The sequence below is a fragment of the Vibrio albus genome (genome assembly GCF_003144035.1).
GTDB lineage: Bacteria > Pseudomonadota > Gammaproteobacteria > Enterobacterales > Vibrionaceae > Vibrio > Vibrio albus.
Genome location: NZ_QFWT01000012.1, coordinates 1 through 104,948, shown reverse-complemented (window position 1 = coordinate 104,948; position 104,948 = coordinate 1). Strand labels below are relative to the sequence as shown.

Below are 104,948 nucleotides of genomic sequence, written 5' to 3'. Positions count from 1 at the left end.
TCAACAAAGTGGGAAACGGCAAGTAGTCTTGTTCGCATTCTTGCATCTGATGTGGCGCGAATTAGTTTAGGGAAATCAGGTGTCATATAAGCTCCTTTCGAAGCTTACATTAGATCATAAAATTAGTGCGATTGGTATTATGGTCTATATCTGGTCGGGTGGGTAGGGCGAAACCGACTGGGAGTACTATCTATCGCTTGGTTGGAAACACGATCACATTGTCCGGAATAGACTCTGGTTGGTTCTGTAGATCCCACTCTTCGTGATCTGTACTCATCTTTATGGGCATGGGAGCACCAGACATTGCTCGCTTAAGTTCTCGTATACGTTCTGAGATCTCCTCAATCTGCTGTTCATCGTAATCACAGTAGTTTCTAAGCCAATGGAACAACATCTGGTTCGCCGGATAGATCATGTCCTTAAGCCCTTTGTATTGCTTTGGCATACTGTTCATATCCGCATCAAAGCACATCACTTGCTCGGTATCAGGCAAGCAACCAGAATTCTCAGCTGTGTCCTTAAAGAACCAAGCAATCTCATTGATATGAGATTGCATACTCCTGTCCGAACGACTAAAAAATCGGAACTCACTATTTACATCAAGAAAATTATTCAACATAGACTGAAAGTTATCATTATTCATGATCATCAAGTCTTCGCCGAAGTAGCGCACCATCTTTGCTGCACGAGCTATGAAGTCAGTGACAAATCGTCGGTACTCACCTTTTTTCAGATCAACAAAGGTCATCACATAGCGGGTGTCCTTCTCAATAGCGAAAATGATAGGTTTGCGCTTAACTCTGACCACATGCACTAACCACTCGCTGAGCTCTTGCGGTGTATTTCCATCGCTGTCTTTGATGTAATCAACATCATCTGACATTAACTTGCATGGTATTGGTTCTATGGGTGATATTTTTTCTCCCTTACGGGTTACGGTGAAAAAGTCACTAGCGGCTTTAGTACAGTTGAAGATCAGCATGATTTATTGGTCTGGTTGCTTAGGTGATAGCAGCTTAAGGCTTTCAGTCGCATATGCCAACAGTCGATAATTGCTTTGATGACTATAAGGGCATGGCTTACGTAAATGGGAAGTATTGCGAAAATCTGATGAGGAAGTTATATTCGAAGTTTACCCTGATTCAGTTAGATCCTGCTTGGATAGACAGCATACCCGATGAAGTTCGCAACTCTCGAAAGGAAGTCTCGAATGGAGATAACCCACTATACGATTTAGATTTCATCACTCTAAATGATGTTCTGTTTAAGGAAACTCCATTGGAGGATGTGACACCCGATGTCCTTAAAAGCATCAAATCTGGTGATATCGATAAGGAAGATCTGGGGAAATACATCCCGGAATCAAATTGGGAAAGGTACTTTTCTGAGTTGGTTGAGTGTGAATCGAAGTATTTACAAACAAGATGGGACAAGCTTTATAAACTGAGAAATAAAATTGCTCACAACAAGTTGTTCACGAAGAGTGACTTAGAGAATGTGAAGAAGATAACAGAGGAAGTAAAAGAGAAGGTGGACTCAGCACTGGACAACATATCTACTCTAGATGTCGAATCGCTACCGGTGCCGCCAGCGCTTCCTGAAGACAAGCTTGCGATCGAAGGTGAATTGGTTAGTGAGGATAAGCTACCAGTTAAGACTGAAAATACTGAAGAGGGCAGCTTAGGTGCTCTTGCAACGGTTGCTTTAATTGTTGGATTCTTAGCTGCGGTTTCTAAGGCTAAATAGGCAGAGAGTTCTGGTGGCTGACTCCCTGACCGAACCTTGTTGTGTAACTACCATACTCATCCCGCCAATGTCATTATTTGGTGATAGGAGCAACTCTAAGCCAAGGCGTTTGGGAAGGGTAAAATCTCTGGGTTATACAACATACTCTCATAGTGAATACCGTTGGAACTCGGGTGCTCTGCTAGGAACTGGATGTCCTGAGGTGGTAAAGCGAGGCTAATTCCACTAGTGCTTCCCGTCGCGAAGTAATGCCATTGAATTTACCAGCTTGACAGGTTTCAGTTCAGGTTCGATGTCGCCCGGTTGGTCGATGTATTAAAGTCATAGCGGGTGACTCTATGAAGTAATTCTGGCCAGAGATTTATGGTCGCTGAATAAGTCCCATTAACCACCACCAATACTGGTAACTGTATGATTTTTTATTGAAATTAATGCAGCGAAAGCACTCATTCCAAATCCGCGTGTTGGGAGTTCGAATCTCTCCACCCCTGCCATCTTCAAGGCCTCAGTCGAAAGACTGAGGCTTTTTTCATATTCATCTCCCGATAAATCTCAAGCTTTCCATACGACACTTCGTCCTTCTCCAATCCAATGATCTTTTTATGCTTTCCAAATCTGTTTTCCGGTGCATATCCTGTCGAATGGATCGCTGTGCCTCCGTGGACTATAGAGCAATGTATTCTGGTCGCGGTGTACTTCGTTGAATATCGCCAACAAATACCAATACATAGGCTCTGAGGAGCTTTATGGTCTATATCCGGTCGGGTGAAAGGGTTTACCATAGAAAGTACGTATTTATATCAAAAGGAACTCGCCCGACTGGGTGGGTGTCTTTTTATCGTTTGAGATTAAAGTATTAATTTCAAAGTTATTTCCTATATCGACGATTTTAGATATTCATCACTCCAATTATATTGAACGGCGTTCTGTGTCTTAGTAGTATTGAGCATATGCTCTATGTTGTATGAGTCGTAAACGTTATTATTTATGGGATGGTGTTTAAATGAGGAAAATTATAACTTTTTTGTTGGTTGTCTTTAGCTGTAATGCCTTAGCGTTAGGTGGGTATGAATCTTTGTCTGATACTCAGAAAAAGGTTATAGGAAAGGTTACCGATCAGCTTGGTATCAAGGATACGGATAATGCTGTAAAAAAGAAAATATTTGACAGTATAGAATTTGCATTTAATTCCGACTGGAATTCATATTGGCTTGGGCTCAATGAACTTAGCGCCTCAAAATATAAAGATGAGCAAGAAAAAGGCTTTGTTGAGTTGTCATTTAGTACTTCTAAAGAGGGAACTTTATTTTTTACCTTTATTTATAAGCCTGAAGTGAATCAGATTATTCTTTCGAAAAAACAGGTTCGTTACAGTTCAAAAAGCGTTGTTCTAGGTACGTTCGAAGAAAGAAAAGCAGATAAAGAGCACTACAAAATTATTTATGAGAAGGATAATTATGCATTGCTACAGACGAAAGGGAAAGTAGACTACGAGTACTATCATGTAGGGACTGATGCTGGTTTGGTCGTCTATGAAATGCAATCGACGATTGACTTGTAAACAGAGACTGTCCTGAATTCCGTGCATTTGTGCAATCTGTTACCAATAATAGATTGCATAAATGTGTATCACTAAAAAATTTATCCCTAGCCTGAAGAGTCGGCTATCTTGCATCCAGAACATCCTTATCATGTAACTAACCCCCTTGTTGTATTCTTCGCTCGATCAAAAAGTGGCTTCTAGGAGGTGAGTATTGCTCTTCCTCTAGTGTGTTTATTTTATTATTAATTGTAACCATTTGTTTTGCTTGTAAAAGCATTAGGTGATTCACCCTGTTGTCGATAGTTTTCGGTACTCAGAAAGGTGAAATCCGTCGATAAGTTTATCCAAAGTGTGATGTTTGTAACCTTTAACTTAAAAAAATAAAACGTAGTTTTGAAGTGAGTCGGCAAAATCAAAAAGCTGTTTTAAAAAATCATGTATTTCTTATTTAATTAACGCCAGCAGAGGGTTTTCTTTGCTGTTAGTGCTGGTCTATCAGGGCTGATAGCGGGAATGCCGTAAGAGCGAACTAATCAAGCCCTTGGTTTTGATTAGATTTGGTATTAGCAACACTATGTTAGAGAGTGATTAATGCGAGATAAGAACATACTACCTACACTTGGGAAAGCCGCAGTAGCGGTTGCCGCTGCAGTTTCTTTTTCTACATGGGCAACGGATTATCATGAAGCCCCTCAGCTTGCTAAGCTGGTTAAGGCTGGTGAGTTGCCGACGGTAGAAGAGCGTCTTCCTGAAGAGCCATTAGTTGTAACTCCGATTGAATCGATTGGTCAGTACGGCGGTCAATTACGTCTGGTTGGTCTGAAGACCGATGCAGGTCATCGTATGCGTATGCTGAAATACGACAACCTGTTCAATTTTAACCGTCACTATACTGGTATTGAGCCAAACCTTGCGACAGATTACGCCGTAAACGACGACCTGACAGAATACACCATCAGTCTGCGTAAGGGTGTTAAGTGGTCAGATGGTCATCCTTTCACTGCTGAAGATATTAAATTCTATATCGATCTTGTGGGGCGTCCGGACTGGACGGGGAACCGGCCTATGTATGCCAGGGCTCCGGGTGATGCTACTGCCACTGTTGTGGATGAGCATACCGTGAAAATTACGCTGGCTAAGCCAGATGGCATGTTTATCCGCAAGCTGGCTAATACCGATGGTTCCAATATTGTTCAGTTCCCTAAGCATTACTGTGAACAGTTCCTGCCTGAAGTAAACAAGAATGCGGGTGAACAGGCAAAAGAAGCCGGTTTTGATAGCTGGCTGCAGTTCTTCCAGACCAAGTGTCGTTCTATCTACTTCCAGGAGAGTTACCAGAATCCTGATCGTCCAAGCGTGAATGCCTGGAAGGTTAAAGTGACTCCGGGGCCTGCGACTCAATATGCGGTATGGGAACGTAACCCTTACTACTGGCAGGTAGACACAGAAGGTAATCAGCTGCCTTATCTGGATGAAGTGTATTTCGCATACTCAGAAAACAAAGAAGAAATGGTGCTACGTGCTGCGGCTGGTGAGACAGATTTCCAGACCCGTCATATTGGTAAAGCGCAGTATCGCCCAATGTTGTTCCAAAATGCAGAAAAAGGCGGTTACGAGTATCAGACTCGTCCTAGTACCCGCATGAATGCCACTATTCTTGGCCTGAACCAGACCAGTAAAGATCCGGTTAAGCGTGAGTTGTTTGCGAATAAAGATTTCCGTATTGCGCTGTCTTATGCCATTGACCGCGAAGGGATTAGCGAAACGATCTATTCAGGGGTAACAGACCCTTATCAGGCTGCGCCATCGCCGGGTAGCGCATTCTATGATGAAAAGTTTGCTACTCAGTACACCGCATACAATCCGGAAAAAGCCAATCAGATGCTGGATGCTATTGGTCTGAATAAACGTGATGATGAAGGATACCGACTGGACAAAACTGGTCAGCGTCTGCGTATTCAGGCTTTGTTTGATCAGCGTAAAGTTGGCGAACCAACCGATATTCTGGAACTGGTGAAAAATGACTGGAAGAAAGTGGGTATTTTCCTGGATATCCGCATCGTAGAAGGGTCATACCTGCAGACTCAGCGTCTGGCGAATGATTATGACCTGATTCCTGCTCTTGGTGACGGTGGTATCGGTGTGCTGGATGCGTTCCGCAGCTATGCACCGCAGAACCCGGAATCAACCTGGGGTCTGGGCTATTACTACTGGATGAGTGATAAAAACCATGCGGATGCGGTTGAGCCGCCAGCTCACGTTAAGAAGCAAATCGAACTGTACCGCAAGATGGGTAACACGGCCTCAACAGAAGAGCAAACTAAGTTGATGAGCGAAATCGTTAAGATTGCAAAAGAGAACTTCTATGTAATTGGTACGGTTTCTTCTCTGGATGAAGGGGTTGTGATCAAACATGGTGTACATAATGCTGATACGGAAGTTCCTTCCTCGTACGGCATTGCTTCACCAGGTCCGATGCGGACTTCTCAACTGTGGAAAGAAGCGAAGTAATTTTTTCCACCCGGGCGGGGCAGGCTGTTGGCCTGCTCTGTCAAACCCAATAGAAATATTTATATAACTATAGGAATAATGATGAGTAGTTTTTTCCTGTACATTGGTCGTCGACTGGCTGCGGTTTTTACCACCCTGTTGGTTGTATCAGCGTTAGTTTTTGTCGTTATAGATTTGCCTCCGGGTGATTTTGCTTCTGCCAGAATCGCTGAAATGGCGGCGATGGGGCAGGATGTCGACCCGGAGCAAATTTTAGTTTTGCGTGAAATGTTCGGCCTGGATAAGCCTTTGTATGAGCGTTATCTGAGCTGGATGGGGGGACTTCTGACCGGAGATCTTGGCCTGTCACTAGTGAATAACAAACCGGTTTGGGACAATATCGCACCATCGATGTTGCCGACTATATTGCTGGCTTCAGCCGTACTTCTGTTTAAATTCCTTATTGCGGTACCTATCGGTGTTTACTCGGCTCTTCGCCAGTACTCTTTTGGTGATTATGTCGCCACTATCTTTGGTTTTATCGGCATGGCTACGCCAAACTTTGTCATCGCGATTGTGGCATTGCTGATCGGCTACCATAGCTTTGATGTGATGCTGTCTGGCCTGTATTCGGCGGAATATATCAGTCAGCCGATGTCATTTGATAAGTTTATGAACGGTGTCAGTCGCAGCTGGTTGTATATTCTGGTTGCCGGTACCGCTGGTATGGCCGGGATCATCCGGATTATGCGGGCTAACCTGCTGGATGAGCTGACCAAACCTTATGTAAAAACGGCTCGTGCGAAAGGGCAAAAAGAATCCACTCTTTTACTTAAATACCCTATTCGTGTTGCTTTTCTTCCTCTTGCCGCTGTTATCGGCTGGCAGCTACCACTGTTGATCAGTGCTGACGTTATTGTCAGTCAGGTACTGAATATTCCGACCATGGGCCCGACAATGCTGAATGCCCTGCGTAATCAGGATATGTATTTGGCAGGGGATATCCTTCTATTTATGTCGATGCTGACCATCATTGGTACCATCATTTCAGATTTGATCATGTATTGGGTAGATCCACGCGTACGCGCTGGACTGTAAGGAGCAAGAGTTATGAGTAGTAATGTTACCGCAGCTTCAGACAGCGGGATTTTTGGTAAGTTGTTTAAACGAAAAAAGAAAGAGATTAACCTAGCAGAAGCCACTGCATGGCAGCTAATCGGTATTAAGCTGCGCCGGCATAAGCTGGCATGGTATAGCATCTGGTTCCTGGCAGTGCTCTATTTTGTGGCGATTTTTGCGGAATTCTTCGCGCCATTTGATCCGAGTGATACCTGGCGTCGTTATACCTACGCACCACCGCAGGAAGTGAATCTGTTTGAGCAGACGGACGATGGCTGGCAATGGGCTCCGCATATGGTGGGATATGATGTAAAAACCAATATCATGACCCTGAAGCGGGACTATACGCCAGATGAAGAAAAGAAAGTGTATTTCGAATTCTTCGGTAAAACGGAACCGTACACACTGGCTGGATTTATCCCGATGCAGTACAAGTTGTTGGTGCCGGAAAACAGCAAGCAGCCATTCTTTATGCTGGGCTCTGACCGTATGGGGCGCGATATGCTGTCGCGTATTATTCATGGTGCCCGTATTTCTCTGTCGGTAGGTCTGATAGGGGTCTTCTGTACCTTCTTTATCGGTATTCTGGTCGGCGGTATCTCAGGTTATTTCGGTGGTAAAGTGGATAACGTTATTCAACGTCTGATGGAGATCATCAAATCCATACCAACCTTGCCTCTTTGGATGGCATTGGGGGCTTCTCTGCCTAATGACTGGAGCTCGCTGCAGCGCTATTTTCTGATCACTATTATCCTCGGACTGGTCGCATGGCCGGACATGGCACGTGTGGTCCGCAGCCGTTTTATGTCACTGAGAAACGAAGAATATGTGGCTGCAGCCTGGCTGGATGGTAACACGCCGTTTGAAATTATCCGCCGTTATATGGTGCCTAACTTCCTGAGCCACATTATTGCCGTGGTGACACTGGCGATACCGGCCATGATTCTGGGTGAAACCTCTCTGAGCTTCCTTGGATTAGGCTTGCAGCCACCGATGGTGAGCTGGGGCGTTCTGCTTCAGGAAGCGCAGAATATCCGTGCTTTGGCAGAAGCCGTCTGGCTGCTTATTCCGGCGGCATGTGTGGTGATTGCTATTCTGGCGATGAACTTTGTTGGCGACGGTTTACGTGACGCCTGTGACCCATACCACGATCAAGGTGCGAAATAAGGTATTAACAATGGCTGAGAATTCTATTGAAATGAAAAAAGTGCTTGAAGTTAAAGGGCTTAACGTCAGCTTCCCGACAACCATGGAAACGTTCCATGCGGTAAAAAACGTCAGTTTTGAGCTTTATCGTGGTGAAACCCTGTCCGTGATTGGTGAATCAGGATCCGGTAAGTCAGTGACTTCCAGTGCGATCCTGCAGTTGCTGGACAAGCCGGGTCGGATTGATTCTGGTGAAATCATGCTGCATCAGGATGGTTCAAAAGTGGATATCACTACTCTGGATCCGCGCAGCGAAGAAATGCGCAATCTGCGCCGTTTTAGTTTTTCTCTGGTATCTCAGGAGCCGATGGCGGCGCTGAGCCCTGTGCATACCGTGGGTGATCAGATCAAGGAAGTGTTGGTTCTGGTTGAGCCGGGTATTAGTAAAGAAGCGGCTCATCAGCGAGCACTGGAACTGCTGCATCAGGTGCAGATGCCTGAACCGGAAAGTCTGATCAACAAGTATTCGTTCCAGTTATCGGGAGGTCAGCGTCAGCGGGTGGTGATAGCGATGGCGATCGCCAGTCGCCCGGATGTGTTGATCGCCGATGAGCCAACCACGGCTCTGGATGTGACCACTCAGGCCGAGATCCTGGATCTGTTTTCCAAGCTGCAGAAAGAGATCGGCATGGCGATTTTGTTTATCACCCATGACCTTGGTGTGGTGGCGCAGATCTCAGACCGCGTTGTGGTGATGGAGAAAGGAGTATTGGTTGAGCAGGGCGATGTCCGGCAGATCTTCGAGGCACCGGAACATCCATATACCATTAAACTGATGAATGCGACCCGTGCTCTTGAGAGTCCGTCACAGTTTAAGCGTGCATTTAATGCCGAAGAGTATGGTAACCGGAAACCTCTGCTGGATGTGTGTAACGTCACTAAAGTGTTTGAGAAGCCGACTAAGTTACTGCAGAAAGCGGAATACATGACGGCTGTCGATGATGCGAGTCTGGTACTGCATGCTGGTGAATCTCTCGGGATTGTTGGTGAATCAGGTTCCGGTAAAAGTACATTAGGCCGGGCGATTTTAGGTATGTCACCGGCCACCTCTGGCAGTATTCGTTATGTTGATGAAGCTAACCAGATTGATATGGAGTTGTCGGATTACAAACGAGGTAAACGGGATCCTCTGTTTGCGGATCTGCGCCTGATTTTTCAGGATCCGTGGTCATCGCTGAACCCGCGTATGACCGTCTCCGATATTATCGAAGAGCCACTTAAGCTGTTGCGTACGGAACTGTCAGGAGAAGAGCGTAAGAAACGTGTTCGCGATATGATGAGCCGGGTAGGGCTGCCTGCTGAATTTGCCAGCCGCTACCCGCATGCCTTCTCTGGTGGTCAGCGCCAGCGTATCGTTATCGCCCGGGCTCTGGTGACCATTCCAAAACTGATCATTGCCGATGAAGCGACAGCCGCTCTGGATGTATCTTTGCGCTCGCAGGTGCTGGATTTGCTGATTGAGTTCCAGAATGAGTTTGGTACGGCGTTTGTGTTGATCACGCATGATATTGCGACGGTAAAGTATTTCTGTGACCGGGTGATCGTGTTGCAACATGGCAAAATTATGGAACAGGGCAGTGTTGAACAGGTGATTCATAATCCTCAGGAAGCGTATACCCAGCGTCTGATCGCTGCGGTACCAGTGGCAGAATTACCACCGGAGATAAACGCAGCATAGCGTATTTTTCGGAGATATCCCTTCTAAGTTCAAAGGCCCGGTTTCGGGCCTTTTTTATTATGGGTATCACTCTGCTGGGTATCTAGGGTATCGATTTAGTTATCAAACAGATGGTAAGGCAGCAGATTAGCCAGAATACCTTTTTCGGCCCATGGATCCTGAACCCGAACCAGTTCTTTCGCCATTTCGCGTAGCAGGTGGCGGACGTAAGGTGCATCCGGTTCGAAAGGCAGGTTGTTGAACTGATAGGGGTCGCTCTGATTGTCAAACAGCAGGGTGGATGTTATTTGGTGAGAAGTATTGATATCGATCGCTAACGTGTAATGCTCAGTTTTGATACCGCGTGACTGAGGGAAGTAATCGACGACTTCACCCTGAGAGTTTCGTTCACCATCCAGATTTCTCAGGTACAGAGCGGACTGAAACTCTGGTTGCGGCTGATTCACTATCTGAGAGAGGTCCCGGCCATGAATCGGAGCTGGAGTGTATTCACGTAGCGACAGCAACCCGAGCGTGGTGGGCATAATATCGGCGCTGTTGACGAAAGCCGGGGAATGAAAATGTACTTTCTGGCCAGGTCGTTTGATGAGGAAGGGGACAGAGAACGCCTCGTTGTAAATGCAGTTTTTGGCATCACTGATCGCGTGACTGCATAGCGTTTCTCCGTGATCACTGGTAAAGACGACCAGCGTATTCTCCCACTCGCCCATTGTTTTAAGAGTGTCGATGATCCGGCCTATTTCTTTGTCCACTCCCGACACGTTGGCAAAGTAATAAGCGGCCGCATCCGATTTATCCATATCATGGCTGGCATTGTCTCTTACCAGCAGTTCTGCATGGGTTTTATCCTTATACAACTGCCAGTCAGACTCCCGGCAGTCTTCTAAGCCTGAATAGGGACTATGAGGTGGGTTCATGGAGAGAAACAGAGCGAATGGCTTGTCCTGATCCCGTTCCCCATTCTGGTTGGTCAGATATTCAATGGCTTTGTCTGCCTCATGCTCGGCAGACCAGGTTTTCGGGTCGTGGCGTTTGCCGTGGGTATCGTAGTAGTGCGGATTATTATGTTCGTCAAAGGTGCCGTAGCCATACCAGTAGTGAATACCATGACGGCGCTGTGGCTCGGTATACGAGTCCCAGGCAGGGGTTCTGGAATCGACAAACTCTCCCGGATTTTCCGGATCATTCGGTGTCGGAACATCCAAATGCCATTTACCAATATAGCCCACATGATAGCCAGCCTGAGCTAAGGCATCCGTAAAGCAGGGGGCATCGTCGGGCAGTTCGGATGTCATTCGCTGTGAATGACAGTTAAGGGGAACACCACTCCGGGAAGGAAAATTGCCGGTCATCAGACTGCCACGGTGCGGGCTGCAGACCGGGCAGTTGCTGACGGCATTGGTCAGAATGGTTGATTGGTTTGCCAGTTGATCAAGGTTTGGGGTGAATACAGGATCGCCTCGACCAGGAATCAGGGTGGCAAATTCCGGGTTCTGCCATAACCCAAGGGACATCAGACGAAATTGATCAGGGAAAATATACAGTAGGTTGTGTTTTTTCATAATGAATATATTGATTAATTATCCGTATTGCGTTCTTTAAATAATAAGTTTTGTGCGCTTTATATTACGCTGTTCTGTATTTTAAAGTTGTAATTATATTCTTGTGTTTATATTTTTTAATTTCAGTAAAACTTTGTTTCCTTTCGATCTGTCTCATGAAAACAAAATAATAAAACAGTTTTTTATTTAATTTTATATATTTTTATTTAATAGTTAGTTCCACTGATTTTTGCTGAGCGGATGATTTTCTTAGCTTAAATTAAGTTAAAACAATGGGTTACATAAATATTGTAATCAATAGTAAAATATTGGAGTTAATTATGAACATCAAACCATTAGCAGCAGCGGTATCCCTACTTGTTGCGGCAGGCACTGTTTCTGCTGGCGAAATTTATGCGTCAGATGATAATAAAGTAGAGATTAAAGGCTGGGCAGAATCCACAGCACTGTCTGTGAAGTCTGATAAGGTAAATAAAAACCTGCATGTATATACTGATGCACAGCTGAAAGTAATTGGTACTCACACTCTGGATGAAAAATCTAAAGTTGTAGGTTCATATGCAATTAACGCTGGTGACAGTACAGCTAAAGAAGCAAAATTTGCTGATATTAAAGTAGAGTACGATCACGCTGATCTGGGTAACTTTTCTGTCGGTGACACCGGCAACTCATTTGGCGTGGTAAATAAAGCCAAAGCGGGTAAGGGTAAAAACCTGTATATGGTAGATCAGGGTGGTGTTGACGGCCAGGGGCTTCGTTATAAGAAGACCATTAACGATCTTGAATTTTCCGCTAACTACGAAACAGATAGTGGTGTGGTTGAAGACGGTAAAGACAAACACGAAAGCAACTACGCAGCTTCTCTGAACTATAAAACTGACGATTTTTCTGCTGCAGTAGCTTACGGTTCTGATGGCGGCAGCGCGCGTTCAATCGGTTTGGGTGGTGACTACACTGTAAACGAGCTTACGTTGGGTGCGGCTTTTATTCGCTTTGAAGATGCGACTAAACTGAAAGTGAGCGATAGCGTAGAGCTTGATTTGCAAAAGGCTGGCCTGCTTCCTAACGAAGGTAACACTTATTCTGTTATGGCTAAATACAAGCTGGATGATGTAGAGCTGTATGGTTCAGTTCAGTTCGTTGATGGTGAAGTTGACGGAAAAGATGTTGAAGCCAAAACTGCTTATGTAGGTGCAACCTATGAAGTGACTTCTTCACTGAAAACTGACCTGGTATTCCAGACGGGTTCTTTTGAAACTGAAGCAGATAAAGAAGACGGCAACTTTGTGAAATTTGTTGCCAAGTACTCATTCTAATCGACTGAGCAATCCACTGTCTTATTATTTTTTTGCACTGTTTTTTGCACCAGCCACATCAGTTTGATGTGGCTTTTTTCGTTTGCTTTCTTATGGCTCTACACTTCGTATAAGCAAAAGTATCATAGACTTATTTTTTCTTATTAGAGCTGATGATAATTGATTGCAGAAGGCTTTCGTTTTCAGTGGTGATTTCTGCTCGACATCACAAATTTCTTCGGTTAATCTGGCTGTATAGACGTCTAGATAGCTTATGGAGAAAGCCGTGCCAATTAAGATTCCCGATCAACTGCCTGCTTCTGATGTATTACGCCAGGAAAACATTTTTGTGATGTCAGAATCACGGGCCTCCACTCAGGAGATCCGTCCGCTAAAGGTACTGATTCTGAACTTGATGCCGAAAAAAATTGAGACGGAAACTCAGTTTCTGCGTCTGCTATCGAACAGCCCATTGCAGGTGGATGTTGAGCTGCTGCGTATCGACAACCGCCCGAGTAAGAATACCCCGACCGAGCACCTGGATACCTTTTATCGTCAGTTTGAAATGGTGAAAGACCGCAATTTTGACGGCCTTATCATTACCGGTGCACCTCTGGGGCTGGTGCAGTTTGAAGATGTGCTGTACTGGGATCACCTACAGGTGATTATGAACTGGGCAAAAGACCATGTGACCTCGACCATGTTCGTGTGCTGGGCTGCGCAGGCGGGTCTGAAACTCTTATATAACCTGCCGAAAAGAACCCGAAAAGAAAAGCTATCTGGCGTGTACGTGCACAGCATTCATGAGCAATACAACGCTCTGCTGCGTGGTTTTGATGATACATTCCTGGCTCCGCATTCCCGTTATGCGGATTTTTCTCCTGAGTATTTGTCTGAGCATACGGATCTGGATATCCTGGCGACTTCTGATGTGGCCGGTGTTTATCTGGCGGCGACAAAGGATAAGCGTAATGTGTTTGTGACCGGTCATCCTGAGTACGATTCACACACTCTGCACAATGAGTATGTTCGTGATTTAGGAGAAGGCATGGACCCGGCTATTCCGGTAAACTATTATCCGAATGATAATCCCGATAATGCGCCAACCGCGAGCTGGCGTAGTCATGGTCATCTGTTGTTCGCTAACTGGCTTAACTATTGCGTTTACCAGCGTACACCGTATGATCTGGAACACTTCTCGGAAGAAAACTTTACGAAAGATGACTAGTCTGTACATGGACAAGGATTGAGGCAGTACTGTGGGCATAAGCAATACAAGACAACTGATTGAACAACAACTGAAACAGCGTATTCTGATTCTGGATGGTGGTATGGGTACCATGATCCAGGGTTATAAGCTGGAAGAAGACGATTATCGCGGTGAACGCTTTGCCGACTGGCATTGCGACCTGAAAGGTAACAATGACCTGCTGGTGCTGACTCAGCCTGAGATTATTAAAAATATCCACTCAGCTTACCTGGAAGCCGGTGCCGATATTCTGGAAACCAACACCTTTAATGCGACGACCATCGCGATGGCTGACTATGATATGGAAAGCCTGAGCGACGAGATCAACTACGAAGCTGCCCGGTTAGCTCGTCAGGCTGCTGATGAGTGGACAGCGAAAACGCCTGAAAAACCGCGTTTTGTTGCGGGTGTGTTGGGCCCGACCAACCGGACTTGTTCTATTTCACCTGATGTGAATGATCCGGGTTTCCGAAATGTCACGTTTGATGGGCTGGTGGAAGCTTACTCTGAGTCGACCCGTGCGCTGATTAAGGGCGGTGTGGATCTTATCCTTATCGAAACCATCTTCGATACGCTGAATGCCAAGGCGTGTGCATTTGCGGTGGATTCTGTATTTGAAGAGCAGGGTATTAAGCTGCCGGTGATGATCTCCGGTACCATTACGGATGCCTCTGGCCGGACGCTTTCCGGTCAGACAACCGAAGCCTTCTATAACGCACTGCGCCATGTGGAGCCTATTTCGTTTGGTCTGAACTGTGCGTTGGGCCCGGACGAGCTGCGTCAGTATGTGGAAGAGTTGTCGCGTATCTCTGAATGCTATGTTTCCGCGCACCCGAATGCCGGTCTGCCGAATGCTTTTGGTGAGTACGACCTGTCAGACGCTGATATGGCGGTACATATTAAAGAGTGGGCAGAAAGCGGCTTCCTGAATATCGTTGGCGGCTGTTGTGGTACCACTCCGGAGCATATCCGTGCCATGGCGGAAGCGGTGGACAATGTGGCTCCGCGTAAGCTGCCAGAGCTTTCGGTGGCGTGTCGTCTGTCTGGTCTGGAACCGCTGACGATTGAAAAAGAGAGTTTGTTTATCAACGTGGGTGAGCGAACCAACGTGACCGGTTCTGCCCGCTTTAAACGTCTGATTAAAGAAGAAGCCTATGACGAAGCGCTGGAAGTGGCTCGTCAGCAGGTGGAGAACGGCGCGCAGATCATCGATATCAATATGGATGAAGGCATGCTGGATGCGGAAGCCTGCATGGTGCGTTTCCTGAACCTGTGTGCGTCCGAGCCTGAGATCTCTAAAGTGCCGATTATGGTCGACTCTTCCAAATGGGAAGTGATCGAGGCCGGCCTGAAATGCATTCAGGGCAAGGGGATCGTAAACTCCATTTCCATGAAAGAAGGGAAAGAGAAGTTTATTCAGCAGGCAAAACTGATTCGTCGCTATGGCGCTGCTGTGATCGTGATGGCCTTTGATGAAGTCGGTCAGGCGGATACCCGCGAGCGTAAGCTGGAAATCTGTACCAATGCTTATCGCGTTCTGGTGGATGAAGTGGGCTTCCCGGCGGAAGATATTATCTTTGACCCGAACATCTTTGCTGTAGCGACCGGTATTGATGAACACAACAATTACGCTGTGGACTTTATCGAAGCGGTCGCGGATATCAAGCGTGATTTGCCGCATGCGATGATTTCTGGTGGGGTGTCGAACGTTTCCTTCTCCTTCCGTGGTAATAACTACGTGCGTGAAGCGATTCATGCCGTCTTCCTGTATCACTGCTTTAAGAATGGTATGGATATGGGGATCGTGAATGCCGGTCAGCTGGAAATTTACGATAACGTACCGGAAAAACTGCGTAACGCGGTCGAAGATGTGATTCTGAACCGCCATGCTGATGCAACAGAAAATCTGCTGGAAATTGCGGATGAGTACCGTGAGAACGCTGTCGGCAAGCAAGAAGATGCGTCGGCTCTGGAGTGGCGCACCTGGTCGGTAACCAAGCGACTTGAACATGCGCTGGTGAAAGGCATCACTGAATTTATTGTTGAAGATACTGAAGAAGCTAGAGCCAATGCCAGTAAACCACTGGAGGTTATCGAAGGACCGCTGATGGATGGTATGAACGTGGTCGGTGACCTGTTCGGCGAAGGTAAAATGTTCCTGCCTCAGGTGGTGAAATCTGCCCGGGTGATGAAGCAGGCCGTGGCCTATCTGGAACCGTATATTAATGCGGAAAAGCAGGCGGGAACGTCGAACGGTAAGATCCTGCTGGCAACCGTAAAAGGGGATGTGCACGATATCGGTAAGAATATCGTCGGCGTGGTGCTGCAGTGTAATAACTATGAGATCATCGACCTTGGCGTGATGGTGCCGTGTGAGAAAATCCTGAAAGTGGCCAAAGAAGAGAATGTGGATCTGATTGGTCTTTCCGGTCTGATCACACCGTCTCTGGATGAAATGGTACACGTTGCCAAGGAAATGGAACGGAATGGTTTTGATACTCCGTTAATGATCGGTGGTGCCACCACGTCTAAAGCTCATACGGCGGTGAAAATCGAGCAGAACTACAGCCACCCTGTTGTGTATGTCAGCAATGCATCACGTGCTGTTGGGGTGTGTTCTTCACTGATCTCTGATGAGCTGCGTCCGGCCTTTGTTGAAAAACTGGAAGCAGAATACGAACTGGTGCGTGAGCAGCATAGCCGCAAAACACCACGTACCAAGCCGGTTACTCTGGAACAGGCAAGAGCCAACCAGCTGGCAACGGACTGGGAGAGCTATACGCCACCGGCACCAGCAAAACCGGGCGTGCATGTATTTGAAGATATGGATGTGAGTACCCTGCGCGAGTATATCGACTGGACACCGTTCTTTATGACCTGGTCTCTGTCGGGTAAATATCCGAAAATCCTTGATCACGAAGAAGTGGGCGAAGAAGCAAGAAAGCTGTTTAAAGATGCTAATGACTGGCTGGATCGTATCGAAGCGGAAGGGCTGCTGAAAACGGCCGGTATTTGTGGTCTGTTCCCGGCAGCAAGTACTGGTGATGACATTGAGGTGTATGCCGATAACTCACGTAATGAAGTGACTAAAGTACTGCATCATCTGCGTCAGCAAACTCAGAAACCTCGAGGTGCGAACTACTGTCTGTCGGACTTTATTGCACCGAAAGAGAGCGGTAAGCAGGACTGGATTGGTATGTTTGCGGTGACCGGCGGTATTGGTGAGCGCGAACTGGCAGATGACTTTAAAGCCAAGGGTGATGACTACAACGCCATTATGATTCAGGCTGTGGCTGACCGTCTGGCAGAAGCTTTTGCGGAATATCTGCATCAGAAGGTTCGTACTGAAATCTGGGGCTATGCACCGGATGAGAACCTGAGCAATGATGATCTGATCCGTGAGAAATATCAGGGTATTCGTCCTGCACCGGGTTACGCTGCCTGTCCTGAACACTCAGAGAAAGGGCCTATCTGGGATCTGCTGGGTGTGGAAGAGCAGATCGGTATGCAACTGACCAGCAGCTATGCCATGATGCCGGGTGCTTCGGTATCGGGCTGGTACTTCTCTCATCCTGACTCCCGTTACTTTGCGGTAGCGAAGATTCAGGAAGATCAGCTGGATGATTATGCGCAGCGTAAAGGCTGGGATCGCGTGGAAGCTGAACGCTGGTTAGGGCCTAACCTGTCGTAGAGACTAGGTCGCTTCGCTGCTAGAAACTAGAGACTATAAAACAAAGCCCGCTAGCTTATTGAAGCCGCGGGCTTTATTATTTTCTTCTAGTCTCTAGTCTCTAGTCTCTAGTCTCTAGTCTCTAGTCTTAACCTTCAAACAGCTCTGCATGCAGTTTCTGCACGGCTTCTGCAGCAACAGATTCGTGCAGCAGGAAGCACAGGTTGTGCTGGCTGGCACCGTAGCAGATCATGCGCAGGTTGAAATCTTCCAGCGTGCTGAATACTTTCTTTGCGTAGCCTTTGCTGCCGCTCATTTTGTTACCAACCAAGGCGATAACACTTTGGTTATATTCAACATCTACCTTACATAGCTCTTCCAGTTCGGCTCTTGCTTCTGCCGGTAGCTCAGGTGCACCGCCTGCGGTGTTGGTTTTGTCCAGTGTCAGGGCAACACTGACTTCCGAGGTGGTGATCAGATCCACGGAAATCTGGTATTTAGCCAGGATCTGGAAAACCTCAGCCAGGAAGCCGTAGGCGTGGAACATGTTCGGGCTGTGCAGTGTCACCATGGTCTGGTTTCTGCGCAGGGCAATCGCGCGGAACAGAGGCTGACTTTCTACCTGCTGACGAATCCAGGTGCCGCCTTTTTCCGGCTCTTTCGATGAGCCGACAAACACCGGGATCTGATGGCGTAGCGCCGGTACCAGCGTTGATGGGTGCAGGATTTTGGCACCAAAGTTTGCCATTTCCGAAGCTTCGCTAAAGCTGATTTCAGGAATAGGGGAGGCTTTAGACGCGATACGCGGGTCGGTCGTATAAATACCAGGAACATCAGTCCAGATCTCCAGGCCAGCCGCTTTGACAGCTTCGGCAATCAATGCTGCACTGTAGTCACTTCCGCCCCGGCCAAATGTGGTTGTGTTACCTTCTGCATCTGCACCGATAAAGCCCTGAGTGACCACGACATGGTCTTTACATAGCGGAATCAGCTTTTCGTCAGCTAATGCAGAAATCTCTTCCAGTTGCGCTTCGGCTTTACCATAAGAGCTGTCAGTGCGCATAATGTCACGGATATTAAAACGGACCGCATTCATGCCGCGATCTTGCATAACCTGAGTTAACAGGTGGGTAGACATGCGCTCACCATAGGCCACGATATGGTCGGTCAGCTTGTCACTGCTCTGGAAAGAAGCGGCTTCTGCTGCTGAGGTAACACTTTTCAGCAGGGACTCTACAGCCGATTTGGCAGGTTCTGGCTGTTTCAGCTGCCCGATAACGGAGAAGTGAATCTCTTTTAGTTGCTCGACCAGCGCAATACGACGCGCTTCTTCTTGCACGCCATTCGCCAGTTCAACCAGGATATTGGTGACTCCGGAACAGGCACTGCTGACAACCAGTTTGGTATTCGGATTATTATCAATAACGGCAGCACAACGGCTCATGGCTTCGAAATCGGCGACGCTGGTACCACCAAATTTTGCTACATTGAATGCGCTCACGGCATTTCTCCCAAAAGTTTCTAAATGAGTAAGTGTAGTAGAAACTGATACCAGTTCTAGTCATTAGATAATGATTGGAATTGGTATTACATGTTTCGTTTGGAAGAGATATTTCTCAGAGCAGAGGAGATGCATATAGACAGGATGCGTACCTCAGAAGCTCTTCACCAAACCTGTTGTTGGTGACAGTCGCCAGGATTCAGCCTGTACGACCGATACATATTCACCGTCACTGAATATGTATCTCGGCATTGCTCCCCCTGAGTATTTTGTATTGGAGTTGAGGCTCCACAAAACACCTGCCTGGGCAATGCTCCTCTTCTGCTAAAAAGCCCGTATATTGAACGGATTTAGGGCATAAAAGTCAACCGGGAATTTAGGGTTTTTGGGGATTTTATGCAATGAGCCTGAATATACTTCTAGAGACTAGAGACTAGAGACTAGAGACTAGAGACTAGAGACTAGAGACTAGAGACTATAAGAGAATACAGAGCGCTTCGCTTTGAGACTACAGAAAAGCCTCTTATTTTTTATACACTCATTTAAGAAAGGTGTTGGGGTTAAGCAAGACTGGTGGGGTAAAAAATGGTTATGGCGCATAGGTGAACGTTAACTCTGTTTTTATAGTCTCTGGCAGCGCAGCGATCTAGTTTCTCGCATTAAAAAGCCCGTTAACGTACTGACGCTAACGGGCTCTTCCATTAAGACCTATGTATTAAGCCATAAATGCCGGGATTTTCGCTTCGTATTCAGCGATTTTATCGGCGTGCTGCAGGGTCAGACCGATATTGTCCAGACCATTCAGCAGACAGTGACGGCGGAACTCATCAATTTCAAATGAGTATTCTTTACCATTCGCAGTTACTCTCATTGCTTCCAGATCTACAGTGACTTCCGCACCTTCGTTGGCTTCCACAAACTGGAAGATCTCATCCACTTCCGCTTCCGTCAGACGTACCGGCACCATCTGGTTGTTGATGGAGTTGCCGTAGAAGATGTCGGCGAAGCTTGGTGCAATCATCACTTTGATGCCGTAGTCCGCTAGTGCCCAAGGGGCGTGCTCACGGGAAGAGCCACAGCCGAAGTTCTCGCGCGCCACCAGAATGCTTGCGCCCTGATAGCGAGGTGCATTCATTACGAAATCCGGATTTGGCTGTTCACCGGCATCATCAAGAAAACGCCAGTCATGGAACAGGTGCTTACCAAAACCGGTACGGGTGACTTTCTGCAGAAACTGCTTCGGGATGATGGCATCTGTATCGACGTTCGCGGCATCCAGAGGAACGACCAGACCTGTATGTTGTTTAAAACCTGACATGCTACGCTCCTTATACGTCTTGTGTTTCAACAGTTCGGATATCAACAAAGTGACCAGCCACTGCCGCTGCGGCAGCCATTGCCGGGCTTACCAGATGCGTACGACCATCGCGGCCCTGACGGCCTTCGAAGTTACGGTTACTGGTTGAAGCACAACGCTCGTGAGGTCCCAGACGGTCATTGTTCATTGCCAGACACATAGAGCAGCCAGGCAGACGCCATTCAAAACCGGCTTCGATAAAGATCTTATCCAGACCTTCCGCTTCCGCCTGCGCTTTTACCTGCTCAGAACCCGGAACCACCAGTGCCTGAACGTTAGCGGCAACTTGCTTGCCTTTCGCTACAGCGGCGGCTGCGCGCATATCTTCGATACGGGAGTTCGTACAAGAACCGATAAACACTTTATCTACGTTGTAGTCAGCCAGAGCTTTACCCGCTTCCAGTCCCATGTAAGCCAGCGCTTTTTCTGCAGAGGCTTTTTCTACCGGATCAGAGAAGTCATCAGGGCCCGGGATTGGTTCATCAACCGCGATTACCTGACCAGGGTTGGTACCCCAGGTGACCTGTGGTTTGATATCTTCGGCTTCCAGAGTCACTACAGCATCAAATTCAGCATCATCATCGGTTTTCAGCGTTGACCAGTATGCAACCGCTGCATCCCAGTCAGCACCTTTTGGAGCGTATTCGCGTTCATTGATGTAATCGAACGTAGTCTGATCCGGAGCGATAAGTCCCGCTTTCGCACCCATTTCAATCGCCATATTACAAACGGTCATACGGCCTTCCATCGTCAGGTCTGTGATTGCTTCACCACAGAACTCAACGACGTAGCCTGTACCGCCGGCAGCGGTAGTTTTACCGATGATCGCCAGCACGATATCTTTGGCGGTAATGCCTTCTGCTACCTTGCCTTTCACTTCGATTTTCATGGTTTTGGCGCGAGCTTGTTTCAGAGTCTGAGTCGCCAGAACGTGCTCAACTTCAGAGGTACCGATACCGAAGGCCAGAGAACCGAATGCACCGTGGGTTGCCGTATGGGAGTCACCACATACGATGGTCATGCCCGGAAGAGTGATACCCAGTTCAGGGCCCATCACGTGCACGATACCCTGATACTTGTGGTTGATATCAAACAGTGTGACACCGAACTCTTCACAGTTCTTCGACAGGGTTTCCATCTGGATGCGTGCCATCTCACCGGAAGCGTTGATATCTTTGGTGGTTGTGGACACATTGTGATCCATGGTAGCAAAGGTTTTACCCAGTTGACGTACCTTACGGCCTTTTTCACGCAGGCCGTCAAAGGCCTGCGGAGAAGTCACTTCGTGTACCAGGTGACGGTCGATGTACAGGATCGGGTTTTCGCCTTCCGCTGCTACGGCAACGTGGGCGTCATAGACTTTTTCGTATAATGTTTTAGACATTGCTTATTGCTTCCTTTCTTGTCTCTTATCCCAGAATGTATTCAGCGATCTTATCACCCATTTCTGAGGTCGAAAGGGCTGGTTTATCGCCGGAAAGATCCGCAGTCAGCTCACCAGCAGACAGAGCTTTGCTTACGGCTGCTTCGATGTCCTGAGCGGCTTCTTCTTCACCCAGGCTGTAACGCAGCATCAGTGCAGCAGACAGGATCTGAGCAACCGGGTTAGCGATGTTTTTGCCTGCGATATCCGGAGCAGAGCCGCCAGCTGGCTCATACAGGCCAAACTTACTTTCGTTCAGGCTGGCAGAAGGCAGCATGCCCATAGAACCGGTGATCATGGCACATTCGTCAGAGATAATGTCGCCGAAAATATTAGAGCACAGCATGATATCAAATTGTGCCGGATCTTTAACCAATTGCATGGTTGCGTTGTCGATATACATATGTGACAGCTCAACATCCGGGTAATCTTTAGCCACTTCTTCCACCACTTCACGCCACAGGATAGAGCTTTGCAGCACGTTGGCTTTGTCGATGGAGCACACTTTTTTGCCACGAAGACGAGCGGACTCAAAGGCGATCTTAGCGATACGTTCAACTTCGTAACGGTGATAAACCTCGGTGTCGAACGCTTTCTCATTCGCGCCTTCACCTTCACGGCCTTTTGGCTGACCGAAGTAGATACCGCCAGTCAGTTCACGAACCACAACGATATCGAACCCTTTGCCGGAAATATCAGCACGCAGTGGAGAGAAGGCTTCAAGACCTTTGTGAATTTGGCCCGGACGCAGGTTACAGAATAGCTGGAAGTGTTTACGCAGAGGCAGCAGTGCGCCACGTTCAGGCTGCTCATCGGGTGGCAGGTTTTCCCACTTAGGTCCGCCAACAGAACCAAACAGTACGGCATCAGCATCATCACACGCTTTTACGGTACTTTCCGGTAGCGGGCAGCCGTGGTTATCAATCGCAATACCGCCAACATCGTGCTCTTCGCGGGAGAAAGTGATGGAGTGTTTCTTTTCGATAGCATCCAGCACTTTATTTGCCTGCTGCATTACTTCTGGGCCAATACCATCACCCGGTAAAACGGCGATTTTATATGTCTTGCCTGCCATTGGTTTTATTCCTTAAAACATGTTGTGTTTGATGTTGTAAATTTTTTAAGAATCTAGAAACGAGATCGCTTCGCTGCCAGAGACTATAAAAGCAGAGTCACGACTATTTTTTCTGTACTCTTAAGCGCAGCGCTCTGTATTCTTCTCTAGTCTCTAGTCTCTAGTCTCTAGTCTCTAGTCTCTAGTCTCTAGTCTCTAGTCTCTATACGGTTTCGAATTTCTTCTGTTTGATCTCTTCAATCTGATCCGCGCGGTGGATACTGTTGATTACGTGCAGCAGCGCTTCACCGGACGCTTCGATGATATCGGTCGAGACACCGGTACCATGGTACTTACGGCCTTTATAGTTAGCGATGATATCAGCCTGACCCAGACCGTCTTCACCTTCACCTTTTGCAGTCAGGTCGAATTTATCCAGCACAATATCGTAACCGGTTAAGCGATAAATACATTGATATAACGCGTCTACCGGACCATTACCGACAGCTGCTTCGCATTTTTCTTCTTCACCACACTGCAGTTTAATGCTGGTGGTCGACATCACGCTTCCAGACTGAGAGCTCATGTAGGTCAGTTTGTAGAAGTCGTCTTCGTCACGCAGGTTAGCGAAATACATCAGAGATTCTAGATCGTAATCGAATACCTGTCCCTTGCGATCCGCCAGTTTCAGGAAGTCAGCATACAGGGTATCCAGATCATAATCACTGTCGTTATAGCCCATTCGGTCCATATGACTCTTCACGGCTGCGCGGCCACTGCGGCTGGTCAGGTTCAAAGCCTGATTCTGCAGACCGATCGATTCCGGCGTCATGATCTCATAAGTATTTTTGTTTTTCAGCATGCCGTCCTGATGAATGCCTGAAGAGTGGCTGAAGGCATTGGCACCCACAATCGCCTTGTTGCTCTGGATTGGCATGTTACACAACTGGCTGACCATCTTACTGGTGCGGCTGATTTCATCGTGTTTCAGTCCGGTACGAACACCCATGTAGTCTTCACGGGTTTTGATGATCATCGCCACTTCTTCCAGCGCACAGTTACCGGCACGTTCACCGATACCATTAATAGTGCCTTCTACCTGGCGGGCACCAGCCTGAACGGCAGCAATAGAGTTGGCAACAGACAGCCCCAGATCATCATGACAGTGTACGGAAATGATCGCCTTGTCGATGTTCGGAACGCGGTTAAACAGTTGCTCAATGATACCACCGAATTCACTTGGGATGGTGTAGCCTACAGTATCCGGGATGTTAACCGTTGTGGCACCGGCATCAATCGCCGCTTCGACCATACGGCACAGGTTGTCGATTGGCGTACGGCCGGCGTCTTCACAGGAAAACTCAACATCATCAGTGTAATTACGCGCACGTTTCACGGCCTGAACACCCATTTCAACCACATCATTGTAGTCGCGACGTAATTTATCCTGTACGTGAATGGTTGAGGTTGAGATAAAGGTGTGGATACGGAAAGCTTCGGCAACCTTCAGTGACTCAGCCGCAACATCAATATCTTTGGCAACCGCGCGGGAAAGGGCACATACCCGGCTGTTTTTGATGTTCTTCGCAATAGTCTGCACGGATTCAAAATCACCCGGAGAGGAAACCGGGAAGCCAGCTTCGATAACATCCACGCCCAGACGTTCGAGAGCATAAGCGATCTGCAATTTTTCTTTTACTGTCAGGCTTGCTGATAGCGCCTGTTCGCCGTCCCGCAAGGTAGTATCAAATATTATCACCTGATCGTTCATGTCTGCTTCCTTTTCCTGTCTGTCAGTATTATGTCTGTCGTTTGCTGTTTTTTCGGCTATAAAAAAACCCGCATTTGAATGCGGGTTTGTGTAAATTCTTTGTGGTGTTTTTCGTCCACAACCTACCCGCGCGAATGGTTCACGATAAGGAGGAGGTTAAGGAGAGCTGAAAAACGTAATGTCATTTTATTCATCCACAATTTGATTACACAAATTAGTACCGCACTCACCGTTAAGCGTCAAGTATTATGTTGCGTTTTTATGCATTTTCTTTGTGATGTTAAGCTCCTACATCAGACAGCTATTGAACTCAGACGCGCATAGACCCATTCATGGGGCTTTAATTAATCAAATGATTAAATTGTGTTGAATTTAATCAGTATAATTTACCGCCGTTCTGACCCTATAATTAATCATCCGATTAATTGTGTGTATATAGTATGTCTGACAATCATAAATATGATGAATCCCGACGGGCTGGTCGTCCCTCTGAAAAGCTGGCTGCCAGAGACAACCTGATTTCTGCTGCAAGAACTATGTTTACAGTGCATTCCTACGAAAAGGTGTCTACCCGCATGTTAGCGGAAAAAGCCGGGGTTAACGTAGCGATGATCCGCTATTACTTCGGCAATAAAGCCGGGTTATTTGAGGCGATGGTGAGAGAAACCATAGAGCCGATTAAAAAACAGGTGAACCAGTTTGTTGCGGCATCTAATCAGAAAGAGCTGAAAGACATCATGCGGGCCTATTATGCCAATATGTCGGCCGCGCCAATGTTTCCCCGGCTGATTTTCCAGACCATGCATATGGAACCGTCCGCACCCCAGCGGCAGCTACTGGAAAAAGTGCTGTTTGATATACTTCGTCCAGTACAGGATGCCCTGTTTGATTCTGGTTTATGGGAGCCGGTGATCCGTCCGGATATGGACCCGAAACTGTGTAAAGTCAGCTTTCTCAGTCTGATGATATTTCCTTTTATTGCTCCGCAGAGCATGTGTGATCTTCATGGCATTGAGCGTAATAACGAGTTCCTTGACGCCTTGCTGGAACATAACCTGAAAGTATTAACTCACGGCTTTATACGGCCGGAACTGTCTGATGGAGAAGACCATGACTCTGAATCGTAAATTCTTTTTCTTTCCGGCACTGGCCGTAGGCATTGTGGTGCTGATACTGGCCGTGAAGATGCGGCCTGACCTTCCTCTCAAGCCGGCAGAAAACCGGGCTAGGCTGGTTGAAACCATGCCCCTTGAGCTGAAAGCAATAGCTCCTGAAGTAACAGGCTTCGGTAAGGTAGAACCAAAAGTTGAGTGGAAAGCCATAGCGGAAGTCTCGGGCAAGCTGGTGTTCCGCCACCCTGATTTGGAAAAGGGTAAGGTATTGTCTGAAGGGACCGAAATTCTGCGTATTGATCCTCTGGACTATGAGCTGAAACTGGCACAGGCTGAGGCCCAGCTGAGTTCTAACCGAACTCAACTGGCGAAGCTGAATCAGGAAGAAAAAAATCTGCAGGCGAGTTTAAAGATAGAGGAGCACCGTCTGGCGATCAGTAAGAAAGAGCTGGAGCGTAAACAAAATCTGAAAAAAAGAGGGCTGACCTCCCAGTCTGATCTCGATCAGCAGAATCAGAGCTATCTTTCCCAGCAAAAAGTGGTGCTGGAACTGAATAATCAGCTGTCGCTTTATCCTGATGAGAGAGAAGTTCTTCTGGCACAACTGCATGTCAGCGAAGCTCAGGTGGCAGAAGCCAAACGTTCTCTGGAAAAAACGCTGATCCGGCTGCCCCGGAGTATGCGTATTGCTGAAGTCGACATCGAAGATAATCAGGTTGTGAACCTGCAACAGACCATGGTGGTGGCTCATGGTATTGAGACGATGGAGGTGGAAGCGCAGTTTTCCATTCATGATATGCAGACCATCGCTGCCAGTTTAGCTCAGATACCGCGGAATGCTGCCGGAATACCGCAGCCGGACATGGCAGAACTTAAAGCGAATATTGAGTTAAAAAGTGGCAATCTGACCGCGCGCTGGCCGGCCAGAATCTCTCGCCTGAGTGAGACGGTCGATCCGAATCAGGCTACGGTCGGAGTGATACTGGAAGTGGATCAGGATTATGCCCATTTTTCTCCCGGTGATACGCCTTTATTGGTCAATGGTATGTTTGTGGAAGCTCAGGTTGAAGGGCAGGCCAACCCAAGTTGGGTGATCCCTGAGCGGGCGCTGCATGGCGATAAAGTCTACATCAAAGGTGTGGATGGTCGTCTGCAGATAAGAACGGTACAGGTCATTTACCGTCGGGATAATCAGGTCGTCATTGATGGTGAGTTTGAGCAGGGCGAGCTGCTGATACTGAATGATTTACTGCCGGCACTGGATGGTATGGCTCTGAAAACAAAGGGTATATCACCGAACACTGACGTTATGGAGACAGAGGAAAAAGGAGACCACGAATGATCCATTTTTTCTCCCGTCATCCAACGGCAGCGAATCTGTTGATGCTGACGCTGCTGCTGGTTGGATTGACTGCTTTGCCTACCATTAAGCGGGAAACGTTTCCCGAGTTTGACCCGCCGTATGTGATGGCAAGTGTCGCCTACCCCGGCGCTTCTCCTCAGGAGGTGGAAGAAAGTATCTGTGTCCGCATGGAAGACGCGGTAGACGGTCTTTCTAATATTGAAGAACTGCGTTGTCAGGCTCTGGAAGGGGCTGCCAGCCTGACCGTTAAACTGACGGATAAAGCTGACGTCGGTCGCATGCTGGTGGATATCCAGACTCAGATTGATTCGATAAACGATTTTCCCGAGGAGATTGAATCTCCGGTTGTTAAAGAGCTGGACTGGAGTGAGCCGGTCGTGGATGTAGCGATCACGGCGGAAACGAGCTGGCCGGAACTGAAGGCCTATGCGGAGCAACTGAAACGGATCCTGAAGCTGGATTACGATGTGTCTCTGGTGGATGTAAGTGGTTTTTCCGATCACCAGTACCGGATAGAGCTGAATACCCATGCCATTCGCCAGTTGGGGCTGAGTGTCGGGGATATAGCGACCCAGATAGGCAATCAGAATATCAAACTGCCCAGTGGCAGCATTGAAACACCGGAGAAGAACTTTCTGATCCGTTTTGATGAAAGGCGGGTAACACCGGAAGAGCTGGAATCTATTGTCGTAGGCGCGGCTTCCAATGGCTCACTGATCCGCTTGCGGGACATCGCGACTATTACGGATCGTTTCGAGCTGGATGAACAGAAAATACTGTTTGATGGTAAGCCTTCAGCGTTACTGAAAGTCAGCAAGAACAAAGAAGATGATGCTCTGCGGATCAAAGCGCAGGTGCAGAAATTTGTTGATGATCAACGTCTGGTTGCCCCTGATGGCGTGACTCTGGCGCTGACCAATGACCTTTCTTCTGTGTTATGGGATCGTCTGACCATGATGCTGCGTAACGGCTGGCAGGGGATGGTTCTGGTGTTTGCCACCATGTGGCTGTTCTTTAGTCTGCGCTATTCATTTTGGGTGGCTGCAGGCTTGCCGGTGGCTTTTCTTGGTGGTCTGTTTTTGATGGCGAATGTCGGCCTCTCGATCAACATTATGACTCTGGTCGCCCTGCTGATGGCCATTGGTATTATGATGGATGATGCCATTGTGATTGCTGAATCCATTGGTTCGCATATCGACCGGGGGTTCAAGGTTGATGAAGCCGTGATGAAGGGCGTGCACAAAGTGCTGCCGGGGGTGATCTCTTCCTTCCTGACTACGGTGTGTATCTTCGGCAGTCTGATGTTCTTGTCCGGGCAGATGGGGGCGGTACTGAAAGTCATCCCTCAGGTGTTGATTCTGGTGCTGTTACTGAGTCTGGTCGAGGCGTTTCTGATCCTGCCAAATCACCTGTCACATTCGCTGCATAAGAGAACCGGAGAGAAGCCACCACTTCGGTTTAAGCGGTTGGTGCTGACCAAGTTTGAGCATTTTCGCAATACCACACTAGTGAATGCCGTGGAGAAAGTGGTGCAGTACCGCTACGCCTTTTTAGGCTCGGTGTTGTCGCTGTTGCTGATCTCTGTCTCGCTGATTGCCGGTGGGTTGGTGAAGTTTGTGCCTTTTCCTGAACTGGATGGAGACCTTGCGGTCGCCAGAATTATTCTTCCACCGGGATCGTCGCTCAGTCAGACGGAAAAGGTGGTTGAGAAAGTGGTCGCTTCCGCGGAACGCCTGAATAAGCAATGGACAGAAGAATTTGAAGGCGGTGTGCTTCTGGTGGAGCATATCACCAGTCAGTTTAATACCAACCGGGATGCGAGTGAGTCCGGGCCACACTTAGCGACCGTTCGTCTTGATTTGCTGGGGGCAGAAGAACGGAATACGGTCATTGATGATTTTATTGATGCCTGGCGGGAAGATGTTGGCGAACTGGCTGAGCCTGTTTCACTGGTCTATAAACAGCCAACGATGGGGCCGGGGGGCAGGGACATTGAGATACGGGTGCAGCATGATGATTTGGAAGCGCTCAAGGCTGCCTCGGTGGATATTCAGCAATATCTGAATACTCTGGATGGCGTATCCGGTGTGCTGGATGATATGCGGATGGGAAAGGAAGAAGTGCTGGTTAAGTTGCTGCCGGGAGCCGAAACGTTTGGTGTGAACGGACAGATGGTCGCCAGTCAGTTACGTGCCGCTTTCTTTGGTCGAACCGCCGACCAAATCCAGCTGGGCGTGGAAAATATTGATATCGAGGTGAGGCTGGATAAAGCTCAGGCGGGCGATCTGCAGGAACTGGCAAACTTTCCGGTTATGCTACCAGACGGCAGCCAGATACCACTGGAGACAATTGCATCACTAAGTTTTCAGCGCAATTATGTCCGCATTCAGAGAGTAGACGGGGTACGTACCCTGAGCATTTATGCGGATGTAAATAATCGCAAAGCCAGCTCATCTGAGATCATCAGTAATTTCAGAACGGAGATGGTTCCAGAGCTCAAACGTAAGTATCCCGGTTTGAGGTTTGATTTTGAAGGTCAGACTAAGGATACCGCTGATACCGGGTCATCAATGATGACGGGCTTCGCTCTGGGGCTGTTCGGGGTGTTTGTTATCCTGAGCTTTCAGTTCCGAAGTTATCTTGAGCCATTTGTTGTCATGCTGGCGATCCCGCTGGCGTTTATCGGGGTCGTCTGGGGGCACTTTATTCTGGGGCATTCTCTCTGTATGCCGAGTATCATGGGCTTTGTGTCACTGGCCGGGGTGGTGGTAAATGACTCCATTCTGTTGGTGCAGTATATCCGTCACCATGTCGATGAAGGTGATACTGTTCATGACTCCGTGGTGAAAGCCAGTCGTGAGCGTTTCCGGGCGGTGTTCCTGACTTCCATGACCACAGCTGCAGGTCTCCTTCCTCTGTTGGCGGAAACCAGTCTGCAGGCTCAGGTTATTCAGCCGCTGGTTATCTCTATTGTGTTCGGTATTTTTGCTTCTACGCTACTGGTACTGTTTATGGTGCCGTCAGCTTACGCGATTCTCGCTGACTGGGGCATGATTCATAAGCATGAGGAGTTATAACGTTATTCGCTGAGTCTAAGATAGGTGATACGCTGCAGGCGGATATTGAACGCAGACACGCATAAATCCATCCATGGAGCTCCGCCGCGTCATCCCTGACGCGGAGGGTCTGCTTATCAATATCCGCCTACTGCTTTACTACCAACAGTACGGAACAATTCTCCTTCAGCTGTCATCAATAATCCAAATAAGCGTCACCTCGTTGTCATTTGCACCGGCTAACTTGTAAACAGTTATTCTGAAAAGTTTAGCCATGGAGATGGCAACAAGGAGCTGATGATGCGTATTGAGCCTATTGCACGAATTGATCTCGCATTCTCTCTGTTCTGCCTGCAGCATAAATTTAATGCTCAGGTAGCGAGTATTGCTAAAGCGGTATCCCATACCGGTGATGGTCACTTATATATCGTGATCGGTCTGATTGCGTGGTGGATGGATGAGATGGTTGGCGGACTGTTCTTGTCAGTTGGTCTGGTTGCCTTTGCCATTGAGCTGCCAGTTTACTGGGTGGCAAAAAACAGTTTCCGTCGCCGTCGCCCGGAAGAATTTTCCAGTCAGCTGATCTCCTTCATTACTCCTTCTGACCGGTATAGTTTGCCATCGGGCCATACCGCCGCTGCGTTTATTATGGCGACGCTGATTGGTCATTTTTATCCGGATGCCTATACCGGCTCTCTTCTCTGGGCTAGCTGTATTGGTGCTGCCCGCATCCTGCTGGGGGTGCATTTTCTGACGGACGTGGTGATCGGAGCCCTATTGGGCACCGGAACTGCAACGGCTGCAATTTCTCTTCTGGGAGCGTAACATTTGAAAATACTGTATGGAGTTCAGGGAACGGGAAATGGTCACACTGCCCGCGCCCGTGCAATGGCTTTAGCTCTGAAAGAACGTAATGCGGATGTCGATTTCCTTTTTTCCGGACGGGAAAAATCAAAGTTTTTCTCCATGGAAGCGTTCGGTGATTTTGATGTCCGCCGTGGGCTGACGATTGTCTCCGAGCAGGGGAAGGTGAATTACCTGAAAACAGTGACGGACAACAGCATCATCAGTCTGTATAAAGAGATCAGTCAGCTTGATCTGTCAGCCTATGACTTGGTCATCAATGACTTTGAACCCGTATCTGCGTGGGCGGCGAAACGGCAGAAAGTCCCCTGTATAGGTATCAGTCATCAAAATGCATTCCGTTACGAAGTGCCTAAAAAAGGGGATGGCTGGATTGATAACCGGTTAATTCACCATTTTGCCCCCGCTGATGTGCATCTGGGGCTGCACTGGTATCACTTTAATCAGCCGATACTGCCGCCTATTGTTCATACCCGAAGGGCGGATGGGGTTTCAGAGCATCAGCCCTTCAGCCTGGTGTATCTGCCGTTTGAGAGTATTGAAGATATTATGGATCTGTTGCTGCGCTTTACCCGGCATCAGTTTGTCTGTTATCACCCAGAGGTTATAGAGTCTGACGTGGTTGAGAATATCCGCTTAGAGCCATTATCTCATGTTCAATTTCAGCAGGATCTCAGTGCCTGTCAGGGGGTGATTGCGAATGGTGGGTTTGAACTGCCTTCAGAGGCTTTGTCTCTGGGTAAAAAGCTGCTTCTGAAACCGCTGTCCGGACAGTTTGAGCAGGAAAGTAACGTGGCAACACTGGAACACCTGGGGCTGGCCCAGTCGATGGAGCATCTTGATCCGTCAGCGGTCAGATCCTGGCTGGATGAAAGTGCGGCTGAAAGTGTGAATTATCCGGACGTTGCCAGTCACCTTTCTGACTGGATATTACAAGGCAAATGGAACAACAATAGCGCATCGTTGTGGGAGTCATTATGGGAAAAGGTGGACTTTCCCAGTTACGCGTCTATTCACGATTAATGGTGATGCCTTACCTGAAGCCGCCCTCTGTTTGAGGGCTGTTTTTTCAGTGTGATGAACTGATCATTTACTGACTGGAATTGGTATAACCGATAAAGCTTATCAATATATTGATGAAAAATCGGGTGCCACAGCCTTGTATTCATAACCCTCGTCAATTTATCTTTTTTTAGGTTTTTTTATTATTTATTGAAAAATAACCATTTTTTTCAGATTAATGTAAAATTAGCTAATTATTTATCAAACTTATTGGTGGTGGCTGAGTTATTGGTGAATAGTAGGTTTTCTATTACGAACGTTTTCTGATGAGACAGAAAACGGATGATAAACGAGGACCTCTATGCTGGATAAACCTTCTGTGTTGAGTCACAACAAAACGAGTCAGCCCAATCAGCCTGGTACAGAATCGACGCTTCGGGGCGTTGATTTAAACCTTCTGACCGTATTTGATGCGGTGATGCAGGAACAAAATATCACCCGGGCTGCTCAACATCTGAATATGTCACAGCCCGCGGTCAGTAATGCGGTTTCACGCCTGAAAACCATGTTTAATGATGAGCTGTTTATGCGACAGGGGCGCGGTATTCAGCCCACGTTAAGAGCTCGTCAGTTATACGCTCCGGTCCATCAGGCGTTGCAGTTGATCCGGAACGAGTTGCCGGGAACGGCTTTTACTCCAGAGTTCTCTGACCGTCAGTTTACCATCGCTATCTGTAATCCGTGTGATGCCCGTTTTGCTCCGGATATCCTTAAAGTCATGGCAGAAAAAGCCCCTAATGTATTGATCACCATGGATGCCGAGTCCTCTACCGGGGTGGAAGACAAGCTGCATTATCGGGAGCTGGATTTTTCTATCAACTATACCTGTCTGACCGATTCCGGGTTTGCCAGTGAAGAGCTGTTTGAAGACGAAATCGTCGTGATTGCATCTCGCTCACACTCTCGTATTGATGGCTCGATTACGGTGGAGGAGCTGGAAGAAGAACGTCATGCGACTTTGTCTGAGCAGAAAGGAGATCACAGCTTTGTTGATCAGGCATACCGGAATATTAACTGCAACATTGCTTATAAAGGGAGCAGCCTGGGCAATATATTGTACGTAGTTGAACAGTCAGACCTGATCACTCTGGCCCCCCGTTCACTGATAGATAGCTGGTATAACCGGGATCAGTTACAGGTTCTGGATTTCCCGTTGTCAGATAATTCGATCAAGGCATACCTTAGCTGGCATGAGTCCAGTGAAAGAGATAAAGGTCACACCTGGATGCGTCAGCGGCTGACGGAGATCTGTCGGAAAAGTCTCGTTTGAGTGAATAGCTTGGTTAGCCAGATCAGTTTATATCTCCATGATCTGAACATCACCCGTTAGAAAAATTTGTTAACAAGCATCGGTCAGAAGCCCTGAACGGTGCTTGTTTTGTTTCTGAGATAATGGAACCGTTAAGTGATCCGATAGCTATTTTTAGAATAATTACTTTAACTGCACACAATCTGTATTGCCTTTTCTAAAACCACCAGTACACTTGCACGCCCCATCAGCTTACAGGTGTAAGCCAAAGGTTAAAAGAATGGCTAATTTAGATTTTCACTTTGTTAAAAAAATTAGTGAACGAGTTGCAAATAGCGGTGAACGTGTTGCGTTACGTTATAAATCAGCGGATAAATGGAAAGATATAAGCTGGAAGCAATTTGGTCAGCAATTGGATAGTTTATCCTTAGCCCTGTTAGCTCATGGACTGGAAGTACAGGACAAAATCGGCATTTACTCAGCCAACATGCCGCGCTGGAGTGTCGCAGATATTGCCGCTTTGCAAATTCGGTGCATAACGGTACCCATTTACGCGACGAATACCGCTGAACAGTCGGCGTACATCATTCAGGATGCGGATATTCGGATTCTGTTTGTCGGGGAGCAATCTCAGTACGATGCCGCTCTGTCTATCTTTGATTTGTGCCCGCAACTGGAGAAGGTTGTTGCCCTGTCTGATGCTATCGACCTACAACAACATCCAGCAGGAATCTATTGGGGTGCTTTTATTGCTCAGGGGAATAGTGCGTTTCAGCCTGAGCTGGATACCCGACTGCAGCAGATGAGCACCGATGATCTGTTTACGCTGATTTATACCTCCGGTACCACTGGTCAGCCAAAGGGGGTGATGCTGGATTACACCAACCTTGGCGCACAGCTGCAGGGGCACGATACCCGCCTGACATTGACAGAGCAGGATGTCTCACTCTGTTTTCTGCCGCTGTCTCATGTGTATGAACGTGCGTGGAGTTTTTATGTGCTCTACAAAGGCGCAGTCAACTGCTATTTACAGGACACGATACAGGTCAGAGATGCGCTGAGTGAAGTGCGGCCGACCGTTATGTGCGCCGTACCGCGCTTTTATGAAAAAATCTTCTCGGCTATCCATGAACGGGTAGCTAAAGCCCCGCTGCACCGCAAACTGATTTTTACCTGGGCGGTCAATATGGGAGCCCGAATCTCAGCCTGTAAACAGGAAAGACGGGAACCATCATTGTTGCTGAAAAAAAGTTACCAACTGGCTGATAAAATCGTTCTGGCAAAGCTCAGAGATTTGCTTGGCGGACGTATTAAGATGATGCCGTGTGGCGGAGCAAAGCTGGACCCGACGATAGGTCGTTTTTTCCATGCTATCGGTGTAAATGTCAAACTGGGGTATGGCATGACTGAAACCACGGCAACCGTATCCTGCTGGGATGATACGGGTTTTGATCCTGACTCCATAGGCAGTACGATGCCTGGCGCTGAAGTCAAAATTGGTCCTGATCATGAAATTCTTGTGCGTGGCCCCATGGTCATGAAGGGGTATTACAACATGCCGGAAGAGACCGAGAAGGCTTTTGATGATGAAGGTTTTCTTAAAACGGGAGACGCCGGTAAGTTTGATCAGCAGGGGAACCTGTATATCACGGACAGAATCAAAGAGCTGATGAAAACCTCCGGAGGCAAATATATAGCCCCTCAGGTGGTCGAAGGCGCTATCGGTAAGGATCACTTTATCGAACAAATCGCGGTGATCGCGGATACGCGTAAATTTGTTTCAGCACTGATTGTTCCCAGTTTTGAGGCTCTGGAAGAATACGCGAAAGAGCTGAATATCAAATATCATGATCGCATTGAGCTGATTAAGCATAGTCAGGTCGTGGAGATGTTTGAGAAGAGAGTGGCAGAGCTGCAGCATGAGCTGGCTAAATTCGAACAGGTAAAGAAATTCACGTTGTTGCCTAACGCGTTTTCGATGGATCAGGGAGAACTGACCCCGACTCTGAAACTGCGCCGGAAGGTCATCCATGAGCGTTATCAGGCAGAGATAGAACGCATGTACGCCGAACCGCATTGAGATACCCATCATATTATTCAATAACAAGGGAAAAGTGACTGGCTTTTCCCTTGTTCTTATCAGGCTTGAATTATTCTGCAAATAGATTATTTTCTGGTTTGAATTGCTGGTCGTTAATTGTACGCCAGCATATGCTACGCTTTTGTTTTTTCCTCTTGATTTTAATCCTGATCCAGTTAACTCTATTTTCCTGACGTACAGGTACGCTGTACGTCCCTCATGGCTTGCTTTTGCTGTTTTCTGTTCATGCTTTTGGCTAACAGAAGGCGGTTTTGGCTATTAGGCTACGAATAAGCCCTAACTGTGAAATACCGCTGTCTTCCGTTAACTCAGTTTGGAAATACGGCAGGTATTAAGGAGACAAAATGGAAATGTTATCCGGCGCGGATATGGTAGTCCGCTCGCTGATTGATCAGGGTGTCCAGCATATTTTTGGTTACCCTGGTGGTTCTGTTCTGGACATCTATGATGCCCTGCATGAAAAAAGTGATATTGAACACGTTTTAGTCCGTCATGAACAGGCTGCCGTGCATATGGCAGATGGTTATGCACGAGCAACCGGTAAAACTGGGGTAGTTCTGGTTACATCCGGCCCTGGTGCCACGAATGCAATTACCGGTATTGCCACGGCTTATATGGATTCTATTCCAATGGTGGTCCTGTCAGGACAGGTTCCCGGATCACTGATTGGTAATGATGCTTTCCAGGAATGTGACATGGTGGGTATCTCCCGTCCTGTTGTTAAGCACAGCTTCCTGGTTACTAAAGCTGAAGAAATTCCAACCATTCTAAAGAAAGCTTTCTATCTTGCGTCGACGGGCCGTCCGGGCCCGGTTGTCGTTGATTTGCCTAAGGATATGCTGAACCCAGCTCTGGAATACCCTTACCACTACCCAGAATCGATCAAAATGCGTTCTTACAACCCGACGACGAGCGGGCATAAGGGCCAGATCAAGAAAGCGCTGAAAAGTCTTCTGGCGGCGAAAAAGCCGGTTCTGTATGTGGGTGGTGGTGCCATTATTTCCGGTTGTGATCAGCAGTTACTGAAACTGGCTGAAACGCTGAACTTGCCAGTGGTCAGCTCGTTAATGGGGCTGGGGGCATTTCCCGGCACCCATCGTAACTTTTTAGGCATGTTGGGTATGCATGGTGTTTATGAAGCCAATATGGCGATGCACAATGCGGATCTGATTTTTGGTGTGGGTGTCCGCTTTGATGACCGTACCACCAATAACCTGGATAAGTACTGCCCGAATGCCAAAGTCATGCATATCGATATCGACCCATCATCTATCTCAAAAACCGTTCGTGCTGACTTGCCGATTGTAGGTTCGGCTGAAGTCGTACTGGATTCGATGCTGAAACTGCTGGAAGAGCAGAGCGGCACCAATGACTTGGAAGCCATGGCAGACTGGTGGAATGATCTTAATGAATGGCGTGAGCGTGACTGCCTGAGCTACGACACCAACGGTGGTGAGCGTATTAAACCACAACAGGTGATTGAGACACTGTACAAGCTGACTAATGGTAATGCCTATGTCGCTTCAGATGTGGGTCAGCATCAGATGTTTGCCGCACTTTATTATCCGTTTGATAAACCACGTCGCTGGATCAACTCCGGAGGTCTGGGCACCATGGGCTTTGGTCTGCCAGCCGGTATGGGGGTAAAATTCGCGATGCCGCAAGAAGAGGTCGTAGTTGTCACGGGTGACGGCAGTATTCAGATGAATATTCAGGAGCTGTCCACTGCCCTGCAGTACGATATTCCGGTTAAAATTATCAACCTGAATAACCGCTTCCTGGGTATGGTGAAGCAGTGGCAGGATATTATTTATCAGGGACGTCATTCCCACTCATATATGGACTCCGTTCCGGATTTTGCGGCTATCGCTGAGGCATACGGCCATGTTGGCATGCGTATCTCGTCTCCGGATGAGCTGGAATCCGGGCTGCAGAAAGCACTGGCAATGAAAGACAAGCTGGTGTTTGTCGACATTAATGTGGACGAAACCGAACACGTATACCCTATGCAGATCAAAGGTGAGGGTATGGATAAAATGTGGCTAAGTAAAACGGAGAGAACCTAAGATGAGACATATTATTTCACTATTGCTAGAAAACCAGCCGGGTTCTCTGTCTCGCGTTGTGGGTCTGTTTTCTCAGCGCGGCTATAACATCGAATCTCTGACGGTCTCTCCGACGGATGACGAAACCCTGTCTCGTCTGAACATTACCACCGCAACAGATGCCATGGTACTGGAGCAGATTGAGAAGCATCTGCATAAGCTGGTGGATGTACTGAAAGTTCAGGAAGTCACTGAAACCGCTCATATTGAACGGGAGCTGATGCTGGTTAAAGTCAAGGCCTGTGGAGACGATCGCGAAGAAGTGAAGCGTATGGCAGATATCTTCCGTGGACAGATTGTCGATACTACCGTTGCCCAGTACACCATTCAACTGACAGGCGAAAGCAGTAAACTGGATGCTTTCCTGCTGGCCATATCTGATGTCACCGATGTGATTGAGGTTGCCCGTAGTGGGGTTGTCGGTATCGCCCGTGGCGAGAGAGCACTGAAAGCCTGATAGTAAATATAGACGCTATACATCTAAAAAACCCGCTGGAACACAGTTCCAGCGGGTTTTATCATGTTCTCTAGTCTCTAGTCTCTAGTCTCTAGTCTCTAGTCTCTAGTCTCTAGTCTCTAGTCTCTAGTCTCTAGTCTCTAGTCTCTAGTCTCTAGTCTCTAGTCTCTAGTCTCTAGTCTCTAGTCTCTAGTCCTTCTACAGTCTTTTCAGTCACTGGCTTCGCTTTCGACTTCTCTTCTGGCCAGATATTGACCTCCAAATCAGTCAAATCATAATCTGGAAACAGAAACTCAGCTTCTGCCTGAATTTGTTCCGCTTTGCTCTGTTCTCCGATCGCTAAGTAAGCCAGGATTAAATTCGAGTATAAAAGTACCCTTGGTTTTTGCTTTATCACTTTCTGAGACCACTCAACATAAGGGGTGATCAGGTTTGGATCGCTATTTTTCAGACCTACGGCCAGAGAGGTACTGTAAATATCCCAGTCCAGGCGTGTTTTCCATGCAAATGGATTAGATACCGTGGACAGTCCATTCGGATCTCTGGTGGTGGCTTTCTCGAATCGGGTAAGTACATAGTTAGACTGCAGTGCCGTCAGCATATACGCCGTGACGAGTAACGGCAGAATTCCACCGGTGGTTTTCATGACGACACGGGTCATATTGCTGAATGGGCTAAAATAATATTTGGCCGTACGCTGATCAACCCAGAAAATAAAGATGATGAAAATGATCCAGTGGATGACGGAATGGTAGAAAGGGTATTCCAGCTGTGAATGGAGGGTTATTGGGATAAACAGCCCCAGCATTGCCAGTCGGGTTCCCTGGCGGGCGGAGATGATTTTCAGCAATACAAAGCTGGCGGCCAAAAAGATACCTAAAAGAGGCAGAGCGCCACCTTCCACTCCCCAGAAGAGCAACTCATTATGCGGGTGGGTTAACGTCTGCATCCCCGCGGGGTAGGTGGAATTCAACTGATGCTGTCGCGCCGTATACAGTGTATAGGCGGCCTCAAAGCGGCCGTAACCGTAGCCGGTAAAGGGCTTTTCTATCAGCATATCCAGTGTCTGAGAGTAAATCATCGGACGTGCCCCTTGAAGGTTCGCTTTTTGCGTAACCATATCAGAGGCCTGATCAGAGGTATTGAGGATGACGATTGCTGAGGCGAGCCCAAACAGGATGGAGAGGCTCCAGCCGAATAAACGTTTTCGGGTAGAAAAGCGGTACAGGTACGGGAAGATAGTCAGGACGCCCAGTAACGCCCCTAGCCAGCCGGTACGTGATGCCAGTATCACCAGCAGAGGGACGGTAATCAAAGGTACCAGATACAGCAAGGATATATGGCTGAGTTTTCTTCCGTATTTCTTCTGTTGACGGGCGAGCAGGTAGCCGGACAGCACTAACCCTGTTGCCAGAAAACTGGCCATAACATTAGGCTGCTGAAAGATACCATAAGGTCGGTCTGCCGTGACGTCAAAGTCGAAAATATTATCCGGGGGGAGGAAAAAAAACTGTACATAACCGAATGCAGACTCAATCAGGGTGGCAATGACAATCAGCCACAGCAGTTGTTGCTTGTATTTATTGCTCAGGTGAAACTGTTGCAAAAACAGGAATAGCAGAAAGCCGGACCACAACCCGCTAAGCCTCGGCATAACGGCATTCGGAACCGCATTCGTATACAGGACCGGAAGCGTCATGAGCAGACAACTGACTAACAGGCCTATGGTCAGTTTGGAAAAGCGGACTTTTTGGTTTCTGGCCATCTGAATCAGACCGATACCCATCGCCAGAGCGATACCTATCCAGCTTGTGGCATTAAAGGAGATGGAAATGCCATAACCACCTGGGTTGTTCATAAAAAAGTGCATGGCAATAATAAAAATGAACCCAAAAGCGGATCGAAAGTCCCGGTTTAGCGGCGCTAATACCTTTTTAGGTTCGAGTTGTGTGCCACTGACGTGGATAATTGCCATGCTGTTTACTTAACCTCTGTCGTTGTTTTGTCTTTTTTTATTATTCTAACATAGGCTTAAGGAATCTGGCGGTATGTGAACCGTCAACGTTTGCGACTTCTTCCGGCGTGCCCTCGGCAATAATGTCACCACCACCATCTCCTCCTTCCGGTCCAAGATCAATGATCCAGTCTGCGGTTTTTATCACATCCAGATTATGTTCGATAACCACGACGGTATTGCCATGGTTTCTCAGGCGGTGAAGCACGTTCAGCAATTGCTGAATATCGTGGAAATGCAGGCCGGTGGTCGGTTCGTCCAGAATATACAGGGTTTTTCCCGTATCCCGCTTGGAGAGCTCCCGGGCCAGTTTCACCCGTTGTGCCTCACCTCCGGAAAGGGTGGTGGCGGCCTGCCCCAGACGGATATAAGACAGCCCTACATCCATCAGTGTCTGTAGTTTACGGGCAATGACCGGAACCGGGTCAAAGAACTCCCTCGCATCTTCAACCGTCATTTCCAGCACTTCGTCGATGGTTTTTCCTTTATAGCGAACTTCCAGTGTTTCCCGGTTATAGCGTTTACCTTTACAGACATCACAAGGGACATACACATCCGGCAGGAAGTGCATTTCCACCTTGATAACGCCATCGCCCTGACAGGCTTCACAACGTCCGCCACGAACGTTGAAACTGAAACGCCCCGGTTTATAGCCTCTGGAGCGCGATTCCTGTGTGCCGGCAAACAGCTCCCGAATAGGGGTGAAGATCCCGGTATAGGTGGCAGGGTTGGAGCGTGGCGTCCGGCCTATCGGACTCTGATTAATGTCAATGACCTTATCAAAATGCTCCAGCCCTTTGATCTGCTTATACGGCGCGGGCTCAGAAGAGGAGGCTCCGTTCAGTCTGGTCTGAGCGATTTTGTAGAAAGTATCATTAATCAGGGTCGATTTTCCGGAACCGGATACGCCGGTCACACAGGTGAACAGACCCACAGGAAGTGAAAGCGTGATCGTTTTCAGGTTGTTTCCGCTGGCTCCGATCAGTTCAACGGTTTTCTTGGGATCTTTCTGTGTACGCTGTTGCGGAATCTCAATGGATTTTTCTCCGCTCAGGTATTGGCCAGTGAGCGAATCAGGCGTAGCAATAATCTCCTCAACGGTTCCTTCGGCAACCACGTGACCACCATGTACTCCCGCTCCGGGGCCGATATCGATTACATGATCGGCGGTGCGGATGGCATCTTCATCGTGCTCCACGACCAGAACGGTATTGCCCAGGTCGCGCAAATGGGTCAGGGTATTCAGCAGACGTTCATTATCACGCTGGTGCAGGCCGATAGATGGCTCATCCAGCACATACATAACACCAACCAGACCAGCACCGATCTGACTGGCCAGACGGATCCGCTGGGCTTCACCACCGGACAGCGTTTCTGCACTGCGTGACAGGTTAAGATAGTTCAGCCCGACATTGACCAGAAATTTAAGCCGGTCATTGATCTCTTTCATGACCTTTTCTGCGATCTGAGCTTTTTGTCCGGTCAGTTCCAGATTCTGGAAAAAGTCCATGGCATCACTGATGCTCATCTCTACGATAGCCGGAAGCGGGGTATCCTGAATAAAGACATTACGGGCTTCGGTGCGCAAACGGGTACCGTCACAGGAAGCACAGGTCTTGGTGGAAATATATTTAGCCAGATCTTCTCTGACCGAGTTGGATTCTGTATCGCGATAGCGGCGTTCAAGTGTATTGAGAATGCCTTCAAAAGGGTGTCGTTTTACCCGGATATCACCTCGGTCGTTGATATATTTAAATTCGACTTCAGTGCGGCCGGAGCCCAGCAAGATGATATCCCGTGTTTTCTTTGGCAGAGATTTATATGGGACAAACAGATCAAAGCCGTAGTGTTCTGCCAGAGAGGAGAGCATCTGGAAATAGTAGTAATTCTTCTGATCCCATCCTTTGATGGCACCTTCTGCAATGCTCAGGGTGTCATCGAGGATCACTTTCGCCGGATCAAAATACTGCTGCACGCCGAGACCATCACAGGTATGACAGGCACCGGCCGGATTATTAAAAGAAAACAGGCGTGGTTCCAGTTCCTGCATGCTGTAGCCACAATGTGGACAGGCAAAGTTGGCAGAAAAGATAATATCGTCTTGAGTATTATCATCCATCCAGCCGATGGCGACGATGCCGCCGGACAGCTCCAGTGCCGTTTCAAAAGATTCAGCCAGACGCTGTTGCAGATCGTCCCGTACCTTAAAACGGTCGACGACGACTTCAATGGTGTGCTTTTTATGCAGTTCCAGAGGTGGTGGATCCGAAAGATCGCAGGTTTCTCCGTCGATACGGGCACGAATAAAGCCTTGCGCTGCCAGGTTTTCAAGGGTCTTAACATGCTCACCTTTGCGCTCTTTAACGATAGGTGCCAGCATCATCATTCGGGAACCCTGAGGAAGCTCCAGTACCTTGTCGACCATCTGGCTGACCGTTTGTGCCGCCAGTGGTTCATTGTGAATCGGGCAGCGGGGCTCTCCGACCCGGGCATAAAGCAGCCGCAAATAGTCGTACACTTCGGTAATGGTACCGACGGTTGAGCGTGGGTTATGGGATGTGGATTTCTGCTCGATAGAGATAGCGGGAGACAGCCCCTCGATATGGTCGACATCGGGCTTTTCCATCAGGGACAGGAACTGCCGGGCATAGGCTGAAAGTGATTCAACATAGCGCCGCTGGCCTTCCGCATAGAGGGTATCAAACGCCAGAGACGATTTTCCTGAACCGGATAACCCGGTAATCACGCTCAGCTTATCTCTGGGAATGGTCAGATTTATATTTTTGAGATTGTGGGTCCGGGCCCCCCGCACTTCTATTTTATCCATGATGACTACTCACTTTACTTTTTCTGAAGCAAGTATTACATAGAGTTAAAAATGTGCAAAGTAAACACTGTATATAAAAACAGTTTAATTTGAGTTTTCATAAAAAACCTCGTTATTCCTGTTTGCGTAAGAATAACGAGGCAGTGCCATCAAAGTCAGAGCCGGAAACAATTAAGCTTCTTCAGATTTTTGAGTTGAGTGTTTGCCCAGTTCAGTTTTCTGCTTATCTTTCAGGTAGATATTTTCGTAGCAGTAGTTGGTGGCTTCAATGTAACCATCGACGCTACCACAGTCAAAACGTTTACCTTTGAATTTATAAGCCAGTACGCAGCCTGTTTTAGCCTGCTTAAGCAGTGCATCGGTGATTTGAATTTCTCCACCTTTGCCTGGTTCGGTATTTTCGATCAGCTCAAAGATATCCGGAGTCAGAATATAACGACCAATGATTGCCAGATTACTTGGTTCCGTTCCAGGCTCTGGCTTTTCTACCATGTCATCAACGCGGAAGATATTATCTTTGATCACTTCACCGGAAATCACACCGTACTTGTGGATATCTTCTTTTGGTACTTCCTGCACAGCGACAATGGAACAGCGGAACTGTTTGTACAGGGCAACCATCTGCGCCAGTACGCCCGGTCCTTCTTCATTGACACACAGGTCGTCGGCAAGTACTACGGCAAAAGGGTTATCACCGATCAGCTCGCGGCCGGTCAGAATGGCATGACCCAGGCCTTTCATTTCACGTTGACGAATGTAGGTGAACGATGCCGTATCCATCAGGTGGCGGATATCGACCAGCAGATCTTCTTTATTGGTTCCGCTGATCTGGTGTTCCAGTTCATAGTTTTTGTCAAAATGGTCAAACAGTGTATTTTTACCCCGTCCGGTCACCAGACACATACCATCTAAACCTGCTTCGATCGCTTCTTCTACCCCGTATTCAATGAGAGGTTTGTTTACCACTGGCATCATCTCTTTCGGCATCGACTTGGTGGCGGGAAGAAAACGTGTACCGTAGCCAGCCGCAGGGAAGAGGCATTTTTTGATCATAGTTATAACCCTTGTTGTATTTTGTTCTGTTCCAAATGCGCATATGCACACAGTGACGTTATCATGACAGTATGACAAAATAACGTCAATCGCTCTGTTGCTGAAAAGTAACAGTTTAACGAGTTTATGCCGTTATGGTAAGAACTTGTACGCCCATTCAATGGCCTGGTTCCGGTTTTTTATGTTCAGTTTACGGAAAATCTTATACAGGTGAGATTTGATCGTATGTTCACTGATAAACAGCTCATCCGCCAGGCGGGTATTTGAAGCCCCGCTTCTTAGCAGTCGCAGCACATCCATTTCCCTTGGAGTCAGGTTGTGCTGGTGAGGTTTACCGTGTCGGATCATGACAGACTGGTAGTAATCAAGAAGTTGTTTCATGACCTGATCCGGTAAGAAGAGCTGGCCTTTAAGAATGTGTTCTATTCCGAGAGCAACCTCTGAGGCAGACATGTTCTGATAAAATAGCCCCTTGATCTTTCCCAGTTTCAGGAGTTGTGACGTCCTCAAATTTTGCGGGGCATTCAGGACTATCAACTGACATTTTGGATGATTGAGGCCAAGCTCTTCAAGTTGATATGGTTGTTCAGAAGCGCTTGTAAAATCGAGCAGTACAAGACTTTCCGTATCCATTGGCAACTGATCTTTTATTTGTTCTACATGCTCTATGTAAGTGATGTTTTTCCCGTAACCTATCGGCAGCTCAGACATATAGCCAGCCAATGAATGGAGGCAAAACAGTGGTAGGTAAATCGCTGGCACAAGTCGCTCCTGCATCGTTGAGAAGGTGTGGCCTATTTAAAGGGTTACCTGAGATGAGGGCTATAGATGATCACTTTAAACATTAACAAATGCGTTATATATCAGTGTATTAATTGTGAGTTGAGCGGGTGTTGCATACGTTTTTAGACAATATTCTCAGATCATGGAACCCGGTTTATGTTTTGCTGACTAAGTATGGAAAAATGGGAAAATAGTACCGGTGAGGAATGGAAACTATGTACAGGCGTGGTATCCTTAGCAGCTATTATTACTGAAACAGAATCAAACGGAGCAAAGCATGGCAAGCCGTGGTGTAAATAAAGTTATCCTTGTGGGCAACTTAGGACAGGATCCTGAAGTTCGCTATATGCCTAGTGGTGATGCGATGACCAATATCACTATCGCAACTTCTGAAACCTGGCGGGACAAAGCAACGGGTGAACAGCGTGAAAAAACAGAATGGCACCGAGTTTCTGTTTTTGGCAAAACTGCGGAGTTTGTTGGTGAATATGCCCGTAAAGGTAGCCAGGTATATGTAGAAGGTCAGTTGCAGACTCGAAAATGGCAGGATCAAAATACCGGTCAGGACCGTTTTGCAACAGAAGTAGTGGTTCGCTGGCCTAATGGTGAGCTGCAGTTGCTGGGTGGACGTGGTCAGGGCGCTGGTCAGCAGCAGCCTGCACAGCAAGGTGGCTGGGGACAACCACAGCAGCCGGCTCAACAACAGCCATATCAGGCTCCGGCTCAGTCAAAGCAGCAGCCTGCACAACAGCAGCAACCGGCTCAACCTCAGTATAATGAGCCACCAATGGATTTCGATGACGACATTCCGTTCTAAAGTGATCTTGGCTGGATACTGAGTTAAGCACCTCGCAATATGCGGGGTGTTTTGTTTCTGGCTAGTGGAAGAAAGAAGAGGGTATGAGATAAATATTGATAATAAATACGTTTATTCTATTCACAATCTTCTAGGATGTGTCGATAATATAACTGACATTAATTTTTTGGTATAAGTAATGGATAGAAAAGGATTTCATTATTCATGAGATATACCCCTACATTGAAGCTAAGCACTCGCTTAACCGCATTTGTCACCATGATAGTGATAAGTGCTATGTTTATTCTATTTGTCGGGAGTACATTCTCCTTTAACCGGATAGGTAAAGAGCAGGTTCATAGGTATCTGGAAAGTGTGGTGGAGACGGTGGATCAGGAGTTAAATGCACCTGACTTTATCCGTGCGATTGACCGCTGGATGCCAGCTCAGCTAGAGGCGAATAGCGTAGTAGACATGACGCTGAGCCATAACGAACAGATTATTTACCAGTTTAAAGGCAACCCCCGACCATTGGATCAAAGCCGTCTTTATCATCGGGAATATCGGTTGCCGGCTCACCCTGAGTATCGGGTTCGCTTTCAGGTGATCCCGGCTTATCTTGGGTACAGTTATTCGTTTGGTGCGCTGTCATCCATCTCTCTGGCAGTGGTCCTGGTGTTATTCTTCCTGTTGCGAGGCGTTAAATGGCTGAAAATGCAGCTTAGAGGATCTGAGCTTCTGGAAGAAAGAGGCCGGATGTTGCTGGCCGGAAGAGTCGATGAATATGCGACAGGCAAGCGGGAAGAATGGCCTTATACGGCAAGTCAGGCGTTAGATAACCTGATAAAAGAGCTGAAATTTGCCCGTCAGGAGCGCAGCCGTTTCGATACGTTTATCCGTACCCATACTTTTCTGGACCAGTTAACCGGTGCTGCTAATCGGGTCTTATTTGACAGTAAGCTGGAATCTGCACTACAGGAAAGCGGAGCAAACGGAGGGGTATTGCTGATTCAGATCCGCGACTGGGAGTCGCTGTGTGATGAGAATGAACAGAAAGCCAGTGAGGCTTTCTTATTGCATGTATCCAGCGCTATATCGAATATTGTCCAGCGTTATCCTGATGTTATTTTTGCCCGTTACTATGATTCTGATTTTGCAGTGCTTATTCCGAATCAGACCCGGAAAGAGATCATCACTCTGGCGACACACTGTTTGCGCCAGATGGAAAAAATCACGCCTCTATCTCCTCTGGATACCGAAAACTGGTGTCATATTGGGCTGACTATGTATTCGGAAGGAGAAAGGCGTGGACACATTCAGAGTGAAGCAGAAGCGGCACTGAAGAGTGCACAGTTACAAAATGTAAATAATTGGAACTTATATCAGAAACAAATAAAGCGTACGGATTCCCGGGGAAGTGTACGCTGGCGCACGTTATTTGATCAGTCATTCAAAAAGGGCAATATTCTGATATTTGAACAGCCTTGTTATCTGAGCGATAAGCAAAATGGAACCCCCCATTTGCTGCATAATGAGTTGTTTGCCCGCATAGATGATGACGGAGTCGGCATATTAAAGGCCTCCCGTTTTACAGTGGCTGTGGAACAGGTAGGCTATGAGGCCATGATGGATATGGCTGTTTTGAGTAAGGTATTTCATTTTCTTAAGGCTTCCAGGCTTGGGGAGCATTACTCGATTAATTTACATACACAGCCATTTAAAGATAAAAACTATCGGTGTTGGTTTCGAGATGAATTGTTACAAATGCCGCTTGAAATGCGACAGAAGATTAGTTTTGATTTTGTAGAAGGGATGCTGGTCAAACATCTGGACCATATGCGCCCGGTGATCAAAATGATTGCGGGTATGGGGTGTCAGGTCATTGTCGGTCAGGCCGGCAGGACGATAACCAGCACACATTACATAAAAGATCTGAATATCGATTACCTGAAACTGCATCGTAGTCTGGTCAAAAAAATAGATCAGAGACAGGAAAATCAGCTTTTTATCAGGAGCCTGCTCGGAGCATGTGACGGAACCGATACACAAGTTATCGCGGTTGGTGTAGAAACAGGGAAAGAGTGGGCAACGTTACTTGAACTCGGTGTTGATGGCGGGCAGGGCCGAATGTTTCAGGCCGAAACCCAGCTGATACCCAAACCCGTCACGCCAATGGTACAAATCGGTAAAAGAAACCGCTGGCGCAAGAAATATTAAAAGGATAGAGAAATAGCAGTATGAGTTTATCTTCCCTGTTAGGGCATCTCAGGCGTACTGGCGGTAAAGCAGGGGCTTTGACGGTTGTTATTCAGTCACACATTATTTATCTGCTGACCGAAAAAATGGCAGCCGATAATCAGACTCCCTTGTCATTTTCTATTGAGGATGGTTGGGAATCCACGCTGACAAACGCGCTTTCAAGTGAAGATTACGCCGGATACGAAGCAACAGTAGTATGCTGCTCAAATTATTATCATATCTATCAGTTAGATAAGCCGGAAATTCCCCAGGAAGAATGGCCGGCTGCTCTGCCATTTTTATTGAAAGATATCAGTGGCGAGAGAGTAACGGATATTGTTGCTGACGCCACGCTTCTGCCAGATGGTAAAAAAATTCAGGCCTATGTATTAAAAATACAGATACTCAGGCAGATCCGCGACGCATTAGAATCGCAGCATATTGTCTTGTCCAGAATCGTACCGGAAGACGTGGTGTGGGGGTTCGTAAAAGAAGAACTGCCAGCCTTTATGTTATTGCAAAGGGGGCCAAAGGGCAGTTTTAAGATCGCCGCATTTGTTGAACAACAGAACCGTTTTCAGAGAACATTGCGGAATATTATTGTGCCGGTTACCAATCAGGCTGCCAGTGCACTGCAGATGGATAGCCTGGCCCTGGAGTTACAGCGTTCTACCGACTACCTGTCGTCTCATCTGAGAAATGCGGCTCTTCATCAGTTGTTTGTCTGTTGTGATGAAGAAGATCAGGATGAACTGGTTAAAGGCTTGGATGAGCGGCTGAATGTAAAGGTACTCCCGTTGGTGACGGACGCCACGGTTCCCAGCGGTGTGATGCTGAGTCAGGTTGTCAGAGGGTTACCGGAAGTGGGGGTTAACCTTTACCCTGAACACCTGAAACCTAAAAAGGACACCTTTACCCTTAAAATGGTTGCCGTCTCGTGGGCGGTGGTCAGTGTACTGATGCTGTCCGGTTACGGGTATTGCTATTTTTCTCTCTCGCAGACGGAAGCCAAGCTGGCTCAGGCTCAGAAGCAAGACAGTGCGCTGAGTGATGAGCTTAAGGCTCTTCAGGAGAAACTCAGACAGCATAAACCCACACCGTCTAAGCTATTGGCTGCAGAAAGGTTTGAAGAGGATATCCGCAGCAAAGAAACCTCACTGTCTTCCATTCGTCATTATGATGAGTCTTGGCAGTATGGTTATTCCGGAATAATGAAAGCACTGGCCAAGCTGGGAAGAAACGACATATCGGTGTCGTCTATTGAAATGGACAGCACGAAACTGGACTTGTCGGGGCTGGCAAGAACACCAGCAGCGGTACCTGCCTGGGTGCGGCAGTTTAATCAGGAGGTTGCCTTGGCCGGGCGCACGTTTGAAAAATTGGATATCGGGCGAAACGAGAATGGCATCATTACTTTTAAACTGAGCGCTAAAGTGGAAGGAGAACGCCAATGATGCGGTACCTGAATCTGCTTAGTGAAAAATATCAGGCACTGTCTGTCCGTGAAAAGTGGTTGATTGCCATTGGCGTGTCAGCTTCTCTGATTATGCTGATACAGACGTTATTTATTGCTCCGGTTGTTGAGGAAGCCAACAGAAAAGAGCGTCAGTTAAGCACAGAGCAACAAAAAATTCAGCGTCAGAAGAGTGACATTGACATTCTTAAACTGAGACTCAAGGTCGATCCCGATAAAGAGATCGATGAAAAGCTGGCCCGACTGTCTGAGCACAGTCTGGAACTGTCCCAGCAACTGGCGGAACTGATTGATAGCCTGATTACTCCACAGCAAATGACTGACTTGCTGGAAACTGTGCTCGGAAGCAGCTCTAAACTTAAGCTGGAAGCTCTGGAGTCTCTGCCGGCAGAGGCGGTGTTTGCGACAAAGCAGGAAAGCGCACAGCAACAAGACAATGACGAATCACAACAGGCTGTGATTGGCTACTACATTCACCCGGTCAGAATTGAGCTGACCGGGCGTTATTTTGATATTCAGGATTACCTGAAGAAGCTGGAGGCGATGCCGGTGAAATATTACTGGCGTAGTTTTCAGTATCAGGTAGAAACATACCCTGAAGCCAGACTGGTTCTGGAAGTCTATACATTGGGAACCAGACAGGAGTTTATCGGTGGTTAAGAGATTGATGCTTATTCTGTTTCTGTTGCAGACGGTTCCGGTGGCTTACGCGGATCAGGATCCGACAGCACCACTTGGGTGGACACAGCCTGAAGTCAGAAAACCAGTGACACAAAAAAAGGTCAGGAGAAGGCCACAAGTACCGGCTTTACAGAGCATCATCTGTAAACAACCCGATGCCTGTTCTGCGGTACTGAATGATACCTTGCTGTCGCAAGGCGACTCTATCCTCGGGTATAGAGTCATAGCGATTACCAACGAAAAGGTCACTCTGAAAAGAGGTGGCAGAATGTGGGCTCTTGAGCTTTTTCCGGTAGATATTAAACATGAAAGGTTGCAGAAATAGCGATGCGTAAACCAGTAGTACGTCAATTCATAGTTGGAGTCATGGCTGCTTCATTACTTGGATGTTCAATGGGCCACAGAGATCCTGTTGAAGCAAAAGCCACACTGAATGAAGCTGCTAATCAGATCAATAGCCGCAATCTGGATACGCTTCCTGATTCTGTTCAGGCTGATCTGATGCCGGATCTGAATAGTGCACCTGATCAGCAGGCAGATTTTCTGTTAAAACGTTTTCAGGTAAAAGCCAAAGATGTGGAAGCCAAAACGTTTTTTGCCGGATTAGTGAAAGGAACAGGTTACAGTACCGCTATTCATCCGTCTGTTGCCGGTACACTGACCGTTAATCTTTCTGATGTCTCGCTAGATGAGGTATTGGATGTCGTGCGGGATATGTACGGTTACGATATCGTGAAAAAGGGCAAGATCATTCAGATCTACCCAGCTGGTATGCGTACTGAAACCATCCCTGTGGATTACCTGTCGATGCAACGTGGCGGACGATCACTGACCTCGATAACCACAAGTACAGTCAGCAGTCGGGATAGTAACAACAATACTTCCAACGAAACCACGACGTCTTCCAGTTCAAGTTCTGATCAAGGTTCTGATTCTTCGAGTCAGAGCAGTTCTACAATTGCTGCGGGTACCCGTATTGATACCAGCAGCAACAGTGATTTCTGGAGTGAGCTGCAGACTGCCGTCAGTGCGCTTGTTGGAACTCAGGGTGGCCGTAGTGTGGTGACTTCTCCGCAGGCTGGTGTGCTCACTGTAAGAGCTTATCCGGATGAAATCCGTGAGATTAAAGAATTTCTGAATACCTCGCAGCGAAGGCTGCAGCGTCAGGTGATCTTAGAGGCTAAGATACTGGAAGTGACATTGAGTGACAGTTATCAGCAAGGCATTAATTGGTCAAATCTGACCGGAGCTGTCGGCGGTACTGGTATAACCATATCGCAGGCGGCATCCGGCACGCTTCCGGGGATGGATGCGATTGGTGATCTGCTGGGGGGAGCAACCAGCGTGACAATTTCTGATGGTAATTTCAGTTCGGTTCTGGACTTTATGTCGACCCAGGGCGATCTGAATGTGCTTTCCAGCCCGAGAGTGACGGCCGCCAATAACCAGAAAGCGGTGATCAAAGTGGGGACGGATGAATATTTTGTCACCGATATGGACAGTGAAACCACGACCAATAGCAGTACAGATACCACGACAACGTCTTATCAGCTAACGCCATTTTTCTCTGGTATTTCACTGGATGTGACGCCGCAGATCGATGATGACGGTAATGTCTTGCTCCATGTTCACCCAGCGGTGATTGAAGTGGAAGAGCAGACCTACAGCTTTCTGGACGATGCACCACTGGCGAAAAGCTCGATCCGCGAGACCGATTCGATTATCCGGGCCCGTGACGGTGATGTTGTCGTTCTGGGAGGGTTGATGAAGTCGAATACACAGGATCAGACATCAAAAGTTCCCTTGCTGGGTGACATTCCCGGTCTGGGGCATTTGTTCCGTAATACCTCTAACGTAACAGAAAAAACGGAACTGGTGATCCTGTTGAAGCCCACCGTGGTCGGGGTGCATACCTGGCAGCAGGAGATTGAGCGCTCGCGGGATATTCTGCAGGAGTGGTTCCCTGACGATATGGAGTAAGCATGTATCAGGGATATTATGGCTTTTCCCGGGCACCGTTTGCCCTGACACCGAATACTGAGCTGTTTCATGGTCTTCCTCCACATTATGAAGCCATTCAGATGGTCATCTCCGCGATTGATATGGGAGAAGGCGTAATGAAGGTTTCCGGTGAAGTGGGAAGCGGAAAAACCATGGTATGCCGTATGTTGATTAATCAGTTGCAGGATAAGGTGGAGCTGATCTATTTGCCCAATCCGGTGTTAAGCGGGGATGAATTAAAGCAAGCCATTGCCAGAGAGCTGGGCATCGAGCCTTCGGACACAGTTTCTCTGGTTGACAGCATCCAGAGTGAATTACTGTCTTTACATGCTGGCGGAAAGCGGGTGGTTGCGCTGATTGATGAAGCCCAGGCTCTGAGTGATGAAGCCCTGGAAACCCTGCGTTTATTCGGTAACCTGGAAACCGAAGAGAAAAAGCTGTTACAACTGGTATTACTGGGACAGCCTGAGCTGGATGAACGTTTAGCTCAGCATCGCCTGAGACAGTTCCGGCAGCGAATTACCTTTAGTGCCGGTTTGCGGCCGTTAAATCAGGCGGAAGTGGTGGCTTATATCCGTTACCGGATAAGTAGCTGCGATGCTCAGGCAGACATATTCAGTCTGGATAAGTGTAAGGTGGTCTGGAAAGCGAGCCGGGGAATACCAAGGCTGATCAACCAGATATGTCATAAAGCATTGCTGCTGGCATTTTATTCCCAAAGTAAAATTGTGACGAATGCACACCTGTTTACGGCTATTCATGATACCGGTGATGCCTGCAAACCTAAATTTAAAAGCCCTGTCATCTGGGGGTGGAGAAACGTATGAGCGTGATCAATAACGCGCTGTCGGAACTGGCAAATAAAAAAAATACACAGTCATCGTCGCTGACCAGAGCGGAGGTACCGCCGGTACGTTATTCACGCGGGCTGGCGTGGGTGTTGGGTGGTTTTGCTCTGAGCTTGTGTGTCGGTGGGTGGGCCGTTTCTCAGCAGTCAGAGACGATGGTGGAAGCCAGCCATTCTTCTGCTGTGTTGATAAATCAGTCACCTGAAAAACCGTTCGAGCCGGAGGAATCTCCGACACAAAAGGTGGTGAAACCGATAGATATTCGCGTTTATCAGGAGGCTGCGCCTGATAGCGAGATTCATGAGCAACGTCGTCAATCAGCTCCCGTTCTTGCCAAAGTGGCGGATCGATCGTCGGCGATCAGTCACAGTCAGGTCAGTTCCGCACAAGCCGATAAAGCGGTTTCAGAGGTGCCTGTCACTCAACTGGCAGACGAGGCACAACATCAGTCCGAACAGCCTGTCCCGGCGGAGTCCGAGTCACAACCGGGGACGATGGACATTCGTGAGGTTGAACTGACCCCTGAGCAACTGGCTCAACATTCGATTCAGAGGGCAGAAAAAGCACTGGATGCGAATAAAATCGGTGAGGCGGTGAGCGAGTATAAAAATGCACTTCGTTATCAGCCCGGAGATGACGTGGTAAGACAAAAGCTGGCGGCTCTATATTATGGCAAAAAAGAAGTCCGTAGAGCGGTAGAACTGCTTCAGCAAGGCATAAAAAGGAATAAAGAGAGCCAGAAGCTGCGTCTTGCGCTCGCCAGGCTGTTACTCAGAGAAAATCAGCCAGAAGCCGCATTAAGCCCGTTAGCTTATCTTCCAGTCCAGCCCGATACGAACTATCTCGCTATGCGGGCGGCACTTGCTCAGCAAAATAAAGTCACCGATATTGCTCTGGAAACCTATCAGCTGCTGGTACAGCGGGAGGAAGCAAATGCCCGCTGGTGGCTGGGGCTGGCGATACAGCAGGAGCGGAATCAGAGGTATTCTGAAGCAAAAGCCTCTTATCTGAAGGCATTGAAGCGGGTTGGTATATCCGGAAAAACTCAGACGTTTATCCGGGATCGCCTTTCTCTGCTGGAAACATTAGAGGAGACAGAGAATGAAGATTAAGCTCAGAAAGCGCTTGGGTGACCTGTTGGTAGAAGAAGGCATCATAACGGAACAGCAGGTAGAGCAGGCGCTTCAGGCCCAGAAACAAACGGGCAGAAAATTAGGTGACAGTCTTATCCAACTGGGATTCCTGACGGAAACCCGGATGCTGGAGTTTCTCGCTCATCAGCTGAACTTGCCGCTTATCGATCTGAACCGGGCGAATATTGATGCTGAGGCCGTACAACTGCTGTCGGAAGTACACGCCCGCCGCCTTCGGGCTCTGGTGATCAGTCATCAGGATGATACGGTCAGGGTTGCGATGAGCGATCCGGCGGATCTCTATCTGCAGGAGTTTCTGTTCAGCCAGCTACCCCAGTTCAATATTGAGTTTGCCATTGCCCCCGAAAGGCAACTGGTTGACTGCTTTGACCGTTACTACCGCCGCACAAAAGACATTGTTAACTTTGCTGAGCAACTGGGTACGGAACACCGGACAACGGACAGTTTTAACTATAGCCTTGATGATGCGGAAGAGGGAGAGGACGTTACCGTTGTAAAACTGATCAACTCCCTGTTTGAAGATGCGGTCCAGGTCGGTGCTTCTGATATCCATATCGAACCGGATTCTGATGTATTGCGTCTGCGTCAGCGGGTAGATGGTATTTTGCATGAGACCTTGCTGAACGAAGTGAATATCGCACCGGCGCTGGTCTTGCGCCTAAAGCTGATGGCCAATCTGGACATATCGGAAAAACGCCTGCCTCAGGACGGACGGTTTCATATCCGTGCTAGGGGGCAATCGGTGGATATCCGGATGTCGACCATGCCGGTGCAGCATGGTGAGTCTGTGGTCATGCGACTGCTTAATCAGTCTGCCGGGGTGAGAAAACTGGAAGAATCAGGATTGCCGGAAGGGCTGTTACTGCGTCTTCGAAAACAGTTACGTCGTCCGCACGGCATGATTTTGGTGACCGGTCCGACGGGGTCAGGAAAAACCACTACATTGTATGGGGCACTGACAGAGCTGAACAGTTCTGGTAAAAAGATTATCACGGCCGAGGACCCGGTGGAATACCGGCTGCCGCGGGTAAATCAGGTTCAGGTGAATTCAAAAATTGATTTGGATTTTTCCACCATATTAAGAACGTTTCTGCGTCAGGACCCCGACATTATTCTGGTTGGGGAAATGCGGGATCAGGAAACGGTAGAGATTGGCCTTCGTGCCGCACTCACCGGTCACCTGGTACTGAGTACTTTGCATACCAACGATGCCGTAGACAGTGCGCTGCGGATGATTGATATGGGAGCTCCGGGCTATCTGGTTGCCAGTGCGGTGCGAGCCGTTCTGGCGCAACGTCTGGTTCGTCGGGTTTGTCCTGACTGCTGTGAGGCGCATACTCCTGATGAATCGGATCAGAGCTGGTTGCAGAGTCGTTTTCCGAATCAGGCTCAGGTGTCTTTCGTCAGAGGGCGGGGGTGCCAGAACTGTAATCTGACGGGCTATAAGGGTCGGATTGGAGTGTTTGAGTTGCTGGAGCTGGACCACGATATGATGGATGCGCTGAGATCCAATGATGCGGTGAGCTTTGCCCGTAAAGCCCGGCAGTCAGCAGAGTATAAACCTTTGCTGGCCTCGGCCATGGAACTTGCTCTGAAAGGGGTCATCAGTCTTGAGGAAGTGATGACCCTTGGCGAAGGTGATTCATCGGGTCATATCGAGCCGGTTTACTTGTGAAATACTGTGTGCAACTTGTCTTGAGTGGACAGAAAATAGTGAATGTCATGGAAACGATGTATCTGAACAGGAATAACTAACCGATGCCGAATTATCGTTATCAGGGGCGTAATTTTGAAGGGGATAAGGTTTCCGGCACGGTTGAGGCGGCAACAGAAGAGCTGGCCGCTGAATCGCTGATCAGCCGTGGAATCATTCCAACGTCAGTGACACAGAGTAGTGAAGCCGGAGAAATAAGGTTTTCGCTGAGTGACTGGATTACTCCGGCAATGCCGCTGGAAGTGCTGGTGATTTTTTGTCGGCAGATGTACAGCCTGACTAAGGCCGGGGTACCCTTGTTAAGGGCGATAAAAGGCCTGTCAGCCAATGCCGAAAATAAGCAGCTGAAAAAGGCACTGGATGAAGTCACCATGGAGCTGACCAATGGCCGCAGCTTGTCGGCATCGATGAAAATGCATGCGAATGTGTTTAGCCCCCTGTTTGTTTCCATGATTGCCGTCGGGGAAAATACCGGTCGACTGGATGAGGCGCTGTTACAGCTGAGTGAGTATTACGAGCAGGAAGTGGAGACCAGAAAGCGAATAAAATCAGCCATGCGTTATCCCACGTTTGTGATTACCTTTGTGGTGCTGGCTCTGTTTATTCTGAATGTCAAAGTGATCCCCCAGTTTGCTTCTATGTTTAGCCGGTTTGGGGTCGATTTACCGCTTCCCACCCGGATTCTTATTGGCTCATCTGACTTTTTTGTTGAGTACTGGGTGTGGATGCTGGCGTTTATCTTTGCCGGGCTGTTTGCCTTTCGTGCCTGGATATCCGGCTCCCGCGGAAGAGAGTTGTGGGATAAATTCCGGCTGAGGATGCCGGTCGTGGGAGGGCTGGTGAACCGGGCTCAACTGGCTCGCTTCTCTCGCACGTTTGCGCTGATGCTGAAGGCCGGTGTGCCTCTGAATCAGTCTATTTTGTTGTCGGCGGAATCGATGGACAATAAGTATCTTGAGTTACGCCTGTTAGAAATGAAATCGGCCATTGAAGCAGGGAGTACGGTGTCTGCGACGGCCATTAACAGTGGTATTTTTACCCCTCTGGTTATTCAGATGATCTCGGTTGGTGAGGAAACCGGCCGGATTGACGAACTGCTGTTGGAAGTGGCTGATTTTTATGAACGTGAAGTGGATTATGACCTGAAAACGCTGACAGCCCGGATTGAGCCGATTTTACTGATTTTTGTAGCAGGTATCGTTCTGGTACTGGCTTTAGGGATTTTTCTCCCGATGTGGGGCATGCTGGATGCGATTAAAGGCTAAGGGTATAAAAAATGAAAAAACAGTCGGGTTTCTCTCTGATTGAGCTGGTTGTCGTTATCGTGATTGTCGGGCTGCTGGCAGCCGTAGCGCTACCCAAGTTTCTTCAGGTGGCGGATGAGGCGAAGAAGGCCAGTATTGAAGGTGTGGCTGGTGGTTTTGCTACCGCGGTACTCTCGGCCCGGGCTCAGTGGGAAGCTGAAGGCAGGCCAACCAATGCGGGTGGCGAAAATGTCGTCAGCTATGATGGCGTGGACTTTTTATTGACTCAGGCGGTTATGTCCGGCACCAGCACAGGCTTTCGGGATGGCTATCCGATCGCTGTGAATGATAGCAGGGCCGGAGCAACGGTGACGTCGGTCACTGCTGATGCGTGCCTTAGCCTGATGCAGGAGCTGTTACAAAGCCCACCCGCCACAGTGCTGGCCACAGAAGACAGCAATGACGCCAAATACACGGCAGGTTTGGTTTCGGGGTCAGACTCCGCATGTCTGTATTCTCAGGTTGGCAGTGAGCATACGTTTACGTACAGCATTCCTTCGGGCCGGGTAGCGGTACAACTGAAATAATTTGCCTGTTAAGCTCAATTTTTACTAAGTAGTACTTGAGTTGTATATCAGAACAGTGATAATAGAACTGTTTTTAAGACAATAAATCTGTAATAACGTGCTACTACCATTAGCTCGTTATCTATTTATCATTCCATCAGTCAGTCTACCAGAATGCGAAAAGGTTGTGAGACCACAAACGGCAGCTATCGGGACTGCAATAGCTATTAATTATGTACATAGAGAGAGTTTAACTATGAAAAAACAAGGCGGTTTCACCCTAATTGAACTAGTGGTGGTAATTGTTATTTTGGGTATTCTGGCAGTAACAGCAGCACCGAAGTTTTTGGATATGCAGGGAGAGGCCCGAAAAGGGGTTCTAAATGGCGTTAAAGGCGCTATGCAAGGATCTGCTGGTATGATTTATGCGAAATCTGCGATTAATGGAGAAGAAGGTGTTGCTGCAGACGCGACGACCACTCCAAGTGTGTCAGCAGATGGTACAACGATTAATACGCATTACGGTTATCCTGTACCAAAGAATACAAATGGTATTGGTGATACACTAGATCTTGACGCTGATAATCTGCAGCTGGTTGAAGATTCAGATAATGACACTCTATATGTGATTTTTTCTGGTGCCAGTACAGATATAACTGCTATAACAGCTGCGAATTGTCACGTTTCATATAAGATGGTTGATTCTGGTACGAGTGCAGACAAAGAGCCGACTATAGTAGTTAATGCTGATGGTTGTTAATTATTAAGTGAAATATTATTCTCGTTCCCACGCTCTGCGTGGGAATGTATAGTGTATATAGAGTAAACAAGATGCGTACAAGGCAGCAGTAAGCCAGGTATGCATTACCACGCAGGAGCGTGGGAACGAGGCGGTCAGTAAAGCCGCCTTTCTGTATTCTAAAAGCACAGCGCTCTGTAATCTTTGGGTTCCAGAGCGCCCTCTTCCCAAGAGGCCCCCATGACCCAGACCTCATCCCGACAAACCGGCTTCACCCTCGTCGAACTTATCGTCGTTATTATTTTGCTCGGTATTCTTTCCGTCTACGCTGCTCCGCGTTTGTTTGGTGTCTCTGGGTTCTCTGTTTATGCTGCTCAGGAGCAGGCGATAACCATTATTCGGCAAATTCAGTTGGGCAGTATGCAGTATAACGACAGCAGTAGCGTTCCCACTTATTATCAGTTAAGAGTGTCGAATAATTGTCTTGGGTCAGTGTATACCTGTGAGCTGACTGACTCAGAGAAAGAAAGCCTGAGTGACAGTCTGGTATTAGGGAATAACTCACCTTTAACATTTTCACCCACTCTGACGGTTACTTTTGATTTATTCGGTAACCCAAGTAGTGGTGATACCACGATTAATATTGCTGGGGGCGACGAAACTTTATCTGTTTGCATTAACAGCCAGGGGTATGTTTTCAGAGGGGGGTGTCAATGACGATTCGCAGCGATAAAGGCTTTACCCTGATCGAAAGTATTATTGCCATTGTGATTATCGGTATTGCGATGGTAAGTCTTACCTCTTTTCTGTTTCCTCTAGCTAGAGATTCAGCCCGTCCCCATAATGAAGTCAGGGCCGCCGCGTTAGCCCAAAGTCTGATGACAGAGATCCTCTCCCGTGGGTTTGATGAAAACAGTGATCCGGATGGCGGAGTTGAACGCTGTGGAGAGTCAGAGGCTTTGCTTTGTTCTACGGCATTAGGTTCTGATGGTGAGAGTAACCCTGGGGCATACAACGATGTTGATGATTATATCGGTTGTTGGGTAACCACCACCGGGAGTGAAGCTAGCTGTGATTCGACTTTGCCGGAAGCGGGGAAACTCAGTGATATTTTTGGCAATGAAATTGATGAGAGCTATAAGAATTTTACCGCCAATGTAAATGTTGTTTACGATAGTTTAGATTCAGCGGGCATGCATAAACGGATTGATATTGTGATTACCGCAGGTAATTACGGTGATTACTCTTTTTCTGCCTACAGAGGGAACTACTGATGAAGTACAAAGGGTTTACTCTGGTCGAAATGGTGATGACCATTGTGATTATTGGGATTGTAGCACTAGGAATGTCCGGATTTATTGAGTTGGGCACTAAAGGTTACGTCGATAGCGTAGATAGGCAAAGGCTGCAGAACCAGGCCCGTTTTGTTATCGAAAAACTTACCAGAGAGTTTCGTCATGCCGTACCTAATAGCTTTGCCCTGAGCGACAATAACCATTGTATCAGTTTTTATCCTATTAAATATTCTGGCTATTATTATCAGGATGAAGCGAACGATAATATCCAGTTTATTCTGGATAATCAGGCAACGTCAGTGAGTTTTGCTAATGACGAGCAGATAACAATTAACCCCAGTCGACAAGCGGATCTTACGACGGCAGGCACATCTTCAGCTCTTGGTTTGGTCAGTGAATCTGATGGTGTTTACACTCTTACTGATTCGTTTTCCGGCCATTCAATATCAGGAAGGCATTATATTTACACGGATAAAGTTACTTACTGTATTACCAACACGGACGTGATAACCCGGAAACAAGGTGACGATGCTGCTGTTTATATTGGTGAAAATCTTGACAGAAGTAATAGTAGCTTTAGCTATGAAGAGGCGAGTCTGCAGAGAGGTGGCGTCGTTCACCTCGACTTATTGTTTATCAATGATGATGAACAGAGCAGCTATAAGCATAATGTACAGGTGTTAAATGTGCCATAACAGACAGGTTTGGGGCAGAAAATCCCAGCAGGGAAATATGATTATTATGGCGGTATTTGTCATCGTGGTTATGGGTATGCTCGCTCTTAGCTTAAGCCGTATGCAATGGTCGAATCAGGATATTCTGACCCGGGACGTTCTGGGAACCCGAGCCTGGTTTTTGGCCCATTCGGGCAATGAGTGGGCGTTAACAAAACTGTTTCCGCTGGATGGTGAAGAGACTGATGCAGCACTTTCCACACGGTGCAGTAATATATCAGGGGAAGCTGGCAGTGATGCAGTGACAACGATTTTATCTGGTAGTCAGCTTTCTGATATATGCTCCGACTTTGTCATTCAATGTGACGCTCCGGGAATGGCTGTTCCGGATGATTTAAAGTTTTATAAAGTAGTATCAACAGTTACCTGTGGTTCTGGTAAATATCAGGTGAAACGTTCGCAGGAAATATGGGTTAAGGGGATGGAAAATGATAGCTAGGTTATGGTTACTAATCACATTAGCCTGCGCATCTTCTTCTACGATGGCCTCGCAGCTTGCGAATATCGTGGATTGTAGCAAGCTGAATGGTTCTCAGGATGTGACCGTCCAGTTTGATGTTACCGGTCCGAATAGTGATCAGTTTGTTAACTTCGAAAAAAACAACAGTGTTATCAATCTTTGGGCGGCTAAAAAAGAGAGTGGTTCAGTACTTTTTAACAGCTATGAGTTTGAAGCGCCGGTTAATCAGAATGAAATGGCTTTACTTAGTAATGAAAGGTACGAAGTTAGAATCACTAGCGGCAAATGGGATAACCATGACACCTATACCTATTACCGCCGACAGGTTCAGCCTGAGATAACTTCGTGGCAAGAGATAGCCACAAAAGTGGTTACTCAGAAATTTCCAGGGAACCATGAGGCCAATGGCGTAGAAGTAACCCAACTTCAGTGTGGAGAGGAAGTTCAGGTTCCGGTGGATCCACCGACGTTATCATTTTCTGCATCTGATAATTTGTGCGAGTATTTCCCGCAACCAGCTCAGAGCTGGAAGAATGGAAGCGGTCTGACCATAAGTAATACTAAAAACGGAAGTGATGCTTATCACATCGGTGGGTGGTCATCTGATTATATTGATAGTTTTAAAGATACAGAAATGGTGACCCCTTGGGATCCTAAAGAGATTAATACCCTGAAAATTGGTTTTGATTCACTCACTGGTTGGGGAGTTCAGAGCCCTGACTATACAACGAGTTGTGAGTACGGACATTGCCGGGCAGGGGGGAGGAAAGCGGCTGATCCTCTGGGAGAGTTAAATCCGGATCTGGATAAACAAGCGATTGATGATGAGTTCCCAGAGGAAGGAGCATTGTCTCTTGGGCTATGGGATACCGGTTTAGATCAATGCCCAGCAGATGATAGTGGAATTTATTGTAAATCATCGATAAACCAAGATGGGGATGTGGTAGTTACCATTAAGTCTAACCTTAAATCTTTAACGGTTCAGGGAAGTAGCCAGCAGGAAATGATAGTGGAGTTTGAGCCAGGATCGGGCTCTTATGGGAGACTTATCGAGCATTATACTGTTGATAGTAATGTTACTACTAAGTTCTCTAACGCAGGTATTTATACTTTTAATACGGTGCACTTTAATACTTCTGATGGTACGGTCCTTGATACCGGTAAAGATATCGTTTGGCTCATTACTGGGAGCGTTTCGTTTTCTAATACAATGACTCATGAAAATTCCGGAACTCCAGATGATTTTATTATTTTTGCTCCGTTTGCTGGTAGCTCGGTTACCGTTAAGGAAATTATAAACCCGTATTATGGTCTAATTCTGGCTGATAAGCTGTCTTTTACCAACTCGATAGAACTACATGGTGCTGTTACCTCTAACAGTCTAGGTATGGCTAGTCGTCACTCTACCATTATCGGACAAAGCCAGTGCTTTAACGTAACACCAGAACCAGAAGAGCCTGACTATGCTATCAGTATGACGCCATCATCCTCGTTAGCGTTAATGTGTGGTGATGATCAGCCGGAATTTTCCATTACTACAACCAATAATGGTGATGCTGAAAGTCTTGCTGTAACGGCCAGCCTATCCTCGGATAGCTCTGATGATGTTAGTGATTTATTTGATATAGCCGCAGTTAGTGGCGATGGAAATTACCCTAATTTTACTTCAGATACCTCTGGCAACTTAGAACTATCGATATCAGTTAAAGATCTTAATCAGGTTGATATAGATACCACTTATACCTTAACGGTCACAATGGATGATGATAGTTCCAAGTCGGTAAGTAGTACCTTTAAGTTTGTACCCTATAAGTTTGATTTGGAGGATGCCGATACAGTATCGGTTATCGCCAATAAGTCTGAATCGATAGATCTCCATCTTCTTGCCTGCAGTGCTGATGAGCCCCAGTTAGTGACCAGTTATTCAGGCAAGCCAGAGGTATCTCATTATATCAATACACCAACTGGTGGTTTGAAGGGGGGGCTTACTTATGAGCCGGAATTTACCTCAAGTGGTACGGCATCGGCTGACTTAACCATTACCGAATCTGGCCGGTTTACGGTTAATTTGTCCGATAGTTTTGACTGCTCTGGTTTTACTGGCTGTCCTGAGGATGGCACGACAGAGGTTACGGGAAGCTTTACCGTGTTATCCCGACCATGGACCTTTGCTCTTTGCGATGCGGACACAGATTATAGCTCTGATGATGACCCTATGAACGGCAATATCAGTTCTGCAACCTCTTCCGGATATACAGCGGCGGGAAATGAGTTCCGTGTTAAGATCTATCCCATAAACTGGCAGGGCAGTAGTGAAGCCGATAATGGCTATATTGCGGTTGATGCCTATTGTGATGATCTCGCTGATGCCAGTGATTCTGCTAATGATGGTAATTCTGTTATTACCGAAAATTTCTTTTTGGATGGTGTGGGCGTAGACCTGACCCATATAGTCGCGGACCCTGCACCCGATGAGCCGAATGTTTCTTCAGGAGAGGTTTCTGGAGATGTATCTTTTGCTTATGACAGTAATGAAAGTGGAGAGAGTTATTACCTGGCAAGCCTAAAATGGAGTGAGGTTGGTGTACTACGGTTACAGGTAGAGCCAATAGCCAGATATCTCAATATGAATATTGACTCATCTTATCGGCATATTGGTCGTTTCTATCCTAGCTATATTGAGATAACTGATGATGCCTGGACGTATTCTGCTGGGCATGATGGCTTTGCTTATATGGAGCAGCCAGTAGAACACTCGTTTGCGGTAGAGGCTAAAAATACCGACGGTAATAGTGTTGTCAATTACCGGACATTTGCAGACAGCCTCAAAGTGAGCCTGAGATACTATGCCATTGATAGTGACGCAAATAGCTTACTAGGAAGAATCTCTGGAATAGATGCTGGCAATTGGGAATGGATATATGACGCTGATAGTTCGGTCTCTCAGTTGGCGTTAGATACCAGCGATTTTGAATTTATCCGGGAGACTGATTCCACTAATTTAACAGCAACAGTGCAGGATGGCCCTTATCTTGGCAATACATTCGATGACCTTTCAGTAAGTGCTTATTTTGGCCTGCAAGTTATCCTTAACCCCGATGAGGTTGTGTTTAAAGACAATACAGACAAGCAGCTATTTAGTCATCAGCCCAACTTTCTGTACGGAAGAATGAAGCTATCAGACGTTGGGGGGAATACAGGAACAGAAATATCCGTTCCCTTAGAAACCCAGTACTGGAATGGCAGTGGTTTTGTCACCAACACCTCTGACAGTGGTAGCCAGTTTGATGCTGATGATTTTTGCTGGAAGGAAATATGGAGTAATAATGAGAACTCCTCGACAGCGGTATTTTCTGTTACCTCGGGAGGTTCAGAAGTCAACTCCGGCAGATTTAATGATCTGATCTCCACTCATTCAGGAGGAGGCCGGGAGCAGGTACGCTTGTGGTTACGTTTAGGAGATGCACAACCAGAAGGTGTTGATGAGTGTTTGGGGACCATTAGCGATACCAATAATAATAACCGTCCATGGTTAAGGTATAACTGGAGGAGTGTTGGCGATGAAGATCCTTCCGCGATTCTTGTGTTTGGTACTTACCGGGGAAATGATAGGGTTATTTTCCGGGGGGAGCCGAATATGTTCGGGCAGTGATCGCATCATCTGGTGGACGGAGCAACTGGAGTAGCCGTATAGTATTCACGGTTATGCCTCCTGAAACTCCGCATTTCGGTGTGAAAGTTAAGTTTCTGCAATAAAAAGCGAGATTAACCCCATGTTTACGTGCCAATACCTTGCTGTAAGGGCAAGGCATTGGTACATTTAATGCAATTTTGTCTTCTATTATTTTCAATGAGCCGAAGAGTATGTTTAAGAAACTTCGTGGCATGTTTTCAAACGACCTGTCGATTGACTTGGGTACAGCCAACACACTGATTTATGTAAAGGGCCAGGGTATCGTTCTAGACGAGCCTTCTGTAGTGGCAATTAGCCAAAAACGTGCCGGGAGCGCGAAAAGTGTCGCTGCGGTCGGGCATGAAGCCAAACAGATGCTGGGCCGTACACCGGGTTCTATCTCTGCTATCCGTCCGATGAAAGACGGCGTCATTGCCGATTTCTATGTGACAGAGAAAATGCTGCAGCACTTTATCAAGCAGGTGCATGACAACAGCATTCTGAAACCAAGCCCACGCGTGCTGGTCTGTGTGCCTTGTGGCTCAACTCAGGTTGAACGCCGAGCCATTCGTGAATCAGCTCTGGGTGCTGGTGCTCGTGAGGTATACCTGATTGACGAGCCTATGGCCGCCGCCATTGGTGCCGGTCTTCGCGTATCAGAGCCTACCGGTTCTATGGTGATCGATATCGGCGGTGGTACCACAGAAGTTGCCGTTATCTCTCTGAATGATGTGGTGTACTCCTCTTCTGTTCGTATCGGTGGTGACCGTTTTGATGAAGCCATCATTAACTACGTGCGTCGCAACTACGGCAGCCTGATTGGTGAAGCTACTGCTGAGAAGATCAAACATGTGATCGGTTCGGCTTATCCGGGTGATGAAGTTCATGAGATTGAAGTTCGTGGCCGTAACCTGGCTGAAGGTGTGCCACGTAGCTTTACTCTGAATTCTAATGAAATTCTGGAAGCGTTGCAGGAACCACTGACAGGTATTGTCTCTGCCGTTATGGTTGCTCTGGAGCAATGTCCGCCAGAGCTGGCCGCCGATATCTCTGAGAATGGTATGGTTCTGACCGGTGGTGGTGCACTGCTGAGAGACCTGGATCGCCTGCTGATGGAAGAAACAGGTATTCCTGTTGTGATCGCCGAAGATCCGCTGACTTGTGTCGCCCGTGGTGGTGGTAAAGCCCTTGAAATGATCGACATGCACGGTGGCGATCTTTTCAGTGAAGAGTAATCGTCCGTTAAGAGGTAAGACAGGGGGTTCGCAATGAAACCCATTTTTGGCAGAGGGCCGTCTCTGCAGCTTCGTCTTGCTCTTTCTATTCTGTTTTCAGCCAGCTTAATGCTGGCTGATAGTCGATTAGATGCTTTCTCTGGTGTTCGTTATGTCCTGAATACTGCGGTTGCGCCTATTCAGTATCTGGCGGATCTTCCCCGTAGTATGTTTGACGGTATGTACGAAAGGCTGAACTCTCGGGATCAACTGATGGAGTCTAACATCGTTCTTAAGCGTGAAATTCTGCGCCTGAAAAGCGAAGTAGGCCTGTTGGATCAGTACCGGGAGGAGAACCAGCGTCTGCGTAAACTGCTCGGCTCACCTTTTGTCCGGGATGAGAAAAAAGTCGTTACGGAAGTGATGGCGGTGGACTCCTCCCCATACCGACATCAGGTGGTGATTGATAAAGGCCATACAGACGGCGTATATCTGGGGCAGCCGGTCATCAATGAGAAAGGGATTGTCGGTCAGGTCACCTTTGTGGGGGCTCATAACTCCCGCGTACTGCTTCTGGTAGACTCTAACAATTCAATTCCGGTGCAGGTTATCCGAAATGATATCCGGGTGATCGCGTCCGGGAATGGGAATATTGATTCCATTTTCCTCGAGCATATCCCGTTGAGCACCGATATTCAGGAGGGCGATCTTCTGGTGACCTCTGGCTTGGGTGGTGTTTATCCTGAAGGGTATCCGGTCGCTTATGTTTCTCATGTAGACAATGATAACCGCAGGCAGTTTGCCGGTATCGTTGCCCAACCGGTGGTTGAGTTTGATCGGCTGCGTTATTTATTGCTGATTTGGCCTAATGAAGACCGGCAGCAACAGGTCAAAGAAGCCGTGGCTGGGTTTAAAGGCGAAAGTCCGTTACCGCAAATGCCCGAAGAAGCCAGCGACGGAGAGGAAACGAATGAGTAACGATATACTTCGTGGCAAAGGCGTTATCTGGATTAGTTTTCTGATTGCTCTGGTATTACAGACCATTCCCTGGCCTGGAGGCCTGGAGTTTTTCCGCCCATCATGGCTGATCTTGGTTATGTTTTACTGGGTACTGGCACTGCCACACCGAATCAATGTCGGTACGGCTCTGATTCTCGGCTTGATCTGGGACCTTCTGATCGGCTCTACGCTGGGAATTCGTGGTATTGTGATGTCGGTTACTGTTTATATCGTCGCGATGAATTTCCTGGTATTGCGGAATCTGGCTTTATGGCAGCAGGCGATTATCGTTGGATTACTGACTGTTGTTGCAAAAGTGCTCGAATTTGGCGGTGAGTTTCTGGTTCAGGATGTGACGTTTGATTCGACATCGCTCTGGTCTGGCATGGTTAACTGTGTCCTCTGGCCCTGGCTGTTCCTTTTGCTCAGAAGAGTACGCAGACACTGGCATATCCGATAACGGTATAGACTAAGAAGTAACGATACAATAAGAGTAAGTATGCAAACAGGACCTCTCTACCTGGCTTCATCTTCGCCAAGGCGAAAGGAGCTTTTGGCGCAGCTCGGTTATGAGTTCACGATTATTACTCCCGATGTGGAAGAACGTCGCCAGCCGGAAGAGTCTGCCCGGGGCTATGTGTTACGTTTGGCCCGACAAAAAGCACAGGCTGGAGTCAGCCTTGTTGAGGACACCTCCCCGGATGCCATGGTGATTGGGGCCGATACAATCGTAGTGTCTGGTGACAAGATACTTGAAAAGCCAAGGGATCTTTCACATGCACAGCAAATGCTTCAGAGGTTATCTGCCAGCAGACACCAGGTGATGACCGCTGTGACGGTCGCAGACCAATACCATTGGTTATCGGAGCTTGTGGTCACCGATGTCTGGTTCCGGAAACTGAGCGAACAAGAAATAACCGGTTACTGGGATACAGGTGAGCCATGTGATAAAGCGGGCGCTTATGGTATTCAGGGAACTGGAGGAAGGTTTGTTTCCCGTATTGAGGGTAGTTATCACGCCGTCGTCGGCTTACCACTTCTGGAAACGGACCAACTTCTGCTGAAATTTTGGAAATTTTATAAGGGGCGCACATGAGTGCTGAACTGCTGATTAACGTCACACCGAGCGAAACACGGGTGGCCATGATTGAAAATGGTATTCTTCAGGAAGTTCATATCGAGCGTGAATCTCGTCGTGGCATTGTAGGCAATATCTATAAAGGCCGGGTATCCCGAGTGCTTCCTGGGATGCAGGCTGCGTTTGTCGATATCGGTCTGGAGAAAGCCGCTTTTCTGCACGCCTCTGATATTGTGCCGCATACCGAATGCGTGGCAGAGAATGAAAAGCAGCAGTTTCAGGTGCGGGATATTTCGGAGCTGGTGCGTCAGGGACAGGATATTGTGGTTCAGGTGGTGAAAGACCCTCTGGGCACAAAAGGGGCCCGACTGACCACGGATATTACTCTGCCGTCCCGATATCTGGTGTTTATGCCGGGAGCCAGCCATGTCGGAGTGTCTCAGCGCATTGACAGTGAAAAAGAGCGGGAACGGCTGAAAAATATTGTTGCTGAGCATTGTGATGAAGACGGTGGCTTTATTATCCGCACCGCTGCCGAAGGTGCTGACGATACCGAAATGGCTCAGGATGCGATTTTCCTTAAGCGACTGTGGAAAAAGGTGATGGAGCGTCGGGCCAAGTATAAAACCCGCTCGACCTTGTATGGTGAGCTTGGGCTGGCACAGCGTATTCTGAGAGACTTTGTTGGTACAGAATTGGGCCGTATTCAGGTTGACTCGCGCTTAGCCTTTGAAACGTTGAAAGAGTTTACCTCCGAGTTTGTTCCTGAGCTGACCGAAAAGCTGAAGCTATATGAAGGGAATAAACCCATCTTCGATATGCATGATGCGGAAAATGAAATTCAGCGCTCTCTGGATCGAAAGGTTGAGCTGAAGTCCGGTGGTTACCTGATTATCGATCAGACGGAAGCGATGACGACCATCGATATCAACACCGGAGCTTTCGTTGGCCGACGAAACCTGGAAGAAACAATTTTTAATACCAATATAGAGGCAACCGTAGCCATTGCTCGTCAGCTACGTCTGCGTAACCTTGGCGGGATCATCATTATTGACTTTATTGATATGGCGTCGGACGATCACCGTAAGCGGGTACTTACCTCTCTTGAGGCTGCACTGGCTGCTGACCGGGTAAAAACGAACATCAATGGCTTTACTCACCTTGGTCTGGTTGAAATGACCCGTAAAAGAACCAGAGAAAGTATTGAACATGTTCTGTGTACTCAGTGTCCAACCTGTGAGGGCAGAGGTTCGGTGAAAACCGTTGAAACCGTATGTTTCGAGGTGCTGCGTGAAATTACCCGTGTTAACCGTGCGTATGACGCGGATAATTTTGTGGTGTATGCCGCTCCGGCCGTGGCGGAAACCCTGGAAGGGGATGAGTCACATGCACTGGCGGAACTGGAAGTGTTCATCGGTAAACAGGTTAAGATTCAGGCAGAGCCTCTGTATGTTCAGGAACAATTTGACGTTGTGATGATGTAAGCTTGGGTACAGTGTGACTTCATTTCCTGTCCGTTTAGGGCGTATTATTTTATGGATGCTGGTGACGGTAATGGTTTTGTTAGCTATTGCTGTGACGACGCTACGTGTATCTCTGCCTCGCCTGGACCGGTTTCAGGGGGAAATTGAAACCTGGGTGACAGAGGCATCCGGGGTGCCATTTAAAGTGGGCAAGGTTAAAGGGTTTTGGCGTAATACTCATCCTTCCCTGTCTCTGAAAAATCTTGAAGCAGAGTTGGGGGATGAAAGTCAGTCAACGTTCTCCATCCTTGAAGTTGATATTCAGCTTGATCTGGTTGCTTCGCTGATTGCACTTGAACCTAAGGTGGCGAGCCTCAACGTCAAAGGGCTGAACCTTGATATCAGTGGTGTTCCTCTGTTGGGTAATAGCCGCTCCTCAGAAACACCTTCTTCTCAGCAACATTATCAACTGGATCCCATCGTTCGTCAGCTTGACCAGCTTTTCCTGCGCCAGTTGCAGAGCTTCGCTCTGTCTGATTCTTATATCGCTTACCGTAGTTTTTCCGGAGAACTCCGGATGATCGAGATTGAAGATCTGAAATGGCTTAATCATGAACAGAATCATAAGCTGGAAGGTGTTGTCGGGTTGGTTGGGAGTGAAATCAACAGCCTTGGTGTTCGTGGTGACTTTGACGATAATGGTACTTTGCTGGATATTACCGGTGATTTTTATGTAAAGGCCCGGAATATTAAGGTCAAACCCTGGCTGACTAAATACCTGCAAAAAGAAACGGGCATTGAAAGTGGCCAGATAAGTTTTAACGGTTGGGTTTCGCTGGAAAACAGCCAGCCAACCGATGTGTATGCTGAGCTGTTGCCGTCCGAGCTGGTATGGAATGAGAAGAGCGAACATGTGCTTATGCTGGAGAAGGGAACATTTCGTTTGTTACCTTCCCAGGATAAAAAAGGCTTTCAGGTTGGTGGACACTCACTACTTGTCCGGACCGACGCTAAAGAATGGCCTGAACTGGATATGGCGTTTCTGTGGGAGCCGGATCAGTGGCAGTTGAACTTATCGCAGCTCGATATTCAGGCTCTGCTTCCTCTGGTTCATATTCTGCCGGATTCAGAAAAAATTACCCCGTGGATCACCCGTCTGAACCCCTCAGGCCTGATCGATGACATCCGTGTTGCGAAGGGAACAGAAGCGGATTCACTTCATTACTCTGCATCGCTGAATAATGGTTCCATACAGCAGTGGGATTTACTGCCGGGTGTTCATTCCCTTTCTGCTGATATTGCCGGGTCTCCCGGACAGGCAATTGCTCATGTCCAGGCCAGGGATGATGTGGTTCCTTATGGCGATGTCTTTCAGGCTCCGTTGAATATCAGCCGGGCCTCTACAGATATTATCTGGCAGGCCGACGACGGTGGATGGCGACTCTGGTCGGATCGAGTTGAAGCTGAAACCCCGGATATGAAGGTCCTGGGGGCATTCAGGCTGGATATGCCGGAGGAAGCTGAGCCTTTCTTGTCCCTGTATGCTGAAACGGACTTGTATCATGCCGGTGAAACATGGCGCTATCTGCCTAAACGGGCGTTGGGACAGAACCTCACTGACTTCTTGTCGACCGCGATTCAGGGCGGACGAGTCGATACGGCACAGATACTCTGGTATGGCGGGCTGAAACATTTCCCCTATACAGACAACCGCGGGATTTTTCAGGCGAAGGTCGGGCTGAAAGACGCCAGGTTTGCGTTTGATACCGCCTGGCCTCCCATCACAGATTTACAGCTTGATTTATTGTTTGAAAATGAATCTATGTATCTGGATTCACACTCCGCTAAGTTGATGGATGTCACGGCAAAACGTATCGTCGGACAGATCCCGCGTCTGCACTCTGACAGTCAGTTGGAAATTAAAGCTGTAGCGACCGGGCAGGGAGAAGCTGTCCGTGAGTATATGACTTCTTCACCATTGGTTGACTCCGTCGGAGCCGCGTTAACGGCCGTTCAGGTAAGTGGTGACGTGTATTCTGAGTTTCAGCTGAATATTCCCCTGTCCCGGGGAAGACATACCCGCGCCTGGGGATATGCGGACTTAGCCGGTAACCATATCGAGATAGATTCACCGCCAATGGAGCTGGAAAAAGCACGCGGCAGGATTACTTTTGATAATGATGTCGTGGGGACTTCCGGGCTGTCGGCCGTGCTGCTGGATCAGCCTGTTTCCCTCGATTTTTCCGGGGAACAGCAGAAACTTGGCTACATGGTGGATATTGATGTGGTGGGTGACTGGGATGCCAAGCCTCTGATACCTCATGTCGGAAAAAAATGGCTGGGGCCGGTCAAGGGTCATGCTCCCTGGTCAATGGGGGTTGATTTACAGCTGAATGACGTTGGCTTTACCTACCAAATTGATACCCGGGTGAATCTGGAATTTGTTGCCAGCCAATACCCGCAACCACTGACCAAAGCTCTGGGCCAGAAAGGTGAAGCCAGGCTACAGGCGTCCGGGAATCAGGAGAGTATTTCCGGGCGAATACAGCTACCCGGAGTGAAATATCAGGCAGAAATCGATATTACGGGTGAGCGCCCTGTGCTGACGGCCACGAATCTGTTGGTTGGGCAAGGTGGATTTAAAGTCAGTCCGGTGGTTGGTAATGATCTGACTATCCGAACCGAGTCTTTCAATATGGATGACTGGATCAGTTTCTCTTCGTCCGTCGAAAAAGTTCAGGATGGGGCCCGCCTGAGCCAGATGAATACACCGGAAATACCGAACCCGGACCGTATTACGATTTCAGCGGATACGTTAAAACTGGCCACGCTTGACTGGCATGATGTACAGGTTAAGGCGAGGAAAAAATCACCTCAATGGCAGATAAAAGCCAGTAGCGCAGAGCTGAACGGGCAGGCCCGTTATCTGGAGCCGTATGATCTTTCTGTATCGCTGGAAAACCTTCACCTGAACCTACCGGCATTGAACGAAGATAACGACGATCCGGAAACGGTACCCTATGAGGCTGATGCCAGTGAGGCTTTGATCAGCGAATTTGACCGCAGATTCCATAAGCTGATGCCGAATCTGACTCTGAATATTCAGGATTTCTGGGTACAGGGATATAAGGTGGGTAAAGCGAATGTGGAACTGTTACGTAAAGACGATCGCCTGGAGTGGCAGAATATCGAATTTTCCAGTGGTCAGAGCCGGGTGAAAGGTAATGGCTGGTGGAAACTGGATGGTGATCAAAGTATCTCACAGTTTTCTCTCAATGTGAGTGGAGAAGATAATTCAGAACTGATGGAGCGTTTTGGTATCAGCTCCGGTATTCAGAAAGCGCCATTCAATATCTCTTCAGAAATGAGTTGGGAGGGGGCTCCCTGGTCAATGAGGGTGAATACATTATCCGGAAATATAAACAGTGAGCTGGGTAAAGGTGTGATTTCTGATGTTAGCGGTGCTGCACGTCTGTTAGGATTATTTAGTCTGGACTCAATTATTCGCAAAATGCAGCTCGATTTCAGTGATGTGTTTGATGACGGTATGGCGTTTAACTCCATTACCGGGTCTGGCAAGGTTAAAGAAGGTATCTTTGTCACCAATGATATCAAAATGGACGCGGTAGCCGGTGATATGACGATTCGCGGTATGGCCGACCTTAATCAGCGTCTGGTGGATGCAGAGGTTGAGTTTATTCCGGACCTGACTTCCGGCTTACCTGTTCTGACGGCTTTTGCCATTACCCCGCAGACGGCGGTACTGGTCTATGCCGTATCAAAAGTGATTTCACCGGTAGTGGATGTATTTACTCAGATCCGCTACCAGGTTAAAGGTCCTCTGAGTAATCCGGAAGTTACTGAATTGTCCCGTAGCAGAGGGGAATACAAACTTCCGGAAGAGCAGAGGCAGAAAATTAAAGGCTTAAAATGACATTATCCCGTGTAGAAAACGATTTATTATCTCCTTCGGAGCTGAATGCCCAGAATGTGGCAGATACCCTGTCTGTAATAGCTTCGCGTCAGATTGATTATGCGGATATCTATTTTCAGTCTAGCTGGCATGAATCTCTGGTACTGGAAGACAGCATCATCAAAGATGGCTCTTTTAACATCGACCGAGGTGTTGGTGTGCGTGCCGTGTCAGGAGAAAAAACGGGGTTTGCTTACTCTGACCAGATTGATGCCCTTAGCCTGAAACAGAGCGCGATCGCTGCCAGAGGCATCGCGCACAAAGGGCAGGAAGGGACACTTCAGACGTTTGCCCGTCATAATACAACCCAGATTTATGCACCGGTTAATCCTCTGGAAAGTCTGGAAAAGCAGCAGAAAATCGCATTATTGAAAGAGCTGGATGCTTATATCCGTACCAAAGAACCCTTGATTCAGGAAGTCACGGTGAGTCTGAGTGGCGTATATGAGCAAGTATTGGTGGCCGCAACAGATGGTACTTATGCCGCGGATATTCGCCCTCTTGTCCGCCTGTCTGTGACGGTTCTGGCACAGAAAGGGGAACGACGTGAGCGTGGCAGTGCCGGTGGCGGTGGCCGTTTTACTTATGACTATTTCCTTGCTGACGACAACGGACGCAAACAGGCGTTCAGCCATGCCGACGAAGCGATTCGTCAGGCGCTGGTGAATCTGGAGGCCGATGCGGCTCCGGCTGGTACTATGCCGGTTGTGCTGGGGTCAGGATGGCCTGGTGTGCTGCTTCATGAAGCAGTCGGCCATGGTCTGGAAGGCGACTTTAACCGCAAAGGCTCTTCGGTATTTTCCGGAAAAGTGGGTGAGAAAGTCACTTCCTCTTTGTGTACCATCGTGGATGACGGCACACTAGCGGATCGACGTGGTTCTTTGAACATTGATGATGAGGGCGTGGCAGGCCAGCATAATGTACTGATTGAAAATGGTGTACTGAAAGGCTATATGCAGGACAAGCTGAATGCCCGTCTGATGGGCGTGAACCCAACCGGTAACGGACGCAGGGAATCATACGCGCACCTGCCGATGCCAAGAATGACCAATACTTATATGATGCCGGGTGAGCATTCCCCGGAAGAGATTATCTCTACGGTGAAGAAAGGCTTGTATGCACCGAATTTTGGTGGCGGTCAGGTGGACATTACGTCTGGTAAGTTTGTGTTCTCTACCTCTGAAGCTTATCTGATTGAAGACGGCAAGATCACCCGTCCGGTGAAGGGGGCAACGCTGATCGGTTCCGGTATCGAAGCCATGCAGCAGGTCTCTATGGTCGGCAACGACCTGTCTCTGGACAGAGGGGTGGGGGTCTGCGGTAAAGCCGGACAGAGCGTTCCGGTTGGTGTCGGTCAGCCAACGCTGAAACTGGATAACCTGACCGTGGGTGGTACGGAGTAACGTTAGAGGCTAGAAACGAGATCGCTTCGCTGCTAGAGACTATAAAAAACGAGAATACAGAGCGGTCGCAGGCTCCCTTATGGAGTACAGAACGCTGCGCTTTAAGGGAACGAACATCAGAAACGAGAGGCTAGACCGTTTTTGCTGTTAGCGACCATAAAAGGCGAGAAAACCGAAATTCAGAGGATTTTCTGTATTCTCAAAGCGAAGCGCTCTGTATTCTTTCTAGTCTCTAGTCTCTAGTCTCTAGTCTCTAGTCTCTAGTCTCTAGTCTCTAGTCTCTAGTCTCTAGTCTCTAGTCTCTAGTCTCTGCAATCGCTGCAACTCTGCGCCGGTCCAGCTCTTCCCGTATCGCTTTGCCTTTAAACCCATCGGCAATCACCTCCTGAACCTCCACCTTAATGGCCGCGTCAAATGCAGCCTCGATTAATGCCCTTTGTGGGTAAGGTTTGTCCTCACAGCCTTTTCTGCCCTGATGGTCGGCAACACAGCAGAGCAGCAGTTGCTGAAGTCGTTCCGGTCTTCTCCACAGATCCAGTTGATTGAAAATCTTCAGTATCGTCGCCGGTCTCAGCTCGGCGGCCCGGTGAATATTGGTATGTTGGGCGCAGACAGCGAGAGCCAGGTCCCGGTATTCATTGGGCACCCTCACCCGTTCACACAAGGATTTAATTTCAGCCAGTCCATGCTGCCCGTGCATCTTATGGCTGGGCCATTCTGACTCGGGGGTAAGTCCCTTACCCAGGTCATGCAACTGGGCCGCAAAGCGAACTTGTAGAGAGTCGGCCAGTTTGGCGGCTTGCTGGGCCACCATAAGGGTATGGACACCAGTGTCGATTTCCGGGTGCCACTGTTCTGGCTGCGGGACGCCGAACAGACGGTCAATTTCAGGCAGTACAACGGCTAGCGCGCCGCAATCCCGTAATACCGAAAGGAAAACATCCGGCCTTGGTGTGGTCAGAGATTTCTGCCACTCCTGCCATACCCTTTCCTGTGTCAGGTGCTGCAGTTCGCCTGAATCGACGATGCGGCGCATCAGGTTCAGTGTCTCCGGGGCGATGATAAAATGAAGGTCGGCAAGCTTAGCTGCAAAACGGGCCACCCGCAGCACGCGCAGAGGATCTTCCACAAATGCCTCCGAAACATGACGAAGGATCCGTAGATCCAGGTCCTGTTTTCCGTGATAAGGATCGATCAGATCGCCGTTTTCGTTTTCCGCCAGTGCGTTAATGGTCAGATCCCGGCGCAGCAGATCTTCTTCCAGTGTGACGTCCGGGGAGAAAAAACAGTCAAAGCCTTTATATCCAGAACCGGTTTTACGTTCAGTTCTGGCAAGGGCATATTCCTCATGAGTTTCAGGGTGTAGAAAAACAGGAAACTCTTTTCCCACCGGCTGATACCGGCGGGCCAGCATTTCCTCTGGTGTGGCTCCCACAACCAGCCAGTCATTATCGTAATTGGGAATGCCAAGCAGTTTGTCCCGTACCGCTCCACCGACAAGATAGATTTTCACCCTATACCTCTTATATTGATTGCTCTGCGCACAATAATCATCAAATTCTTTACATTCTACCAGCCAATGGTACTTTTCTTTAAGGTGTATGTAGCGGAAAGCTTAAAGAGACCAGTGAATGTATAAAGATTATTTTGGGTTTGTCGAGAAGCCGTTTTCCATTGTGCCCAGTGCCAGATACTTGTTCCTTAGTGCCCGTCATCGGGAAGCCATGGCTCATCTTCAGGCGGGCTTAGGAGATGGCGGCGGGTTTGCGATGTTAACCGGAGAGGTTGGCACCGGGAAAACGACGGTGTCCAAAGCGATGCTGGCGTCTCTGGATGGTAGCGTCAGAGCCGGGCTGATTCTGAATCCGACATTTTCTGATACCGATTTACTGGAAGCGATATGTGATGAATTTGCTGTCGATTACCCTCCACAGGCTACGCTAAAGCAACTGACACAGGCGATTCATCAGTACCTTTTGCATAACCATTCCTGTGGGATCCAGACACTATTACTGATCGACGAAGCACAACATCTTTCCGCACAGGTGCTGGAGCAATTACGTCTGCTGACCAACTTTGAGACCGACACACAAAAGCTCTTAAAAGTGTTGCTGGTGGGGCAGCCGGAATTGCAGCAGAAACTGCAGACTGTGGAACTGCGCCAACTGGCTCAGCGGATTACCGGTCGCTACCATCTGCTGCCCCTGAGTCCCGAAGAAGTGACAGACTATATTGGATTCCGGTTGCGGACATCCGGCTGTGATAAGTCTTTATTTACTTCCCGGGCGATAAAGATTATTGCCCGCCAGAGCCAGGGCGTACCCCGCCTGATTAACCTGGTGTGTGACAAAGCACTGCAATACGCCTGCTATGCCAGTGAATCTCGGGTGTCACCTGCTCTGGCTGAAAAAGCATGTCAGGATGTTCTGTCCTTTCAGGCTCCAGCTGCAGGCTCTCGTCAGCCAGAAAACAATCGTTCTCGCTGGCCGGTCATGTCGGCGCTGACAGCTGCAATCATACTGGCTGGAGGAGGTTACTACTTTACGCAACAGTCATACCGCACAGAGCCTGTACAACCGCCGTTGATGGTACAAACTGAGGCTGAATCTGCGGTTGATCCGGTATCACCGCCAGCCGAGCCTGACAGCGTCCCGGAGGAAGAACCGGATCTGGTCGTCGACGTTCAACCGGTTAAGTCAGAACCGCCTGCTCCGGTGCTGCCGGCAGAGCCAGAAGAACATCAGGAAAAAATGACGGACGAACCGGAACTGGCGCAGTTTGTTCGTCATAGTGTCAGTGAGACGGATGCGATGCTGGCTTTGTATCAGCAATGGGGCGTTCAGGCTTCGGTGCTGGATGCTGCGTGCTCTGTGGCCGGGAGCTTTCCGTATATTTGTGAGAGGCGAACCGGATCGCTGACCGAGGTTAAGGAAGCAAACCGTCCGGTAATATTGACGGTCGACTATAATGGCACAACCGCGTACCCAGTGCTGTATGCGGTCGGTCGTGAACAGGCGGAGCTAATCAATTTCAGTGAGCGGATCAGCGTGCCGCTCAGTTGGCTGGAAAAACACTGGTCAGGAGAGTTTCAGCTGTTGTGGCGCAGTCACATTCAGCCGGTGCTTAAGTCCGGAAGCCGAGGTGATGTGGTACAGATGCTGGATGACAGACTGGCTGATGCTCTGGGCTCCCAGCCGTTGCAAACCCGGATATTTAATTCTGGACTAAAGCTGAGGGTTGAGGCATTTCAGCGTTGGCAGCGCCTGAGTGTTGACGGGATTGTCGGGCGTGAGACATTGCGGGTGCTGTACCGACTGACCGATACGGATGCTCCACAGCTTCAGGACGTCATTTCAGAGCATTCAGATCCGTCCGGGAGCATGATGATGCTGACTTACCCTGAATCAGGGCCTCTTATTGCTTTGTCAGCGTTGAAAGTGCCGGACAAACAGGTTATTGATGTTCAGCCGGTACAGACCACCGTTAGCCAGCTGGTGAGCGGGAAGAAGCCAGTGCCTGAATGGCAACTGGACGAGCTGGACCTGAGTGAATTGTCTCCGGAACTGGCACAGCGGGTAGAAAATGCATTGCAACCAGAAAGTACAGGGCAGCGTGAAGACGAGCCTGTCAGACCAGAACAGAAAATAGTCAAGCTGGAAGAAAGACAGAGTGATCTGACAGGACGGTTGCCAGCGATGGATTTGCAGACGCATATGTATTCAAGCAGTGCAGAGGGTCGCTGGGTGAAAATTAATGGTCAGGAGTTACACGAAGGAGACTGGCTGGACGATCAGGTTCAGCTATTAAGCATTTCTCCACGTAATATCGTGGTGAGGTTTGGCGGGCAGCAGATTGAAATTCCGGCTCTGTATGAGTGGGAAGGATAGTTGATTGCCTGATCTTGGGGATTAAAAAAGCCACCGGCATTAAGTCAGGTGGCTTTTTATTATGAATAGTTATGCCCAGCCGTTAGGGGATTTCTTACGACGTGGGATAATGTGTGGCAGGATCAGACCGAACAGCAGGCCACCACCAGCGACACCACCACCATACATAAAGTATTTCAGCAGCAGATCTTCTTTTTGCGTGTCAAGACGGGCACGCAACTCTCGGATCTCGGTTTGGGACTCCGTTAATTGAGCACTGATGTCGGTATAGCTTTCTTCCAGCTCTGCAATTTGTTTGTTGCGTGAATCCAGAGAAGAAACCAGCCCTGCTTGTTCCTGATCGGCTTGTTCCTGAGCATGAGCTAACTGTTGTCTGACATCCTTCAGCTCTTTTTCCAGGATCGGTAATCGAACCGCCATACTGGCCTGACGGGTAACAAATTTACTCTGTACCCAGCCTTTGCGTCCTTTAGGGTCGACGACTTCACTGTAGCCGGTTTCCTTATCGACGTTGGTCAGAGTGATTTTATCGCCGGCATTGACACTGCCGATAATACGAAACTTATTACTTGGACCTGAATGCATATAGGTGAATAAGTTGTCGGAAACATAATACTGGGGAGCGGCAAAGGCTCCGGGCACAAGCAGGCAGATAAATACCGCCAAAGAGAACAGTTTTTTCACAGTGCATCCTTTAACAATTATTGTCGTGAAATCTGGTGGTGTTCAAATGCTCCCTTCTTGTTGATGGAGAGGAATGAACTTTTACTGAAAAGCATAGTAAAAAGTTTCTCAGCTTGGTGCAACTAGAGAGGGGGAGCTAAGCTCCCCCTCATTCTAATATTCTGCCAATACTGACACAGATTTTACATTAATCAGGAGAATCATACTTATTATACAAACAGGCTTTGCATAATGTAGAAGAAAATGACGGCCAGTAATGCACCGGCTGGCAGGGTTACCACCCATGAAGCCACGATATTTCGAACGACACCCATATTCAGTGCGGCGATACCACGGGCAAAGCCAACGCCGAGTACCGCACCAACCAGAGTCTGAGTCGTTGAAATTGGCAGGCCGGTACCAGAAGCCAGAACCACGGTACAGGCTGTTGCCAACTGAGCGGCGAAGCCACGGCTTGGTGTTAATTCGGTGATACCTGTACCAACGGTAGCCATTACTTTATGGCCCATGGTAGCCAGACCAACCACGATGCCCAGGCCACCAAGCGGCAGGATCCACCAGGCAATACTACTTTTAGCCGTGATTTCACCCATGTTCTGAACGGTTGATACCACAGCAGAAAGAGGGCCAATTGCGTTCGCTACATCGTTAGAGCCGTGCGCGAATGCCATAGCACAGGCGGTAATAACCATCAGGACGCTGAAGATCTTTTCGACGCCGGCAAATCCACGGTCATCCGCTTTTTGGGAGAATTTCATCTGGATGTAGATATAGCCACCAACCATTACAATCGCAGAGACGATTGCTGACCATACCCAGGCTTCAGGGGTGGTAAGGTGCAGGCCAACATGCTTCAGCCCCTTTTTGATTGTCACCAGGGCAATAACCAGAGTGGTGATAAACATATAGACCGGCACAAAGCGTTTAGCGTTCAGGAGTGGGGTTTCCGTATCGAAAATCAGGCGCTGGGCACTGACAAAGATAAGATACGCAAACAGGCCTGAAATAACAGGAGTAATGATCCAACTGCCAACAATACCCTGTACGGAGCCCCAGTCAACGGCTTCTGTGCCGACAGAGACACAGGCGAAACCGATAATGGCACCGATGATAGAGTGAGTGGTGGAAACGGGCCAGCCCATAAAGGAGGCCAGAAGCAGCCATGTGCCGGCAGCAAGAAGCGCAGACAGCATGCCGTAAATCAGTATGTCTGGTTGGTCGACAAACAGAGAGGTTTCAATCACGCCTTTACGGATCGTGTCTGTCACCTCACCACCGGCAAGATAAGCACCGGCAAATTCGAAGATCATCGCAATAACGATAGCTTGTTTAACCGTCAGGGCTTTGGAACCTACAGAGGTACCCATCGCGTTGGCAACATCGTTTGCACCAATACCGATTGCCATTAAAAAGCCAAATATCGCAGCAGCAAAAATAATCACTGTGCCGTAGTTTGCAAGGATATCCATGGTAATACCTAGTTGTTGGATAACAAAATCAGAAAACGAAAACGCACAAAAACACTTTGAAGCTAACCTTTTTGAAGTTAGCTTCAAAGTCTACAGTACGTTTTATGTTTTCTCCGGATTAATTAAGAGCGGGCAAGCATCATTTCTAGTCGTGAGCCTACGCGCTGAGCCTGGTCGGCAATAGCACCAACCCACTCTAGAATTTTGTATAAGAAAATGACATCTATCGGATTATATTCGGATTCGATAGCCATCAGCATCTGACGAAGTTCGATCTGCATCGCATCTGTATCATCTTCGATTTCGTCCAGTTGATGGATCATTTCAGCAACAAGTGTTACTTCCCGTCCCCGGAATCCGGTCTCTAGCAATTCATCCAGTTCACTGATCACTTTTTGCGCTTGAGCGGAGGCATCGAGACAGCGCTTAACATAGGCGATAAATTTTTCGTGAATAGGTTCGGGAATAGCGAGCTGACGGCCGATGACTCGACCGGCAATATCTTTGGCAAGGTTGGCCAGCTTGTCCTGTTGAGTGAGAAGACTCAACAAGTCAGTGCGACTGACCGGCATAAACAGACCACTAGGTAACTTAAGACGGATTTCACGTTTAAGCACATCAGCGTCTCTCTCCAGTTGAGAGATCGTTGCACGGATTTCTTCCGCCTTGGTCCAGTCACCTTCATGACAGGCTTCAAAAAAGCCGATTAGGTGAGAGCAGCATTCATTTACGCACACAACGTGGCGTTGCAAAGGTTTGATAGGGGACTTTGCGAACAACCCCATAATGGTATTTACTGGCATGGTCAAAACCTAAAACTATAACCTTAAAAATAACAGTCACACTTTGGTGAAATGTTGTGCGATGGCTATAAAGGTGCGCATGGTAACCGAATCAATCCATCTTTAAAACTGTTTTAGATCATGTATAAGGGTTTTTATTGTTTATAACTGGCTCTGCCGGGGGGCAATTTTGTGTGGATAAACCGATTTCAACTCTTGCCCAGATATAAATTAGGCAATATGCTGTTGCCATTGTCCCTAAAAGGTAGAACAGATGGAAACCGAGATAGAACTGAAGTTTTTTGTATCACCTGATTTTTCAGAACAACTAAAGACAAAAATCGCCGACACTAAAATTCTTCAGCACAGTTGCAGAGATCTTGGTAACACTTATTTTGATACTTCTGACAACTGGTTGCGGCAGCATGATATCGGTTTGCGTATACGCCGTTTTGACGATGTGTTTGTTCAGACGGTAAAAACGTCTGGTCGTGTTGTTGCCGGTTTACATCAGAGGCCGGAGTTTAATGCCGAGCATACGAGTAACTCTCCTGACCTATCCCTTCACCCGGCCGATATCTGGCCCTACGGTAAAACTCCCGAAGAACTGCAATCTGAACTTATTCCCCTGTTTTCAACTAATTTTACCCGTGAGCAATGGCTGATCGGTATGCCGGATGGTAGTCAGATCGAAGTTGCTTTTGATCACGGACATGTCGTGGCCGGTGAAAAGGAAGAACCGATTGCCGAGGTAGAGCTGGAACTTAAATCCGGACAGACAGAATCCCTGTTTACTCTGGCCAGAACCATTATTGAAGGTGGGGGAATGCGTCTGGGTAACCTGAGTAAAGCGGCCCGAGGTTATCGTCTGGCTCAGGGGTATGAGGGCGATCGCATCGAAGAATTACCTCTGGTGGCGACAGACAGTAACGATACGGTAGAAAGCTGTTTTATCAAATCTCTGGAACACGCGCTTTCTCACTGGCATTACCATGAGCAGATATTTTTTGAACGCGACTCTCTGGAGGCATTAAGGGAAATCAGTAATGCCATTTCCTTTATCCGACAGATACTGACGGTATTTGGCGGTATTGTACCCAGACGGGCCAGTGCTATTCTGCGTCAGGAATTAAAATGGCTGGAGCAGGAGCTTAGCTGGCACAAAACCGCTAATTACCTGGACAGTCTTTGTGAAGATAAAGGGCATGTGCTGCGCAAACTGGATGCTCGTAAATGGCTGGTGAAACAACTTACAGAGCAGAGAGAAAATTTACCATCCAGAGAGCAGAGTATTACTTTGCTTCAATCCGCACGGTATGCCGGATTATTGCTGGATCTGAGCCGTTGGCTTCTATCGCGTGGGTGGCAACCGTTTCTGGATGAAAAAGCCAGAAATAAAATGGCTAAGCCGATTCGTCGTTTTTCAGAGAAACAGCTTGATCGATCCTGGGCTGAGTTACTGGAATCTTTCCCTCCGGAGAAGCCACTGACGCGGCAGGAATACGTCGATCAGGAGTATCGCCTGATGCGCAATATGTACACGGGGGTTTGCTTTGCTTCTCTTTATGAAGAGGAAAGCAGGGAAGCTTTCCGGATGCCCTGGTCGGATCTTCTCCAGGGTATTGATGACCTGTTGATATTATCTCCATTGCAGCAATTGGTTGATGAACTGGAAGAAGATGAACGCAAGCAACTGGAAAAGTGGCTGACCCGGCAGGAAGGTTCCATATTACATGCCATGGAACAGACCAGAGTGATTGGACTGGAAGCGCAACCTTACTGGACAGCGTAACCAAAGCAGGAATAAGGAAACAATATTCAGGGAGAAACCGCTGGTTTTCTCCCTTTTTTTGTATGTGTATATTTTTATGTGTTTAAAGGTTGTATTTTTCTTTATAGCTCATTGTTCTTCAGGATATGGCAAGAATTGACTTTAAGTGGGAGATAGCTCTAATCGTGGATAAAAGTACTTCAGTAAACTGTATTCAAGTCGATAATAGTTAGAGCTCTCTGGTTTACCGCTTTGCAGACGGTATGCAGAGATCACAAATACGGATAAGAATCGACAGAATAGTGAGATTAGACTCAGTTGAGAGGCATTGTTTTGATATGATGTCTTTTCATACGAGGCTCGAAATAAATAGAACGCAAACAACGCAGTTGTACATTTTCGCTTGCATGGTCATGGTATGGCTAAGCCGTATCATTCATAGATGTAAAGCTGTTTGAGGTTGGAAAAGTGGAGAATAGATGATGGCAGGTATGCAAATAAAGCCATGGGAAAGAATTATTACTGATGTTCGCCTGGTTCCTAAGCTGATTATTTTGATGGTATTCAGTAGCTTGGTTCTGGTTGGCAAGCAATTATGGGATGCTCATACCTTCTATCACTCTGTGGTAATGGTGCAGAAAGATCAGGCACGAGATATTTCTCTGGCGCAAGCTAAGTTTCTGGATAACGTTTTGCTGAACAGCAAAGAGAAAACACTGGCTGAAAGAGCATTCTCTGATATCACCGGAGAAAATGATAAACAGCACTACTCCTATCTTATCCAGCTGGACAGTGGCAAAGTGGTTGGATTGCCGGGCGTCTCCTCTATTAATGATCTTAAGAGAACCACCACTGACGGGCAGTCAGTTTCCCAGATCATCAATAACCTTACATCGGATGTTGGTTTTGTTCTGGAAGGTGGGAAGCGCTTTGAACATGGTGCGAAACTTAAGGCCGCTGACTGGGTGGTTGTTGCCTCGCAAAATGAAGCCGTTGCTCAGTCTCACTATGACAGTTATATCGTTGAGGTTATCTGGCAAACGGTACTTATGATCGTGATGTTCCTGGCTATTTTGTTCTTAGCGGCTTCTATTATGCTTCGCCAGACAAAGTATGTCGGAAGCAGTATTCAGAACATGGCGAACCGAGATTTATCCAACCCGATAGAAATGGACTGTAAAGATGAATACGGTGATCTGGCTCGTGAGCTGGAAAGTACCCGTGCTCAGCTACAGGATATGATCAAGGCTCAGCTTAGTTCGTCGGAAGAACTCTCAGCCCTGACGGAAGTTATGACCCTGAGTATGTCGGAAACAAAAGAGTCTGCTCAGGAAGAATTTGCCGAAATTGACCAGTTAGCTACCGCCATGAGTGAGATGACGTCAACGGTTCAGACCGTGGCCGAACATGCACAGAATGCGTCATCAGTCACAGAAAGTGCTTCTGAGCAGGCAAGAACCGGTCAGCAGTTTGTGCAGAACAGTGTCAGCAAAATGAATGAGCTTTCTACGGATATAGCGGAGTCTGCCGGGGCAGTGAACCAGGTGGAAGAGCGTGTAGAAGCTATCGGTAGCGTTGTCGGTACCATTCAGGGTATCTCTGAACAAACTAACCTTCTGGCTCTGAACGCGGCGATTGAGGCTGCGCGTGCCGGTGAAGCCGGACGTGGTTTCGCGGTGGTTGCGGATGAAGTGCGTAATCTGGCTCAGCGGACACAGTCAGCTACGGTAGAGATTCAGGAAATGATTTCTCAGCTTCAGGCGAGTGCCAGCTCTGCGGTTGAACTGATGGAGAAGAGCGTTGTAGAAGCCGCAGAAGGCGTGGAACTGGTAAACAATGCCGGTATCGAACTGGATGGTATTGTTGCACAAGTTGAACAAATTAATGATATGAACTTCCAGATCGCAACGGCGGCAGGTGAACAGAGCAGTGTGGCGGAAGAAATGAACCAGAACCTGACCAATGTTCGAGAACTGGTGGAAGCATCCGTAACCGTTGTGACAGAACTTCTGGAAACTTCTGAAGTGATGCAGAGTAATGCGGAAGAGCTGGATAAGAAGATTCAATCCTTCAAGATCTGATTCACGACGCCATCATTCTCATTAAAGAAACATCAAGCAGAACGCCCGCTCTATTTTAGCGGGCGTTTTTTATTGCTAAGGTACTATTATTTATACAAGTATACTCACTTGTACCTACTCAGGAATGTTGCATGTCATTACCAGAAATATTACAAGCAGAAGCGACAGCGGCTTTTAACCAGCTTAATCCACAAGCGCAGCAATCGATACAGACCTGGCCGGAATTCCGGCTGGAGCAGTTACATCAGGTGCTGGGGCTTAGCGTATTTATTCGGGAAGCGTTTAACCGGAACGCCACCTTGGCTGAAGAGCTTCCGGCTATGCTGGAGAAAACAGACCGGGCGGAAGGTTACCGGCGGGAGCTGAAACAGCGGTTGGATAGTTGTCCCGATGAAGCCACCGGTCTTCGGCTGCTCAGGGAATTCCGTTGTCGCGAGATGGTATGTATAGCGTGGCGGGATTTTCTGGGTGAATGGGAACTGGAAGAGAGCCTCAGGCATCTGTCAGAGCTGGCCGAAGCCATGATTTTTGAAACGTATCAGTGGCTGTATCAGGCATGTTGTCAGGAGTGGGGGACACCCTGTAATGAACAAGGCGAGCCTCAACCCATGTTGATCATTGGTATGGGTAAGTTGGGTGGGGGGGAACTGAACTTCTCATCCGATATCGATTTGATCTTTACCTACCCGGAAAATGGTGAAACTCAGGGAGCACGCCGTAGTATTGCCAATGCACAGTTTTTTACCCGTCTGGGCCAACGCATTATTAAGGCGCTCGATCAACAGACTCTGGATGGGTTCTGTTATCGGGTTGATATGCGGTTAAGGCCGTTTGGTGAAAGTGGCCCTTTGGTCATGAGTTATGCTGCGATTGAGGATTATTATCAGGAGCAGGGGCGTGACTGGGAACGTTATGCCATGGTCAAAGCGCGGGTGATGGGCCGTGAGATGTATCCTGAGTATCAGCAGCTTCGGCAGATGCTGCGACCATTTGTTTTCCGACGCTATATTGATTTTAGTGCCATTCAGTCTCTGAGGCGGATGAAGTCAATGATTTCCAGTGAAGTGCGACGCAGAGGTCTGCACAACAATATTAAGCTCGGTTCCGGTGGCATAAGAGAAGTGGAATTTATTGCGCAGGTTTTCCAGTTGATTCGTGGAGGCCGGGAGCCGGGTTTGCGCAAACGTGGGCTATTGGAAACCCTTGTATCAATACGGGAACTGGGGTTGATAGATGCCGATGAGGTTGTCGGACTGGAAGAGGCTTACCGTTTTCTGAGAAAACAGGAAAACCTGCTGCAGGCGATGGCAGATAAGCAGACCCAGACGCTGCCAGACTCACCTCTGGAACAGGAAAAACTGGCTTTTGCTATGGGGTTCTCATGCTGGGAAGCTCTGCTTCAGGCAACACAGGAACATATGCGCCATGTTCATAGTGTCTTCGATAAGCTTATTGGTGATGACGATGAGGAATCTGTGGCGGTAGAGCCTCATTTTTCCGAGCTTTGGGATATGGTGCATAAGCCGGAGGTTATTGAGCACATTCTGCTTGAGGATCTTCACAGTGCAGAGGTAACCGCAGATCAAAAAGTGATCACTGACTTTAAGGATGGTTTAGCGAAAAAAACACTGGGCCCCAGAGGACGGGAGGTCCTTAATCGTCTGATGCCGAAAGTCTTTCAAGCCGTGTTTGCTCATAAAGATGCCCGATTTGGATTATCTCGGGTCCTGCATCTGTTGGGTAAAATTGTTACCCGGACAGCATACCTTGAGTTACTAGAAGAAAACCCTTCTGCTCTGACTCAACTGGTGCGGCTTTGCACAGCGAGTCCCATGGTTTCAGAGCAGCTAGGTAAATATCCAATTCTGCTTGATGAGCTGCTTGATCCTAAACAGCTGTATAACCCGGTTCCTCTTGAGTCTTATAAAGTGGAATTAACGGAATATCTGGCCCGGATCCCAGAAGAAGACATGGAACAGCAGCTGGAGGCTCTACGTCAGTTTAAGCAGACCTGTATCCTTCGTATCGCTGCGGCTGACATTGCAGGAGTTCTGCCGGTGATGAAGGTCAGTGATCATTTGACCTATCTGGCTGAAGCCATTGTCGAAGCAGTCATTAACCAGGCATGGCTGCAGGTTCGGGAGAAGTATGGCGAACCGACCCACCTGAAGAACCGGGACGGTCGTGGCTTTGCTGTCATTGGCTATGGCAAAGTTGGCGGCTGGGAGCTGGGGTATAATTCCGATCTTGATCTCGTATTCCTGCACGATTGCCCGGCGGATGTATATACCGATGGTAAGAAAGAAATCGATGGCCGTCAGTTCTACCTGCGTCTGGTACAGAGAATCATTCATATTTTTTCGGTTCGTACTGCCTCAGGCATTCTGTATGAAGTGGATACCCGTTTAAGGCCGTCCGGCGCATCGGGCTTGCTGGCCAGTTCGGCTCAGGCATTTGATGAATACCAACATCAGGAAGCGTGGACCTGGGAGCACCAGGCTCTGGTTCGTGCCAGAGTGCTGTATGGTGATCCGACCCTGAGTAATGCGTTCGCGGATATTCGTCATCGGGTGCTGTGCATTCCTCGAGAAGAGGGCAAGTTGAGACAGGACGTGGTGGATATGCGGGAGAAAATGCGTACTTATCTTGGTGGTAAAAAACCAGGACGTTTTATGCTTAAGCAAGACCTTGGAGGGATCACCGATGTCGAATTTCTCGCCCAGTATTTAGTGCTGAGGTTCAGCGCGGGACACCCAGGATTGACTCGTTGGTCTGACAATGTGCGTATTTTTGAATCCATGCATCAGCACTCAGTGTTAACGGAAGAAGAGAGTCTATCGCTGACGGAGGCTTATACCAGTATTCGTAATGAAATCCATCACCGTAACCTGCTTAATCTTGATGCTGATGTCGATGAATCCCGGTTTGTCGATCAGAGAGCCTGTGTGCAGAAAAACTGGGATAAGTGGTTAGGCTAAACCAATATACGCCTGAAAGATAAACATGGCTGTGCGTCAGTAGTTTAGCCGCCCTTGAGGCTGTGCTAGACTTGGCGCAGCTAACTATTTTGGAGAAAACTATGAAACCGATTCTGCCTGATTACAGTACGTCTGGAGTACTGATTGTTGGCGATGTCATGTTGGACAGATACTGGTATGGTCCAACGGGACGTATTTCACCGGAGGCTCCGGTTCCTGTGGTAAAAGTGGAAGATAATGAGGAGCGTCCAGGCGGAGCGGCAAACGTCGCCATGAATATCGCGGCTCTCGGTGGTCATGCGAGTATTATCGGTTTAACCGGGGAAGATGAACCCGCCAGCGTATTGGCAGAAACGCTGGATTCTTTAAAAGTGAATTGCAACTTTATTGCCCTTCCCGACTACCCAACTATCACGAAGCTAAGAGTAATGAGTCGCGGACAGCAACTTATCCGCCTCGATTTTGAAGATAGGTTTGAGAACATTGATGCCGAATTATTCCTTTCCCGCATGGTTCAGTCACTTCCTCACGTGAAAGCGGTGGTGTTCTCAGATTATGCTAAAGGGGCTCTGGAGCATGTTCAGACGATGATCCAGAAAGCGAAATCGGCTGGTGTGCCGGTGTTTATTGACCCTAAGGGGGCTGACTTTGAGCGTTATCGTGGAGCGACTCTTCTGACGCCGAATATGGCGGAGTTTGAGCTGGTTACCGGTAAGGTGAAGAATGAAGAAGAGCTGATCAGAAAGGGACTGGAACTGATTGAAGCCTATGATTTCGAGGCGCTTCTGGTTACCCGAAGTGAACATGGTATGACGTTACTGCAGCGTGGAAAAGAGCCTTTCCATCTCCCTACCCAGGCCAAAGAAGTCTTTGATGTGACCGGTGCTGGGGATACAGTGATTTCTGTCTTAGCGGCATCGGTAGCGGCCGGAAAAGAGTTGGATGAGGCATGTGCTCTGGCGAATGCGGCAGCGGGTATTGTGGTCGGTAAGCTGGGCACCTCAACGGTATCGACGGTGGAACTGGCGGAAGCCGTGCATGGTAGTAAAGACACCGATTTTGGCATTATTTCGGAAGCTGCCCTGATTGAGGCAGTGAAAAAGGCAAGAGCCAAGGGTGAAAACGTTGTGATGACCAACGGCTGTTTTGACATTTTGCATGCCGGTCATGTGTCTTACCTGAACCATGCGGCTGAGTTAGGCGATCGCCTGATTGTCGCAGTGAATACGGATGAGTCCGTTCGTCGCCTGAAAGGGGCTGGGCGTCCGGTGAACCCGACGGATCGCCGCATGGCCGTATTGGCTGGTTTGGGTGCCGTAGACTGGGTGGTACCATTTAGTGAAGATACGCCGCAGCGTCTGATCTCAGAAGTGCTGCCAAGCCTGTTGGTGAAAGGTGGTGATTATAAGCCGGAAGACATCGCAGGTGGGGCGGAAGTTATCGCGGCTGGTGGCGAAGTTAAGGTACTGAACTTTGAAGATGGCTGCTCGACCACAGAGATTATCGAAGCGATAAAAGGCGGTAAAGGCTAGAAATTAGATCGCTACGCTTCTAGAAACTACAAACCCTAAAAATAAAAAGCCCGCTGGCTTATCAAAACCAGCGGGCTTTATTATGTTCTCTAGTCTCTAGTCTCTAGTCTCTAGTCTCTAACGCGCTGGCTTCAGGCCGGCGTTGATATCCATAATATCCTGTTCACTCAGCGTACCAACAGCCTGGCGCAGGTTCAGAATATTGATGATGTAATCATAACGAGCATTTGACAGGTTACGGTTCGCATCATATAGACTGCGGGTTGAATCCAGTACATCGACGATAGTGCGGGTACCGACTTCAAAGCCTGCTTCTGTTGCTTCCAGTGCCGAACGGGCAGAGACGACAGATTGCTTGTAGGCTTTAATTGTGCCGATACTGGCATTGACGTTGTTCCGGTAGCTGCGTACGGTCTTCAATACGCTTCGGTAGCTTGCCTCAAGCTGCTCGCTGGCTGCCACAAAATTGTATTCCGCCTGCTTTTCCTGAGAAGTCAGGTTGCCACCCGTGTAGAGAGGAATCGTAAGGTTCAGGCCAATATTCGCCACTTCACCATCAAAGTTAGCGCCCGTGCCGCTATCGGTTCTGTCCAGGTGGGTGTAGCCACCATCCAGCGTGAGGGTTGGCAGGTTTCCAGCCTTCGCCAGTTGGATACTGTCTTTGGCAAGGTCTTTACTAATGCGGGCGGTGAGCAAGGTTAGATTTTTCTCCTGAGCCTGGCTGATTAACTGGTTGAGCGAATCAGACGGCGGAGTGGCTGAAAAACGTTTTGTGTCAAGAACGTTCAGGCTTTTGTGTTCTTGCCCGGTAATTTCCCGCAAAGATTCGTAGCTGTTGATCAGGGCATTTTCGCTGATTACTTCACTAGCCAATACACTGTCGTATTGCGCCTGAGCGTCATGAACGTCGGTGATGGCTGAAAGGCCGACTTCAAAGCGCTGCTTGGTTTGTTCAAGCTGACGTTCAACCGCAGCTTTTTCTGCACGAACAAATTCCAGGCTGTCTTGTGCACGCAGTACTTCAAAGTAAGCCGTAGCGACACGCAGGATCAGCTGTTGTTGCGTGGCAGCATAGCTGGCATCTGCCTGGCGAGCTGATTTTTCTGCACTTTCAAGGTTGATCCAACTGGAGCGTTGATACAGAGCCTGAGTAAAAGAGACTCCGGCTTGCAATTGGTTATATTCGTTAGACGGAATATCGCTGCTGTTGTTAATGTCATAACTGGCGGCCAGGTTGATCTGAGGCAACAGAGCACTTTTAGTCGAGGTTACCGCCTCAAATGCTGCACCTTTTTGAGCGGCGGCTCTAAGCAGTGTAGGGTCATTCTCTTTAGCTAGATCGTAGATTTCGGCTAAATCATCAGCGAATACATAAGTGGATGTACTACCCAGAGTGACGCTGATTAATAAAGGAAGCAGTTTTTTCATTTGGCTAGTCCTGCCTGTTGTTCGGTTTAGTATTGGTTAACAGTGTACCTGAAACTGTTGTCTATTTACTCTATCTTTGCCTTTTTTTACATTTAATTGCCCAATTGTGCAATATATTTCTGCGTTATTTAAAAAATAGATAAAGCTTGTTAAAAAAGTTGAGCGTTATCATTGGTAGTCAATACTGACAATGAGTAGAATATTCTTCATAATCCCTTAACGGCAAGCGCAATATTAAAACTCGGGTGGCAAATCGCATGAAACCACAATTTACTTCAGAAGACGTTGAAATCATTTCAAAAGAGCCACTTTTTCAGGGGTTTTTCAGGATGTTGAAGTATTCCTTCCGGCATAAGTTGTTTAATGGTGGTTGGAGTGAAACGTATGACAGGGAAATGTTTGAGCGTGGCCGGGCTGCCGCTTTGCTTCCTTACGATCCGGTAAAAGACACCGTGGTTCTGACAGAGCAGATTCGGGTTGGGGCATTGGAAGATGAAAACCCATGGCAGATTGAAATTGTGGCCGGGATCATGGATAAAAATGAGAACCCGGAAGAACTTGTGCGCCGGGAAGCAGTCGAAGAAGCTGGAGTTGAAGTTAAAGCAGTCGTTCCTGTCACAAGCTATTACCCTTCAGCCGGAGGCTGTAATGAAAGGCTTGATGTGTTTGTTGGTCAGGTCGACTCGACTGGCGTAGACGGCATTCACGGGCTGGAATGTGAAAATGAAGACATCCGGGTTCAGGTTGTGAGTCGTGAAGACGCTTATAACCTGGTTAAGTCGGGTAAAATTGAGAACGGTGCCTCAATAATTGCACTTCAATGGCTGGAATTAAATCATATAGACCTAAAATCGCGATGGCTGAAATCTTGACCGGAAAAGCGTATCACGTTGATCTTGCAGCGCTGATGCGGATTTATGAAACCAATTATGCAAAGCTGAATGCCTTGTTGCCAAGCCGGGCAGGGGTAGGTGATGTACGCTCCTACCAGGTGGCCAGAATGACTTACCAGCTTGAGGTCAGCGAAATAACCAAATACACCACTGTGATTGATGTTAGTCAGAGTGATGAGTCTCCGGTTTTTCCTCTGCCGAAAATGACCGTCAGGTTGTACCACGATGCCAGAGTAGCAGAAGTGTGTGCCAGCGAGCAGATTTCACGGATTAAGGCTCGCTATGATTATCCAAATACTAAAATGATGCAGAAGGACGAAAAATTTCAGCTTAACCAGTTTCTCAGTGACTGGCTGACTTTCTGCTTGCGCCATGGGATCAGTCGTGAGCCTATATTCAGATAAACACGACATTGTAAATTAAAGAAGAATTCAGGTTGACTATGTTGACGTCATCAACAGCTTATACTTACGCGGGGGAGCCCGGAATCTTGGAAAGGAAAACAGAAGATACAGAGAGCCAGAGTATAAAGCTGTTACAGATAACGGATACTCACTTATTTTCCACTTCTGATGGTTGTCTGCTCAGTGTGAATACATTAGACAGTTTTCACGCCATTATTGAAGAAATAAACAATCAGCAGATACCCTTTGATGGAATTATCGCGACGGGTGATATTTCTCAGGATCACAGCGAGCGTTCATATCAGCGTTTTGAACAGGGCATAGCCTCTCTAGAAAAGCCTTGTTACTGGTTACCGGGGAATCACGATTATAAACCGGGCATGCAAAGTGTACTGCCATCGCCTCAGATCCAGACAAATACTCATGTTCTTTTAGGAGAGCATTGGCAGATGATTTTACTGGACAGTCAGGTTGAAGGCGTGCCTCACGGTAAGCTGAGCGAAGAACAGCTGACTTATCTGGACGATAAACTGGCCGAATATTCTAACCGGCATACACTGGTATTATTGCATCACCATTCGGTTTTGGTTGGAAGTTCCTGGTTGGATCAGCATACCCTGTATGAACCGGAAAAATTCTGGCAGATTATTGAAAAGCATAATAACGTAAGTGCTGTTTTATGTGGGCATGTACATCAGGAGTATGACTCTATGCATGCGGGGGTACGGGTAATGGCTTCGCCTTCCACATGTGTTCAGTTTAAACCTGATTCAACCGATTTTGCGCTTGATCCTCTGTCTCCGGGATGGAGAACATTAGAGTTATTGAAAGACGGTAGTGTTGCGACACAGGTGTACCGGCTTGGAGACGGACGTTTTCATCCTGATTTCAGTGCCAGTGGGTATTGAGTGATGAAAAAACCATCGTTGTTAATCTATATTCACGGTTTTAACAGTTCCGCTCAATCACATAAAGCCAGTGTTATTTCGGATTATTGTGTGCATAACCACCCTGACATTCACGTCGTGATTCCTCAGGTTCCCGCGCTCCCGGGGGATGCGGCCGTATCTCTGCGCAAATTGGCGGAGAAATATAAAGATACTCATAATGTTGGCCTGGTAGGCAGCTCTCTGGGCGGATATTTCTCCATCTGGCTGAATAGTCTATACGGCTTTAAGGCGGTGTTAGTCAATCCTGCAATCAGGCCTTATGAATTATTGCCGCTGGGCGAACAACTTAACCCCTATACGCAAGAGCAGTATGTACTGGAAGAAAAGCATATTTCAGAATTAAGAGCGCTGGATATCGAAAATATCTCTGAACCCGCTGATCTCTGGGGATTACTTCAGGAGGGGGATGAAGTTCTTGATTACCATCAGGCGGTGGAAAAGCTGACAGGGGCGAAACTGACGGTGGAAGATGGCGGTAATCACAGCTTTGTTGACTTCGAGCGTTATATGCCAGCGATAATAGAGTTTCTGAATCTTTAAGTCTCCACCTGACTTCCGTCTGAATAATGGACTTAACGGCCAGAAAACGGGTGATATCCTCGGTGTAGCATCATAATTTTATCCTTTCCACCATGAACCTGCTTGACATAAGTGAACAGGTTCCAGAGTATGTTTCTTCTTACGAGTTGGTTGTTTTCTGTAAAACGCGCTTTTAAGTACCTAATTTTTTAAGTACAGATTTCTTTTCGTACATCGTTTAAGTACACAGTTTTGAGCACAGATTTCGTATTATGACTGAACAATATAATGCCGGGGCCATTGAAGTTCTTAATGGTCTGGAACCGGTACGCCGCCGGCCTGGAATGTATACCGATACAGTCCGGCCCAATCACTTAGGCCAGGAAGTTATTGATAACAGTGTCGATGAAGCCTTGGCTGGCCATGCATCTAAAGTACAGGTCATTCTTCATGCCGATCAATCATTAGAAGTGACTGATAATGGTCGGGGTATGCCTGTGGATATTCACCCGGAAGAGAAAGTCTCCGGTGTCGAACTGATCATGTGTAAGCTGCATGCCGGTGGTAAATTCTCCAATAAAAATTACCAGTTTTCCGGTGGCTTGCATGGCGTAGGTATTTCCGTAGTAAACGCTCTGTCAAAACGGGTCGAAGTTATCGTTCGCCGAGACGGTGAAGTGTATGAAATCGCCTTTGAGCACGGTGATAAAGTATCAGATTTAACGGTAACGGGTACGTGTGGTCGCCGGAATAAAGGGACCAGTGTCCATTTCTGGCCAGATGCCCAGTATTTTGACTCAGCTAATTTTTCTGTTTCAAGGCTGATTAATAATCTACGGGCAAAAGCCGTTTTGTGCCCGGGACTGGAAATTACCTTCACTGATAAAGTGAACGGCAATGATTACCGGTGGTTCTATGAAGATGGCCTGAAAGATTACCTTGCCGAAGCAGTGAAAGGCTACACCCTGCTGCCGGAAGAACCGTTTACCGGAGATTTTTCTGGTGAGACGGAAGCCGTTACCTGGGCTCTGCTCTGGCAGCCCGAAGGTGGTGAGCAAATTACGGAAAGTTATGTCAACCTGATCCCTACCGCGCTCGGTGGCACTCACGTTAACGGTTTGCGACAGGGGCTATTGGATGCCATGCGTGAGTTCTGTGAATTCCGCAACCTGCTGCCACGTGGTGTAAAACTGACTGGTGAAGATGTTTTTGACCGCTGTTCTTACGTTCTGTCGATCAAAATGCAGGATCCGCAGTTTGCCGGGCAAACCAAAGAGCGCCTTTCTTCCCGTCAGTGTTCCGCTTTTGTGTCTGGCGTGGTTAAAGATGCCTTTAGCCTGTGGCTGAATGAAAAGCCGCAACTAGCGGAGCAACTGGCTGAAGTGTGTATTGCTAACGCCCATCGCCGTATGCGGGCCAGCAAAAAAGTGGTGCGTAAAAAAATCGCATCGGGGCCTGCACTGCCGGGTAAACTGACCGATTGTTCCCAGCAGGATTTAACCAAAACCGAGCTGTTTCTGGTGGAGGGTGACTCCGCTGGCGGTAGTGCCAAACAGGCTCGCGATCGTGAGTTTCAGGCTATCATGCCTCTGCGGGGTAAGATTCTAAATACCTGGGAAGTATCAGCTGATCAGGTGCTGGCGTCGCAGGAAGTGCATAATATTTCCATCGCTCTGGGAATTGACCCGGACAGCGATAATCTGAGCGAGCTGCGCTACGGTAAGGTCTGTATCCTTGCGGATGCGGACTCCGATGGTCTGCACATTGCCACTTTGTTATGTGCTCTGTTTATCCGTCATTTCCCGGCGTTAGTTCATGCCGGGCATGTCTATGTCGCGATGCCGCCTTTGTACCGTATAGACTGCGGGAAAGAGGTGTTCTATGCGCTGGACGAAGATGAAAAAGACGGAGTTCTTGAACGCCTGAGTAAGAAAAAAGCCAAGATCAATGTACAGCGATTTAAAGGTCTGGGTGAGATGAATCCGATGCAGTTACGTGAAACCACGATGGATCCGAATACCCGTCGTCTGGTACAGCTGACCATTGATGACGCTGAACAGACCAACGAAATGATGGATATGTTGCTGGGCAAAAAACGGGCGGATGATCGCCGCTCCTGGCTACAGAGTAACGGTGACTTAGCAGAGGTTGAGGTATAACTGATGTCTACTGAAATGTCTTTTGATGGTGTTGAACAACTGCCTCTGCGTAAGTTTACCGAAGACGCTTATCTGAATTATTCCATGTACGTCATTATGGACCGTGCGCTCCCTTATATTGGGGACGGTTTAAAACCGGTTCAGCGACGTATCATTTACGCAATGTCGGAGCTGGGTCTTTCGGCATCCGCAAAATATAAGAAATCCGCGCGTACCGTGGGGGATGTGTTGGGTAAATACCACCCCCATGGCGACTCAGCCTGTTATGAAGCCATGGTACTGATGGCGCAGCCATTTTCTTACCGTTATCCGCTGGTGGATGGTCAGGGTAACTGGGGGGCACCGGATGATCCTAAGTCCTTTGCCGCCATGCGTTATACCGAAGCCAAACTATCGAAGTTTGCGGAAGTGTTGCTGGGCGAATTGGGTCAGGGCACCGTTGAGTGGCAGCCAAACTTTGACGGCACCATGCGCGAGCCGCAAATGCTGCCTGCTCGTCTGCCGCATATTCTGCTTAATGGAGTTACTGGTATTGCTGTGGGTATGGCAACCGATATTCCGCCGCATAATGTGCGTGAAGTGGCTGAGGCCGCTATCCATCTGATCGATAACCCTAAAGCTGAACTGAGTGATGTGATGAACTTTGTTCAGGGGCCGGATTATCCGACCGAAGCGGAAATCATTTCACCAAAATCTGATCTGGAAAAAATCTACCGTACCGGCAGGGGAAGTATTAAGGCCCGTGCGGTCTGGCACAAAGAAAGCGGTGATATTGTCATTACCGCACTGCCACATCAGGTTTCCGGAGCTAAATTGCTTGAGCAGATTGCCGGTCAGATGCGGGCGAAAAAGTTACCTATGGTGGATGACCTGCGTGATGAATCGGATCATGAGAACCCGACCCGTATCGTGATTGTTCCCCGTTCTAACCGTATCGATTGCGATCAATTGATGAATCACCTGTTTGCATCGACGGATCTGGAGAAGAACTTTCGGGTTAACCTGAATATGATTGGTCTGGACAACCGGCCTCAGGTTAAAGGTCTGGTGCAGATTCTGGCGGAATGGATTGAATTCCGCCGGGCAACCGTACGTCGCCGTTTGCAATATCGCCTGGACAAAGTGCTGGCTCGCCTGCATATCCTGGAAGGCTTACTGGTTGCGTACCTGAACCTGGATGAAGTCATTGAGATCATCCGTACAGAGGATGAACCGAAAGCGGTATTGATGCAACGCTTCGGTATCTCCGAAATTCAGGCTGATGCCATTCTGGATACCAAGCTGCGCCATCTGGCGAAGCTGGAAGAAATGAAGATCCGGGGTGAGCAGGAAGAGCTGGAAAAAGAACGCGAGAAGCTGGAAACGCTGCTTGGTTCAGAGCGACGGATGAATACCCTGCTGAAGAAAGAACTGAAAGCGGATGCCGAGAAGTATGGCGATGACCGCCGTTCACCGCTGGTGGAACGTTCCGAGGCTAAAGCTCTGACTGAGCGAGACCTGGTTCCGAGTGAACCGATTACGGTGGTTCTGTCTGAGAAAGGGTGGATTCGTCACGCAAAAGGGCATGAGGTGGATGCGGAAAGTTTGAATTATAAATCCGGAGACCAGTATTTGGCCCATGCGCGAGGTAAGAGTAATCAACAGGCGGTATTCCTTGGATCGGATGGCCGAAGTTACTCTCTCGAATCCCATACCCTGCCTTCGGCCCGCAGCCAGGGTGAGCCGATCACAGGTCGTCTGAATATTAGCGAGGGCAGCTCTGTCCGGCAGGTCCTGATGGGAGAAGATGATCAGTTATGGCTGGTCGGTTCCGATGCTGGCTACGGATTTGTCTGTAAGGGTGCAGACTTGTTGTCCAAAAACCGCAGTGGTAAAGCTCTGGTCAACCTGCCGGAAAATTCAGAACTGATGCCTCCGATGGCTATTTCTGATGTTGAGCAGGATGAAATACTGGCGATCACCAATGAAGGCCGAATGCTCCTGTTCCCGATTAAGGATCTGCCACAGTTGGGTAAAGGGAAAGGGAATAAGATCATCAATATTCCTTCGGCAAAAGCGAAAGCAAGAGAAGAGTTTGTCTCTCATCTGGTCCCACTGGCGAAAGACAGTACGGTGACTCTGTATGCCGGAAAACGAAAGCTGGGGCTGAAGCCAGCTGATCTGGATAACTTCCGCGGTGAACGGGGACGGAGAGGCAGTTTGCTTCCTCGTGGATTACAGCGGGTAACGCGTATTGATATTGAGGTTCCTCAGGAAAGTGTTGAGGAGTAACGCTTTGAGAGTGTATTAAAAAGAGCCGGGAAACCGGCTCTTTTTGTCTCTGGCTATTCTTCTGGTAATTCACCGACGACAACGGGAAGTGTGATGGTTTCCCCCTGACGCAGCACGGTGAACTCAGCGGTTGAACCCGGCCTCAGACCGGTAACGATATCCATGACGCTGATCCGGCCATTCACTTTTTCTCCATTGATGCTCAGAATCACGTCCTGTTTTTCGAATCCGGCTTTAGCGGCAGGTCCTTCGGGATCAATACCCAATACGATGATGGCTCCGGTATAATCCCCGCCCAGAAGGCGGGATGCCATAATATTAACATCCTGACCATCAATACCGATATAACCGCGAACCACCCGTCCATCAGCAATAATTTTCTGCATGATAGTATTGGCTAAATGGTATGGTATGGCGAAAGAGATACCATAGGTTTCCAGATCCGTGGCTTGCTGGAACGAAGCGGTATTTATTCCGACCAGTTCGCCCTGTGTATTCACCAGAGCCCCCCCTGAATTCCCGCGGTTAATGGCTGCGTCGGTCTGAATGAACGCTTGCCTGCCATCTGCGCTGATGGAAGAACGGCCGGTGGCAGAGATAATACCAAATGTTGTGGTCTGCCCCAGATTATAAGGGTTACCAATAGCAAGAACGATGTCACCGACTTTTGCCTCATATTCCGGGTTGAGAGGAATCACGGGAAGGTTGGTCATCTCAACTCTCAGAATAGCGAGATCAGTACGGCGGTCTTTACCAACCAATTGAGCGGCAGCAAAGCGGCCATCCTGAGTCGCAACCAGAATCTGATCAGCCTGAGCAATCACATGGTAGTTGGTAATGATATATCCCTTTTCGCTAACGATAACGCCTGAGCCCAACCCCTGAGTTTGTAGTTTGGAGCGATCTTCCGCAGTGTATTGGCGGCTATATATATTGACGACGGCAGGTGCCGCGCGTGAAACCGCATTACTGAATGAAATCTGCAGGCCTTCAATATTGCTGTTATTTCTCTCTGAAAGATCAGCAATAATATCGATGTTGGAACGCAGAGAAGGGACAGCAAGCAGCACCAGAGCCGCCGTTGCCAAACCTAATATGATTGAGCGCAGTAAAAAATTCAGCATTGATCTCTCAAGGGTAGGTGATCATCTAGTGTTTTTAAGAATATCACCTTAGAGTAACTAATTGAAAGATATGAAATGTGACAAGAACAGTAATGATGGGTAAAAAGTAGACAGATATCCGGATAGCTAACAGACTCAGGAGCGGCGGATAACCGCCTGCATCCCGAGTCTTTACTGAGGTTACCGAACGACCAGGTAGATACTTCGATCGCCACGTTGAATATTAATGGCGAGTATTCCAGGTTTCTGTTCAAGAATCGCACGCAGTTCAGCCAGGTTGCGAACTCTTACTTTATTGATACCAACAATAATATCTCCAGCCTGAAGCTGGTAGGCTTCGGCTTTAGATCCTTTTTCTACATTGGTGACTTTGACTCCTTCAATAGGGTCGCTGTCCGTGGTATTGGTTAGCTCAGCACCACTTAAGCCTTCATGCAGGTGTGCGGCTTTCGTCTTACTTTCTGTTGCTTCACCCAGTACCACATCAAAGGTTTCAGAATCACCATCACGGATAATCCCGAGGGACACTTTTTTACCGGCACCCAGAGTGGCTATTTTAGCTCTCAGCTCACCAAAGGTACTGACTTCCTTACCATTGATAGAGATGATGATATCACCAGCCTTCAAGCCAGCTTTATCAGCAGCACTATCTGGTACGACCTGGCTCACAAACGCCCCTTTACTGGATTCATAGCCCAGTGCTTCGGCAAGCTCAGAAGTCACTTCTCCACCCTGTACGCCCAGCATACCCCGTTTAACCTCACCGAATTCCAGGATCTGCTCTGTCAGGTTTTTCATCATATTGGAAGGGATAGCAAATCCAATCCCGATATTGCCTCCGTTAGGCCCAAGAATCGCGGTATTGATACCGATAAGATCCCCATTAAGGTTGACCAAAGCACCACCCGAGTTCCCACTATTGATGGCAGCATCAGTCTGGATAAAGTTCTCGAAGTTCTCGATATTCAGACCACTGCGACCGAGAGCCGAGACTATGCCTGAAGTGACGGTCTGACCAAGGCCAAATGGGTTACCGATAGCCACGGAGAAGTCACCCACCCGGATTTTGTCAGAGTCAGCAATACGAATTTGGGTAAGATTTTTCGCCTCTTCCAGTTTTAGCAGGGCGATATCCGACATCTTATCACCGCCAATCAGCTCCGCATCGTATTCACGGCCATCGTGAAGTTTTACACGGATTGAATCGGCCCCGTTAATCACATGGTAATTGGTGACAACATGTCCCTTCTTCGCATCAATGATGACGCCAGACCCTAACCCTCGGAACGGTCGTTCCTGAAGCTGCTCAGTTGGGAACTCGTCACCAAAGAAGAAACGGAATGCGTCTGGTATACGTTGCTTTGATACTTGCTTCCCTTCTACAGCGATACTCACGACTGCCGGGGTAACCTGCTCAAGCATAGGAGCCAGGCTGGGAAGTTGTTCGCCATTTACAGCCAGGGGCAGTGCAGCTGTTGCAGGCATTGGTGTGATGATTGAACTTAAGCTTAGTGTTAGGGCTGTAAGAGCCAGCAAAGGTTTTTTCATCGTTTACTCCTCGTTGTTTTTATGTGGAGTATGACTGAAAAAACTTTCGCTAGTTCCGAAAAAAAGAGCCCATTATATGAAAAGTCAGATTGCTAAAATGTAACGTTAATAAAACTTATGAAGCATTAATGACTTTATCTGCGGACAATGTTTCTTTTGATTCGCCTTTAAATAGTCCGGTAGCACCCTTTGCGTAATCCTTTGGCGGCTGATCAGTATCGTTTTTCTGTGCATCCGAATGGTCTTCTGGCAGAGATAATGCGTGGGTAAAAGGTTTGTCCTGTTCAGGAAGATCCGGAAGCATATCTGATGCAGTGGTCTCCATATGCTGATAAAGGCGTTGATAACTTTTACCCAGGCTATCCAGCATATCAGACGTATGAGCAAAATGATCAGCCAGTTCCTGGCGTTGTTGCTCCAGGGCAAACTTTGCTGCATCTAATTCTTTTTGCATTTGTTTATGCTTTTTATACTGGGGCGTTTTAATCCGGGCAATGATGATTCCAAAAATTGCCCCGACAAGTAAGCCTATCAGTCCGTAAATCCAAGGCATAACTGCTCCTTATAGTGGTAATAGAGGATATGTGTTCTTCAAAATTAGGGGGTGTTTGTCATGCGGAGTAAACCGCTTCCATAAATTATCTTACACATAGGTTTCATAGTGATTCTATCCTCTGGCAATACTACTATGAGCTTTCAGGCAGATAAAGAAAATCTGACTTACTATAAAGAATAGTGTGTCAGAGGCTGAAGTGTGCTGCCCGGTTCAAGTTAAATAGGTTCTGACGGTCAGTGAGTGGGTTATTTTTTTGATGGATATGCATAAAAAAAGGTGATTTTTTCTTCACTCTTCTCTATAATCCTGCGACCCACCGTTACTGCAGTCTCTTTTTGAGGCGAGAGTGCCACCCACTCGAAGGGGTGATGACTGGGCTCTTAGACAGTGGGAGCGTAACTGCTCCTTAAGTGTAAAATTTTAAATTAACGGGTTATTGTTAGCATGAAAACTTTCGTTGCTAAACCAGAAACTGTAAAACGCGACTGGTACGTTGTAGACGCTGAAGGTAAAACTCTTGGTCGTCTTGCAAGTGAAATTGCATCTCGCCTACGTGGCAAGCATAAAGCTGAATACACTCCTCACGTTGACGCTGGTGACTACATCATCGTAATCAATGCTGAGAAAGTTGCTGTAACAGGTAACAAAGCAAAAGCTAAAACTTACTACCGTCACTCTGAATTCCCAGGTGGCCTAAAGTCAATCACTTTTGATAAGCTGATCGACCATAAGCCTGAGATGGTAATTGAGCTGGCTGTTAAAGGTATGCTACCACGTGGTCCTCTTGGCCGTGCTATGTACCGTAAGCTGAAAGTTTACGCTGGCGCTGAGCACAACCACGCTGCTCAACAACCAAAAGTACTAGACATCTAATTGGGGATTATCGAAATGGCAGAGAATCAATACTACGGCACTGGCCGTCGCAAAAGCTCAGCTGCTCGCGTTTTCATTAAACCAGGCAGCGGTAACATCGTAATCAACAAGCGTAGCCTTGATGAGTACTTCGGTCGTCCAACTTCTCGTATGGTTGTTAAACAACCTCTAGAGCTAGTTGAAATGGTTGAAAAACTAGACCTATACATCACTGTTAAAGGTGGTGGTATCTCTGGTCAGGCTGGTGCTATCCGTCACGGTATCACTCGCGCTCTGATGGAATACGATGAGTCTCTACGTCCTGCTCTACGTGCAGCTGGTTACGTTACTCGTGACGCTCGTTGCGTTGAACGTAAGAAAGTTGGTCTGCGTAAAGCACGTCGTCGTCCACAATTCTCTAAGCGTTAATTTTCTTCGGAAAATGGCTCCGATTTATTCGGGAGTTTGTGGTGCAAAAGCTCGGTTTTTACCGGGCTTTTTTATTGCCTGAAATTTGTGCTATAAGTAATAGATTGGCTTGTTATTCCTCATTTTATAAATAGCGCCTAAAAGTAAGAAATATTGAGCTTTATGTGTGCTTTAAGGTGATGATTTTAGATAGTCAGTTAGTTACAATCATTTGTTAGTGTTGAATAAACGGAAGTACATAGGGAAAAGTGGCCAGTATTAAAATCACTGTGGATAGAATTCGACCAGGGCTTCATATTCGTCTCCCTGTAAAGTGGAATGAACATCCATTTTTGTTTAATAGCTTCAAACTGAAGTCTCAGGAGCAGATCGATATGATCAAACACCTGGGCATTCAGTATGTGTATGTTGATCCCAATCAGAGTGATACAACGCCATTACCTGTTAATGAAAAAGCGGATCAAGGCGATCAGGACAAAAGCGAAATTGATCTTGAAACCAAAAAAATGTGGGAAGAGAAGCAGGCCCGCATTGATAAGCTCAATAAATACCGGCGTAAGGTAATCCGGTGTGAAAAAGAGTTTGAACGTTCTCTTTCACAGCTTCGTTCAGTGATGAGCAAAATCCGTAACCGACCAGAAACAGCCGTCGATGAAGCCCAGGCGATGGTTGACGATATCGTTGATAAGCTGCTTTCGGAAGATAGCGTTACCCTGCACCTGATGAATGGAAAAAGTGAGTTTGAAGATATCTATTTTCATTCATTGAACGTGTCTATCATTTCAATGATGATTGCGAAGTCTAAAGGGTATAACAGCAGACAGATAAAAGAAGTCGCTTTTGGCGCACTGTTCCACGATATAGGCAAGATTAAAGTCCCAACCGCTATTCTTAGAAAGACGACAACTCTGACCGAACCCGAGAGCAACTATTTAAAGTTGCATACTAAGTATGGGTTAGATATTGCGTCTAATATTCCTGATTTTCCAGAGAGTGGAAAAAAGATAATTACTGAACATCATGAGCATATGGATGGGTCTGGTTATCCTGACGGGCTTAGAGAAGAAGCGATCGATGAGTTTGCACAGATTGTTTCAGTGGCAAATGCTTATGATAACTTATGCCATAGTAACATCGTATCTGAGCAAAAAATTCCTTATACCGCACTTTCGCATCTCTATAAGAACTGTAAACATCTATACAATGTTGAGAATCTCAATATTCTGATTAAGTTCATGGGAGTGTACCCTCCCGGTACAGTGGTGCAGTTATCCAATCAGATGGTTGGCTTAGTCATCTCGGTAAATGCCAACAGTATATTATTCCCTAATGTTCTGCTTTATGATCCAACCGTTCCCCGTACCCAGGCACCTATCCTTGATCTTGCTGATAAAGAGATAAAGATAGAAAGTGCTATTTTACCCTCGCGCTTGCCTGACCAGGTAAGAGAGTACTTGAATCCAAGATCGCGTATATCCTACTTCTTCGATACGGACAATTAACCTTATATCTATCAACTTATCCACAGCTATTTGTGGGTAAGTTGTGCTTTCTCAGTGTGTTTTCCTGTATATCAGATGAACCTTAAAAATATCCCATTTTTGTCAAAAAAAGGGTTGCCAAGCTAAAACATATCCCTATAATGCGCTCCTCGTTGGCACGGCGAAGTAGAGAAAAGATACTTCAACTACCAACAGGCCTAAAGCCAAGATGATGTTTGCTTTCACCGATAAGGTGGAAAAATAAAAAAGCAAAAAAAGTGGTTGACACGATAAGTTATCTAGCTAAAATGGCCGCCCACTTCGAAAGAAAGCCTGAAAGGCTTAAAAGTAATAGTTTACTGACTGACGAAGTTGCTCTTTAACAATTTAAACCTATCAATCTGTGTGGGCACTCGTTGATGATAATCAAATGAGATACTTCGGTATCAAATTAGGTTTCAATGAACTGAGTGACCAATTCAAGTCGAAAGACTTGGCACAGTCAATTCACAGTCACTATTCGCAAGAATAGGGAATGTAATCAGTATTCATTGAGCCGACAAAATCTTAAATTGAAGAGTTTGATCATGGCTCAGATTGAACGCTGGCGGCAGGCCTAACACATGCAAGTCGGGCGGAAACGACATCAACAATCCTTCGGGTGCGTTTATGGGCGTCGAGCGGCGGACGGGT

75 protein-coding genes, 1 rRNA gene, 1 pseudogene and 1 riboswitch are annotated in these 104,948 nt (G+C 47.8%); of the genes and pseudogenes, 58 read left to right on the top strand and 19 right to left on the bottom strand.

Annotation, left to right across the window (positions count from 1 at the left end; all coding sequences use genetic code 11):
• Window positions 1–190: 190 nt before the first annotated feature.
• On the bottom strand, window positions 191–883 hold the full coding sequence (locus DI392_RS17905; RefSeq protein WP_146194546.1) for a DUF6933 domain-containing protein: 693 nt from the start codon (window positions 881–883) through the stop codon (window positions 191–193).
• Between the two features lie 152 nt (window positions 884–1,035).
• On the opposite strand from DI392_RS17905, the gene DI392_RS17900 reads away from it, so the two are divergent.
• The 6 genes from DI392_RS17900 to DI392_RS17875 all read left to right on the top strand — a co-directional run bounded on the left by DI392_RS17900 (window position 1,036) and on the right by DI392_RS17875 (window position 9,782).
• On the top strand, window positions 1,036–1,746 hold the full coding sequence (locus tag DI392_RS17900; RefSeq protein ID WP_109321063.1) for a HEPN domain-containing protein: 711 nt from the start codon (window positions 1,036–1,038) through the stop codon (window positions 1,744–1,746).
• 1,003 nt (window positions 1,747–2,749) lie between these two features.
• Entirely contained in the window at window positions 2,750–3,307 is a 558-nt protein-coding gene (locus DI392_RS17895) for a hypothetical protein (RefSeq protein WP_109321062.1), read from the top strand.
• Window positions 3,308–3,880: 573 nt separating this feature from the next.
• A complete protein-coding gene (locus tag DI392_RS17890; protein ID WP_109321061.1) occupies window positions 3,881–5,800 on the top strand; it encodes an ABC transporter substrate-binding protein in 1,920 nt (639 codons plus the stop codon).
• A gap of 81 nt (window positions 5,801–5,881) precedes the next feature.
• Window positions 5,882–6,877, top strand: a complete 996-nt coding sequence (locus DI392_RS17885) for an ABC transporter permease (protein ID WP_109321060.1) — start codon at window positions 5,882–5,884, stop codon at window positions 6,875–6,877.
• A gap of 12 nt (window positions 6,878–6,889) precedes the next feature.
• Window positions 6,890–8,065, top strand: a complete 1,176-nt coding sequence (locus DI392_RS17880; protein ID WP_109321059.1) for an ABC transporter permease — start codon at window positions 6,890–6,892, stop codon at window positions 8,063–8,065.
• A 10-nt stretch (window positions 8,066–8,075) separates the two neighbouring features.
• Window positions 8,076–9,782, top strand: a complete 1,707-nt coding sequence (locus tag DI392_RS17875) for a dipeptide ABC transporter ATP-binding protein (RefSeq protein WP_425445702.1) — start codon at window positions 8,076–8,078, stop codon at window positions 9,780–9,782.
• Window positions 9,783–9,877: 95 nt separating this feature from the next.
• Here the strand turns inward: DI392_RS17875 and DI392_RS17870 are convergent, their stop codons facing one another.
• On the bottom strand, window positions 9,878–11,344 hold the full coding sequence (locus DI392_RS17870) for a sulfatase family protein (protein WP_109321058.1): 1,467 nt from the start codon (window positions 11,342–11,344) through the stop codon (window positions 9,878–9,880).
• A 320-nt stretch (window positions 11,345–11,664) separates the two neighbouring features.
• On the opposite strand from DI392_RS17870, the gene DI392_RS17865 reads away from it, so the two are divergent.
• The 3 genes from DI392_RS17865 to metH all read left to right on the top strand — a co-directional run bounded on the left by DI392_RS17865 (window position 11,665) and on the right by metH (window position 17,579).
• The gene (locus tag DI392_RS17865; RefSeq protein WP_109321057.1) at window positions 11,665–12,660 is read left to right on the top strand and encodes a porin; all 996 of its coding nucleotides are present in this window, start codon (window positions 11,665–11,667) and stop codon (window positions 12,658–12,660) included.
• Between the two features lie 265 nt (window positions 12,661–12,925).
• On the top strand, window positions 12,926–13,867 hold the full coding sequence (metA, locus tag DI392_RS17860) for a homoserine O-acetyltransferase MetA (protein ID WP_109321066.1): 942 nt from the start codon (window positions 12,926–12,928) through the stop codon (window positions 13,865–13,867).
• A gap of 31 nt (window positions 13,868–13,898) precedes the next feature.
• Entirely contained in the window at window positions 13,899–17,579 is a 3,681-nt protein-coding gene (gene metH / locus DI392_RS17855) for a methionine synthase (protein WP_109321056.1), read from the top strand.
• 127 nt (window positions 17,580–17,706) lie between these two features.
• Here the strand turns inward: metH and lysC are convergent, their stop codons facing one another.
• From lysC to leuA, 5 genes are all read right to left on the bottom strand, one after another.
• Complete coding sequence (gene lysC / locus DI392_RS17850) at window positions 17,707–19,059, bottom strand: lysine-sensitive aspartokinase 3 (protein ID WP_109321055.1); 1,353 nt, start codon at window positions 19,057–19,059, stop codon at window positions 17,707–17,709.
• 149 nt (window positions 19,060–19,208) lie between these two features.
• Window positions 19,209–19,388: riboswitch (Lysine riboswitch) on the bottom strand.
• 386 nt (window positions 19,389–19,774) lie between these two features.
• The gene (gene leuD, locus DI392_RS17845; protein ID WP_109321054.1) at window positions 19,775–20,377 is read right to left on the bottom strand and encodes a 3-isopropylmalate dehydratase small subunit; all 603 of its coding nucleotides are present in this window, start codon (window positions 20,375–20,377) and stop codon (window positions 19,775–19,777) included.
• A 10-nt stretch (window positions 20,378–20,387) separates the two neighbouring features.
• Window positions 20,388–21,800, bottom strand: a complete 1,413-nt coding sequence (gene leuC / locus DI392_RS17840; protein WP_109321053.1) for a 3-isopropylmalate dehydratase large subunit — start codon at window positions 21,798–21,800, stop codon at window positions 20,388–20,390.
• A gap of 25 nt (window positions 21,801–21,825) precedes the next feature.
• Complete coding sequence (leuB, locus tag DI392_RS17835) at window positions 21,826–22,914, bottom strand: 3-isopropylmalate dehydrogenase (RefSeq protein ID WP_109321052.1); 1,089 nt, start codon at window positions 22,912–22,914, stop codon at window positions 21,826–21,828.
• A 202-nt stretch (window positions 22,915–23,116) separates the two neighbouring features.
• Window positions 23,117–24,664 carry a 2-isopropylmalate synthase gene (gene leuA / locus DI392_RS17830; RefSeq protein ID WP_109321051.1) on the bottom strand — a complete coding sequence of 516 codons (1,548 nt, stop codon included), beginning with the start codon at window positions 24,662–24,664 and terminating at the stop codon, window positions 23,117–23,119.
• Window positions 24,665–25,104: 440 nt separating this feature from the next.
• On the opposite strand from leuA, the gene DI392_RS17825 reads away from it, so the two are divergent.
• The 9 genes from DI392_RS17825 to ilvN all read left to right on the top strand — a co-directional run bounded on the left by DI392_RS17825 (window position 25,105) and on the right by ilvN (window position 38,033).
• On the top strand, window positions 25,105–25,791 hold the full coding sequence (locus tag DI392_RS17825; protein WP_109321050.1) for a TetR/AcrR family transcriptional regulator: 687 nt from the start codon (window positions 25,105–25,107) through the stop codon (window positions 25,789–25,791).
• On the top strand, window positions 25,775–27,118 hold the full coding sequence (locus DI392_RS17820) for an efflux RND transporter periplasmic adaptor subunit (protein WP_109321049.1): 1,344 nt from the start codon (window positions 25,775–25,777) through the stop codon (window positions 27,116–27,118). The genes DI392_RS17825 and DI392_RS17820 overlap by 17 nt, the downstream gene beginning before the upstream one ends.
• Window positions 27,115–30,216, top strand: a complete 3,102-nt coding sequence (locus tag DI392_RS17815; RefSeq protein ID WP_109321048.1) for an efflux RND transporter permease subunit — start codon at window positions 27,115–27,117, stop codon at window positions 30,214–30,216. Before DI392_RS17820 ends, DI392_RS17815 begins: the two co-directional genes overlap by 4 nt.
• A gap of 276 nt (window positions 30,217–30,492) precedes the next feature.
• Entirely contained in the window at window positions 30,493–31,020 is a 528-nt protein-coding gene (locus DI392_RS17810) for a phosphatase PAP2 family protein (RefSeq protein WP_109321047.1), read from the top strand.
• A gap of 3 nt (window positions 31,021–31,023) precedes the next feature.
• The gene (locus DI392_RS17805; RefSeq protein ID WP_109321046.1) at window positions 31,024–32,082 is read left to right on the top strand and encodes an MJ1255/VC2487 family glycosyltransferase; all 1,059 of its coding nucleotides are present in this window, start codon (window positions 31,024–31,026) and stop codon (window positions 32,080–32,082) included.
• Between the two features lie 340 nt (window positions 32,083–32,422).
• Window positions 32,423–33,391, top strand: a complete 969-nt coding sequence (leuO, locus tag DI392_RS17800; protein ID WP_109321045.1) for a transcriptional regulator LeuO — start codon at window positions 32,423–32,425, stop codon at window positions 33,389–33,391.
• 259 nt (window positions 33,392–33,650) lie between these two features.
• Entirely contained in the window at window positions 33,651–35,450 is a 1,800-nt protein-coding gene (locus DI392_RS17795) for an AMP-dependent synthetase/ligase (protein ID WP_109321044.1), read from the top strand.
• 365 nt (window positions 35,451–35,815) lie between these two features.
• A complete protein-coding gene (locus DI392_RS17790) occupies window positions 35,816–37,537 on the top strand; it encodes an acetolactate synthase 3 large subunit (RefSeq protein WP_109321043.1) in 1,722 nt (573 codons plus the stop codon).
• 1 nt (window position 37,538) lies between these two features.
• A complete protein-coding gene (ilvN, locus tag DI392_RS17785) occupies window positions 37,539–38,033 on the top strand; it encodes an acetolactate synthase small subunit (protein WP_109321042.1) in 495 nt (164 codons plus the stop codon).
• A gap of 175 nt (window positions 38,034–38,208) precedes the next feature.
• Here the strand turns inward: ilvN and DI392_RS17780 are convergent, their stop codons facing one another.
• From DI392_RS17780 to DI392_RS17765, 4 genes are all read right to left on the bottom strand, one after another.
• Complete coding sequence (locus DI392_RS17780; RefSeq protein WP_109321041.1) at window positions 38,209–40,008, bottom strand: PglL family O-oligosaccharyltransferase; 1,800 nt, start codon at window positions 40,006–40,008, stop codon at window positions 38,209–38,211.
• 40 nt (window positions 40,009–40,048) lie between these two features.
• The gene (gene uvrA, locus DI392_RS17775; protein ID WP_109321040.1) at window positions 40,049–42,874 is read right to left on the bottom strand and encodes an excinuclease ABC subunit UvrA; all 2,826 of its coding nucleotides are present in this window, start codon (window positions 42,872–42,874) and stop codon (window positions 40,049–40,051) included.
• A 171-nt stretch (window positions 42,875–43,045) separates the two neighbouring features.
• The gene (gene galU / locus DI392_RS17770; protein ID WP_109321039.1) at window positions 43,046–43,927 is read right to left on the bottom strand and encodes a UTP--glucose-1-phosphate uridylyltransferase GalU; all 882 of its coding nucleotides are present in this window, start codon (window positions 43,925–43,927) and stop codon (window positions 43,046–43,048) included.
• A 132-nt stretch (window positions 43,928–44,059) separates the two neighbouring features.
• Complete coding sequence (locus DI392_RS17765; protein ID WP_181388458.1) at window positions 44,060–44,689, bottom strand: response regulator transcription factor; 630 nt, start codon at window positions 44,687–44,689, stop codon at window positions 44,060–44,062.
• 298 nt (window positions 44,690–44,987) lie between these two features.
• Here DI392_RS17765 and DI392_RS17760 point away from each other — a divergent pair, with 298 nt between their 5' ends.
• From DI392_RS17760 to tldD, 24 genes are all read left to right on the top strand, one after another.
• Window positions 44,988–45,527, top strand: a complete 540-nt coding sequence (locus tag DI392_RS17760; RefSeq protein ID WP_109321037.1) for a single-stranded DNA-binding protein — start codon at window positions 44,988–44,990, stop codon at window positions 45,525–45,527.
• Between the two features lie 204 nt (window positions 45,528–45,731).
• A complete protein-coding gene (gene csrD, locus DI392_RS17755) occupies window positions 45,732–47,723 on the top strand; it encodes an RNase E specificity factor CsrD (protein WP_109321036.1) in 1,992 nt (663 codons plus the stop codon).
• A 20-nt stretch (window positions 47,724–47,743) separates the two neighbouring features.
• Window positions 47,744–49,198: an MSHA biogenesis protein MshI gene (locus DI392_RS17750; protein WP_109321035.1), complete on the top strand. Its 1,455-nt coding sequence runs from the start codon at window positions 47,744–47,746 to the stop codon at window positions 49,196–49,198.
• Complete coding sequence (locus DI392_RS17745; RefSeq protein ID WP_181388459.1) at window positions 49,198–49,878, top strand: type IV pilus inner membrane component PilO; 681 nt, start codon at window positions 49,198–49,200, stop codon at window positions 49,876–49,878. Before DI392_RS17750 ends, DI392_RS17745 begins: the two co-directional genes overlap by 1 nt.
• Entirely contained in the window at window positions 49,871–50,224 is a 354-nt protein-coding gene (locus DI392_RS17740) for an MSHA biogenesis protein MshK (protein ID WP_245884128.1), read from the top strand. Before DI392_RS17745 ends, DI392_RS17740 begins: the two co-directional genes overlap by 8 nt.
• 2 nt (window positions 50,225–50,226) lie before the next feature.
• On the top strand, window positions 50,227–51,879 hold the full coding sequence (mshL, locus tag DI392_RS17735; RefSeq protein ID WP_109321032.1) for a pilus (MSHA type) biogenesis protein MshL: 1,653 nt from the start codon (window positions 50,227–50,229) through the stop codon (window positions 51,877–51,879).
• A gap of 2 nt (window positions 51,880–51,881) precedes the next feature.
• Window positions 51,882–52,727 (top strand): ExeA family protein, encoded by an 846-nt coding sequence (locus DI392_RS17730; RefSeq protein ID WP_109321031.1) that lies wholly within the window; start codon window positions 51,882–51,884, stop codon window positions 52,725–52,727.
• On the top strand, window positions 52,724–53,860 hold the full coding sequence (locus tag DI392_RS17725) for a tetratricopeptide repeat protein (RefSeq protein WP_109321030.1): 1,137 nt from the start codon (window positions 52,724–52,726) through the stop codon (window positions 53,858–53,860). Before DI392_RS17730 ends, DI392_RS17725 begins: the two co-directional genes overlap by 4 nt.
• Entirely contained in the window at window positions 53,850–55,577 is a 1,728-nt protein-coding gene (locus DI392_RS17720) for a GspE/PulE family protein (protein WP_109321029.1), read from the top strand. Before DI392_RS17725 ends, DI392_RS17720 begins: the two co-directional genes overlap by 11 nt.
• A gap of 83 nt (window positions 55,578–55,660) precedes the next feature.
• Window positions 55,661–56,881 (top strand): type II secretion system F family protein, encoded by a 1,221-nt coding sequence (locus tag DI392_RS17715; RefSeq protein ID WP_109321028.1) that lies wholly within the window; start codon window positions 55,661–55,663, stop codon window positions 56,879–56,881.
• A gap of 11 nt (window positions 56,882–56,892) precedes the next feature.
• Window positions 56,893–57,447, top strand: a complete 555-nt coding sequence (locus DI392_RS17710) for a prepilin-type N-terminal cleavage/methylation domain-containing protein (RefSeq protein WP_109321027.1) — start codon at window positions 56,893–56,895, stop codon at window positions 57,445–57,447.
• Between the two features lie 235 nt (window positions 57,448–57,682).
• Window positions 57,683–58,186: a type II secretion system protein gene (locus DI392_RS19960; RefSeq protein WP_109321026.1), complete on the top strand. Its 504-nt coding sequence runs from the start codon at window positions 57,683–57,685 to the stop codon at window positions 58,184–58,186.
• A 219-nt stretch (window positions 58,187–58,405) separates the two neighbouring features.
• The gene (locus tag DI392_RS17700; RefSeq protein ID WP_109321025.1) at window positions 58,406–58,882 is read left to right on the top strand and encodes a type II secretion system protein; all 477 of its coding nucleotides are present in this window, start codon (window positions 58,406–58,408) and stop codon (window positions 58,880–58,882) included.
• Window positions 58,879–59,439, top strand: a complete 561-nt coding sequence (locus tag DI392_RS17695) for a prepilin-type N-terminal cleavage/methylation domain-containing protein (RefSeq protein ID WP_109321024.1) — start codon at window positions 58,879–58,881, stop codon at window positions 59,437–59,439. Before DI392_RS17700 ends, DI392_RS17695 begins: the two co-directional genes overlap by 4 nt.
• Window positions 59,439–60,155 (top strand): PilW family protein, encoded by a 717-nt coding sequence (locus tag DI392_RS17690; protein ID WP_109321023.1) that lies wholly within the window; start codon window positions 59,439–59,441, stop codon window positions 60,153–60,155. The genes DI392_RS17695 and DI392_RS17690 overlap by 1 nt, the downstream gene beginning before the upstream one ends.
• Entirely contained in the window at window positions 60,145–60,633 is a 489-nt protein-coding gene (locus tag DI392_RS17685) for a hypothetical protein (RefSeq protein ID WP_109321022.1), read from the top strand. Before DI392_RS17690 ends, DI392_RS17685 begins: the two co-directional genes overlap by 11 nt.
• Window positions 60,623–64,306 (top strand): DUF6701 domain-containing protein, encoded by a 3,684-nt coding sequence (locus DI392_RS17680; RefSeq protein ID WP_146194545.1) that lies wholly within the window; start codon window positions 60,623–60,625, stop codon window positions 64,304–64,306. The genes DI392_RS17685 and DI392_RS17680 overlap by 11 nt, the downstream gene beginning before the upstream one ends.
• Before the next feature lie 212 nt (window positions 64,307–64,518).
• On the top strand, window positions 64,519–65,562 hold the full coding sequence (locus DI392_RS17675; RefSeq protein WP_109321020.1) for a rod shape-determining protein: 1,044 nt from the start codon (window positions 64,519–64,521) through the stop codon (window positions 65,560–65,562).
• Window positions 65,563–65,595: 33 nt separating this feature from the next.
• Entirely contained in the window at window positions 65,596–66,519 is a 924-nt protein-coding gene (gene mreC / locus DI392_RS17670; protein WP_109321019.1) for a rod shape-determining protein MreC, read from the top strand.
• Window positions 66,512–67,000, top strand: coding sequence for a rod shape-determining protein MreD (mreD, locus tag DI392_RS17665; RefSeq protein WP_109321018.1), 489 nt, complete (start codon window positions 66,512–66,514; stop codon window positions 66,998–67,000). The genes mreC and mreD overlap by 8 nt, the downstream gene beginning before the upstream one ends.
• A gap of 39 nt (window positions 67,001–67,039) precedes the next feature.
• Window positions 67,040–67,636, top strand: coding sequence for a Maf family protein (locus tag DI392_RS17660; RefSeq protein WP_109321017.1), 597 nt, complete (start codon window positions 67,040–67,042; stop codon window positions 67,634–67,636).
• A complete protein-coding gene (rng, locus tag DI392_RS17655; protein WP_109321016.1) occupies window positions 67,633–69,102 on the top strand; it encodes a ribonuclease G in 1,470 nt (489 codons plus the stop codon). Before DI392_RS17660 ends, rng begins: the two co-directional genes overlap by 4 nt.
• Before the next feature lie 13 nt (window positions 69,103–69,115).
• Complete coding sequence (locus DI392_RS17650; protein ID WP_109321015.1) at window positions 69,116–73,015, top strand: YhdP family protein; 3,900 nt, start codon at window positions 69,116–69,118, stop codon at window positions 73,013–73,015.
• On the top strand, window positions 73,012–74,457 hold the full coding sequence (tldD, locus tag DI392_RS17645) for a metalloprotease TldD (RefSeq protein WP_109321014.1): 1,446 nt from the start codon (window positions 73,012–73,014) through the stop codon (window positions 74,455–74,457). Before DI392_RS17650 ends, tldD begins: the two co-directional genes overlap by 4 nt.
• 295 nt (window positions 74,458–74,752) lie before the next feature.
• On the opposite strand, the gene DI392_RS17640 is transcribed toward tldD, so the two are convergent.
• Window positions 74,753–75,970, bottom strand: a complete 1,218-nt coding sequence (locus tag DI392_RS17640) for a multifunctional CCA addition/repair protein (protein ID WP_109321013.1) — start codon at window positions 75,968–75,970, stop codon at window positions 74,753–74,755.
• A gap of 118 nt (window positions 75,971–76,088) precedes the next feature.
• On the opposite strand from DI392_RS17640, the pseudogene DI392_RS17635 reads away from it, so the two are divergent.
• Window positions 76,089–77,801: pseudogene (locus DI392_RS17635) on the top strand (AAA family ATPase); the annotation flags it as partial.
• A gap of 36 nt (window positions 77,802–77,837) precedes the next feature.
• Window positions 77,838–78,344: a general secretion pathway protein GspB gene (locus tag DI392_RS19970; RefSeq protein ID WP_342749709.1), complete on the top strand. Its 507-nt coding sequence runs from the start codon at window positions 77,838–77,840 to the stop codon at window positions 78,342–78,344.
• Window positions 78,345–78,413: 69 nt separating this feature from the next.
• On the opposite strand, the gene DI392_RS17630 is transcribed toward DI392_RS19970, so the two are convergent.
• From DI392_RS17630 to DI392_RS17620, 3 genes are all read right to left on the bottom strand, one after another.
• Window positions 78,414–79,028: a TIGR04211 family SH3 domain-containing protein gene (locus tag DI392_RS17630; RefSeq protein WP_109321011.1), complete on the bottom strand. Its 615-nt coding sequence runs from the start codon at window positions 79,026–79,028 to the stop codon at window positions 78,414–78,416.
• A gap of 209 nt (window positions 79,029–79,237) precedes the next feature.
• Complete coding sequence (locus DI392_RS17625; RefSeq protein ID WP_109321010.1) at window positions 79,238–80,497, bottom strand: inorganic phosphate transporter; 1,260 nt, start codon at window positions 80,495–80,497, stop codon at window positions 79,238–79,240.
• A 122-nt stretch (window positions 80,498–80,619) separates the two neighbouring features.
• Entirely contained in the window at window positions 80,620–81,300 is a 681-nt protein-coding gene (locus tag DI392_RS17620) for a TIGR00153 family protein (RefSeq protein WP_109321009.1), read from the bottom strand.
• A gap of 253 nt (window positions 81,301–81,553) precedes the next feature.
• Between DI392_RS17620 and DI392_RS17615 the strand changes: the two genes are divergently transcribed.
• The 4 genes from DI392_RS17615 to hldE all read left to right on the top strand — a co-directional run bounded on the left by DI392_RS17615 (window position 81,554) and on the right by hldE (window position 89,641).
• Entirely contained in the window at window positions 81,554–83,071 is a 1,518-nt protein-coding gene (locus DI392_RS17615; protein ID WP_109321008.1) for a CYTH and CHAD domain-containing protein, read from the top strand.
• 461 nt (window positions 83,072–83,532) lie between these two features.
• Window positions 83,533–85,131 (top strand): methyl-accepting chemotaxis protein, encoded by a 1,599-nt coding sequence (locus DI392_RS17610; protein ID WP_109321065.1) that lies wholly within the window; start codon window positions 83,533–83,535, stop codon window positions 85,129–85,131.
• Between the two features lie 131 nt (window positions 85,132–85,262).
• Complete coding sequence (glnE, locus tag DI392_RS17605; protein WP_109321007.1) at window positions 85,263–88,109, top strand: bifunctional [glutamate--ammonia ligase]-adenylyl-L-tyrosine phosphorylase/[glutamate--ammonia-ligase] adenylyltransferase; 2,847 nt, start codon at window positions 85,263–85,265, stop codon at window positions 88,107–88,109.
• 101 nt (window positions 88,110–88,210) lie between these two features.
• Window positions 88,211–89,641: a bifunctional D-glycero-beta-D-manno-heptose-7-phosphate kinase/D-glycero-beta-D-manno-heptose 1-phosphate adenylyltransferase HldE gene (hldE, locus tag DI392_RS17600; protein ID WP_109321006.1), complete on the top strand. Its 1,431-nt coding sequence runs from the start codon at window positions 88,211–88,213 to the stop codon at window positions 89,639–89,641.
• A gap of 117 nt (window positions 89,642–89,758) precedes the next feature.
• Here the strand turns inward: hldE and tolC are convergent, their stop codons facing one another.
• Window positions 89,759–91,069 carry an outer membrane channel protein TolC gene (gene tolC / locus DI392_RS17595; protein ID WP_109321005.1) on the bottom strand — a complete coding sequence of 437 codons (1,311 nt, stop codon included), beginning with the start codon at window positions 91,067–91,069 and terminating at the stop codon, window positions 89,759–89,761.
• A gap of 257 nt (window positions 91,070–91,326) precedes the next feature.
• On the opposite strand from tolC, the gene nudF reads away from it, so the two are divergent.
• The 6 genes from nudF (at window position 91,327) to parC (ending at window position 98,265) form a co-directional block, all read left to right on the top strand.
• Window positions 91,327–91,941, top strand: a complete 615-nt coding sequence (gene nudF / locus DI392_RS17590) for an ADP-ribose diphosphatase (RefSeq protein ID WP_109321004.1) — start codon at window positions 91,327–91,329, stop codon at window positions 91,939–91,941.
• Complete coding sequence (locus DI392_RS17585; RefSeq protein WP_109321003.1) at window positions 91,926–92,366, top strand: DUF1249 family protein; 441 nt, start codon at window positions 91,926–91,928, stop codon at window positions 92,364–92,366. Before nudF ends, DI392_RS17585 begins: the two co-directional genes overlap by 16 nt.
• An 86-nt stretch (window positions 92,367–92,452) precedes the next feature.
• Window positions 92,453–93,274 (top strand): 3',5'-cyclic-AMP phosphodiesterase, encoded by an 822-nt coding sequence (cpdA, locus tag DI392_RS17580; protein WP_245884126.1) that lies wholly within the window; start codon window positions 92,453–92,455, stop codon window positions 93,272–93,274.
• 3 nt (window positions 93,275–93,277) lie between these two features.
• A complete protein-coding gene (gene yqiA / locus DI392_RS17575; RefSeq protein ID WP_109321001.1) occupies window positions 93,278–93,856 on the top strand; it encodes an esterase YqiA in 579 nt (192 codons plus the stop codon).
• A gap of 251 nt (window positions 93,857–94,107) precedes the next feature.
• Complete coding sequence (parE, locus tag DI392_RS17570) at window positions 94,108–95,994, top strand: DNA topoisomerase IV subunit B (RefSeq protein ID WP_109321000.1); 1,887 nt, start codon at window positions 94,108–94,110, stop codon at window positions 95,992–95,994.
• A 3-nt stretch (window positions 95,995–95,997) separates the two neighbouring features.
• On the top strand, window positions 95,998–98,265 hold the full coding sequence (parC, locus tag DI392_RS17565; RefSeq protein WP_109320999.1) for a DNA topoisomerase IV subunit A: 2,268 nt from the start codon (window positions 95,998–96,000) through the stop codon (window positions 98,263–98,265).
• Window positions 98,266–98,318: 53 nt separating this feature from the next.
• Here parC and degS read toward each other — a convergent pair whose 3' ends face one another.
• From degS to zapG, 3 genes are all read right to left on the bottom strand, one after another.
• A complete protein-coding gene (gene degS, locus DI392_RS17560) occupies window positions 98,319–99,389 on the bottom strand; it encodes an outer membrane-stress sensor serine endopeptidase DegS (protein WP_109320998.1) in 1,071 nt (356 codons plus the stop codon).
• Between the two features lie 180 nt (window positions 99,390–99,569).
• Window positions 99,570–100,937 (bottom strand): Do family serine endopeptidase, encoded by a 1,368-nt coding sequence (locus DI392_RS17555; protein ID WP_109320997.1) that lies wholly within the window; start codon window positions 100,935–100,937, stop codon window positions 99,570–99,572.
• Between the two features lie 115 nt (window positions 100,938–101,052).
• Window positions 101,053–101,490 carry a Z-ring associated protein ZapG gene (zapG, locus tag DI392_RS17550; protein WP_109320996.1) on the bottom strand — a complete coding sequence of 146 codons (438 nt, stop codon included), beginning with the start codon at window positions 101,488–101,490 and terminating at the stop codon, window positions 101,053–101,055.
• A 447-nt stretch (window positions 101,491–101,937) separates the two neighbouring features.
• On the opposite strand from zapG, the gene rplM reads away from it, so the two are divergent.
• The 4 genes from rplM to DI392_RS17525 form a co-directional block, all read left to right on the top strand.
• On the top strand, window positions 101,938–102,366 hold the full coding sequence (gene rplM, locus DI392_RS17545; RefSeq protein ID WP_109320995.1) for a 50S ribosomal protein L13: 429 nt from the start codon (window positions 101,938–101,940) through the stop codon (window positions 102,364–102,366).
• A 15-nt stretch (window positions 102,367–102,381) separates the two neighbouring features.
• Window positions 102,382–102,774, top strand: a complete 393-nt coding sequence (gene rpsI, locus DI392_RS17540) for a 30S ribosomal protein S9 (protein WP_042480501.1) — start codon at window positions 102,382–102,384, stop codon at window positions 102,772–102,774.
• A 248-nt stretch (window positions 102,775–103,022) separates the two neighbouring features.
• The gene (locus DI392_RS17535) at window positions 103,023–104,276 is read left to right on the top strand and encodes a cyclic di-GMP phosphodiesterase (RefSeq protein WP_109320994.1); all 1,254 of its coding nucleotides are present in this window, start codon (window positions 103,023–103,025) and stop codon (window positions 104,274–104,276) included.
• A 548-nt stretch (window positions 104,277–104,824) separates the two neighbouring features.
• Window positions 104,825–104,948, top strand: a 16S ribosomal RNA gene (locus DI392_RS17525); the annotation flags it as partial.

Excerpts from the sequence above, each read along its gene's own strand:
- DI392_RS17905 (WP_146194546.1), bottom strand. The coding sequence starts at position 883 with ATGTCAGATGATGTTGATTACATCAAAGACAGCGATGGAAATACACCG.
- DI392_RS17900 (WP_109321063.1), top strand. The coding sequence starts at position 1,036 with ATGCCAACAGTCGATAATTGCTTTGATGACTATAAGGGCATGGCTTAC.
- DI392_RS17895 (WP_109321062.1), top strand. The coding sequence starts at position 2,750 with ATGAGGAAAATTATAACTTTTTTGTTGGTTGTCTTTAGCTGTAATGCC.
- DI392_RS17890 (WP_109321061.1), top strand. The coding sequence starts at position 3,881 with ATGCGAGATAAGAACATACTACCTACACTTGGGAAAGCCGCAGTAGCG.
- DI392_RS17885 (WP_109321060.1), top strand. The coding sequence starts at position 5,882 with ATGAGTAGTTTTTTCCTGTACATTGGTCGTCGACTGGCTGCGGTTTTT.
- DI392_RS17880 (WP_109321059.1), top strand. The coding sequence starts at position 6,890 with ATGAGTAGTAATGTTACCGCAGCTTCAGACAGCGGGATTTTTGGTAAG.
- DI392_RS17875 (WP_425445702.1), top strand. The coding sequence starts at position 8,076 with ATGGCTGAGAATTCTATTGAAATGAAAAAAGTGCTTGAAGTTAAAGGG.
- DI392_RS17870 (WP_109321058.1), bottom strand. The coding sequence starts at position 11,344 with ATGAAAAAACACAACCTACTGTATATTTTCCCTGATCAATTTCGTCTG.
- DI392_RS17865 (WP_109321057.1), top strand. The coding sequence starts at position 11,665 with ATGAACATCAAACCATTAGCAGCAGCGGTATCCCTACTTGTTGCGGCA.
- leuD (WP_109321054.1), bottom strand. The coding sequence starts at position 20,377 with ATGTCAGGTTTTAAACAACATACAGGTCTGGTCGTTCCTCTGGATGCC.
- leuC (WP_109321053.1), bottom strand. The coding sequence starts at position 21,800 with ATGTCTAAAACATTATACGAAAAAGTCTATGACGCCCACGTTGCCGTA.
- leuB (WP_109321052.1), bottom strand. The coding sequence starts at position 22,914 with ATGGCAGGCAAGACATATAAAATCGCCGTTTTACCGGGTGATGGTATT.
- leuA (WP_109321051.1), bottom strand. The coding sequence starts at position 24,664 with ATGAACGATCAGGTGATAATATTTGATACTACCTTGCGGGACGGCGAA.
- DI392_RS17825 (WP_109321050.1), top strand. The coding sequence starts at position 25,105 with ATGTCTGACAATCATAAATATGATGAATCCCGACGGGCTGGTCGTCCC.
- DI392_RS17820 (WP_109321049.1), top strand. The coding sequence starts at position 25,775 with ATGACTCTGAATCGTAAATTCTTTTTCTTTCCGGCACTGGCCGTAGGC.
- DI392_RS17815 (WP_109321048.1), top strand. The coding sequence starts at position 27,115 with ATGATCCATTTTTTCTCCCGTCATCCAACGGCAGCGAATCTGTTGATG.
- DI392_RS17810 (WP_109321047.1), top strand. The coding sequence starts at position 30,493 with ATGATGCGTATTGAGCCTATTGCACGAATTGATCTCGCATTCTCTCTG.
- leuO (WP_109321045.1), top strand. The coding sequence starts at position 32,423 with ATGCTGGATAAACCTTCTGTGTTGAGTCACAACAAAACGAGTCAGCCC.
- DI392_RS17795 (WP_109321044.1), top strand. The coding sequence starts at position 33,651 with ATGGCTAATTTAGATTTTCACTTTGTTAAAAAAATTAGTGAACGAGTT.
- DI392_RS17790 (WP_109321043.1), top strand. The coding sequence starts at position 35,816 with ATGGAAATGTTATCCGGCGCGGATATGGTAGTCCGCTCGCTGATTGAT.
- ilvN (WP_109321042.1), top strand. The coding sequence starts at position 37,539 with ATGAGACATATTATTTCACTATTGCTAGAAAACCAGCCGGGTTCTCTG.
- DI392_RS17780 (WP_109321041.1), bottom strand. The coding sequence starts at position 40,008 with ATGGCAATTATCCACGTCAGTGGCACACAACTCGAACCTAAAAAGGTA.
- uvrA (WP_109321040.1), bottom strand. The coding sequence starts at position 42,874 with ATGGATAAAATAGAAGTGCGGGGGGCCCGGACCCACAATCTCAAAAAT.
- galU (WP_109321039.1), bottom strand. The coding sequence starts at position 43,927 with ATGATCAAAAAATGCCTCTTCCCTGCGGCTGGCTACGGTACACGTTTT.
- DI392_RS17760 (WP_109321037.1), top strand. The coding sequence starts at position 44,988 with ATGGCAAGCCGTGGTGTAAATAAAGTTATCCTTGTGGGCAACTTAGGA.
- csrD (WP_109321036.1), top strand. The coding sequence starts at position 45,732 with ATGAGATATACCCCTACATTGAAGCTAAGCACTCGCTTAACCGCATTT.
- DI392_RS17750 (WP_109321035.1), top strand. The coding sequence starts at position 47,744 with ATGAGTTTATCTTCCCTGTTAGGGCATCTCAGGCGTACTGGCGGTAAA.
- DI392_RS17745 (WP_181388459.1), top strand. The coding sequence starts at position 49,198 with ATGCGGTACCTGAATCTGCTTAGTGAAAAATATCAGGCACTGTCTGTC.
- mshL (WP_109321032.1), top strand. The coding sequence starts at position 50,227 with ATGCGTAAACCAGTAGTACGTCAATTCATAGTTGGAGTCATGGCTGCT.
- DI392_RS17730 (WP_109321031.1), top strand. The coding sequence starts at position 51,882 with ATGTATCAGGGATATTATGGCTTTTCCCGGGCACCGTTTGCCCTGACA.
- DI392_RS17725 (WP_109321030.1), top strand. The coding sequence starts at position 52,724 with ATGAGCGTGATCAATAACGCGCTGTCGGAACTGGCAAATAAAAAAAAT.
- DI392_RS17720 (WP_109321029.1), top strand. The coding sequence starts at position 53,850 with ATGAAGATTAAGCTCAGAAAGCGCTTGGGTGACCTGTTGGTAGAAGAA.
- DI392_RS17715 (WP_109321028.1), top strand. The coding sequence starts at position 55,661 with ATGCCGAATTATCGTTATCAGGGGCGTAATTTTGAAGGGGATAAGGTT.
- DI392_RS17710 (WP_109321027.1), top strand. The coding sequence starts at position 56,893 with ATGAAAAAACAGTCGGGTTTCTCTCTGATTGAGCTGGTTGTCGTTATC.
- DI392_RS19960 (WP_109321026.1), top strand. The coding sequence starts at position 57,683 with ATGAAAAAACAAGGCGGTTTCACCCTAATTGAACTAGTGGTGGTAATT.
- DI392_RS17700 (WP_109321025.1), top strand. The coding sequence starts at position 58,406 with ATGACCCAGACCTCATCCCGACAAACCGGCTTCACCCTCGTCGAACTT.
- DI392_RS17695 (WP_109321024.1), top strand. The coding sequence starts at position 58,879 with ATGACGATTCGCAGCGATAAAGGCTTTACCCTGATCGAAAGTATTATT.
- DI392_RS17690 (WP_109321023.1), top strand. The coding sequence starts at position 59,439 with ATGAAGTACAAAGGGTTTACTCTGGTCGAAATGGTGATGACCATTGTG.
- DI392_RS17685 (WP_109321022.1), top strand. The coding sequence starts at position 60,145 with ATGTGCCATAACAGACAGGTTTGGGGCAGAAAATCCCAGCAGGGAAAT.
- DI392_RS17680 (WP_146194545.1), top strand. The coding sequence starts at position 60,623 with ATGATAGCTAGGTTATGGTTACTAATCACATTAGCCTGCGCATCTTCT.
- DI392_RS17675 (WP_109321020.1), top strand. The coding sequence starts at position 64,519 with ATGTTTAAGAAACTTCGTGGCATGTTTTCAAACGACCTGTCGATTGAC.
- mreC (WP_109321019.1), top strand. The coding sequence starts at position 65,596 with ATGAAACCCATTTTTGGCAGAGGGCCGTCTCTGCAGCTTCGTCTTGCT.
- mreD (WP_109321018.1), top strand. The coding sequence starts at position 66,512 with ATGAGTAACGATATACTTCGTGGCAAAGGCGTTATCTGGATTAGTTTT.
- DI392_RS17660 (WP_109321017.1), top strand. The coding sequence starts at position 67,040 with ATGCAAACAGGACCTCTCTACCTGGCTTCATCTTCGCCAAGGCGAAAG.
- rng (WP_109321016.1), top strand. The coding sequence starts at position 67,633 with ATGAGTGCTGAACTGCTGATTAACGTCACACCGAGCGAAACACGGGTG.
- tldD (WP_109321014.1), top strand. The coding sequence starts at position 73,012 with ATGACATTATCCCGTGTAGAAAACGATTTATTATCTCCTTCGGAGCTG.
- DI392_RS19970 (WP_342749709.1), top strand. The coding sequence starts at position 77,838 with ATGATGATGCTGACTTACCCTGAATCAGGGCCTCTTATTGCTTTGTCA.
- DI392_RS17625 (WP_109321010.1), bottom strand. The coding sequence starts at position 80,497 with ATGGATATCCTTGCAAACTACGGCACAGTGATTATTTTTGCTGCTGCG.
- DI392_RS17620 (WP_109321009.1), bottom strand. The coding sequence starts at position 81,300 with ATGCCAGTAAATACCATTATGGGGTTGTTCGCAAAGTCCCCTATCAAA.
- DI392_RS17615 (WP_109321008.1), top strand. The coding sequence starts at position 81,554 with ATGGAAACCGAGATAGAACTGAAGTTTTTTGTATCACCTGATTTTTCA.
- DI392_RS17610 (WP_109321065.1), top strand. The coding sequence starts at position 83,533 with ATGGCAGGTATGCAAATAAAGCCATGGGAAAGAATTATTACTGATGTT.
- glnE (WP_109321007.1), top strand. The coding sequence starts at position 85,263 with ATGTCATTACCAGAAATATTACAAGCAGAAGCGACAGCGGCTTTTAAC.
- hldE (WP_109321006.1), top strand. The coding sequence starts at position 88,211 with ATGAAACCGATTCTGCCTGATTACAGTACGTCTGGAGTACTGATTGTT.
- tolC (WP_109321005.1), bottom strand. The coding sequence starts at position 91,069 with ATGAAAAAACTGCTTCCTTTATTAATCAGCGTCACTCTGGGTAGTACA.
- nudF (WP_109321004.1), top strand. The coding sequence starts at position 91,327 with ATGAAACCACAATTTACTTCAGAAGACGTTGAAATCATTTCAAAAGAG.
- DI392_RS17585 (WP_109321003.1), top strand. The coding sequence starts at position 91,926 with ATGGCTGAAATCTTGACCGGAAAAGCGTATCACGTTGATCTTGCAGCG.
- yqiA (WP_109321001.1), top strand. The coding sequence starts at position 93,278 with ATGAAAAAACCATCGTTGTTAATCTATATTCACGGTTTTAACAGTTCC.
- parE (WP_109321000.1), top strand. The coding sequence starts at position 94,108 with ATGACTGAACAATATAATGCCGGGGCCATTGAAGTTCTTAATGGTCTG.
- parC (WP_109320999.1), top strand. The coding sequence starts at position 95,998 with ATGTCTACTGAAATGTCTTTTGATGGTGTTGAACAACTGCCTCTGCGT.
- degS (WP_109320998.1), bottom strand. The coding sequence starts at position 99,389 with ATGCTGAATTTTTTACTGCGCTCAATCATATTAGGTTTGGCAACGGCG.
- DI392_RS17555 (WP_109320997.1), bottom strand. The coding sequence starts at position 100,937 with ATGAAAAAACCTTTGCTGGCTCTTACAGCCCTAACACTAAGCTTAAGT.
- zapG (WP_109320996.1), bottom strand. The coding sequence starts at position 101,490 with ATGCCTTGGATTTACGGACTGATAGGCTTACTTGTCGGGGCAATTTTT.
- rplM (WP_109320995.1), top strand. The coding sequence starts at position 101,938 with ATGAAAACTTTCGTTGCTAAACCAGAAACTGTAAAACGCGACTGGTAC.
- rpsI (WP_042480501.1), top strand. The coding sequence starts at position 102,382 with ATGGCAGAGAATCAATACTACGGCACTGGCCGTCGCAAAAGCTCAGCT.